Below are 115,343 nucleotides of genomic sequence, written 5' to 3'. Positions count from 1 at the left end.
TTTTAACTCGTAAAAAATTGTTAGACATTGTATGGGGATTTGACTATTTTGGAGAAGAGAGAACGGTTGATACACATGTAAGAAGGCTGCGTAAAAAAATTGGAGAAAATATTATTAAGACGCATCGTGGGCTGGGTTATAGTTTGGAGGAACAAAGTGAATAAACTTGGGAAAAAACTATTTCTCAGCATTTCTTTAACCGTTATTCTTATATTTACAATTTCTTTATTATTAATTAACTTTCTCCTGCCGAAATATAATATTTATAAAACACGTGAAAACTTAAATGAATTTACAACTCAAATACAAAATGCGCCAGTCAATGATTTAGAAGATGTTATTCATACAATTGAAAGTGAAAATAATGTTACAATTGCGTATACGCCAATTAATCAGTCAGAAGATGCTATGAACGACGCGTTACGCATGCAACTTACGAAAAAGAAAGTAACGTTAAATAAGCTTTGGATTACGAAAGACGAAGTTATGAAAGTGAAGACGGAAGGGCAATCGAATAAACTGTACGATCAAGGAAAGGTAAAAGCGAGTTTTTTTGCTAAATATATTGCGAAAGATGATACGATAATTTTAATTGGGACTTCTATTGCGAATTCAAATGAAATTATAAATACGTTAAATACATTTTACTTATATATCGTATGTTTCTCGCTTCTTCTTATTATTTTACTTGTGTGGATACTTTCAAAAATAATAACGACGCCACTGAAAGAGCTAAGTGATGTAGCTCAGGATATTTCACATTTGCAGTTTAAAAGAACGAAAGTGAAAACGAATGATGAAATAGGAGAGTTGGCCAATAGTATTAATATCATGAGTGAAAAACTACATGAAGCACATCAAGACTTAACTGATCGTAATGAACATTTAAAACGATTTATGGGTGATGTAACGCATGAATTAAAGACACCGATCGCATTAGTAAAAGCATACTCTATGGGGATTAAAGATGGATTAGATGATGGGACTTATGTAGATACAATTATTAAACAAACAGATCAAATATCAAACTTAATTGAAGAACTATTACGATTTTCTAAACTAGAAAGAGATATTTTACAAAAAGAAGAATTCCCCATTGAACCACTGGTCCAGAGTATATTAGATAAGCATCAGATTGAACTGGATTCGAAAGAAATTAACTTGCAAGTAAATTGTAATGCGGGCGATACAATCGTTTATGCAGATTTAAATAAAATGAGAATGGTGTTTCAAAATTTAATTTCTAATGCGATAAAATATACAGCAAATCAAAACATAATAATTACATTAGAAGATAGAAATAAAAGTATATATTTCCAAATAAAAAATGGCATTCCTACGGATAAAATTAAGGATATCGAGAAAATTTGGGAGCCTTTTTATGTACTAGAATCTTCTCGTAGTAAAGAAAAATCAGGTACAGGATTAGGTTTAGCGATAGTGAAAAGTATTTTAGAAAGGCATGGTTTTGAATATGGAGTTTCCTCTATAGATGGAGAAATTCAATTTTATATAAATGTGAAAAAGGACTAATGAAAATATTAGTCCTTTTTGCAGCTTTAGAGATTAGCGATATAGGATGAATCACCATAATTTTCAAAATTGATGTATTAAATGGAGAATTAGCAAATGTTCTACTTTCATTAAATTCACGTGAAGTTCACAGGAAAACGTTATATTTACATAGTTATATTTGAATTTAATGAAGTGAGGTATTCAGATTTGAAAAGAAAGAAATTAGTAATTGGTAGCATTTTAATGGGTATGACGTTATCTTTATCTGCATGTGGTTCATCAGATAATATTGTAACGACAAAATCAGGAAGCATTTCAGAAAGTGATTTTAACAAAAAATTAAAAGAAAACTACGGTAAACAGAATTTATCTGAAATGGTAGTAGAAAAAGTATTAAATGATAAATATAAAGTTACGGATGAAGAGGTAACGAAACAACTAAAAGAATTAAAAGACAAGATGGGCGATAATTTTAATACATATATGGAATCCAATGGTGTGAAAAATGAAGATCAGTTGAAAGAGAAATTAAAGCTTACTTTTGCTTTTGAAAAAGCTATTAAAGCAACCGTAACGGAAAAAGATATTAAAGATCATTATAAGCCAAAGCTTCAAGTTAGCCATATTTTAGTAAAAGATGAAAAGACAGCAAAAGAAATTAAAGAAAAATTAAATAGTGGCGAAGATTTCGCGGCATTGGCTAAACAATATTCAGAGGATCCAGGTTCTAAAGAAAAAGGTGGGGAACTATCTGAATTTGGACCTGGTATGATGGTGAAAGAATTTGAGGATGCTGCGTATAAGTTAGAAGTTGGTCAATTGAGTGAACCTGTTAAATCTTCTTTCGGATATCATATTATTAAGCTAACGGATAAAAAAGAGCTTAAACCGTATGAGGAAGAGAAAGAGAATATTCGTAAAGAATTAGAACAGCAACGTATACAAGATCCTCAATTCCATCAACAAGTTACTAGAGATCTGCTTAAAAATGCAGATATAAAGGTATCTGATAAAGACTTGAAAGATACCTTTAAAGAGTTAGAAAAATAATAAATGGAATGTAAGGCAAGCGATAGAAATATCGGTTGTCTTTTTCTCTATTTATCCCGCTATTTGCCGGGCAGTAAGACCCCACCTCAAAATCCAGCGAAAACAAAGAAGTGGCCCTGCTGCTCGTAAACGCCCAATTGGTGAGGGCTGATTAAAGTTTCACTTTATAAAGAAGGAGGAAGTGGGAAAATACTTTCATACCTGCATTAAATTTTACTTAATAAGAAATCTTTGAGTTTCTCAACTTTTATATAAAATAAAACTGAATTTTCAGTTATTTTGTTATATAGTAAAAGAGAACGAATAAGGGGAGGGAACATTTTGAGTAAAAAGAAAATGGCAATTACACTGTCAGCAATGCTATCTGCAACAATTATACCTAGCTTTACTATGGATGTGCATGCAGAGAAGAAGGAAGAGACTAAAAGTACGAAAATTGAATTAGAAAATGGGATGACAAAACCGATTTATTCTCTCGATGAAGCTATTATCGAAAATTTATATGTAGAGACAGAAGTTGATAGTGATCGAGACGGTAAGAAAGACAGAGTATCGATAAAAGTTATGCGTCCAAAGACAGATCCGAATGTGAAAGTTCCTGTTATTTATGAAATGAGTCCATATCGATCTGGATTAAAAGATGTTCCTGTATATAATGTAGATGAAGAATTGTATGCGTATGAAGGAAAACCGTATGGAGCGGTTAATCTTGGTTCGTATGGGAACTATTACGTGCCAAGAGGTTATGCAGTTATTCTAGGCGAAAGTATCGGTACTGGAAAATCAGATGGATGCCCTACAACTGGAGATGAACAAGAGATACTCGGGACAAAATCTGTTATTGATTGGGTAAACGGTCGCGCGAAAGCATTTACAGAACAGGGTGAGGAAGTTCAGGCAAATTGGTCTACAGGAAATGTAGGTATGACTGGAGTTTCCTATAATGGTACTTTACCAAATGCTGTTGCGACTACTGGAGTCGAAGGTTTAAAAACAATTATTCCAATCGCAGCAATTAGTAGTTGGTATGATTATTATCGTGCAAATGGTGCAGTCATTGCTCCAGGCGGATATCAAGGGGAAGATACAGATAATATGGCAGAAGCAGTACTGACAAGGGAAAACCCTGAAGTTTGCGGACAAGTTATAAAAGAGTTAACGGCTGGACAAGACAGAAAAACAGGTAATTATAATGATTTTTGGGATAAACGTAACTATGTAAAAGATGCTAAAAATGTAAAAGCGAGTGTATTTGTTGTTCATGGTTTAAACGATTGGAATGTTAAAACAAAACAGTTCGCGCAATGGTGGGAAGCACTTGGAGAAAATAATGTTCCTCGTAAAATGTGGCTACATCAAGGTGGTCATGGTGGGACATCAAGTAATAACTGGCAGCAAACACAAAATAAATGGTTAGATTATTGGTTGTACGGAATTGAAAATGGAATTATGGATGAACCAATGGTTGATGTGCAAAGAGAAAATAAAACGTGGCAAAAGATAAAAAATTGGCCAGATCCATCAGCTGTACCTTCAAAAATCCGTATGTATTTAAGTAATAAATTAGTCAATTTGCCATTAAGTATGGGATCGGCTAATAAAGTTTTCTCATTCTTAGATGATGCACAAATGAAATCAAACCAATTAGTAGCAAACCCAGAATTAGAAGTAGCAAATCGATTAGTATATACAATGCCTGTACTGCAAAAAGATACGCGTATAAGTGGTACACCAAAGATTTCAATTACAGGAAATATTGATCGATCTGTATCAAATTTAACAGCATTACTTGTTGACTATGGAGGAGCGAAGCCGGAAATCGTAACGAGAGGCTGGATGGATCCACAAAACTTAAAGAGTATAGAAAATTCAACAGCGATTCAACCGGGCAAAGATTATACATTTACATGGGACATGCAGCCAGATGATTATGTATTTAAAGCGGGGCATCAAATCGGAGTTGTTTTAATTGCAAGTGATTATGATTATACAATTAGACCGAAAGCTGGCACGAAACTTACAGTGAAATTAAGTGAAGTGACATTGCCGATTGTGAAATAAATATTTTTTCTAAAGAGCTTACTAAAGTAAGCTCTTTAATTTGTAGTCTGAATTTTTAATTTTTATATTTCAAATTGGAAGGTTATGTAATACAATATCATTATATTCTATGGAAAGTGAGTGATATATTATGACAGTCAGCTCTTTCGAAATATCATTAAAATCAGAGGTGCAGGAAGATTAGTTGAATTGAAATCTTCCGTACGTAAAAACGGAGGAGAAAATAAATGTTTAGCTTTTATAGTACACTTTGTACAGAACTGTATGATTACACAAAACCAGTCGGTTATTCTTTAAATGGTGATATTGAGTATTACAAAAAACGTTTAAAAGATTGTAGAGGAAGAATCCTCGAAGCCGCAGTAGGTTCAGGACGTGTCATCATTCCGCTTCTAGAGGCTGGTTTTAAAGTGGATGGGATAGATTATTCACCTGAAATGCTAGATTCTTGCCGTAAGCGCTGTAAAGAGAGAGGCTTACATCCTAATTTATATGAAGGAAGCTTGCAACAATTTTCACTTCCGCATAAATATGACGCAATTATCATTCCTACTGGATCTTTTTGTTTAATTGAAAATCGTGTGGATTCTATAAATGCATTGAAATGTTTTTATGAACATCTTAATCCAGATGGACGATTAATCGTAGATATTATGCTTCCGCATGACTGGAAGACTGGGGAAATTCATACATCGACTTTCTCTTTGCCGAGTGGAGACGGAATCACATTAGAAAATAAATCAATTGAAATAGATTGGCTGAACCAAGTTACTGTGTCATATTTGAAATATGAAAAGTGGAGTAAAGGACAGTTAGTACAAACAGAATTGCAACGCTTTGCGCTGCGCTGGTATGGAATAGAAGAGTTTAAACTTCTTTTAGAAAGTATAGGTTTCTCTAATATTACTTGCTCTGCTGAATATGATTATGAAAAAGAACCGTCAAATGCAAATCAAATGATTACTTTTGAAGCTGTGCGAAAAGAATAGAACTAAAACTATGAATAAAAAATAAGGCGATCGATTTAAAATCGGCTGCCTTATTTTTTATTTTATGTAATGGTTTATAGAGAAAGATTGGAGGGAAATAAATGAAACTTATATTAATATTTGGCCCACAAGCAGTTGGAAAAATGACAGTGGGGCAAGAATTAGCAACATTAACCGGTTTAAAACTTTTTCATAACCACATGACAATTGATTTAGTAAGTCCAATTTTTGATTACAGTACGAAAGAAGCAAAAAGACTAGTAAGTTTATTTCGTAATGAAATATTTGAAGAAGTATCTAAAAGTGATTTATCTGGAATGATTTTTACGTATATATGGGCATTTGACCTCCAAGCGGATTGGGATTATATACATCATGTAGAAAGTATTTTTGAATCAAAAGGTGGGACAGTGTATTATGTAGAGCTGGAAGCGGAATTAGATGAAAGATTAGAACGAAATAAAAGCCCGAATAGATTAGAACATAAACCGAAAAAAAGAGATATTGAGTGGTCTGAAAATAATTTGAAAGAAACGATGAAAAAGCATAGATTAAACTCTCTTCATGGTGAAATTGAAAAAGAAGAGTATATAAAAATTAATAACACGTATTTGAGTGCAAAAGAAGTAGCGGAAATGATTAAAGAGAAGTTTCAATTGTGAAATTTATGAAGTCTATTTCGTTTTCGTTGTCCAAGCATTCTCCTACTAATTACATATACTATTTATGTTAAAGTCGGCTACTATTTTATATAGGGCTGTTATTTTCCTATAAATGCTATTTTAGTGAAGTGGGAGGAATCAATTTGGAAAACGTAGAACAAGATAGAATTGAAAATCAAGTGTATTCAAATCGTGTAGTAAGATCAGAATTTGATTCGAATTGGGAAACTTGTATATCAAAGAGTGGTTATGTAATTTATGTAGCAACAAGTAATAATGCTGAAGTAATAGTGCTTCTTGCAGATGGTTCAAGTAAATTATTAATTTTCGAAAAAGGCGGTAAAGTAGTAGTTGGTGGCGGTGGAACAAGTCATTACAGTAAGCCGCATATTGCAAGAAATATTTAAGATAGAACATGTTAATTAAGAAGAAGCTGGAAAACGGTTGTCATTCATGTTTAGGGCATGATAGACGAACCGTTTTTTATTTGTTTATAAATTTAGAAGAACTTCATTGATTACAAATACATCAGGATGAGCAGCGAAATTAGAAGAAAACTTGGCGGGTAATGGTACGAAATATTATGTAGGTTTGCAAGAATCTTATAAGCGATATAAAAAAGCATTTCCTATTTGGGGAAACACTACTTCTATGTTATAGTATAATAGTGTTTTTAGATGGTGCTATTTTAATATATTTATAATTTTGTTATGTATTATTTTTATATTAAATAACCGTCTAAAGTATTTTTTTATATAAGGAGTAATAATTAGAGAAATGAAAAATATAGACTTTATACTAGAAAGTGATGAGGCATTAAAACCGTCTGAACGATTAGTACTATTATTATTAGAGAAGCATAGAATGTTATATACGAACGATCTATTGGCATTATCAAATTTATCATATAAAACATTAACAGATTCATTAACGGCGCTAGTTTTAAAATCGTATGTGTTAAAGGAAACAGGTAAGGGAAGAAGACAGAATTGCTATAGATTAGTATGATAAGGCAGCTGTTTTAGAAACTTTTACATATGTTTTTTTCGATCGTAAGGTGAAATTGTATTTTTGTTTTCAAACGAAAAACTTACTACAAGAGGGGCTAAGATAGTAGTGTTTCATTTTTGTAAATGTAATTATTTCATCATTGAAAATACAAAAATAAAATAAACCGCATAAAACAGAAATAAAAAAACAATCCATTTTTAAAATGGATTGTTTTTTTATTGGAATAATATTATTTGATATGTTGAAAGCATAAATAGCAGAATAAACATTACCTGTTTTAGTTCATGCAACTGAACAAATATGATGAAAACTATGTGTATAGTTTTTTGCTTGCTTTTTCAGTAACTCTAATGAAATCATGGTCTTCATTGTTTAAAGGCAGTATTTTTAACATTATTGCTATTCAGCATTAAGCACAAAAAAAAGTAATATATAATATTATTATGTAAACTTAAGATTTTAAAAGGAAAATATAATAATTAATAGAACATGTAGAAGGAGATGCTTAAATATTTTGAAGGATGGGAGATTATTATGGAGCATTTACAATCAATAGCACAAGCTGTTATAAGTGGTGATAAGGAAAAAGTAGTGGAGTTTATAAAGGCGAGTCCAAGTATTGTTAACGAATGTAGTAAAGATGGCTGGACACCACTTCATTTAGCAGCTTATTTTGGACAGAAAGAAATAGCGAGTTTTCTTTTAGAAAGCGGTGCAGATATACATAGTAGAGCAAAAAACGAAAATGAAAATACACCTTTGCAAGCGGCAATTGCGAACAAGCAAAGTGAACTTGTCGCTTTCTTAATTGAAAAAGGATCAGATGTAAATATTATGCAAAGTGGTGGCTGGACAGGACTCCACGAAGCAGCATTATTAGGAAATGAAGAAATAATTATGTTGCTCCTTAAAAATGGAGCTAATAAGATGATTAAGAAAAATGATGGAAAAACAGCGTATGATATTGCATTAGAAAAAGGATATAATCACCTTTTACATCATTTGAAACAGGAAGTGAACTTATGATGAATAAATGGAGTGTTGGTATATTTTTATTTAATGAAGTAGAAGTGTTAGACTTTGCAGGGCCATTTGAAGTTTTTTCTGTAACTGAGGTGAATGAAGAAAAAACATTTACTGTTTATACAGTTAGCGAGAATGGGGAAATGATTACAGCAAGGAATGGATTGAAGGTACAGCCAGATTATAGTATTGAAAATTTACCACCAGTGGATATTTTAATAATTCCGGGTGGGCTAGGTGCTAGAAAATATGAAATAAAAAATGAAATAGTAATAAAATGGATTCGCCAACAAATGAAAGAAGTAAAGCTGATGACTTCAGTTTGTACAGGAGCGCTATTACTGGCGAAAGCAGGTTTACTGGAAGGTTTAAAAGCAACAACACATTGGGCTAGTATTGAAAAGTTTAAAAATGAGTTTCAAAATGTTGAAGTTATAGAAAATGTAAAGTTTGTAGATGAAGGACATATTATAACATCTGCCGGAATTTCAGCTGGAATTAATATGGCATTTCATATTGTGAAAAACTTGTTAGGTATGCATGTTGCGGAGGACACAGCGAAGCGAATGGAGTATGATATTAGTTTGCCAAATTAAAAAGCCCGGATTGGGCTTTTTATATTGAATGAATATAGTTAAGCTCTTCATCACTCAAAATAGGGCGAACAGATGCATTTGCATTTTCTTGTGCTTGTGTTCCTGTTTTTGCACCAGGAATTACAACACTTACTGCCGGATGAGAGAGTACATAGCGAAGTGCAAGTTGCCCTAAGGTCTGATTTTTATTTGAGAGCAGCCGAAGTTTCTCTACGGTTTGTAAGTCTTCTTGAAACCAAGTTTCATTTGGCCAATCTTTGCGTAAATCTCCATCTGGAAAAATTGTTTTATTTGTGAATTTTCCAGTTAAAATGCCCATTTTTAATGGACCACGAATAACAGCTCCTAGATTTTTCTCTTGTAAGAATGGTAATATATCTTTTTCTGGTTTTCGATTTAATATATTGTAATCAAGTTGTACGATATCAATTTCGTTGTTGTTATTGAAATGATGAATGTATTGTAAATCATGAGTCGAAACACCGACTGCTCTTACTTTGCCATCACGTTTTAATATGTCAAATGCACGTAGAAATGCTTCTGTTTCTCTACGATTATGCCACCAAATATGACAAAAATAAAGATCAATATAATCTGTTTGAAGACGTTGTAAACTTGTTTCGAATACGGCGATGATTTTTTCGGGAGTATCATATACAGGAACTCCATTAGGGTCGTAGTGATGTCCGATTAAACCACCTTTCGTTGATAGGATAATATCATTACGATGTCCTTTAATCGCGGTAGCTACCAACTTTTCACTATGTCCTAAACCATACACATCCGCAGTATCAATAAAATTCACACCACACTCAATTGCTTTTTTTATAGCGGTTATAGATTGTTTATCGTTAACAGGTCCCCATTCATCACCACCGATTGCCCATGCGCCAAAACCTATTTCAGAAACAGTTATTCCAGTTTTACCTAATGTGCGGTAATGCATATTCCCCCTCCTTGTAAGCATGTTATAACATGGATATGTGGGGAAGGAATTTTGTGTGTGAAAAAACTCTTCTACAATAGTAGAAAAAGAATTACAGAAACTACTATTTTATAGCAGCATGTATAAAAAAAATCGGTGTAAATATGGAAATGTCGTCGAATGCTATCTTTAATTGGTTAATTTATGGGATATTTTTGTGAAGGAGTTTATTTTATAAGAATAGAATTTAGTTTAGTAAGAAAACGTGCCGATGGTAGTGAAAAATATGGGTTAGGGGGATTTGAATGAGGAAACTCGAGCGAGTAAATGTTCCTAATATACCAGAGCAATTATCACAACCTAGTGACAAGCGTAGGATAAATAAAAAGAAGTTAAGGCGACTTATTTTAATGGTCCTTTTTATTGCGGCAACTACTCTATATGTTCAATATATTTTAACGAAACAACAAGAAGTAATTGATAAAAAGAAAGATACGATTACGGATCAAAAGAAGCGATTAGTATCTTTAAAGAAAGATAAAGATTCTTTAAAGACTAACATAGAAAATTTAACAGACGATGAGGAAGAAATTTTGAAGTTAGCGAGAAAAGAGTATCAATTTTCTAAGTCAAATGAAACTATATTTGTGATGCCAAAGTAATAAAAACAGTTAGCCATTGAACTGCACCCCCAATTGTTAGACACCGTCTAACAATTGGGGGTGCAGTTTTTTATGTATGAATGTCATGGTACAAGGAACAATCACATATTGTAGAAATGAAGAGTTTAAGCTATTTTCATAAATATGGAATATGCACTAAAATAAATGTTGTTAAAATTCTGTCAATTATATTATAATACAAGGTAAGCGGATACATTTTTTAATCAACGTTGAGTTCCTCGCTCATACGACTATTAAGAAACCCGTTATCCTCGTATAAGAAAGGAAGATAGCTGTGTACGCTTCAAATACAATTTATATCGTAGGGGATGCGAAAGCGCCTCAAAATAATCCCATTACTGAAAAGTTTAAAAGCTATTTCGTAGCATTTATACTTGTTAAGGATACAGGGGAAATTGTAGATGCAGACTGCTCAGCGACAATTGCATTAACATCTCAATTTGTTAAATATTTATTTCTACATAAAAATATAAATGACCCGGCGTTAGTAATGGAAGTAAAGAACCGATATTTCGGTTCTTCTCAAAAAGCGTTACTTGTAGCGCTAAAAGATGCACAGAAAAAATATAATCAGATTGCTGCTTTGTCTACTCAATCATAGACAAAATCCAGCCGTAAGAATCATTCTTATGGCTGGATTTTTTTATTTCACATTATCGTCCTACATCAAAAGTGAACGAAAACAAAGTAGAGAGATAGAAGAGTAAATGCCCAATAGGTTTACCTAATAATCCGTGGCTATAAATCTCCGGTGGATTAAAATTTCACTTCATTGGAGAATGAAAGGATGAACAAAATGAAAATTACAGATGTAAAAGTAAATCGTAGACGTGTAAAACTGCATACACCGTTTAAAACCGCGCTTCGTACTGTAACAGAAATTGAAAGTATAGATGTTTATATTCATACAGACGAAGGAGTAATTGGTAAGGGGGCTGCAGCCGCAACGCCAGTTATTACGGGGGATTTCACCAGCGGAATGGAAGAAGCGATTTTAGGACCGATGCGTTCATGTTTAATTGGTCAAAATATCATTCAGTTTCAGCAGTTACTACAGGGTATTCAAATGAGTTGTATTGGAAATTCAAGTGCGAAAGCAGCGGTAGATATCGCTTTATATGATGTAAATTGCAAATATCAAAATGTGCCGTTATATGCCTTGTTAGGCGGGAAGAAAGAAATTCATACCGATATTACAGTGAGTGTGGATGAGCCTGTATTAATGGCAAAAGAAGCGAAGAAACATGTAGAAAAAGGATTTCAAACATTAAAGATTAAAGTGGGTAAAGAGGCGCATTTAGATTTGGAACGTATTGAGGCAATTCGAAATGTGGTACCAAGAAATACGACATTACGTTTAGATGCGAATCAAGGTTGGAGCCCAAAAGAAGCGATCTCTATCATTCAAGAGATGGAAAATCGTAATTTAAATATAGAATTTATTGAACAACCAGTACACGCGAAAGATTGGGATGGGTTAAAGTACGTCAAAGATCGTGTGCAAACGCCAATTATGGCCGATGAAAGTATATTTTCAGCAAGTGATGCATTAAAGCTCGTTCAAGGAAGATACGCAGACTTAATTAATATTAAATTAATGAAATGTGGTGGCATACGTGAAGCATGGCGTATTGCAGATATCGCAGAAACGGCTGGTGTGAAGTGTATGGTGGGAAGCATGATGGAATCTTCACTTTCCGTTAGCGCTGTTGCACATTTAGCGGCAGCACATCCTAATATACATTATTTTGATCTTGATGCACCGCTTTGGTTAATGGAAGAGCCAGAAGGAATGACTTATTCTGGATCAAAGGTAAACCTTCAATCGACAGTGAATAGTAAGTCTTAGGAAAAGAGACTAGTAAATTATTTTTTTAAGGGGGATATATATGAAAAAAGTAGGAACTGCATTTTTAACAACTTTATTTATATTTTCATCGTTTACATCGGCAAATGCTGAAGAAAAGAAGGATAATAAAGCATTTATAGATGTATCTGCTGCAACGTTATGGACAGCACCTGATTCATTAAGGTCAATCGATACACCGAGTGCAACAAATCCAGTGGATCTATGGAAATGGACGAAATCAATGACACTTGACGAGAAACTATGGTTAACAAATGCAAATAAATTAGAAACACAAGCGTTACTCGGTCAAGAAGTAACCGTTATTGATAAGAAAGGCGAGTGGGTGAAGGTATTAGTGCATGGACAGCCAACACCACGAAATGAAGAAGGTTATCCGGGCTGGATGCCTGAAAAGCAATTAACATATAATCAAGAATTTGCAGATAAAACAAATGAACCTTTTGTCTTAATAACAAAGCCAACTGCGATTTTATATATAAATCCTTCTGAAAAACATAAATCACTTGAAGTCAGTTATAATACAAGACTGCCGCTATTAAGTGAAGACACAATTTCATACCGTGTATTGTTGCCAAATGGTCAGAAAGCATGGCTACAAAAAAATGATGGAACAGTTTACCGTTCTCAAACTGATATTCCAAAACCGACAGCTGATGATTTAATTAACACAGGGAAAATGTTTTTAGGTTTACCGTATATATGGGCTGGTACAAGTGGTTTTGGATTTGATTGCTCTGGCTTCACGCATACGATCTATAAATCGCACGGCATTACAATTCCGCGAGATTCTGGACCGCAATCAAGAGCAGGAGTTGCAGTTGATAAAGAAAATCTACAAAAGGGAGATTTAATTTTCTTTGCACATGATAAAGGGAAAGGTAGTGTCCATCACGTCGCAATGTATATTGGTGATGGCAATATGATTCACTCACCAAGAGCTGAAAGATCGGTAGAGATTATACCGCTAAATACACCAGGATATATAGAAGAATACGCTGGTGCTCGTCGTTACTTACCTTAAAAATAGAGGGGGTTTTTAAATGAAAAAAGTTGTTCGTTACTCATTAGTTAGTACTCTATTAGTTTCTTCATTTTTAGTTGGCTGCGCAAAAGAAAAAACTGCAACAAAGCCGAAAGATGAGAAGAAAGTATTACAGTTACTAGAAACGGGTGAAATTCCGTCGTTAAATTCAGGGAAAGTAACAGATGCAGTCTCGTTTAACGTTTTGAATAACGTAATGGAAGGACTATTTCGTCTATCGAAAAATGATGAAGAAATTGAAGCCGGCGCACAAAAATATGAAGTGAGTAAAGATGGAAAGACATATACATTCCAATTGCGTGATGCGAAATGGTCTAACGGAGATCCAGTAACCGCCCATGATTACGTATACGCTTGGAAGCAATTGATTAATCCAGATACAGCTTCTCAATATGCATACATTGCGTACGATGTAAAAAATGCTGAGAAGATAAATAAAAAACAACTAGGTCTAGATGAATTAGGAGTAAAAGCGAAGGATGATAAAACATTCGTCGTAGAGCTAGAACATCCTGTACCGTATTTTACGAAATTATTAATTTTACCATCCTTCTATCCAATTAACGAAAAATATGCGAAAGAGCAAGGTGATAAATATGGATTAGAAGCAAATAAAGCGGTATATAATGGACCGTTTACATTATCAGAGTGGAAGCATGAAGCTAGCTTTACAATGAAGAAAAACGATAAGTATTGGGATAAAAAAGAAGTGAAGTTAGATGAAGTAAACTATCAAATTGTAAAAGAAATTTCAACTGCGGTAAATTTATATGAAACAGATAAAGTTGATAGAGCTGTTATTTCTACAGAATTCGTAGATAAATATAAAAATAATAAAGAGCTAAAACAATATACAGATCCAGTTATGTACTTCTTCCGATTTAATGAAAATGTACCGATTCTTAAAAATAAAAATGCACGTCTTGCGCTAAGTACAGTTTTTGATAAGAAGGGACTCGCAGATTCATTTTTAAATGATGGATCGGTTGCAGCGAACTATTACGTACCAAAAGGATTTTTAAAGGGCCCAGATAAGAAAGATTTTAGAAGTACGTCTGGTGAGTTTAATAAGACAAATGTAAAACAGGCGAAGGAATATTGGGAGAAAGCAAAACAAGAGACAGGTACAAATGAAGTGACTTTAGAATTATTAAATTATGACTTAGAAAACTTTAAAAAAGTTGGAGAGTACATTAAAGAGCAGCTTGAGAAAAACTTACCAGGATTAAAAGTGAATGTGAAATTACAGCCGCATACGCAAAAATTAGCACTTGAGAAGAAGAAAGAATATGAAATGTCGTTATCACGCTGGTTACCAGATTATCCAGATCCAATGACTTACTTAGAAGTATTCCTTTCTGGAAGCAGTGTTAATAATACAGAATATGCAAATCCAGAATATGATGCATTAATTAAGAAGATTAAAACAGAATTAGGTAATGATGAAAAGGCTCGCTGGAAAGCAATGCAAGATGCTGAAAAAATGCTACTTGATGATGCAGTAATTGCACCGGTATTCCAGCGTGGATTATCTTACTTACAAAAACCATATGTGAAAGATTTATATGTACATCAATTTGGTCCAGCTACAAGTTTAAAATGGGCAGATTTACAAAAATAAAAGAATGGGGAAACAGACTTCACGTATGTGATAGTCTGTTTTTTCTTATTTAAAGTTAGAAAAATAGTTCATGGTATAATTTATTAGTCTGTAAACAGTATTTGGAGGGAAAATGATGTCTATGTTTGAAGAAGAGAAAGTAATTTATACAAAAAGATTATTTATGAGGAAACCAATTGTAGAAGATATTGATCAGTTTTATAACATATTAAAAAAAGATACTGTTGGCAAATGGCTGGCTAAATCAAGAGGAATGTCGAAGGAAGAAACAAATGATTATATTGGGCAACTTATCTTACATTGGGAACAGTATGACTTCGGGGTATGGTTGTTATTTAATAGTGAAACAGGAAAGCTTTTAGGACATTGTGGTTTAAGAAAGGTAGATGAAACAGGTGAAATAGAAATTATGTATCTTCTTGACCCAGAACATTGGAGGAATGGGTATGCATTAGAAGCAGCAGAGGCTTCCATTAAATATGCAATAGAGACTTTGAATGTAACAAGAATAATTGCTAGAGTTAAAGTAGCAAATGAGAGCTCGAAAAAACTTTTACGAAAGCTCGGGTTTATATATACTCATGAAGTTGATCATAGCGGGCGCTTATTATCATATTTTGAACTCCATACATCATCCAAAGAATTCTAGACATTTCATATATTTTTTCATTGTTAAAAAATAAAATTATTACTAAAATTCCAGTGTGAAATTTATGTAGAATCTTGTATAATTAACATGTTTCTATGGAAACATTTTCTTGCGCTATTTATATAGGGCTTAATAGAACAAGGAAGGAAATACATACATGTATATAATAGATAAATAGAATGGAACATGTATAGAGGCAAAGGAGAGAAAAGATGACGTGTCAAAAACAAGGGTTACAATTTAATAACGATAGAAAGAGGGACAGAAGATGAAAATGAAGCATGCTTTTGGTCCTATAATTTTAGCGTGTGTGCTTTTTTTCATTATCATTCTAATCCCATCGAAAAGTTTAGTATCGCTTATTAGTGATAAGAAGGTAGAAGATGCGGCAACTTCTTTACAAAAAGAGAAATTACAAAGTGTTTTCTTACAGCAAAAAATGTTAGAGAATTCACAGTATTTACCGATGTACGGTTCATCAGAATTTTTACGAATGGATGCATATCATCCGTCTAATTATTTCAAAGTAAATCCAGCTGGTTTTACACCGTTTTTAATTGGAACTGGCGGTACACAAAGCTTAGCTCATATTTTAAATATGACATCTACTATGGATGAATTAGAAGGTAAAAAAGTAGTCTTTGTTCTTTCACCACAATGGTTTACAAAGACTGGTGTCTCACAAGGGGATTTCACTAATAATTTCTCCAAACAACAAGCATATCATTTTATTTTTAATGATGAGATAAATCCAGAAATGAAGAAGCAAATCGCGAAACGGCTATTAGATTATAAAGTTGTTCAAGAAGATGATATATTAAAAAATTCATTAGAAGGTATTGTATATAATGATACAAAACATAACATAAAAGCAGGTTTAGCTAAACCACTTGCTTATATGCATCGAAATATTTTAGATCATAGAGATTTATTTAACTCTTTATTTAAAATCGAACCGATGAAAGAGAAAACAAATATCGGACTTCGTTCAATTTCTTGGGAAGATGCACGTAAACACGCGGAACAAGAAGGGAAAGCTGAGTCTACTACAAATACATTCGGAATTGAAAATCCGTATTATCATAAGAATAATCTGAAGAAAAAACTAAAAGGTTTAAAAAACTTTAGAGCAAATGAAACATATGATGAATCACCAGAATATGATGATTTACAAATTATTTTAGATTTATTTAAAGAGAAAAATGTCAAACCACTCTTTATTTCTGTACCTGTAAATGGGCCTTGGTATGATTATACTGGATTCCCGAAAGAACGCCGTGAAGTGTATTATAAAAAAGTTCGAGAACAGGTTGAGAAAGCAGGATATCCAGTAGTTGATTTCTCTGGTCATGAATATGATAAGTATTTCTTAAAAGATACGATTCATTTGGGCTGGAAAGGTTGGATTTATTTTGATGAAGCAGTGCATAAATTTAATTCTGAGAAATAAAGTATAGAAATCGGAATGGCTATGAGCCGTTCCGATTTTTTTAGTATAGAGGATTTTGGTGAGGACAATTTGGGAATGCATGTATATCTTGAATCTGTCTATAATCATAATGTTTCATTGCGAACTGGGATTGATAAAGGTATTCATACACATATAATTGACCATCATGAGCTGAACATAATACACCAGAAGTTCCTTGCCCATTTATGAAGGAAATACCGATAGGGCGTCTGATTAAGTATGGTATTTTTTGCTGCCAATGCATAGGGGAATCACTCCTTTTTGAGATAATATACGAAAGAAATGATCAAACGGTTGCTTATCCATGTAAATGTAGATGGAAAGGTGTTATATAATTCTTGAAGATTAATTCATATATAAATAAAAAACCGCTATAACTCCGAATGAATTTATAGCGGTTTTTGTTATATACTTAAGCAAGATTTTTACGCTTTTTTGTCCATTTTTTTATAACGAAGTATAAAAGTATAAGTACGACGCCACCAATTGCGAATGATTTCACATAAGGACTAGCAATATCGTTAATATTTTCCCAATTTTCACCTAGTTTTTCACCTAAATAAATGAAAATAATAGACCAAGGGATAATCGCAAGTGCTGTTAATGTAGTGAAACGTAGTAAAGGCATTTTTGTAATACCAGCAGGAATTGAAATCGCATGACGCACTACTGGAATGAAGCGTGCTGTAAAAATGACGCCAGTTCCGTAACGATTAAACCAATCTTCTGCAGCATCTATTTGTTTTTTATGTATGAAAATATATTTTCCATAACGTTCTAATATAGGGCGTCCGCCGTATCGTCCAAGCCAATAAATAAAGATTTGGGCAATAACACCGCCAATTGTACCGAATACAACTGCGCCTACAAATGAGATACTTCCATTGAATACTAAGTATCCTGCATAAGCAAGGACAATTTCACTTGGGATAATCTCAATCATAAGTCCAAGCATAATGCCCCAATAACCTAATCCTTCAAAAAACGTTAATACTGAATGAATAAAACTACTTAACATTGTTGCACCTTCTAGTTTATGAATTTTTGAGTATAAGAACCTTTTATTTAATTACGTAAAAGGTTCACTATATGTAGATTATACCTTATTTACATAGGGGATTGCTATTTCAATTCTTTTATGTCTCTCATAAGTATTATAGTAAAGGATATAAGCCGCGTTTTTATGAAGGGTTAATGAAAAGATTATTAAAAATTTCTCATATATCAATGATAATAGACTGAAAATTAAGTATAATGGTATAGGTCTTTCATTTACAAAAATAGGAGGAGAACGTATGTATATTACAGATCCGATTTATGGACCAATCTCTATTCGTGATAGAGATATCCTTCGATTGATAGATACAAAAGCATTTCAAAGGTTGACGCATATTAAACAACAAGGACATACTTATTTTTTACATGAGAACGCAATACATACAAGAGAAGAACATTCGATAGGTGTATATGTGCTAGTAAATAAAGTGATAGAACATCTTACTGAGATTGGTGACATACATTTATCGAAATATGAACGAAAGCTAGTATCTACTGTAGCCCTTCTACACGATGTTGGACATGGGCCATATTCACATTGTTTTCAGCAAATATCGGGTGAAGATCATGGTGAGTGGACGGTACGAATCATTCAAGAGGACGAAGAAATACGTACGATTTTAAATCAAACACCTAGATTATTAGATGATGTAACGAAAGCTTTAACAGAAGATGGAGTTTTTCCAATTATAGATGAGCTCTTATTTAATTCATTAGGAATGGATCAATTAGATTTTTGGAATAGAGATATATATTACTCATCGCTTGAATTAGAAGGTTTACAGATAGAAGAATTGATTGCTAACATGCGTTTAATTGACGGTAAACTTGTTATTGAAGAATCGGGAATCCCCTTCATTGAACAATTAATGAAAATGAAAGAAGGGCTTTACAATAATGGATTTGGCCACCCGTTTGTGATAGGAAAAGACATATTGCTGCAAACAATTTTTAAAATGATAGAGGAGAAAAATCTTTCGTTCTATACTCCTGAACTTCAAAACTTCTTTCATAAAGGAGAGAAGTTAGAAGTAGAGGACTTTCTTCCGTTACAAGATGAAATCATTTTAAATGAAATAAAGTACTTTGCAAAATCAAAGGACGTACAATTAGCGACGTTAATTCAGCTTTATTTTTCAGAAGCCAAAAGTTTATCTTTTGAAAAAGGACTAGAGGGTGATTTTAAAAAGGAAAATAGCACTTTAGCAGTAATAACTGAGAAAAAGGCGTACAGTTCATATGTAGGTGGTATTTACGTCTATAGTCAGGGGCAGTTAGAGGATATTATAGAAAAATCCCCTTTTATTCAACAGATAGTGAGATTACCTAAAAAAGAATATGCATATTCTTTTTAAATTGGTTTGAAAACATAAAATAGATGGGGTGGAAATGTGAACTGGAAAGAACGTCTTCTAGAATTGGATGATTTACAAATTATATTAGAATGGTATAACGACGAAGAATTACATAACATAGCAGATGTGAAACCATTTAAGCGATATACAATAGAAGAACTTCGGGAGTATTGGACTAAAAAATTAGCGCGGTCTTATGCAAGTTATCATGTAATAATAGTGAGAGATGAAGTAATAGGAAGAGTCGGATTAAAAAAGACGAAATATGATGATACCTATGTGATGGAATACTCTATTCTTATTGGCGTTTCGAATTTATATTCAAAAGGACTTGGAACAGAAATTACAAAGTATTTCATAAGTAAATCGTTTTTAGATTCCGATATACAAGCAGTTGTATTACAGGTAAGGGAAGACAACAAAAGGGCAATTCGTTGTTATGAGAAAGCTGAATTTAAAAAAGTAAAATCATATATAGAGAATGAAGTGAAAGTGTATGATATGCATAGAATTAAGAATGAGAAAATAGTACGTTAAAAAAACAGTTAATTCTGAATGTAATGAGGGTTAGAGGGATATATGGAACCTTAAATGAGACTACTTGTAGATATGCGTAATACTACGGCTTTATATGAAATGAAACTTAAATTTAAATAAATCAAGCAAGCATTTGTTGTATATTTGGAACAGATGGTTGCTTGTTTCCGTTATAAAAAAATAGAAGCATTTCTGCTCCTATTTTTTAAGGCTTCACATCTAAGTTCTGTAAAAATAAAGTTGCTGTTACGTAACGCTTTGCTAACATTTGTACATAAGCGGTATGTACAGAAAGGGTCGCAATAATAATAGCGTTACGAATTGCTTCGCGTTGTTCGTTATTAATTTGATCGAACTTACTTGCGATTTTATCAGCTTTTTCTTTTACGATGTTTTCAATTGTATGAACTGTATCTGTTGCATTTAGTTGTAAGCAATTCCCTTGATTGAGTTCTTCAAATAGAGAAGAGTATGCTACATATAAATGAACAGGATTGATTAAATCATCACTTCGATCGGCTGGGTCATTAACGATAAGGCGTAATAGCTTACGAATTGATTCAAAATCAAGTGCTGTTTTTAAATCTTCGACAATGAACAGTAAGGCTGCTTGTTCAATCGAATATTTTTTCCCTTTTTGAGGAGAGCCAATCATTTCTTTTATATCTCGTTTCACCCAGTTTTGCATAGCAGTTACAGAGAAACTTGTGTTTTCAATCTGATTGCCAAGCGCAACTATTTCATTTAAAGAAAAACCGACATCAGTATCGTCAATTTTAATCAGTTTTTCAAAAATAGGTGAAAGTGCGGTAGTAATAAAAGCTGTAACGCTTTGTCCGCTTTCAATATCTTTTTTATGTGACTTTGCCCAAGCTTCTTGTAAAATACCGAGAGGCTTTTTCGTATTCCATCCTCTTAGTGATAGAAGAAGGGTAGCCATTTCGTTTCGTGTGAGATGAAATGTTTCCATCTTTTCACCTCCAAAATAATAAAAAGTTCTTATGAACTTATAATATGTTTTGTTTCATTTAAAGTCAATTCTGTTTTGCTTAATTTTTCCTTTGTCACCAAACTGTTGAAAGTAAATAATACTTGCATATTTCGACAAAAGTTCATATAATAAGTTCATAAGAACCTTTAAAATGTTCTTAAAAACAAATCTATCATTCTGAATTTACTAGAAAGATAGATTTCACATATATCTATATAAAAGGAGAATGGATATAATATGTTGAAAAAACTTGTAGCAGTAATGACAGCATTCATGGTTATCTTTGGGGCTAGCAGCTTTATGTTCGTAGATCATGCAGCAGCGAAAAGTTACAAATCTGGTAAAAAATCATTTACACCAAGTTCAGGTCAAAAGTCAAAAGTTGATTTAAACAAAAAAGACTCAAATGTAAATTCTCAAAAAACGACTCCAGATTCAAAAACGAAAGCAACAAACACAGCACCAAAAAGTAATAAAGGAAGCTTTATGAAAGGTTTATTACTAGGTGGTCTTGGTGGTTTACTAATGGGTAGCTTATTTGCAAATATGGGAGCTCTTGGTTCTGTATTAGCATTTATGGTAAATATGTTAGTAATGGCTGGTATCGTAATGTTAGCAGTTCGTGCATTTAAATACTTCAAAGACCAACGTAAAAAGAAGGCAGATGAAGTAGCATGGAAACAATAAAAATTTCTGAACAAGAATTAATAAATGCGCTTTGCGTATATATAGCTGAAAAAAGACAAGTGGGTCCAGAAGAAGTGTTAGTTGAACTCATGTATGACGATAACTACGGTTTCTCTGCGGAAGTAGAGGTAAATGGTCGCCAGCAAATTTTAATTCAAGCAAACTTAATCGAAGCATTACGCTTATTGCTTGACAGAGAATATAATGTCAATTCATTCGCAGCGAGATTACAACTTGAATTAGATGATGAAGAAGGTATTTACGCATTAGCGAAATTTAATAGTGATGAACAATAAGACTGTTAGGGCTTTATGCTCTAGCAGTTTTTTATTTTAATTTCTATTTTTAGTATGTTTCCTATTTTAGGATAAAATTCAATTTTTAATAAACTGATGAATTGGTAAAAATATGTTATTCTTATTAAGAATGTTTTATGTTAATAGGAGGATATTATGAAAAAGAAATTATTAGCAACAATTGCTGCGGTATGTTTATCTTTAACTGCTTGTAATTCAACGGAGCAAACAAAAGATGTACAAGCGAATGAAAAAAAAGATAAGAATACTGAACAGCAAACAGCAACAACTAGCCCGAAAGCTAAAGAGATAAAAGAAAAAAGTGCAGTGGAGAGATTATCACAAGATCATAGTGTTTCGTTAGAAGGTGATGGTGCGAATTCTTCTGATTTTTTTGAGTTAAAATCCGGATTTGTTATTGCGGAAGTAGAACATACAGGAGAAAGTAATGCAATTCTAGAGTTAAAAGATGAACAAGGTAATGACTCTGGTTCACTTTCGAATTTTATTGGTAATGGAAAAGAAAAACGTGTAGTTTTATTAAACAAGAGTGGAAAATATTTTATTAATCCAATGGCAGATGGTCACTGGAAAGTGAATATGTCTCAGTCTATTCCAATAGATAAAGTAGTAACAGCTCCAGGAACAATTAGTGGTCACGGATCTGATGTTGTTTTTGTGAAACTTGAAAAAGGTTTGAAAGAATTGCATGGTGTACATAAGAATGGTGAAAGTAATTTTGTAGTGGATTTAAACGATAGCATGATATTTAATGAAATTGGTGCTGCCGATACTACGAAAAAAGTACCTGTAAAAGAAAATGGTATACATATATTCACTATTCAAGCTGATGGTGATTGGACAATCGAAGTGAAATAATTTGAAAAGCTCTCCTTATGTTTTTGATAAGGGGAGCTTTTTGACAAATAAGTCTTATTAAATAATTTCTTGTTGTTTATAGAAATCTTTATCATTTGTTTGGAATTTATGCCATAAATCATTCATCTTTCGTCTACCGATATCTACCATCGGATTAAACTGAATTGCAGCTTTCTGACGAACAGAGTGAACGTTTTGAATGGCGTGATATAATTGTTGGTCGACTATATCATGTTGTTCACCTGCATATTTAGCAATAGATAGACCTGCAACAGTTCCTTGCGCCATCGCAATTTTTCCGCTTTCAATGCCTGTAATATTGCCAGCTACAAATAAACCAGGAAGAGGGGTTTCCATTGTTTCGGAATGGAGAGGAACGTGTCCACCTAATTCTGAAATGTAATGGAAGGGACAACCAGCTACAGCTGCAAGTTCGGCAAGTGGGTATAATCCCCCAGCAATACAAACAAAATCTGCTTCATATATTTTCTCTGATCCATTAATAACATTTCCTTTAGAGTCAATATTAGCAATGCGTACACCTTCAACTTGATCTGTTCCGATAATTTCAAGAGCTGCTTTCCGAAGGTGAAGTGGCGTTCCGTTTATTTTCATTCCGCTGTTTGGATAGAATGTTAATCCAGCTTTTCGAATCCAATCATATTTCATAAAGTGGCTACCTATTCGTAAAATAGCAGAAGGAGCGAGATGTGCTGCATTTAAAAGAGAGTTTAAAACTTCTTCAGGTTCACCAGCTTTTTGACTTAACTCGCTTTTTTCAGGGAGTACAATATGATCTACTGTAATTCCCGCTAATTGCAATTCACTTAAAATGGCGAAAGACAAAATGTTAGCACCAATAATAATTCCTTTTTTTCCAACTTGCACGCGATGAACATTTGTCATAACTTGAGCTGCTCCAATTGACATCACTCCTGGAAGTGTCCAGCCAGGAAGGGGAATAGAATATTCCGCAGCTCCAGTAGCAAGTAGTACGAAAGGTGCTTCTAACGTACCGATATTAGTATGTACAAACCAATTGTTTTCATCTCTATCTAAATTATAGACCGAAACACCGCACCTGATATGTACTGAAAGTGATTCTGCTTCTTCATGAAGTCGCTTCGATTCTTTTATTCCGTTCCACCATTCTCCAGTAGGCTCTTGATGCAACTGTCCTAACAATCTCCCGCCCGGCTTCATAAATTCATCAATAACGAGCACTTTTAGTCCGAAACGAGCACAAGAAATAGAAGCAGATAATCCCGCTGGCCCTGCACCAATAATAATTACATCACTCATCGTTTTTTCACCATCTCTCTCACGATATTCGGATGCTGTTTCCCGCTTTCAACAACCATGTTTTCTTCTACAACAGTTAAGCATGCGCGTACATTTGTTTGATTATTTACTGTCATGCGGCATTCGGAACAGTGCCCGATATTACAATAAATACCTCGCGGTGTTCCGCTATCTTCATGAACTCTTAATGTCCTAATTCCATTTGCTAACAGGGCAGCAGCTATCGTTTCATGTTCATATGCTTCGTATTGATGACCGTTAAATTGAAAGTTAATACGCTTACTACTTTGTAAAGTACCTAAAATAGGGTGATGTGTAATTCTACTCATTTACTTTCACCTACTGATCCAAAAGTAATTGCACGTATTGGTGGTTGATATTTTAACGGTAGTTCATTAAGAGTTACGTCAGGCTTCGCATTTTCAATCATTCGATCTATCATTATTCTGCATGTGCGACCACCGCAAAATCCCATGCCAGCACGTGTTCTTAGTTTTAATTCTCTTGCCGAGCAGTTATATTCAGCAATTGTCGATTGAAGTTGCCCATATGTAACCTCTTCACAACGACAAACGATTAAGTTGTTTTTATTTGTCATGTGTATTCCTCCTCTAGTTCGGTTTTCACAAATTATATATGCAAAAATCATGCCAATATAGAGGAGGAGAGGGCTATCTGTAAATGCCTGATCGGTGCATACTGCTTCTTTATTGAAGTCCAAGTTTCTTTAAACGGTTATATAAAGTAGCCCTTGTTACGCCAAGTTGTTTTGCGCATTCTAATTTATTCCCATTTAAAATTCGTAAAGCCCTTTCAATAACTTTTTTTTCATGCTCATCCATCTCTTCTTGTAAAGAAAGGATTGTATTATTGTTGCTGAGTAATAGGGAATGGGCTGTATGGTTGTCTAAAGTTTCAGTCGTATGAAATGGTAAATATTCTTGTTTTATAATTCCGTCTGTTGCGAATACCACAAGCCGTTCAACAACGTTTCGAAGTTCGCGAATATTACCTGGCCAATTGTAATGAAGCAGTTCATGCATAATGCTTGAAGGTAAGTCACGAATTGGTCTGTTATAGTTGATTGAAAAATCGTTTAAGAAAGAATAGGTTAATTCAATAATATCCTCGCGTCTTTCGCGCAGCGGTGGAATCTGCAAGCTAACTACATTTAAGCGGTAATATAAATCTTCTCGGAAAGTTCCTTTTCTCATTTCTTCTTGTAAATCACGATTTGTAGCAGCGATAATACGGAAATCAATATTAATTTCTTTTTCACCACCAACTCGGTAATACTTTCGCTCTTGCAGTACACGTAACAGTTTTACTTGCATATCAAGTGGCATTTCACCTATTTCATCAAGAAATAAAGTACCGCCTTGCGCGAGTTCAATTTTACCTTTTTTTCCTTTACTATTTGCTCCAGAAAACGCCCCACGCTCGTAACCGAATAATTCACTTTCAAATAATGCTTCTGGAATTGCCCCGCAGTTAATCGAAATGAAAGGCGCCTTCGCTGCTTCACTTGCTTCATGAATTGCTTTCGCAAATACTTCTTTTCCAACTCCGCTTTCCCCAAGTATTAAAACAGTTGATTTCACCGAACAAACTTTTCTAGCTAATTGTATCGTTCTTTGTATAACAGGACTTTTTCCATTCATCGCAAGGAATGGATCGGATTCATCTTTATACTTTGCCACTTCTTGTTCTAAACGGTGCATTTCATGTGACATATTAAATAGTTTTTCATTTAAAGCGACTTGATTTGTAACATCTGTTTCTGAAACGACTGCTCCTATAATTTCATCATTACAATAAACTGGATTTGAATTAATTAATACGAATAAATCGGGGCGAGGCTGATGGAACTGAGCGACTATGCTTTTTCCATCATGTAAAGATTGTAAAATTTCCAAGTCTTTATAATCAAAAAAACGAGTAATCGGTTGCCCAATAATCTCATTATGGTTGACTGAAAATATTTTTTCAGCACCATCTGTCCAAGTTCGAACGCATTCTTTACTATCAATTACTGTAACAGAAGAGTCAGTTGTTTGTATTACAGTGTCATAAAATGACTGTAGTTCATTGTAGGACTTATAAAGAAATGGAATCATTTGCTGAGAAGTTATACAGCATATCGGCTCATCGTTTTCGTTAAGGATGATAACAGCTAATTCATAAGAAAAAGCGTCAATTAATGCAGTGAATGAGTCATCTACATAAATAATTGCGCAATTATATTCTTCTGTAGTAGAAGGGAGGTAATAAAACCTTTCGTTTATTTTCTTAATGCGATCAAGGCTACATGTATGATTGATTAAAACGCTTTCCAAAAATTCTTGTATAGTCGGAAATGAGAATTCCATAATGTCCTCCTGTTATGTATAAAAATTTTGACAGTGATAAAAAAATAATACACCTATTTACTATGAATTTAAAATATTTTTACAAATAAAAATATTATTTATAAAAATTGTATATGTACGGAATTGGCACGTCAATTGCATAAAAAGAAAGTGAGAGGGCTAGGAAAGGAGGAGTATATTGTGAGGCACTGCGACGTTTTAATTATAGGTGGTGGAATAATAGGGTGTTCTATCGCTTATTACACTTCAAAATACGGAAGAGACGTAACAATCATTGAAAAAGGGGAATTTGTCAGCGGGACGTCTTCACGGTGTGATGGGAATATTTTGGCCATTGATAAAGACCCGGGATTTGATAGTCAAATGTCTTTAGTAAGTCAAAAATTAGTAACTGATTTAAGTGAAGAATTAGAGCATTCATTTGAATATAGGGCACCAGGAAGTATTCTCGTATGTGAGTCAGACGAAGAGATGGAAGCTGCGCAGCAATGGGTAAATCGGCAAAAAGAAGCTGGATTACCGTTTCGAATGCTTGATAGGCAAGATATAAGGGAAGAGTCGCCTTTTTTTGCTGATGATTTATTAGGCGGTTTAGAATGTGCGACGGATTCAACTGTGAATCCATATCTCCTTGCTTTCTCGCTTCTGTCAGAGGCACAAAAGTTTGGCGCAAAAGCTTTTAAGCAGACGGAAGTAAAGAGTATGGAAATAGAGACGGATGGTTCATTTGTTGTAGAAACTACGAATGGAACTTTTACAGCACAACAAGTTGTAAATGCAGCGGGTGTGTGGGCTCCTAAGATTGGTCAGATGTTAAATGTAAATATACCAATTGAACCGAGAAAAGGGCATATTATTGTAGCATCAAGACAACAACACGTAGGGTGCCGTAAAGTAATGGAATTCGGTTATTTAATTTCTAAATTTGGCGGAAAACGAAAAGTAGATGCTTTAACTGAAAAATACGGGGTTGCGCTCGTATTTGAGCCTACTGAAAGTCAAAATTTCTTAATTGGAAGTAGCCGTGAATTTGTAGGGTTTCATACGAGAATAAACAATGAAGTCATTAAATGTATTGCAAATAGAGCGATTCGCTTTTATCCGAAAATGGCAGATATGATGGTAATTCGTTCTTACGCTGGTTTACGTCCGTGGACAGAAGATCATTTACCGATTATTTCACGAGTGGAACATATTCCAAATTATTTCATTGCCGCTGGGCATGAAGGGGATGGGATTAGTCTTGCAGCAGTTACTGGGAAAGTAATTGAAGAGTTATTAAATGAAAAAGAGACAATTATTCCTATTGAACCACTTCGTTTGAGTCGTTTTACAGAAAGGGTGTTAAACGGATGAGGTCACAAAGAGTCTTTACGACGATTGATACACACACAGGTGGGAATCCAACGAGGACATTAATTAGTGGACTTCCAAAGTTGATTGGAGAGACGATGGCAGAGAAGATGTTACATATGAAAAAGGAGTATGATTCGATTCGAAAATTGTTAATGAATGAACCGCGTGGTCATGATGTAATGTCAGGAGCATTATTAACAGACCCGTGTCATCCTGAGGCTGATATAGGTGTTATATACATAGAGACAGGTGGATATTTACCGATGTGTGGTCACGATACAATCGGTGTATGTACAGCGTTAGTTGAATCAGGTTTAATTCCGGTAGTTGAACCGATTACTTCTTTAAAACTAGATACACCGGCTGGCTTAGTTGAAGTAGATATTGCTGTTCAAGATGGAAAAGCAAAAGAAGTATCTTTCTGTAACATACCAGCTTTTTTATTGAAAAATATTACTGTACAAGTGAAAGACATTGGAACTATAGAGGCTGATATTGCGTATGGAGGGAATTTTTATGCCATTATTGATGCGAAATCAGTAGGTCTAGAATTAGTACCAGAAAATGCATCTACAATCATCGATAAGGCGATTCATATAAGGAACACAATTAATGAGAAGTTTGAAATCACTCATCCAGAGTATTCGTTTATAAGAGGATTAACACATGTTGAATTTTATACAGATCCTACTCATGAATGTGCGCATGTGAAAAATACAGTTGTTGTACCACCAGGCGGAATAGATCGATCTCCATGCGGTACAGGAACATCTGCGAAGCTAGCTGTATTATACGCTCAGAAAGAAATCGAGATTGCTGAAGAGTTCATTCATGAGAGTATCGTTGGTTCTTTATTTAAAGGATATGTCATGAATACGACACATGTTGAAAATATTGAAGCTGTCATAACGAAAATTACGGGATCAGCTTGGCTTATGGGTATGCATAGATTTTTTTACAATGAAATGGATCCACTTAAAGAAGGATTTTTGCTAATTCCGCCGATGGAACATGAAACGGAGGATATAAAATGAACATTCAAAAAATGTATACAGCAGTAGACGTACATGTAAATGGCGAGGCATTTCGTGTAATGAAAGATGTACCATGCAAATACTACTACAGTTTGGAGCAATTAAATGAACAATTTTCAGGTGAATTAGCAGAAGAGATGAAGCTTTTATTAAATGAACCACGTGGTTTTATCGGTTTGAATGGGTGTATTGTCGTTTCATCTATCTATAATGAAGTGGATGCAGCTGTATTATTTTTTAATCATGAAGGTTCGGTTCCGCTTCATTATGGAGGCATTGTTGCAGTAATAACGATGTTACTCGAAAGTGGGTATTTAAAAAAGAGAGAGTCCAATCAATACAAAATTGAAACGTTATGTGGAATATTTTTAGTTCATGCGTATGTAGAGAATGATGAAGTTATATCGGTTTCGTTTGAAAGCAAACTATGCTATATGATTGAGAAAAATTTACAGGTTGGTAATGTAAGTTATTCTCTTATACAAGCAGATAAAGTATATGCAGTTGTAGAAAAAGGTGCGTATTCGCCAGAAATTCGCATGGAAAACATTTCTGAATTGAAAAGATGGGGAGAAGCTACACTGCAGGCTATACAAAAACAGTCGCTAATAAAAAGGCTTATTTTAGTAGATCCTTCGCAAAAAGAAAAGAACCATATAAAATCGATTACATTTCATGAAGATAACTTTATCGTACGTTCGCCAGGTTTTGTTTCTACTATTGTTTCCTATGTTCATGCGTTATTTAAAAATGATTATATGGCGGATAAACCTTTTAAAAATGAAAGTATATTTAATAGTTTTATAACTGTGGAGAAAGTGAAGAAGGAGGAACTAGGATACATTTTCCGTTTTGAAAGTAGAGGGTTTATTACAGGGATGCAGACGTTTCTATTAGACCCTACGGATCTGTTTCCGGCAGGTTTCTTATTAAAATAAAATGTGATAGGGAGAGATAAATATGCAAAAAATTAAAGGGGCATTTCCAGTATTAATAACACCGATGGATGAATTTCAGGAAATTAATTGGGATGGGGTAAAGCAAAATGTAAATTACTTTATCGAACAAAACGTTGCAGGTATCATCATTAATGGAAGTACAGGAGAATTTGTAAGTTTATCAAAAGAAGAACGATTTAAAATGGTAGCAACTGTGTTGAAAGAAATTGATGGCCGTATTCCAGTTATTGTTGGAACTGCAGCAGAGACGACGAAGGAAACAATTGAATATACGAAACATGCAGAAGCGCACGGAGCAGATTGTGCATTAATTATAAACTCTTACTATTGTAAACCGAAGGAAGAGGAGATTTATTTTCATTTTAAAGAAATCTCAAACTCTGTAAATATACCAATTATGTTATACAATAATCCATTTACTTCTGGTGTTGATATGAGTACAGAGCTAATGCTCCGTATTGGAAAAGAGTGTGGAAATGTTACACATATTAAAGAATCTAGCGGAGATATTCGAAAAGCGAGAGATTTAGTAAGACAAAGTGAAGGGGCTTTCCAAGTCTTCTGTGGTTCTGAAGATTTAGTTATGGAATCATATTTAGTTGGTGCCTCGGGATGGGTTTCAGTAGCAGGAAATATTGTTCCCGGTCTCGTTACAAAAATGTATGAGCATTTTCAAAATGGTGAATTAGAAAAGGCGTGGGAAATAAACGATGCTATTTTACCACTTTGCGAGTTTCTTGAAGGGTCAGGGAAATATGTTCAAATCGTTAAACGTTCTATGGAATTACATGGGCAAGCGGGAGGACCTTCTCGCTATCCAAGACTAGGGTTAACTGTAGAAGAAGATCAAAAGCTTCAAACGATTTTATCAAATATTGCAGCTCATGCAGCTGTTTAAATAAGGAGGAGAACATAATGTTAAAGACAAATATTGAGCTGAAACCAAAAGTGGAAGCGTTTTTAAATGAAGAAATTAAAATGTTTATTAATGGCGAGTTTGTTTCTGCTATTGGCGGAAAGACGTTTGAAACGTACAATCCAGCAACAGAAGAGGTTCTAGCAGTCGTATGTGAAGCGCAAGAAGAGGATATTGATGCTGCAGTAAAAGCGGCAAGATCTGCATTTGAATCTGGCCCGTGGGCAGAAATGACTACTGCTGAAAGAGCGCATCTTATTTATAAATTAGCAGATTTAATTGAAGAACATAGAGAAGAATTAGCGCAACTAGAAGCTTTAGATAATGGAAAGCCATATCAAGTAGCACTTGATGATGATATTTCAGCGACTGTAGAAAATTATCGTTATTACGCAGGATGGGCTACAAAAATTATTGGGCAAACAATCCCGATTTCAAAAGATTACTTGAATTATACGAGACATGAACCTGTTGGTGTTGTAGGACAAATTATTCCGTGGAATTTTCCGCTTGTTATGTCTTCTTGGAAAATGGGAGCTGCACTGGCGACAGGTTGTACGATTGTATTAAAGCCAGCAGAGCAAACGCCTTTATCTTTACTATATACAGCGAAACTCTTTAAAGAGGCTGGATTTCCAAACGGCGTTGTAAACTTTGTACCAGGCTTTGGTCCTGAAGCAGGGGCTGCAATTGTAAATCATCATGACATTGATAAAGTTGCTTTTACAGGATCTACTGTTACAGGAAAGTATATTATGCGTCAATCTGCAGAAATGATTAAGCATGTAACGTTAGAGCTTGGCGGAAAATCACCAAATATCATTTTAGAAGATGCGGACTTGGAAGAAGCGATTAATGGTGCATTCCAAGGTATTATGTATAATCACGGTCAAAATTGTAGCGCAGGATCACGTGTATTTGTTCATCGTAAACATTATGAAACTGTAGTAGATGCACTTGTGAAAATGGCGAACAACGTAAAACTTGGAGCAGGTATGGAGAAAGAAACGGAAATGGGTCCACTCGTATCTAAGAAACAACAAGAGCGTGTGTTAAATTACATTGAGCAAGGGAAGAAAGAAGGCGCTACAGTTGCGGCTGGTGGTGAACGTGCACTTGAAAAGGGTTATTTCGTTAAGCCAACTGTATTCACAGACGTTACAGACGATATGACAATCGTTAAGGAAGAAATATTTGGACCAGTTGTTGTTGTTCTGCCATTTGATTCGACAGAAGAAGTAATTGAACGAGCGAACAACTCATCCTATGGCCTTGCTGCGGGTGTATGGACGCAAAATATCAAAACGGGTCATCAAGTGGCAAATAAATTAAAAGCAGGAACAGTATGGATTAATGATTATAACTTAGAAAATGCAGCTGCACCATTTGGTGGATACAAACAATCTGGTATTGGCCGCGAATTAGGTTCATATGCGCTTGATAATTATACAGAAGTGAAAAGTGTTTGGGTGAATATAAAGTAATAGGGCGTTTTACTGATAAAAATTGAGGGATGAAATATTGAAAGATGCGGACAACTAGAAAGTTTGATAATAGTTGTCCGTTTTTTTTTATACAAAATTGCTTTTCCAAAGAATGATAAGGGGGATTTTGATGGAGAATTTAGTAGAATGGTTAGTAGGGCAAGTGTGGAGTATCGGTTTAGTTGTTTTTGCATTAGGGGCAGGCGTATATTTCACGATTGCAACACGTTTTTTGCAAATCCGTTATTTTAAAGAGATGATTAAACTATTATTTGAAGGAAAGAGTTCAGAGACGGGAATATCATCTTTTCAGGCATTTTGTTTAGCCTTATCGGGAAGAGTTGGAATTGGTAATATTGCAGGGGTAGCGACAGCAATTGCTTTCGGCGGTCCTGGAGCTGTATTTTGGATGTGGGTAATGGCTTTGTTAGGGGCAGCGAGCGCGTTTGTAGAATCAACATTATCTCAAGTATACAAAAGTAAAATGGGGAATGAATATCGCGGCGGTACTCCATATTTCATTGAGAAAGGTTTGAAAATGAAATGGTTTGCAGTCATTGTAGCAGTAGTTGTAACACTTTCATATGGCGTTTTATTACCAGGTATTCAATCTAGTAGTATCGCAGTTGGATTTGAAAACTCTAATGGTATTAGCAAATATATAACTGGTATATTTTTAGTCGTGTTACTAGCAACAATTATTTTTGGTGGTGTAAAGAGAATTGCCGGCGTTTCTCAAATGCTTGTTCCATTTATGGCAATTGGTTATGTAATTGTTACATGTATCATATTAATTGCGAATGTAACGGAGATTCCAAGTATGTTTGCTTTAATTTTCTCTAGTGCATTTGGTGTAAATGAAATGTTTGGTGGAATTGTTGGTATAGCTATTGCATGGGGCGTAAAACGCGCTGTATTTTCAAACGTTGCTGGTGTCGGAGAAGCGACGTATAGTTCGGCGGCTGCTGAAGTATCGCATCCTGCAAAACAAGGATTAGTTCAAGCATTTTCCGTATATATCGATACAATTGTCGTATGTACAGCGACAGCTCTTATGATTTTAATAACAGGTATGTATAATGTTATACCTGAAGGGAAAACCGCTATTGTACAAAACATAGGAAATGTGGAAGCTGGTCCAATTTATACACAACAAGCAGTTGAAACTGTGATAACAGGGTTTGGTCCAATATTTATTTCAATTGCGATTTTCTTTTTTGCATTTACAACGCTACTCGCTTATTACTATATCGCTGAAACAACACTTACTTATTTAGATCATCAACTGAAGTATGGCTGGTTAAAACCAGTTTTAAAATTTGGATTTTTAATTATGGTTTACATCGGTAGCGTTGAATCAGCGTCGCTTTTATGGAATCTTGGAGATTTAGGAATCGGTAGTATGGCATGGTTAAACTTAATCGCAATCTTACTTTTAAGTAAAACCGCATTAAAAGTGTTAAAAGATTATGAAACGCAGAAAAAAGAAGGGAAAGATCCAGTATTTAATCCTAAAAATGTGGGGATTGAAGGATTAACATTTTGGGAAGAAAGAAGTAAAGAGGTTGAAAGAAAAAGTTCTAGAGAAAAAGTTATTGTAGATGATAATTTAAAATTATAACTTAAATTAACTGAAAATTCTTAATTTAAAAGAAGGTATATTACCTCCATTTCATCACATACTACAATAGGTATGGATAATATGACTGGAGGGAATAAGATGGAACATGAGCAACATAGTTCGATAAATGATATTCTACATCATTATAAAGAAGGTATAGGTAGTTTTACAAATCAAATTCCTGAAATCGCTGAGACATATAATGCGTTCACGCAAGCTTGTTTTCAAGAGGGTGCTTTAACAAAAAGAGAAAAGCAACTTATTGCATTAGGAATTAGTTTAGCAACGCAAGATGAGTATTGTACAATTTATCATACAAAAGGTTGTCTTGATCAAGGATGTTCGGATAAAGAGATTCTGGAAGCATGTGGTGTTTCAGCAGCATTTGCTGGCGGAGCTGCGATGAGTCAAGCGGTAACTTTAGTGCAAGAGTGTTTAACAGAACTGAAAAATCAAAAGCATTGAATAAAAAAACGTTTTAAACTTTATGTTTAAAACGTTTTTTATGTGAAATTAAATTTGAGTATAAAAATTATCTAGGATGGGTTCAATTTATGGTTATACAATAATGGGAGAATTTTAAATTTAGTAGGAATGAGAAATAACAACTATTTATTTAGTTTTAAGGTTTTGTAAAAAGCTTCAATTGTTTCATATAATCAATGGCTTTTGTTTTGTTTTTCTGTTTAGAAACATACATACAAATTTTTATCGTTTTCAATTTAATATTCTATATCTTCATAAATAGATTTTTCTACATCAGGAAGAACTGTGTATATACTCTTACCGATTAAAGCTTCTAATTCTTTCTTAATCGCATAAAACCCTTTCCAATGTAAAGATGTATGAGATGTTGTACCATGACGCAAACCAACAGAAATTAATCTTCTTTCCAGCGTAGTAAAGCCATCCGCATCAGCAAGAGCGTCACAAAGAGTAATTACTTTATTGTATAAGTCGTAGTTACAATGTTCATTTAATATTTCAACTAACCGGCTTCTCATATGGTCAGGAACGAGACTCCATTCCGCTGCGATATCTATATGTTCATTTTTGCATGGGAATGAGTGTGTCACACAAATAACAGCGTTTCCTGTATATCCTAAATCATTCATATACATATAACCATCATAGGAATGAATGACCGATTTGGTAAAACCTTTGTATCTTCCGATATCATGCAAAAGGGCAGCGTTATATGCTATGTCAGCATCTAGCTTGTACCCTTTTTTTATAAGTTCTATAATTATGTTTTCAGTTGCATGAGCAACATGTAGTGAATGTTCAAACCAAGGGCCCGGGTTTTGTTCATATGCCCATTCGAGTAATTCTTTTGCGTACGTTCTATCTAATATATATTTCATATCGTTATCCTTTCACAAAAAATCATATCTTAACTATAAATTCCTCTTATTATTTCATTATTCCTTCTTTAAAAATTGTTACAATGAAACAAAAGGGGGAAAAGTAATGCGAAATTTAGTAATTGAAGAAATTAAGAAACTAGAAAATGATATAGAAGAACTTTCGAAACTTTTGAAAATGGTTGTAAATGATGGGGCATCAATTGGTTTTTTGCCTCCACTGGAACAAAAAGATGCAACAAAGTATTGGCAAACAGTATTAGCGCCAGAAGTGATATTGTATGTGGCTAAAATAAACAACGAAGTAGCAGGGAGTATTCAATTACAGTTAGTTACAAAGCCTAACGGAATTCATAGAGCTGAGATTTGCAAATTAATGACTCATCCAAACTTTAGACGTAACGGTATTGGACGAGCGCTTATGCAAAAAGCAGAGGAACGAGCAAAGCAAGAAAACAGGTCTCTTTTAGTATTAGATACAAGAGAAGGAGATCCTTCCAATAAATTGTACAAATCACTAGACTACCAAGAAGTTGGAACAATACCAGGGTATGCAATTTCTCTGAATGGAAAGTTAGATGCTACGGTTATTTATTATAAAAACATTTAAGGTATAATCAAACGGGGAGAGTGCTTAATTATTAGTAAGTGAATAATAAACGACTATTTTTAACACCGTCTATATTTTTCTGGCGGTGTTAAAATAGTTAATTATAATCTAATTAACGCACTAAATGAATTTGAGAAAGTTTTTAGAGGGTTCTTTTAGTAATGATTCTCGTCTTATAATAAATGTAGAGAAGATGACTAGCCAACTATAGTTATTTTCGCTTTATTATGGGAAGGGGATGAAAGAATGAAAAAGAATAGTTTACAAAAGATGAAGAAAGTTATTTTAAGTGGTGGCGTATTACTTACGGGATTATTAACATTTGGATTTTCAGAAAAGGCTTCAGCTCATGGATATGTAGAATCACCAGCGAGCCGATCTTATTTATGTAAGCAAGGGGTAAATGTAAATTGTGGACCGATTCAATATGAACCTCAAAGCGTAGAAGGAATAGGTGGATTTCCGCAACTAGGACCTTCTGATGGACAAATTGCAGGGGCTGGTCATTTTCCCGCTTTAGATGTTCAAACTGTAGATAGGTGGAAGAAAGTTACGTTAAATGGCGGGACGAATACATTCAAGTGGAAACTAACGGCTCCTCATAGTACGAAAGAGTGGAAATACTATATTACGAAAAAAGGTTGGAATCCCAATAAACCTTTGACGCGATCAGATTTAGATTTAGTGCCATTCTATGTGAAAAATGACGGTGGAGCTAGACCAGGAACAACAGTAACGCACGAAGCGAATGTACCAACTGACCGTAGTGGATACCATCTTATTTTAGCTGTTTGGGAAATTGCAGACACTGGAAATGCGTTTTATCAAGTTATAGATGTAAACCTTTTGAATAATGGCTTATCCTCAAATTTCGCTTTTAACAATGTAGTGCAAGCTCCTACACTATTTTAATTGAAACATACATTTCGATCATCTAATTCATTTTAGATGATTTTTTTTATGAAAATGATGAAAAATATAGAAGAAAGTGCAATTATTTATAAAAAAATATGCTTTAAATATTGTCATATTTGCTTCTTTAAGATATCCTTTTCATGAAGAGGTGGAAAACATGGAAAAAGTACTAGTTTTCGGGCATAAAAACCCAGATACAGATGCAATTTGTTCTGCAATTGCTTATGCAGAATTGAAAAAAGAATTAGGAATGAATGCTGAGCCTGTACGTTTAGGCGAAATCAGCGGTGAAACTCAATTTGCGTTAGACTATTTTAAAGTAGAAGGACCGCGTTTTGTTGAGACAGTAGCAAGCGAAGTGGACAACGTTATTTTAGTTGACCATAACGAGCGTCAACAAAGTGCTAACGATATCGAATCAGTTCGTGTGTTAGAAGTTATTGACCATCACCGTATTGCTAACTTTGAAACAAGCGATCCTATATACTATCGTTGTGAGCCAGTTGGCTGTACAGCTACAATCTTAAACAAAATGTACAAAGAAAATGGCGTAACAATTCGTAAAGAAGTTGCAGGTTTAATGTTATCTGCAATCATTTCAGATTCTTTACTATTCAAATCTCCAACTTGCACAGAACAAGATGTAGCAGCTGCTCGTGAATTAGCGGAAATCGCTGGTGTAGATGCAGATAACTACGGCTTAGAAATGTTAAAAGCTGGTGCTGACTTAAGCGGAAAAACAATGGAGCAATTAATCTCTCTTGATGCTAAAGAATTCCAAATGGGTAATGCGAAAGTTGAAATCGCACAAGTAAACGCTGTTGATACAAACGACGTTCTTTTACACCAAGCGGAACTTGAAAAAGTAATTTCTGCAGTAGTAGAAGAAAAAGGTTTAGACCTATTCTTATTCGTTGTAACTGATATCTTAACTAACGATTCTGTCGGTCTTGCGATCGGTAAAGCAGCAAACGTTGTTGAGAAAGCATACAACGTATCACTAGAAAACAATACAGCTACTTTAAAAGGTGTTGTATCTCGTAAAAAACAAATCGTACCAGTATTAACAGAAGCATTCCAAGCTTAATCGTATTGCGTACAGATGAACAGTAAGGACAAGTAGTCAGATTGGCTATTTGTCCTTTTTTATTTATAATAAGCAGAAATTTTTAACTTTTAAACAGTCGCATTGTGTATGCTTAATGATATGGAAGTATTGAAAAGTAAATTACAGGGGCTTTTTGAAAAAATATTGTATCTGTTTCAAAATTAGAGAGCTGGATTTCGGAGGAACTGCGTTTAAACGCTGAAATACAGATGTTGCGTTTAACTTTTTAGAAGAAAGGATATAAAGTTTTGATTAACGAATTAAAATAAGGATAGCGTTAGCTATCCTTATAATCGTTTATTCGTAATATTTTTTCTTGTTTATATAAAATGTGATTATCGTAGTAATGAAGAAAATAGGTATCGCATACACTTGCCCAACAAATAACTTCCAGCCGACATAATTATAGCCTTCAGATGCTGGGATGATAACGGAAATAACGCAAACGATAAAATAGACTAATAGTGCAGGAATAATATTTTTCATTTTTATGAACCTCCTTTATTGTTTTATTAATACATACTTGCATTATAATTTAGTTTCATTATTTTGAAGAAAAAATGAAAAATTTTTTATGGTATTATAATATTTGCAATCAGAGTAATCTATAGTACGCATATGGTAAAATGTGTAATTTTAACTTTCAGAATTATTATATAGTATCTCGAGAAAAAAATGTACAAAATAACGAATTTTATTTACCAAAGTAAAGGGAGTAGAAATATATATGAAAAGGCTATGTATAATTCCATGCGGAAAAAAGAAAATTTGGGATAAACATTCAGACTACGGACCGATGGAAGCAAAAGATGTATATATTAGTCCGTTCGGAAAAGCATGTCAGGCGTACGCAACTATGTTTTTCGAAAACTGGGTTATATTATCAGCGAAACATGGATTTTTAAGACCAAGTGATATTGTATTAGAAAACTATGATCTTGCATTTGATTCAAAAAGCGATGAGGTAATAAGTATAGAGCAATTACAAAAACAGATGGTAGATAAAAGTTTACTACAGTTTGACGAAATCGTCTTACTAGCAGGGAAGAAGCATAAAAAAGTAGTGACAAAGTTATATCCAGAAGAAATGATTACATATCCGCTAGAGGGGTGTAAAGGAATTGGGTATATGTTGCAGAGGTTGAAAGAAGCTGTGAAGGAAAGGGAGGAAATATAGGTGTAGTTTCAGTGATTTTAAACTCTATTTATTTAGGGAGCTGAAAAGTAAAATAGAGTTTTTAGGCATCGCCGAAAGGGTGATGCTTTTTTGTTCGTGTCGTCATTCATGTAAAAGTAATTTAGAGAATAAATCATTCGATTTATGAAGCGATAGCTTTTTTATATCGAAAACAAATTGCATCACTTTTAGAAAATATAGGACGTATGGGCACAGTTAAGATTGTAAGTGGGAATAGCAATAAGACAAGTTTTGAATAAGATATTAAGAAAGGAGATGTTGATGAATAATGGCTAGATATAGTTTGCACGGAGGACACAATAGTATTGTTCAAGGTGCTAATTTCGGGAATCGGAAAGAACACGCTCTAGATAGGCAAGTTAAAGATGCCGTGGCGGCTAAGTTAAGAGCCCTAGGACACACGGTTTATGACGATACGGACGAGGTAGGGGCAACTCAATCACAAAATTTAAATAATATCATTCGGAATAGCAATTCCCATGCTGTGGATTTAGTTATTTCTTTTCATCTTAATGCAAGTGATGGAAATGGACAGGGTGTTGAGGTTTTATATTATGATCAGAAAGATTTGGCGGCTAAAATCTCAGCTCAACTAGCAAAAGATATTGGATGGCGTGATCGAGGTGCGAAACAACGTACAGATTTAGCAGTATTAAATGGAACGAAGGCACCGGCTATTCTTATTGAATTAGGGTTTATTGATAATGAATCCGACATGGCAAAATGGAATGTTGATAAAATCGCTAATTCTATTGTATTTGCTCTTACAGGACAAACTGGAGGAGGTGCAGCGGATTTGCTCAAAGTAAAAACTGGTGGTGTAGCATTTAGTAATTTACAAGCTTTGGCTCAAGCTATGGTTGATGCGGGTATTGATGGACAAATTGTCGTTCAAAAAGATGGCATTGGTTATGCTATAACGAATGGCTATCCGTCCGGGAATATCGATAAATTTACAGCTTGGTTAGATGCACGTAAATGGTACTATGAGTACGTGAGATAAAAGTAGTTTGCTAAATAAAAATAAGAGCCGTCATGTGACGGTTTTTATTTTTATTTAATCTTTTAACTCTACTTATAATATGGAGAAAATAGACTAATAAACAAGCCTTTGTATACTTTCAAACATAGAATATGATGAATTCTATCAAGGAGGAAGCATATTTATGAGAAATACTTGTCATTGTGGACATTTTCAAGATTGTAATAAATTTTGGGATGATTTAATGTTTGGGAGATGTAGATGTAAGCGCAATGATTTTCACGAGTGTTGTTGCAAAGAGAAACCGAAGTGTGAGTGTGAAAAATGTCATTGTAAAACAAAAGCGAAATGCCATTGTAGGCATGAAGAGGAAGGGTATTAATAATAAAAAAGAGTACGATGCGTACTCTTTTTTGGGGTGATTATATTCCATCTTGAACAGATTTCTTTACAATTACCCATGTGTCTTTCTTTTTAACCGTTATAGCTACATTAGTTCCATTAGATTCCTTATAAAAGATATATCCATTGTTTGAGTTTACATATGTAACTGGTTCACCTATGCAATCTCGTGAGCAGGATTTGTTGACCAATTCAATTAAGGATAGTTCACTTGGATCGGTTTTACTGGCTTCTATAACAGCATCAAGGCTTGTTTTTCGATAGCCTTGCAAGTTTATATGAAAAAGCTGCTCTATTTCTCCTGTAATGCTAGTGTTCATTACTTCTACTGAATTCTTTTTTTCTTGAAGAAAGCCGTTTTCATAAAGTAATTTTGTATAGCCAATCCATGCTATTAACACTAGCATGAAAAACATACCCGTCATTTTAAGTATTCGAAGTCGTTTGCTTATAATTGTTTCTGAGTATTTCATTCACTCTAATCCTCCAATGTTTTTAATTTAAAATATGCTTGGATACATACTTTTAGAAGAGGATGAAAGTTAATGAGTTTTTAATAAAAAAGAAAACATCCAGGGTTAGATGCTTTCTTTTTTTGGTATTTTTGGCTATCTGTTAGTTACTTGTTTCATAAGTGGTCTTATTTCTTTAACTGGTGGTTTCTTATCATAGGCATCAACGTAAGAAAAGTAGTAGTTTAAGTTTCTTAGAAGACCTTTTCCTATTTTTGCACTTAAGAAAGGAAAGACTTGTCCGGTATAATCATCGAGAGATTTACAGTAATATTTTTCATCTAAATATATACTGTATTTACATGTTAGTTCTACTAAAGGATTCCCTTCATCATCAAATACTTCTTTAGAATCAATAATATCTATTAGTGCAAATTTTTCATTTAAGTAAACTTTCTTTTTTTTCTCGTGTTTATTTGTAAGTATAAAAACGAGACCAATCGCGTTAATCAAACTATTTCCTCCTATAAAAAACGGATATTAATAAAATATATCGATATAAGCTAAATGTAAAGAGGAGAGGTGAAATATCATGGAGAGAAAACTAAATAAGCCGATTGGTGAGAGCTGATAATCAGTGGGGGATGAACAAACCCCTCACTGATTAAAGTTTCACTTTATTGAAATACTTGCGGGAATTGTTTTACGATTGCGTTTGTTATCATGTCAGCCATTTCTAATGCTTCTTTTTCAATTTTATCGTAAAGTTTTACTCCTGCTTCATAATCTTTATTTAGGAAGGCAAGTGCTTCTGCTTTCGTTAGTGCTAAATGTTCATAAAACATTTTTCTAAATTCTTCTTTATCTATATATGGGTTGATACTGTTAAGAAATTCAATAATTGCGTCACCATTAGCGTACCATTTTTTCTCTATAGCGGCCGCTGCATTTTGATTACCAGCTTTTGCGGCTTTAACAAGATCCGCTGCAATTACTAAGTGATCTTTAATTAATGCACTATATTTTTTTACTGCATCTTCACCGTAAAATGGTTCAAGTGATAGTCCCATATGTGTTGCGTTTTGTAGAAGTCGTCCAACAGTAACGTTAACATCTGGTAAATTAAATACTATACTTATAATAGCCAATCTCGTCCAAGCGACGTGTTGTTCCCATAAAGAACGCATATATCCTTTTAAAAAATTCTCATTTTTACTAATTCGGTAGTTCCGTACGGATAAATCATAGTTTACATAAGGGTTATGGTAGGGGGAGTAATACGATTGCCAATAAGAATACATAAATAGTAACACTCCTTTGAACATGTATAACTCAAAGTATGATGAAGATTTATTTTTAGTTCCGTGTCCTAGATTATTTTTAGGGAATTTGAAATGGAGAAATTCAATGAATGATGTTGTGATATATATGAATAATTTGAATATAAAGTAAAAGAGGGTCTGCAAGGGAAGTTACAGACCCTCAAAAGGGTATTGCCGAGATGTCGGACTCGACTACGTAATGTTATCATAAAATTCTTTTGAAAAAACCTGGTAAATGTGTCCAAATGAAATTGGGACCTTCATACAGTCAAAGGGACCTGCTTCCCGCGGCAGGCCCCAATAACTAGATAATGTCGATGAGCAAAAAACTCATCTGGAGTACTTTTATAGTAACAAGTAAAATGTGTTTTGTGTATTGAGAAAGAAGAATTGCATAATTATATGTGAACAATTTAACTCCCAACAATTTATGATTATCATTAATTGTTGGGAGTTAAATATGGTTATAAAATGGAGAAAAGATTTGGAAGTGAGATTGAGGTGCATAGAAGTATGTAATTATGAAAAAGACCTGCTAATATAAGCAGGTCAACTTAAGGGGTTTATCCAACAGATTATTATATATGTTAACAACTCAATTGTAGTAAGTCTATATGTTTAATATTGAGAAAACTTCTGTGAATAATATATTTTTTGCGCATATATTAACGTTTAAAAAGTTGAGAAAGAAAATTAAAAAGCTTTTTATAAGAGAATAATGGCTGATACTTATAGTATGATTCATATTTCCACGCATCATTATTAGAGAATTGGAGTTGTTTTGTTTTCGTTTTTGCCGTGATGGACCTCGTATTACGATGTTTCATATAGTAACCTCCTGAATTTATATGTATACGATTAGTAGTATTCAAGAAAGGGAAATAAAATGAACATTTAAATTGAAACTCTTTCTTCTTGTGTACTGGATTTACGTTATAAATGTTGTAAAACATATAAAATAATGATGCTAATTCATATTAAATAAGTGAAGAAACATAGAATAATGAAAAAACAATAAGCATCTAATCATCCCTTTCAAGTCGCATAAGTGATTGATATAATAGAAGTAGATGAAAGATAAAGAAAAGCGGGTGACTCTTTTTTGTTTACTAAAGCACAAGAACTTTTAGCGTCCTACTTTGGTTATTCTTCGTTTCGAAGAGGACAAGATGAAACAATTAAAAATGTACTAGATGGGAAAGATACGGTTTGTATTATGCCAACGGGTGGCGGTAAGTCGATTTGTTATCAAATTCCGGCATTAGTATTTGAAGGAACGACGTTGGTTATATCACCTTTAATATCACTTATGAAGGATCAAGTAGATACATTGGTACAGAATGGCATTTCAGCTACATATATTAATAGTTCTATATCTATTGCAGAAGCAAATCAGCGAATTCAATTAGCGAAACAAGGACATTACAAGTTACTTTATGTGGCGCCTGAGCGTCTTGATTCGATGGAGTTTGTTGACCAACTTATCGATATGAAAATCCCTATGATTGCGATTGATGAAGCACATTGTATTTCACAGTGGGGACATGATTTCCGTCCAAGTTATTTACATATACATCGCATATTAGATTATCTTCCAGAAAAACCGCTCATATTAGCATTAACAGCAACAGCAACACCGCAAGTACGTGATGATATTTGTAATACACTTGAAATTAATAAAGAAAATACAATTATGACAACGTTTGAGCGTGAGAATTTATCGTTTTCTGTCATTAAAGGGCAAGATCGAAATGCATATTTGGCGGATTATATTCGTCAAAATCAAAAGGAATCTGGGATTATATATGCAGCTACTAGAAAAGTAGTCGATCAGTTATATGAAGATTTGATGAAGGCAGGTGTTTCTGTATCAAAATATCATGCTGGTATGAGTGATAGTGATAGAAATGAGCAACAAGAACTCTTTTTACGAGATGAAGTAAGTGTAATGGTAGCAACATCTGCATTCGGGATGGGGATTGATAAATCGAATATTCGTTACGTAATTCATTATCAGCTTCCAAAAAATATGGAAAGTTACTATCAAGAAGCAGGACGTGCTGGTCGTGACGGATTAGATAGTACATGTATATTGTTATATTCTTCTCAAGATGTACAAGTACAGCGTTTTTTAATTGATCAATCAACTGGAGAATCACGTTTTTCAAATGAACTTGAAAAATTGCAAAATATGACCGATTACTGTCATACAGAACAATGTTTACAATCATTCATTTTGCAATACTTTGGAGAAGAACCGAAAGAAGATTGTGGACGCTGTGGTAATTGTACAGACAATCGCGAGAGCATCGATGTGACAAGGGAATCACAAATGGTTTTATCATGCATGATTAGAACCAACCAACGCTTTGGAAAGCAAATGATAGCGCAAGTATTAACTGGGTCGAAAAATAAGAAAGTTATTGAATTTAATTTTCATACTTTACCAACGTATGGGCTTTTATCGAACCGTAGTGTAAAAGAGGTCAGTGAGTTTATTGAGTTTTTAATTTCAGACGAGTTAATTGCAGTTGAACATGGCACTTATCCGACGTTAAAAGTAACTGAAAAAGGGAAAGAAGTATTACTTGGTAAAGAGAATGTTTTACGAAAAGAACGAGTAGAGACAAGACAAATTGTTCAAGACCATCCTTTATTTGAAGTGCTTCGTGAAGTACGTAAAGAAATTGCACAAGGAGAAGGTGTACCTCCGTTCGTTATTTTTTCTGACCAAACATTAAAAGATATGTGTGTGAAAATGCCGCAAAGTGATTCCGAATTGTTGACGGTAAAAGGTATCGGAGAACACAAACTTGTGAAATATGGCTCGCGCTTCTTACAAGCAGTTCAGCATTTTATTGAGGAAAATCCAAATTATGCTGAAACGATTAAGACAGAAGTAGTTTCAGAGCGTAAAAAGTCAGGAAAAGCGTCCGCAAATTCTCATTTAGAAACGTATGAAATGTATAAACAAGGTATTGATTTGAATGAGATTGCAAAAGAACGTAACTTATCAAGACAAACAATCGAAAACCATTTAATTCGCTGCTATGAGGATGGAATGGAAGTAGATTGGCAAAGCTTTGTTCCAGCAGAGTATGAATCTCTTATTGAAACTGCCGTTCAAAATGCAGATGGTGGTCTGAAATCTATTAAAGAACAGCTTCCGAATGAAGTGAGTTACTTTATGATTCGTGCTTATTTACAAATAAGAAAGTAGAGGCATATAAAGGGGATAAGAATTTATGTATCATGTTTTCGTTTATGGCACGTTAAGAAGAGGACAAACGAATGCTCATTATATGCTAGGTGCAACATGCATCGCAGACAGAGCTTGGACATATGGAAAATTATTTGATACGAACGAAGGATATCCGGCCATGACTTATTCGATTGAAGAACAGGTGTATGGAGAAGTTTATGTAGTAAATGATGAGATATTGTGTAAGTTAGATGAACTAGAAGAATATACAGGTAATGCGGAGACTGATTTATATGATCGAATCACGCAAACAGTATATGTTGCTGATAGGGAAATTGAGGCATATGTGTATATTGCTCAAGATAAAAAGATGTTAAAGAAAGTTATAGACTCTGGTGACTGGCTTATGTATCAAAAAATATAATAAGGTAGTTTTAAAAATTGGAAAGCAGATAATGACGAATTCATTATCTGCTTTTTATTGTGTGAATAATTGTCGTTCTCTTTTTATTCTTATAGTTCTTAGTACGATTCCAATTCCGAGAAATAAAACAGTAGCAGCGACCCCGCTAATAGGATTTAACCAAAAATCACTACTGTTTGTAAGGGTAATAATCCCTGTTATTGTAACTAAAACAGTAGGAACAGCATCTTCGATCGCATGCATGATAACACATGGCCAGACGGATTTTGTAAGTCTATATATTTCAACATACATAATTGACCAACAAACCATAAGGATACAGCCAGATAAAAGCATATTTAATCTTGAGATAGATTCAAAATATTCATTTGAAGAGCCTCCTTTACTTTTATTTATCCTACTATTTATGGGCAGTAAAACGCCCATTGATTAAATTCTTTCATTTTTACAATGTTTTTTAATAGATAAATTAAATAGGAGACAAATAGAAAGTAGTATCTTTTGCATGCATCATTATACTATATGTGTATTTGTGTGATTTAGATGTTGCATATTCTTTTTAAATTAGAAAGATGAAAAGTAAGTTTTTTCGGAAAATTTAAATGGAAACTATTGACTTTATGATTGGATTTTTAATACAATGATACTTCGACTGAAAAATTAGAACGGACAGGAGGGAATCGTCGAAATGAGCAACATATTTGAAGATGAGTTACAAAAAATGAAGGATACTTTACATACGATGGATGAGCAATTGGATAAGCTTGAAAAAATCCCAGTTTATTATGGAGAAGATTTTAAAGAGCAAATTCTTGAAAGTATGAGGGAGTCTAATAGACAAAACTTACGTATTGGTGTGCAAGAGCCGTACTTTGGAAGGTTAGATTTTCAGGAAGATGGAAAAGAAGAAGTTATGCCGATTTATATCGGAAAAGTAGGGGTTTCGGATATGGACACGATGAAGCCAATCATTATCGATTGGCGGGCACCTGTCGCAAGTATGTTTTATTCATTTACCGGTGGAGACGAATTAGCATTTTATCAATCACCAGATGGGTTAGTAGAAGGTGATGTGTATTTAAAACGAAACATTTCCATTCGAAAAAGAGAACTTGAACGTGTTGTTGATACATATGTAAAAGGAAATGAAGATGTATCGCATGCCGATGATTTTCTTCTATATCGATTAGGTGAGAATAAAGATAATAAGCTAAAGGATATTGTTTCAACGATTCAATCGGAACAAAATGATATTATTCGAGCGGAAAGAAATTTACCATTACTTATTCAAGGGGTTGCAGGGAGCGGAAAGACAACAATTGCTTTACATCGCCTTGCTTTTTTAATTTATGAATATCGTGAACAACTAGAAGCAGAAAGAATGATCGTATTTGCGCCGAATAGTCTGTTTTTAGACTATATTTCGAGTGTACTTCCTGAATTAGGTGTAGGGAATATTAATCAAACAACGTTTCCGGATTGGGCATTACGTACGTTAGATGATTCAGTGAAACTAAAGCAGACAGAAGAAAAATTGAAAGAAGCATTTTCAATTAATCGTGATGAAAAGAAGGTAATGCTAGGTAAATTAAAGGGTACGTTGGAATTTAAGACGTTTATTGAAGAGAGAATGATCCAATTTGAAAATGAGTTAGTTCCGACAAAAGATTTTGAGGCGTGGGATAGAGCGATTATTCCAGTAGAAGATATTAAAAAATGGATGCAAGTTGAATATAAACATTATCCTTTACAGAAAAGAAGAGAACGATTAGTAGGACGAATGAAGCGCTGGATTGAAATTGAGCTTAAAAAATTCGGGGAAACAAACGAGAAAAAATTACTAAAAAAAGAAGCGACTAAGAGACTGAACGCATATATGAAGTTTTGGCCGAAAATGAGTGCTCTTTCACTGTATAGTTCAATAGTAAAAAGTAAAGAAATACTTGAGGTATTACCTGAAGAACTTGTTAAAGAAACAGAAAAGAGTTGTCGTAAAAAAGAAGTGTATGTAGAAGATTTACCAGCTTTAATATACATACATCATCGTATAACAGGGATTGAAATCGGGCAGAAGTTTCATCACGTTGTTATTGATGAAGCGCAAGATTTTTCGCCTTTCCAAGTTTATGTATTAAAAGAAATTACATTAGGTAATTCTTTCACTATATTAGGTGATTTATCGCAAGCGATTTATGATTACCAAGGAATTATCGCAAGCGATTTATGATTACCAAGGAATTGAAGATTGGAATGCTTTTAAGGAAGTATTCCAAGAAACCGGTTATTATGAATTGACAAGAAGTTATCGTTCTACAAAAGAAATTATTGAATTTGCAAATGAAATAATTAAAAATGCAGAAATCCCAGTAGGACTCGCAACACCAGTCTTCCGCAGTGGAGAAGATGTGAAAGTAATTCATGCAGAAAATCAATTTACTGAAATTGTGAAGACGGTAAAACATTTGCAAAATGCAGATGTGAAAACAATTGCGGTAATCGGAAGAACAGAAGATGAATGCCGTGATATATATGTGAAATTAACAAATGCAGGATTAACGGTCAACGTAATTGAAGCAAACCAAAGTAAATATGAAGGTGGTATATCAGTAGTACCTGTCTATTTAGCGAAAGGTTTAGAATTTGATGCGGTGCTTTTAATTGATGTGGATGAAGAACATTACAAAAACACAAAACATGATGCAAAATTACTATATGTCGGATGTACGAGATCACTTCATGACTTATGGATTTTCCATAGTGGGGAAGCGTCACCTTTAATTAAAGGATTAAAATAAAGTGGAACTATAATCAGTGGGGAGTTTTACTGCAAGCTAATGTGGGATAAATATAAAAAGAGGATTTTCTAGTACTGTATGAAAATCCTCTTTTTTATATTGAAATAGTAGACGAATTAATGACTTGAGCTGTTGTGTAAATAATATACAATGACCTTTTCTAATTCCTTAGTTTGTTCTTTTTCCCATATACGAACAGCATCTACTGGAATTTGTGTATGTTTTAACCAATCTAGAATTAAGTGTAGTTGTTCTTGTATTTGACCAATGTTTTGCTCCTTTATGTTCTTATTCTGAATTCTATTAATTAATTGAAGCATATAGGGAAGTTTTTCTATACATTCGCTTAAATCTCCGCAATAACCTGAAGGGAATTCATGAGTACCAAAATCTAAAGTATTGATGTAATTAGAAACTAGGTATATCATAGCTTCTTGTTCGGTATCACCACCTAATTCAATCGCTTTTCGAAGGAATTTTTCTAAATCGTCTTCTTTATTGCTAGAGTCCATATAAATTCCTATCCATCTAAAAGGTCTTGAATCAATCGGGTTGTTTTCTGTCCATCTATATAGAATGTCAATTAGAAAACTATTTAGTGAGAAAGTTAAGACCTCATCTTTTTCGTTTAATGCATCTAAAATAGTAAACAGCGAAATGGCAAACTCTTCTTGATCTTTTGATTCCCATTTCTTTGCATTTGTAATAAATGTTTCTAAATGTTTAAAAGCTAATTTTCGAAGTCCCGCTTCGCGATGCTGACAGTAACAAATAAAATCATGCCAATGCTCATTTGTATTCATATGTATAATAATAGTTTGTAATGCAGTGAGAGGTTTATCCATTATAAGTCCCCAATCTATTAAGCACGTGTTGAAAGTTTAGTGTTATTATATCATTACATAAATTAAAGTGGGAAGAATTTAAGATGGATTTTATTGGTCACGGGATCCAATCGATTGGTAATGTAGCGGTTCTAACAGGACTCATTATTGAATTTGAAGATGAAACGTAAAAAAGTTATTATGTTTATCTGAATATTGAGGGGATATGTTTATTTAATTTTTAGAAAACATAGACTATTAAACTTGTAAATGGTATAATCTTCTTGTTATTGGAATTAAAATCAAAATATTTGAAAATAAAGGATAGGGTTGGTTTTAATGGGGGATTCTGATCACAAAGAAACAAAGGCAATATTAAAGTTATGGTTTATTTATATACCACTTGCATTTGGAGAATTTGTCTTTTCGAATATCATAGATTATTTAAAAAAATAAAGATTTTGCATTTGAAAAACAATTAACCTAATTTAATTGTTTTTTTATTTTTCTCTAATAAACCAAACAAAAATAGAGATTTTGAACAAGATGAAGTTTATGAAGGAAATAACGTTGATTAGGTGCTGAAAACGGGAATCATTCAAGCATGGTAATTCACCGTTTTTATAGCTTCCTATAGTGAGATGTTATGTTCACATCATATGTATACGATATTTGTAACTTAATATAGCATTACTGGAACTTCAAAATTAGTAGTTAAGGTTGTTACCTTTTAGAGTGTTATATATAACTTAGCTAAAAAAGCACAAATCATATAATTTGCGCTGTTCATTATCTGTTTTTTGGTAAAAAATTATAGTTTTTGTCACATTAATACTGTACGATACATAGTATAAAACACATACTGTATGACATATAGTAATGGAAATGAGGTGAGTGAATGGATACTTTATTAAACTCGTTAATTACTGAGTTAAGAAGAGGGACATTAACGTTAGCTGTTTTAAGTCAATTAAGAACGCCGCAGTACGGATATTCACTTGTCCAGTTATTGGAGCAATCAGGGGTTACAATTGATCAAAGTACTTTATATCCACTACTTCGCCGATTAGAAAAGCAGGAATTAGTGACGAGTAGTTGGGATAAAACGGAGAGTAGACCTCGTAAGTACTATGTTTTAAGTGATTATGGATTAGAAATATTTTTGCAGTTGAAAAAAGAATGGATAAAGGATTCGAAAGAACTTTATAACTTATTAAAGGAGGAAGAGAATGAATTTAATTGATCTCTATATCCAAGAGGTTGCGAAGAGATTACCTGAAAAAAATCGTGAAGATATTACACTTGAACTAAGGTCAACTATAGATGATATGTTACCTGAAGATTATAATGAGAAAGATGTAAAGAGCGTTCTCGAAAAATTGGGGAGTCCGGTTTCATTGGCTAATGGTTATTTGGATAGACCGATGCATTTAATTGGACCACGTTATTTTGATGTATATACAACGTTGTTAAAAATGATTATACCAATCGCAGCTGTCATTGCACTCATATCAATGGTTGCAGAAAATTTTATAGGCTATAGTGGTGATCAAGCAGTATTAAATGTTATTTTTCAATTGATAGGTAAAGGCATTGGGGAAATTTTTGAAGTGGGCCTCCATGTATTTTTCTGGTTGACACTTGTGTTTGTTATTTTAGAAAGAACAGATACAGACAAAGGTATCGAGCCGTTGACGACAAGTTTAAAAAAATGGACACCAGATGATTTGAAAAACATCTCATATATCCCAAAGAAAAAAGCAATCTCGAAGTTTGAAGTTTTTGGAGGTTTAATGTGGACAGCAGTTTGGGCTACACTTTACTTTTATGCGAATTATCTTGTTGGCGTATATAACGGTACGGCAAATGGACTGAAGTTTGCCTCGCCAACTTTTAATCAAGATGTTTTATTGCAGTACTGGCCAATCGTTGTAATTATGATCGTTTTTGAAATATGTATATCCCTTTATAAATTAGTGCAGGGACAATGGACGCAAAGATTGGCGATTGGGAATGCTATTCTTCAAATAGCTGGGACGATAGTATTCATTGTAATTGTAGTAAATCCACATGTATTTAACGCAGGGTTTATTACGTATTTGGCAAATGCATTTACTATTTCCCCAGAGGGATTTAAAACGTGGTTAGTTGGCGGTGGAATTGTAATTTACACATTATCTGCTGCAATAAATATATTTGACGGTTTCCGAAAAGCTAGTATTCGTATGTAGATAAAAATCGGAAATTTCGATAAAATAAAACTATTGAAAAGATAGTGATATAAGGTGAACATGATGAAAGGAAGAAAACAATGATAAGGGAAGCAACGAAAAAAGATTTAGCATACATTTTAGATATTTATAACGATGCGATACTTTATACAACAGCTGTATATGCGTATAAACCTGTAACCCTTGAAAATAGAATAGATTGGTATGAACAAAAAAAGGCTGAAGGGTATCCAATTTTCGTATATGAATTAGATAATAAAGTAGTAGGATTTGCGACATTCGGCCCATTTAGAACGTGGCCTGCTTATAAATATTCAGTTGAACATTCTGTGTATGTAGATAAGGCATATAGAAAAAATGGCATTGGGTCTTCATTAATGAAGGAATTAATCAAAATTGCAAAGGAAAGAGAGTATATGACCTTAATTGCTGGAATTGATGCAGAGAATGAGAAAAGTATTGCCTTGCATCAAAACTATGGATTTGTTCATGCAGGAACAATAAAAAAAGCTGGTTATAAGTTTAATAAATGGCTAGATTTAGCTTTTTATCAGCTGGAACTTAACGGTCCTGAAAATCCTATAGAAGAATAAATATTTTTCGGTAGCAAGAAAAAATTCATGCTACCTTTTTCTTATTTTAATAGCTAATGAAAAGGTTTTTACATTCAATGTTGAAATATTAGAAGTTAATATAACGATATAAAAAGAGGGATAGAAATGGAAACTGTTATAAATAAAATAAAAGAGGTACAATCTAATTATGTGGGAATGGCAATTTATTCTACAAAAAATAATCGTATAGTTGCTTCGTATAATAGTGAATTAAATATTCCGTTAGCATCAGCAGCAAAATTAGTCATTGGATTTGTAGTAACGCAAATGGTGAAGGAAAATAAACATAATTGGAATGATATACTTCATTACATTAAATTTAATCCACATGAAGATAGTGCGCAGTTATATCCGCATTTACAAGGAAGAACTTCTTTAACACTTAGTCAAGCGGTAGAGGTAATGATTGCTTGTCATGATAGTTACGTTGCACAGTCAGTTGTAATGCACTGTGGTGGATGGGATGCTGTGAAAATGTACGCACAAACGTACTTTTCAAAAATTCATATACAAGAGAATGCTAGAGATGAGAAAAATGTTGGAGAATTAAGTGAAGTTCTTGCCCTTTTCATACAAACCTTTCAAGGTTATAAGTCAGAACCAGAATTATGGGAACCAATTATTAGCGGCATGGTAAGACAGCAAGGAGAGTATGAAGAAATTCCATATTATCATATAGCTCATATGACAGGTGGATTACTCACAGCTACAATAAATATTGGTATTATAGGAATGTTTAACGAATTTCCACTTCTTTATGTGATTGGGGGAAAAGATTTACCGAATCGCCGTGAAAATAAAGAGGTAGATGAAGCTTTTGCAGTAGTTTTAAAGTACATATACAAAGAATATAGTGAAAGCATGCTAGGAGTGAGCGATTGAAAAGAAACTTAAAGACTTCAACAATCATTATTTTAATTTTAACGATTATTGCTCTTGAAGTTGGAATCGCACTATATGATCACAATTTGTCATTAGATACAATTTACTTTGCAGCAATTCTTATTTGTATTGTATTGCTTTTTGGCACACGTGTTTCTGAAGAGAAAGAAAGTACATCGAAACGAGGGCGAAGAAAAATAGCTGTTATATTTTGGTCATCTATTTTATTGTCTATCGCTTGTTTTGCAGTTATAAGTTACATAAGGGTAGGCTATGTCTCTGTACCAGGGATAATTGGCTTTTCATGCTTTGTTACATATGGTGGATTCGTTTTGATTAGTATTTTAAAGGGGAAAAATAAAATGTAGCTTACTAAGTTGAAAGGAAGCAATGTATATGAAACATATAGAGAACGGTACACGTATTGAAGGAGAATACATTAAAAATAAAGTCATTCAATATAATATGTCCATCTTAACAGATGAAGTAAAACAGCCGATGGAAGAAGTAAGTCTCGTAGTAAAAAATGAAGAAGGAAAAATATTTGGTGGTGTAACAGGTACGATGTATTTTTATCATCTTCATATCGACTTTTTATGGGTTGATAAATCAGTTCGTCATGACGGTTGGGGGAGCCAACTTTTACATAAAATTGAAGAAATTGCGAAGGAAAAAGGGTGCAGATTAATATTGCTAGATTCATTTAGTTTTCAAGCACCAGAATTTTATAAAAAGCACGGTTACCGAGAGTATGGTATCGTTGAAGATCATCCAAAAGGTCATAGTCAGCACTTTTTTGAAAAGAGATTATAATAATATTATGTATACTGATTGATAGGAGAAAGCATATGTACACGTATAAATTGCAACAAGAACAACCAATCTGTGCAGAAAAAATTAAGAAGCTTTATGATTCTGTCGGTTGGTGGCCAGAAAGAAAAGAAGTCGATATTGAAAAAATGTTAAAGAATAGTATAGCCATTGGAGTATGGGAAGAAAATGAATTAGTTGGATTTGCTAGAGTCGTTTCTGATGGTGTTTTTCGAGCATACATTGAAGATGTTGTCGTACATGAGAATGTAAGGAATAAAGGTATTGGAGAGAAAATGCTTACAATATTACTTCGAGAAATATCTCATATTGATATTGTTAGTCTATTTTGCGGAGAGAAGCTAATAAAGTTTTACGGTGAGCAGCAATTTCAAGCAACGAAGCAAATTGTGATGCATCGTAATCAAACAGGGAAAGAATAAGAGGTGCCAATTAAAATGAATGCAACAAGAGCGTACTGTTTATCGAAAAGAAAAGCGACAGAAGATTCTCCAGGTGGCTGGAGTGCAACATGTATGAGGCTTAATAATAAAATATTTGCGATAGTAAATCATGAAGAAGGCGAAAAAGCTGCGATTACATTGAAGTGTGATCCAGAAGTCGCATTAAGAATAAGAGAAGATTATCCAGAAACAATTATTCCAGGGTATCATATGAATAAAAAACATTGGAATACCGTTTATATTCATAAGGATATAGAGCAGGAGCAAATTAATAAAATGATTGATTGGTCGTATGATTTAGTACTACAATCATTTTCAAAGAAAAAGCAGCAGGAGTTAATGGATTAATATGTATTAGGAGTGTGTGTAATGAAAGATTCGATTAAAGATACGTATGATAAATTAGCGAGTACATATAAAGAAAATCTAGATTTCGCAAATCCATATAACAGTTATTATGAAAGACCGGCGATGATGGAGCTTATTCCAAAGGAACTAGAAGGAAAAAAGATATTAGATGCTGGATGTGCAGCTGGATGGTATACTTCTCAATTCATAGGAAGAGGAGCAAATGTTACAGCAATTGATGTAAGTCCTGAAATGGTAAAAGCAGCAAAAGAAAATATAGGAGAAGAAGCGACGTTCCTTTGTCATGATCTGCAAGAAACATTGCCATTTGAAGATAATACGTATGATGTGATTGTAAGTTCATTAACTCTTCATTATATAGAAAATTGGAATCAAGTATTTCAAGAATTTCGTCGTGTATTGAAGCCAGGTGGAGAACTTATTTATTCTATTCATCATCCTTTTATGGATTTCACAAAGTTTCCATGTGAAAATTATTTTGAAAAACAGTTATTAATAGATACTTGGGTTAAACCGAATATTACTATTGAAGTCAAGTTTTTTAGAAGATCATTACAAGACATACTAAATGAAACTACAAATTATTTTGTATTAGAAGAGATAGTGGAACCGAAGGCAATTGAAAAAATGAAAGAAGTAAGCGAAAAATCATATCATTATTTAAATATGAATCCACATTTTCTTATCATAAAAGCAATCAATAAATAGCTAGTAAAATAACTTTGTTTTACTAGCTATTTACAGTTTTACATTACATATTAGGAGACTTTAAAATGAATACGAAACGAAATAGAGTAGTATATGCACTATTTACTATAGTTGTTATTATTTTAGGTCTTAGCTCAAGAAAGTTTGCTTTTGCACTACCACATCTATTAAATGATTATTTAGGTGATGCATTATGGGCATTAATGATTTTCACTGGCTTTGGATTTTTGTTTCCTAAAACAGAGACGAAGAAGTTGGCTTTTATTAGTTTAATGTTTTGCTACGGGATTGAAGCGAGCCAATTGTATCATGCGGAATGGATAGATAGCATTCGTGCAACGACTTTTGGGGGACTCGTGTTGGGATACGGTTTTTTGTGGAGTGATGTAGTGGCTTATACAATTGGTGTTGGAGTGGGAATACTGTGTGAGGTTATTTTTCGGAAGAAATAAGAATTGTAAAAGGGGTATTTGTAAATGGAACAAGCACTGGAAATTGCAAAGCTTTGGTTTCGAAATGAACATGTCACAGCTACTGTAATGCAACCAAAAGTAGCGAAGGTTTTATGCAAGAATAAAGAGTATATTTTAAAGAGAACGGGATCGATAAAGCAATTTCTAGTAGAATTTGATGTTTTGAAGCAACTGTATGAAAAGGGAATTAAAGTACAGAGAGTAGTAAAGACAGAAAATGATGAACAATATGTATTATATAAAGAAAAATATTATTGCTTATATGAGTATGTTGTCGGAAGTGTTTTAGAAATAAAAGATACGGATAAGCTGGAAAGGCTAGCAAGTACAATTGGAGAAGAAATAGCTAATCTGCACAAAGCATTACATTCGGTGAATAGTGACCATGAGTTAATAAAAAGAGATTTATATAAGATGGTATTTGAATGGGCTATACCGATTTTAGAAAAGAATGAGCATGTTCATCGAGAGGTAATTCAAAAGATGGAGCGAATGCACGCAGCTTTCAAGGAAACGGTCCATCCATTACCGAGACAAATTATTCATCGTGATATGCATCTATCAAATTTAATCTTTAAAGATGATAAACTGGAAGGGTTTATAGATTTTGAGATTTTAGAAAATAATGTAAAAATATTTGATTTATGTTATTGCTGTACAAGTGTATTAAGCGAGCTATTTAGTGATGAAAGATTAAGAGGGAAATGGTTACATATCGTTAGCAAAGTCTTTGAAGGTTATTATAAACAAAATGATTTAACGAAAGAAGAACTAAAAGCTATTTGGTATGTTATGCTTTCAATTCAAATTATCTTTATTGCTTATTTTGTCCAGTTACCAGATTTATTAAAGTTAAATGAAGAAATGTTCTTCTGGATTTTTGCTAATAAGGAAGCTATTGAAGAAGTTATAGAAGGTATCGTAAAGGTATGAAAAAAATAATATTAATTGGTTCTGGTGGTTCAGGAAAATCTACATTAGCAAGGCAGTTAGGAAATAAATTAAATATTAAGGTGCATCATCTTGATGCATTATTTTGGAAACCGAATTGGGAAGGTGTTCCGAGAGAAGAACAAATAGCAGTTCAAAATAACTTAATTAAAGATGAGAAGTGGATTATTGATGGGAATTATGGCGGGACGATGGATATCAGACTGAATGCAGCTGATACAATTATCTTCCTTGATATTCATAGAACAATTTGTATTTATCGTGCGTTTAAAAGAATTGTAAAATACCGGAATAAAACAAGACCAGATATGGGCGCGGGATGCGAAGAAAGATTTGATTTGCAATTTTTTAAATGGATATGGAAATATCCTAATGCTAAACGACCTACAATTTTAAAAGGGTTAGAGCAATTGTCCGAAGAGAAAAAGGTTATTGTTTTAAAATCTCCAAATGAGGTTCGGAAATTTTTAGAGCACATATAATAATAGAATGTGACACAACAATTCTTTTTGGATCTTACCGATTAGTTTAATTAAACTAATCGTTTTTTATTATGAAAAATTTAACGCTTTTTGAAAATTGTATTTTGTAATGAGTATATGACTATAATTTCATATAAAATGAACGTTTGGAGGAATAGAAAATGACTAATGATTTAATTCAAACAATCGATTCATTAATGGTAAATATTCCAGCTGGAGAGGTAGTATTAAGAGATAATCGAATAAAAAAAGAATGGCTAGTGCAAATTCAACCATTTCTTCTTGCGAAGTATGCTGTAACAATCGAACTATATGATGCTATTACAAATAGTACATTAAATAATTTTGATAAAAATCATAAACCAGTTGTCAATATTTCATGGAACGATGCCATTGCGTTTTGTAATGTACTTTCAAAAAAAGCGGGATTAAAAGAATATTATTCTATTAGTGATGGTGGTCAAATTGTGAAATGTAATTTAGATTCAAATGGCTACCGATTACCATGTGAGGCAGAGTGGCAATATGCATGTAAAGCAAGTACAACCGGATATACATACGGGAAACTTCATGATATAGCGTGGTATAATGAAAATTCAAATGGAGAGATTCATGACGTTGGCCAAAAAGAACCGAATGCATGGGGACTTTATGATATGCTAGGGAACGTTTGGGAATGGTGTTATGATTTGTATGATGAAACAGTGTACGGATCATACCGCATTTTTCGTGGTGGTAGTTGGGCTGAAACAGCGAGAGGGTGCGGCGCTACTTGTCGTCGTCGAAGCCATCCTACATTTCATATAGATGATCTCGGTTTTAGACTTGCTAGATCAATTTAGTAGGAACATGATACGAACAACTAAGAAAAGAGTATGGAGAGAATCCGTACTTTTCCAACATAGAAACGATTTAACGTAAGGAGTGTTTATTATGGCGCGTGTTTTATTTATTAACGCTGGATCAGAAGGACATATAAATCCAACTTTACAAGTTGTGGAAGAATTGATTTCTCGTGGTGAAGAGGTCGTTTATTTTTCAATAGAAGCTTTCAGGGATCGGATTGAGAAGACAGGTGCTACTGTACGAACGATTGATGATCAAAAATTTATAAAAGCGTTTCTATCTGGAGGCAGAAATTATTTACAGGAAAGAATAAACGGTCTTCTACATACAGCAGATGTTGTTATACCTAGTGTTCTAGAACAAATTGAAGGTGAACATTTTGATTACATAATTCATGATTCTATGTTTGGCTGTGGGCACTTAATTGCTCAAATTCTTAAATTGCCATCTATAAATTCATGTACATCTTTTGCGCAGGATGAAAAATCTTTTGAGCAAATGTTAGGTCATCTGTCAAAAAATATCCCAGTAGAAATTCATGATAAAATACAGAATGATTTTCAAAACTTAACGAAGGGAATTGCTGAAAAATATGGTGTTGAAATAAAATCACCGTATGAAGTTTTCTGTAATCCTGCACCCCTTACTATTGTGTATACAATTAAGGAGTTCCAGCCTTTTGGTGATACGTTTGATGAAACATATAAATTTGTAGGACCATCTATCTCTGCACAAGTAAAAAACAGAGACGTTGATTTTACTTCAATTGAAGAAAAAAGTCCGATTTATATTTCATTAGGTACTGTTTTTAATGAAGCGATTGATTTTTATAAACTGTGTATGAAGGCCTTTGAGAATAGCGAGCATACAATTGTCATGTCTATTGGTAATAAAACAAAAATAAGTGATCTAGGCGAAATCCCTAAAAACTTCATTGTGAAAAACTATGTGCCTCAAACCGAACTGCTTACTTATACGAAACTATTTATTACACACGGCGGGATGAACAGTGTGCATGAAGGACTGTATAACGGGATTCCGCTCGTTGTAATACCGCAAAGTGCAGATCAGCCAGCAATCGCAAAGCAAGTGGAGAGTCTTGGAGCAGGAGTTCAATTACATATGAATGAATTAACCGTGGAGAAATTGCGTGAAAGTGTGGAGTTAGTTTTAAATAACCCTTCATATAAAGAGGCTGCTTTGAATTTGAAGGAATCATTCCGAACATCGGGTGGATATAAAGAAGCTGTTGATGAAATCTTTACATTTGTAGGTCAGTAATAAATATAAAGTTATACATGAAAAAAGTGTCTATATTAAATGATATAGACACTTTTCTGTTGTAAGAAGAGAAGAATTGTTTAAATGGAAAAAATGAAAATACTAAATGTGAATTTTGAGAACTAAGTCTACAATTTCTGCTGCACACTTTTATTTTATCCCGTATTAACCGACCGTAAAACCCCAACTAATTAAAGTTTTACTTTATGATTTCAGGATGTGGTTTTATATGTTAGTAATAATTTCACTGTTTCTGCACAACTTCTGCACATGCTTAGGCGAGTTCTATGTCATGATATATTCATAAAGTGAAATATTTCACAAGGAAAAAATATATTTTCACTGCGGTGTATGCATAATTAACACATACATCGGTACAAGTTTGTCTCTTGTTATTCTTTTACATCAAAGCCCACATTCCACTACAAAGTATAACAAGAAGGGGACATGAACATGAATAATCGATTTTTAAAACAACTACAAAATATGAAAATGAACAAAAAAAGTTTAGGAATTGTAGCATTAACAGCTGGAATTATTAGTACGACACTTATTCCTCAAAATGCTTATGCGCACGGTTTTGTTGAAAAGCCCGGTAGCCGATCCGCTTTATGTAGTCCAACTTATGGTGCGCTAAATGTAAACTGTGGAAGTGTTATGTATGAACCACAAAGTTTAGAAGCTCCAAAAGGGTTCCCACAAGGTGGTCCAGTAGATGGACAAATTGCTTCAGCAGGCGGAAAATTTGGTGGTATTTTAGATCAACAAACAGCAAATCGTTGGTTTAAAAATACAATCACTGGTGGGGAAAATACATTTACTTGGAAGTATACTGCGCCTCACTTAACGAGTAAGTGGCATTACTATATTACTAAAAAAGGATGGAATCCAAATAAAGCGCTAACAAGAGCAGATTTCGAACCAATTGGAACTGTACAACATGATGGTTCTGCAGCTTCAAATAATTTAACTCATAAAATCAATGTACCTACTGATCGTAGTGGATATCATGTGATTTTAGCAGTATGGGATGTAGCTGATACAGCAAATGCATTCTATAATGTAATTGATGTTAATCTTATTAATGATGTGAAACCAGACATAGAAGCACCAAGTATTCCAAATGGACTTCAGACGCAAAAAGTAACAGCGAATAGTGTAGAACTAACATGGAACGCTTCTACGGATAATGTAGGGGTAAAAGGATATCAAATCTTCCGTAACGGAGAGATGATTGATACAGTACCAGGGACTCATTTTATTGATAAGAAGTTACAACCAAGTACAGAATACTCTTATACTGTAAAAGCAATTGACGCAGCTGGCAATGTATCGACAGAAAGTACAGCGCTTACAGTAAAAACGACAGCTGAGACTCCTGATACAGAAGCACCAACACAACCAAAAGGATTACATAGTATGGGAACGACAGCGTCAAGTGTGGATTTAATGTGGAGTCCATCTGACGATAATATTGGTGTAGACCATTATGATATTTATAGAGAAACAGAAGGGTCAATGAAAAAGATTGCAACATCCAATACAACTTCTTATTTGGATAAAAATCTGCTCGCTAATACTACTTATAAATATGTAGTGAAAGCTGTTGATGTAGCTGGAAATGAATCCGTACAGAGTGATATATTCACAATTACTACAAAAACTGAAAGCGCTTCACATGAAGCGTGGGATGCAAAAAAAGCATATAAAAAGGGAGATAGAGTTCTACACGAAGGAAAAGTATATGAAGCAGTCCAGAGTTATCAAGGAAATGGTGATCCAAACTGGATTTATGCATTATCATTATGGAAAACAGTGTAAGTTTTACCTAGGTATGAACTAAAAGATGATGGGCTTTGATGCAAAAGGTAATTTTGAGAATTCACTTTTCTATTAATAAAACAGGGTAGTGTATGAATACATAAGATTCATATACTACCCTTTTTATTATGATAACACTTTCGTCATAAGTATGTGCGGAATGCCATCTTCCATAAATATATCAGAAGAAGTTTGATAGTCTAATTTTTTATAAAATCCTTCAGCTTGTGTTTGACCGTGTAGCTTCACTTTTGTAGCTTGTTCGTTACGAGCAATTTCTTCTAACGTTTGAATGATGACTTTACCTAATCCATATGTACGATAATCTTTTAAAATACAAATACGTTCTAATTTTCCGACACCATCAACAAATCGTATACGCCCTGTGCCTACAGGAAGATCATGATAATAAACTAAAATATGTTTACATTGCTCTCCGATTTCATCGAATGTATCGAATTCATCTGTAAGAGGAACACCTTGTTCTTTTACAAATACTTCTTTTCGAATATGAAAGGCAGTTTCTAAATCAGTAAGTTCTGTTATAAGTTTGGATTGCAAAATGTTCAGTCCTTTCTAGTGTAATCAGTTTGCGTTTTCCTAGTATATCATAATAAAGCACTATTAAGAGAAGAAGAACATACTAAAAAGCCAACTTTAAAAAGTTAGCTTTTATTACAATTTCTTTATCCCATTTTTAGTACCAATAATTGCTGTACTCGTCATACTTATAAACAACCCTGTTTCAACTACACCAGTAATCATTTTTAATTGGGTGTGTAAATGGGCAGGATTAGAAATATGATTAGGGAATATACAATCGATAATCATGTTATTGTTATCGGTTATATAGATTTCATTATTTTTTAAACGTAACGTTGTTTGACACCCTAAAGACTGAATTTTATTTTCGGTTTGTTTCCATGAAAAAGGGATGATTTCAACAGGTAATGGAAAATTACCTAAATGTGTTACAAGTTTCGATTCATCAGCAATGATAATTAGTTTTTTAGAGGAAGAGGCAACGATTTTTTCACGAAGTAATGCACCGCCACCGCCTTTTATAAGTTGTAAATCTGAATCAATTTCATCCGCTCCATCAATTGTAAGATCAAGACTTTGTACGTCGTTTAACGAAAGTAGGGGGATATTTAGTTGATGTGCTAATGCTTCAGTTTCCTTTGATGTTGGTACAGCTTGAAATGATAATCCTTCTTTTACACGCTCACCTAATTTTTGTATTGTCCAATATACAGTAGAACCTGTACCAAGCCCAACCTTCATGCCATCATTTACAAAGTTAGCGGCATATTCGCCAGCGAGCTGTTTTAAATTCATCGCTTTACTCCACCGGACGCGGCCCGGCATCAAGACCTGAATTTTCAACTGTAAGTACCGGACGAACGACTATATCTTTATGTACACGCATTTGACAAGATAATCGTAAATGATCTTCAATTCCTTTTTCCGTCATTGCATGTTTCTCATTCGCACTTGCTTCACAGAAATCACCTGCTAGTATTTCTACTCTACAAGTTGTGCAACGTGCATTCCCGCCGCAACGATGAAGAATGTTGACACCGCTATCTTCAATTGCTAATACTAACTTTGTTCCTTCTTTCACATCAAAAGTTCCCGCACCTTCAATTGTTAATTTTGGCAAATTTGTTCCTCCTCACGTAAAATTGTACATAACATATTTATGACCGCGAATTATTGAACATAAACATTATTTTTTTATATCCCCGTAACTTTTTTTAATGTTGAATCGTTTATTAAGTAAGCGCTGAAAAGGAGTGGTTATTTTGTGCACAAAAGTAACTCATGTTTCAAAGAACCATATCGATATGAATCATTCAAATATAAACTTTTTAATTGAACAATATGGAGAGTTAAAAAGATACTGTACTTTTTTAACGAAAAACAAATGGGATGGGGAAGATCTCGCCCAAGAAACAGTGTGTAAAGTGCTTCAAAAATATAGAAATAAAGATATTTGTATGACACTCGTCTATAAAATAGCAAGAAATCGTTGGTTAGATCAGATGAAGTCTAAGTCTGTTCATGAAAAAATAAGAGGACAAATCACTTTTGAAGAACCACATGAGAACATTGCAGATTTGCATGAAATGGTAGGGAAAGTATTGTCTTCATTAAATGTACAGCAATCCGCGATTTTATTATTAAAAGATGTTTTTCAATATAGTATCGCTGATATTGCTAAAGTGTGTTCTGTATCAGAAGGTGCAGTGAAAGCTTCTTTATTTCGGAGTAGAAATAGGCTGAAAACTGTAAGTGAAGAAGGGATTGAGATAGTCGAATTCACAGAGGATATTGAAGTTGTTGTAACATCTATTCGTGAGGAAAGACCGGAATTATTAACGAAGCTTCTTCCGACAATAGATTTTACTAAGTTACCATCTAAACAGCCAGTCTTATTATTTAATGTGAAAAAACCTTCTTCCTACAGTTATATGCTTTACGCAGCATAACAAGTATTGGAGGGATTTAAAATGAATGCAATTCCATATGTAGTAGAACAAACAAAATTAGGAGAACGTTCCTATGATATATATTCAAGGTTATTGAAAGACCGCATTATTATTATCGGCTCAGAAATTAATGATCAAGTAGCGAGTAGTGTCGTAGCGCAATTATTATTTTTAGAAGCAGAAGATGCAGAAAAAGATATATTCTTATACATCAATAGCCCTGGCGGTTCAACGACAGCAGGTTTTGCAATATTAGATACGATGAATTTAATTAAACCAGATGTGCAAACGCTATGCATGGGCTTTGCGGCATCATTCGGTGCATTGTTATTATTATCAGGAGCAAAAGGAAAACGGTTTGCTCTCCCTAACAGTGAAATTATGATTCATCAGCCGCTTGGTGGTGCACAAGGGCAAGCAACAGAAATTGAAATAACTGCGAAAAGAATATTAAAGTTAAAGCATGATATTAATAAAATGATTGCAGAAAAAACAGGCCAACCGATTGAAAGAGTAGCACATGATACAGAAAGAGATTATTTTATGACTGCAGAAGAAGCGAAGGCATATGGGATTGTAGATGACGTTGTTACGAAAAAATAAGTTAAAAACAGGCTAGAGGATATGCTAACCCTCTAGCCTATTTTTATTAATCTTTTACCCATTCATCAACTAGCGCTTGATTCTTCTTAATCCATTTTCGCGCCGCTTCTTCGGGATCTTTCGTTTTATTTAACTCGACCATTAACGTACCAAGCTGTTCATCGTTCATCTTCCATTTGTCAAAGTATTTTATGATATCCGGATGGTCTTTTTCGAAACCTTTACGAACGGAGTAATAAATGTCATCTTTTTCACCATATACTTTCTTAGGGTCTTTTAAATATTTTAAGTCAAATTCTGAAAAGCCCCAATGCGGATTCCAAAGCGTAACAGTGATTGGTTTTTTTTTCGTATATGCTTTCTTTAGTTCACTCATCATCGCAGCTTCAGAAGATTGGACAAGTTTTAGTTTTATATCATATTCTTTCATTGCTTTATTCGTTAAATTCATAAGACTACTACCGGGTTCGATACCGACAATTTTATTCTCTAGTTCATCTTTATGAGCATTTAAATCTTCGATACTGTTTATGTTTTTCATATAAGAAGGGACGACTAAACCTAGTCCAGTACCTTCGTACCATTTTGATTTTAAGACAATATCATCTTTATAACGATCGTTTAGCGGTTTATCTGTAACTGGTAGCCATACTTCTAAATTCGCATCAACATCACCACGAGCGACACCAGTCCAAATTGCGGCTTTTTCTAAATACATAAGTTCAACTTTGTAGCCTTTTTCTTCTAATAAAACTTTCCACATGTTTGCGGTTGCAATATTTTCTTTCCAACTTGTTACACCAAGTTTAATTTTTCCTTTCGAATTTGCATTTGTTGCATTACATGAAGTGAAAATCATAGTAATAAATAATGCAAGGCATATAAACCAAATTTTCTTTCGCATCGAAAACCTCCTAAGTAACGTTTGCCTTATAAAATAAATGTATAAGTAAGCATTCTTATTATGAACGGAAACGAGAATTTTAAAGAAATCTTATGAATGTCATTTTTATGTAATATTTCTTTGTAAAATCGCAACACTATGTGAATAGATGGGTAGAAAAGGAGTAGTGACATGGATAATACAAAGGTGCGTGTTGAAAACGTAACAAAAGTATTCGGGAAACATCCGCAAAGGGCCCTTTCCTTATTAAAAGAAGGAAAAAGTAAATCGGAAATTTTAAAAGAGACAGGAATGAACGTTGGGGTGAAAAAAGCAACGTTTGAAGTTTACTCTGGAGAGATTTTCGTTATTATGGGTTTGTCTGGTAGCGGGAAATCTACGCTAGTTCGTATGTTAAATCAATTGATTAAACCAACTGCAGGTCATATATACATAGATGGTGAAGACATCGCAACGATGGGAAAAGAAGAGTTACGGAGAGTAAGAAGAACGAAAATGAGTATGGTATTTCAGAAATTCGCTCTATTTCCGCATCGTACAGTTATACAAAATGTTGCATATGGTTTAGAAATACAAGGAGTTCCGGTTGAAGAGCGAGAGAAAAAAGCGTTAGAATCGCTACAGTTAGTAGGACTCGATCATCATAAAGATAATTACCCAAGTCAACTTAGTGGTGGTATGCAACAGCGCGTTGGAATCGCAAGGGCACTAACGAATAATCCAGATGTATTACTAATGGACGAGTCATTCAGTGCATTAGATCCACTTATTCGAAAAGAAATGCAAGATGAATTGTTAGAGTTACAAGATAAAATGGAAAAAACGATTATATTTATTACGCATGATTTAGATGAAGCGCTTCGAATTGGAGATCGTATCGCATTAATGAAAGATGGAGAAATCGTCCAAATTGGAACACCAGAAGAAATTATGATGAGCCCCGCTAATGAATTTGTAGAAAAGTTTGTTGCGGATGTGAATTTAGGAAAAGTAATTACGGCGGAGTCTATTTTAAAACGACCAGAAACTTTATTAATTGATCGTGGACCTCGTGTAGCCCTTCAAATTATGAGGAATGCAGGTGTTTCAACTGTATATGTTGTAAACAAAAAGTATGAGTTTTTAGGTATATTAACTGCGGATGATGCGAGTAAAGCAGTACAAAAACAGTGGCCGATTGCTGATTTATTACTTAATGATATTCCGCATGTGTATTTGGATACTTTACTGGAAGAGACATATGCAAAAATGGCAGAGATGAAATATCCGTTACCAGTAATCGATGAGAAGAAAAGGCTAAGAGGAATTATTAAACGTGAAAGTGTCATTCAAGCTCTTGCAGGAAATATTGAGGAAGAGGTGAAAGACGATGAATAGTATACCGCGGATTCCATTAGGGGAATGGGTCGACTCATTTGTTGCAAGTTTATATGAGCACCTTGAAGGCTTATTCCGAGGATTCTCTTATATTATTGGTGGATTCGTTGATTTACTCACTAATTTTTTAACAATAATACCAGCCATATTGATGATTATTATTCTTTGTTTCCTCATTTGGTACACAACGAGAAAAGTATCTTTAGTTATTTTTACATTGATCGGATTATTATTTATTTTGAATATTAACTACTGGGCACAAACGATGCAAACATTAGCACTCGTACTTACGTCTGTGATTATTTCAATTATTGTAGGGATTCCAATTGGTATTTTAGCATCTCAAAATGAACGTTTCTCAAAATTTTTAAAACCGACATTAGATTTTATGCAAACAATGCCGGCGTTCGTATATCTTATCCCCGCGATTACATTTTTCGGAGTAGGTGTAGTACCTGGGATTATTGCATCAGTAATCTTTGCAATGCCGCCGACAATTCGTTTTACTGACTTAGGAATTAGACAAGTTCCAGAAGATTTAATAGAAGCAGCAAATGCGTTTGGCTCTACCGCATCACAAAAATTATTTAAAGTACAATTACCACTCGCAACTGGCACAATCATGGCTGGTGTGAATCAAAGCATTATGCTTTCTTTATCGATGGTAGTAACAGCATCACTTGTAGGAGCTCCAGGACTTGGAGTTGATGTATATCGCTCTGTAACACAAGTTAATATCGGAATGGGATTTGAAGCTGGATTAGCTATCGTAGTAATCGCAATTATATTAGATCGAATTACACAAGGGTTCCATACGAAAAGAAAATAATGAATAAAAAACACACTTTTATAATACAAAGTGTGTTTTTTATTGCATCCAGATCACATACGAACGATAACAGAACCTCCAGCTGGTGCACAAACTTGGTTTTTTTGTTGTTCCATTGATTTAATTAATTGATTATTTTCCTCGATTAATGAGATTAATTTAGTTAATTGATTTTCAAGACTTGCAATACGCTGCATCATATATTGTGAATCATGATGCAATGTATTCCTTGCGGGATGAGGGGAATAAACATACTGTTGATTTATATTTGGATTCCAATGAGGATACATTTGAATCGTTCCTCCTTCAATAAATTACGAAGCTTTCTTATAGTAAATGCCTATGTATAATTAATAGTTACTTGAAAATTTTCCAATATAAAAGGAGTATGTACAGAAAATGGAAAATATTATATGTGAAGTTACAGTACATTTTTTGGAAATATTTAAGCGAGATAGTCCGTATATTAATACATTCAAGTAAATGTATGTTATTTAGGGAGAAATGATGGGAGGAGATGTAATTTTGGCTAAAAATAAAAAAAGAAATGATGCTTTGGCAATAGGTGTCGGTATAGGAGTTGTAATTGGTGTATTTCAAGGGCACTTTACAAATAATTTAGTAATCGGAATTGTGATTGGGATTATAATTGGGATTGCGTTTTTGAAGAAATAATGAGATGTAAATTCATTTCAAAAATTGTTGTATCAAAAGAATGAAAATTCGGAATACGAAACCTGTTTTTCCTTTTTTTGTGATATTATATATGAAAAGGAAGGTGATGGATATGTCAACAAACAATCAAATAGAACAAAACTGTTTCATTTGCAAAAAACATATAGGAAATATTATAGTTCCAGGTGGAGCTATTTTCGAAGATGAACTCGTTTACGTTGGACATGTCCACTGGGATAGTGAAGAAACATACCTGGGTTATGTAATGATAGATATAAAAAGACATGTACCTGGCCTTGCTGAACTAACAGATGAAGAAGCGAAAGCGTTCGGACTTATAACAAGTAGAGTAAGTAAAGCGCTAAAAGAAAGCGAAGGTGCAGAGCATATTTACACTTTTGTTTCAGGAAATGGTGTACCACATATGCATATGCACATTATTCCGCGTTATCCGAATACACCAAAAGAGTTTTGGTCACCAACCGAGATAGCGAAATGGACTGGCGCACCATATGGTGACGAAGAGAAAATAAAAAAACTATGTGAAAGAATACGAAAGTATATGGTAAATGAGTATGCATACAACAAATAATACACAATATTCATGGGTTGGAAATATAGAAATGTGTTTAGGAGAAATTTCAGTTAAACAATATGGTGATATTGTACTTGGTAAATATGGCGGGAATAAAAGTGCTGGAGCGAAAAAGAATGAAGATGGTGCATTAGTTTGGTCAAATGGTGAATGGGAATTTGCAGCTATATTAGATGGACATAATAGTGTAGAAAGTGTTGATTTAGTAGTAAATACAATCGAAAAAGAATATGAAAATATAAAAGTAATTTTGAATGAACCAATTAATTCAGTATTTCAGTCTGTTGAAAATCATATACTTACAATTTTTAAGTCATCTTCATTTAAGGAAAAGTGCAAAAAAATTAAAGGTGAAACAGCTTGCTTACTATGTGTAAGGAAAGAAAATTATATATGGTGGCTTTCTATCGGTGATTGTTTAGTGTATGTATTTCATGAAGAGTTACATAAGTTAGGACAATATGCATTAAATCAACGTCATTTTTACGAATGGATTGGAAATGTAAACACATTTGATTTACCTGTTCCTTGCTATTCATCAGGTATTCGTGAATTACGTACTGGAAAGAACCGAATTGTAATGGTGACAGATGGAGTATTAGAATGCGGGGAACGCCGATATGAAATACCTGTAAATTTGTATAATGCTATGAACAGAAATGATAAAACACTTAAAGAAAATATTCACAATGTTTTAGAACACGTGCATCATCAGTTGGGACGTGATAGTGCGACAATTATTAGTTGGGACGTAGAAAATAAAAGGAATGCTACGTATCCGAGTGATCAGCCGGAGAAAAGGTAAAGGAGGAAACATCACTGTTTTGGGTTAAAGGAATTTTATTAATAGTATGGATTATATCCTTAGTTGTTTTTGAAAAAGTAGTGAGGAAAAAACTAAATATACCGAAACAAACAGACTGGAATAGTAAATATGTAAACAACTTTCATAAATGGGGCACTAGGGCTCTTATTATTTCTTATATAATTTTTACGATGATATGTGCTACTTTAAATCCCGTTTATATTAGTAATTTACCCATTTTATTTTTAATAACTTTATACTGCTTTCAATCATTTATGGAGTGGAAATTTGATAAAGAATCGAGGGAATATGTCATTTCTTTAGGAACGGTTCCGCTATTAGTAATAACAGGAATTATTCTTAATTTTTTCTTTTATACCTATTGGATTTAATCATATGTGGAATGAATGGGGAGACAAAATGAAAAATCCTAAATTACGTGCTGAAGCAATGATTTTAAATGAAGATCATTCTAAAGTACTTGTACAATGCGATGAAAATGGATCATTTTATCGTTTTCCAGGTGGCTCTATTGAATTTGGTGAAACGTCAAAAGAAGCAATAATTCGAGAGTTAATAGAAGAATACGATTTGAAAGTTGATGTTCAAGAGTTAGCAATTGTAAATGAACACATTTTTGAGTGGGACAACGAAAAAGGTCATCATTGTACATTGATACATTGGGGGACTGTTGAAAAAATCATTACAAATGAAATAAGGCATAAAGAGCATGAGGATATTATATTAATTTGGAAAAGTCTAGAGGAATTACAGGAGAAGCCGACATATCCTGAAGGCATCATAAGTTATTTAGAAGGGGATAACCGTAATATAGTCCAATTTATTTCAAGTAATTAAATGAAATAACTAATAAACAAGAAACCATTTACTACTAAATGGTTTCTTGTTTATTTAAGCATTTATTTTAGTTAATATAGATGTAATGAAATTAGTTTTATCCTCTGCATACTTATGTTTATCAGTAGGATTAGCTTGTGAAAGTTGAATCTTTAACTGTTCATACTGCATGCGTGCAGTTTTATTGTCTATTAAGTAATCACGAAATTGTAATTGTTCTATTAAATATGTATTCCCTTGTTCATACATATGAATTTGATGAGTTCTTGGTTCACCTTTATTAAAATAGTATCTTTCGGGTAATACTTCTTTTCTATATTTATAGTTTAGTAGTTTTAACTTTTTAATACAATGTATACCGTCCGTATAATTTTCTAATTCAATTGCTATATCAATAATTGGCTTTGCACTTAAATATGGAATAGAAGTACTACCAATATGGTGTATCGCTAAAATATGTTCGCCAATTTGTTCCTCAATGAGTTGTTTCTCTTTCATAAACTCAATTTCCCATTCTTCAGTCCACGGCACTAAAAACACTTTCCCATACGGTAAACCTAACATTTAATTAGCATCCCTTTCAAAATAGTTTTCAAAAAGTTTATTACATTTTCTTAAAGCTTCTCAAAACAAGGTGTTCCCACAATCTCCAAGGAAGAATCTTCTTCGCAAAGATCATAAATTTCACACCTTTACCGATTGGATATCGTAAATTTGTACGCTTAGATTCAGCAATTTCTACAATTTTATTAGCAACATCTATCGGATTACCGAATGTATCACTACCGCTATTAATATGTTTTTGTATTTTATCCATATACTCTTTGTAAGGAGATGTTGTATCAGATTGGTTTTCAGCTAGTTGTTTCCCAACCTCCCATATGTTTGTGTTATAAGAACCTGGTTCAATTAAAGCAACATCTATTCCGAAAGGTTTTACTTCTAAGCGAAGCGATTCACTCCAGCCTTCTAATGCATATTTTGAAGATACATAAGGAGATAAACCAGGGAATCCAACTTGGCCGCTAATGCTGCTTATATTGATGATTTTTCCAATTCTTTGTTTTCTCATATACGGTAAGACAAGTCGGGTAATTGATATAGCTCCAAATAGGTTCGTTTCAAATTGTTTACGGTATTCCTCTACTGGAATTTCTTCTACAAAGCCGCCATTTGCATATCCTGCATTATTAACAAGTAGGTCTACTTTTTGTATTTCTTTTAAAAATAATTGGAAGTTATGTATAGAGTTTTGATCGGTTACATCTAATTGTTGAATTTTTATTTTTTGTTGTAAGTTGAGTTGAGTAGCTTGAGATAGTAAGTTTACTTGTTTTTCAAGGTTCCGCATTGTAGCAATAACTAAATAATCTTTTTTTGCGAGTTCGAGTGTAGTTAATAGTCCAAATCCACTTGAGGCTCCTGTAATTATTGCGATTTTTTTATTCATTTTCCGCCAGCTTTCTTTTTCTTTTATCATAACGAGTTATGATAAGAAAATCTATTATTCTTACATTCAGTATGAAATCAATTTGTATGTAAAAAAGGGGATTATAGGGAATGAGCGTATATAGAGTAGTGTATATTAATATGATAATGAAATGAGGGAAGAAAAATGGTCCATGTGAAGGATGTATTAGCAGATCAATTGTTGGCGAATGCAAACGATCCCAGTTGGTATATTCCATTTTCAGATGCAGTTAAGGGTTTGTCTGAGAGGGAAGCTTTCTGGAAACCGAATGAAGAGAGTAATAGTATAGCCGAAATCGTACAACATTTACTGTATTGGAACTCTACGTGGCAAACTAGGTATAAAGAATCAAATGTGAATGCAGTACCCGCTATTGGAGATAATAACAAAAGTTTTATGCTTTCAGATAATCAAACTTTCGATGAATTACGGGAAAAACTACTAAAAAAACTGTTACAATGGAAAAATCTTATAAATGAAGAAAAGGTTGAAAGTGATGTAGTAGGATTTCCTGTTTCTGCAAAGTGGTGGGAAGTGTTAGCGAATGTAACAACTCATAATGCATATCATATTGGCCAAATTATTTACATCCGAAAATTACAGCGGAGCTTTGATAATGAATAAAATAATAGTTCTCAAATTAGGTGAACAAAAGTGGACAAAACGAGACAGATGTCTCATTTTGTCCACTTTTTTATTATGAAAGAAAAGAGAAAACCTATTAAATCAAGGATTAGAATTTGGCACGGTACTTGCAATATAACAGACGAACAAGAAAATAGGAGGGCTGGACATGTTAAAAACAACTGAAAGTAAAGGGAATGAAATTACGAAAGAACAAGCTCGTTGGATGTACGAAAAAATGTTAGAGATTCGTAAGTTTGAAGATAAGGTGCATGAATTGTTCGCACAAGGCGTTTTGCCAGGTTTCGTTCATTTATACGCAGGTGAAGAAGCGGTAGCAGTTGGTGTATGTGCCCACTTAACGGATAGTGACAGTATTACAAGTACACATAGAGGTCATGGACATTGTATCGCAAAAGGTTGTGATTTAAATGGTATGATGGCTGAACTTTTCGGGAAAGCGACAGGATTATGTAAAGGTAAAGGCGGTTCCATGCATATTGCGGATTTAGATAAAGGAATGCTTGGTGCTAATGGCATTGTAGGCGGGGGTTTCCCACTTGCTTGCGGTTCAGCATTGACAGCTAAATATAAAGGAACAAAAGATGTAAGTGTTTGTTTCTTCGGTGACGGAGCAAATAATGAAGGAACATTCCATGAAGGGGTTAATTTAGCGGCGATTTGGAAGTTACCAGTTATTTTTATTGCAGAAAATAACGGTTACGGTGAAGCAACTACCTTTGAATATGCTTCAAGTTGTGATTCTATTGCGGATCGTGCAAAAGCTTATAATATTCCAGGCGTTCAAGTAGATGGAAAAGATCTTCTAGCTGTATATAAAGCTGCTGCAGAAGCAGTGGAACGTGCGCGTAATGGTGATGGTCCAACAATTATTGAATGTATGACATATCGTAATTACGGTCATTTTGAAGGTGAAGCGCAAACATATAAAACATCAGAAGAAAAAGAAGAACATTTAAATGAAAAAGATGCGATTGTGAATTTCCGTAAGCATTTAATTCATGAAGGTTTATTAACGGAATCTGAACTTGTTGATATGGAAAAAGCAGTAGATGATGCAGTACAAAGATCCATTGAATTTAGTGAAAATAGTCCATACCCAGACGATGAAGAATTATTAAAAGATGTATACGTTTCTTACAAATAAGAGGAGGGTGAAAAATTATGACTAGAACAGTAAGTATGTCAACTGCAATTAATGAAGCGATGAAAATCTCAATGCGTCGTGATGAAAATGTAATTTTAATAGGTGAAGATGTTGCAGGCGGTGCACAAGTTGATCATCTGCAAGATGATGAAGCTTGGGGTGGTGTTCTTGGTGTTACGAAAGGACTTGTACAAGAGTTTGGCCGAAATCGTATATTGGATACACCAATTTCTGAAGCGGGTTATATGGGAGCTGCGATGGCAGCTGCTGCAACTGGGTTACGTCCGATAGCTGAGTTAATGTTTAATGATTTTATCGGTAGTTGTCTTGACCAAGTATTAAACCAAGGTGCGAAATTCCGTTATATGTTTGGAGGTAAAGCAAAAGTACCCGTTACAGTACGTACGATGCATGGTGCTGGTTTTAGTGCAGCAGCTCAGCATTCACAAAGTTTGTACGCATTATTTACGAGCATACCAGGTATTAAAGTTGTTGTTCCTTCCACGCCGTATGATGCAAAAGGCTTATTATTAGCAGCAATTGAAGATGATGATCCAGTAATCTTCTTTGAAGATAAAACACTTTACAATATGAAAGGTGAAGTGCCGGAAGGGTATTATACAATTCCTTTAGGAAAAGCAGATATTAAACGAGAAGGTTCTGATGTAACAATTGTCGCAATCGGAAAACAAGTTCATACAGCACTTGCAGCTGCAAAGCAATTATCGAAAAAGGGGCTTGAAGTAGAAGTAATTGATCCACGATCTTTATCACCGCTTGATGAAGATACTATTTTATCATCTGTTGAAAAAACAAATCGTCTTATCGTTATTGACGAAGCGAATCCAAGATGTAGTATCGCAACAGATATTGCGGCAATTGTAGCGGATAAAGGTTTTGATTTGTTAGATGCACCTATTAAACGAATTACAGCACCACATACACCTGTTCCGTTCTCACCACCACTTGAAAAGTTGTATTTGCCAACGCCAGAAAAAGTAATTGAAACTGTATCAGAAATGATTGGAGACCAATCTTTATTACATGTGTAATAAAACGATGAGAAGGGAGAGAGACACATGGCTGTAGAAGTTGTAATGCCGAAGTTAGGTATGGCGATGAAAGAAGGTATTATTACGAGCTGGAATATTAAAGCAGGCGATAATGTAGCAAAAGGAGAACTGATTGCTAGTATTAATTCAGAAAAAATTGAAACGGAAATTGAAGCGCCAGCTGATGGTACGGTACTTGATATAGCTGTAAGTGAAGATGAAGGAGTGCCGCCTGGTACTGTAATTTGCTACATCGGTAAACCGAATGAAAAAGTAGAAATGCAGGAAAGCACACATGTTATAGAAGAAAAAACATCTAATATAGAAGTACAAAATATACAAAATCAAGAACCAAATGGGAAAGAAGTATCGAAGCAAAGAATTAAAATTTCACCTGTAGCGAAGAAAATTGCAAAGTCTGAAAATCTGGATATCAAGGCATTAGTTGGTACAGGTCCTGGCGGAAGGATTACAAAGGCAGATGTATTAAAGGCGCTAGAAGAAAGAGTAGCAAATCCAGAAGTACCTGAACAAGAAGAAAGTACAGTCGTTCCTGTTACTGGTATGAGAAAAGCAATTGCGAGTCGTATGCATGCAAGCTTACAAAATAGTGCGCAATTAACATTAACGATGAAAGTAGATGTTACAGATTTAGTTGCATTACATAAAGACATAGCGGAAGTTGTACAAAAACGATACGAAAACAAACTAACCATTACGGATTTCGTTTCTCGTGCTGTTGTATTAGCGCTTAGAGAGCATAAAGAAATGAACAGCGCTTATATAGATGATGCAATTCATCAATTTGAACATGTGCATTTAGGCATAGCAGTCGCATTAGAAAAAGGATTAGTCGTTCCAGCTATTCGCTTTGTAAATAATTTATCTTTAGTAGAGTTGTCTAAAGAGATTAAGGATATGGCACAAAAGGCGCGAGCAGGTAGCTTAAGTAGTGATGATATGCACGGAACGACATTTACAATTAGTAATTTAGGTAGCTTTGGTATTGAATATTTCACACCTGTATTAAATACACCTGAGACTGGTATTTTAGGTATTGGCGCAATTGAACATGTTCCTGTATATAAAGGGAAAAAATTAAAAAAAGGTAGTATGTTACCTTTAAGTTTAACATTCGATCATCGTGTACTAGACGGTGCACCAGCAGCTGCATTTTTACGCACAATTAAATATTATTTAGAAGAACCTATAACAATTCTTTTATAAAGAGAAGGTGAGAGAATGAGTAAATTAGTTGTAATTGGAGGCGGACCAGCTGGATATGTAGCGGCAATTACCGCGGCTCAAAATGGAAAAGAGGTCACTCTTATTGATGAAGCTGACCTTGGCGGAACGTGTTTAAATGTTGGGTGTATGCCGACGAAATCATTGTTAGAAAGTGCAGAAGTGCATGACATTGTGAGAAAAGCGAATGATTATGGGGTTACGCTTAATACAGGAAGTATATCAATTGATTGGGATCAAATACAGGCGAGGAAATCACAAATCGTAATGCAACTCGTCCAAGGAATACAATATTTAATGAAGAAAAATAAAATTAAAGTTATAAAAGGAAAAGCGAAATTCGAAACGGATCATCGTGTGCGAGTTGTACAAGGAAATAAAGAAGAAGTAGTTGATGGAGAGAGCTTTATTATCGCAGCTGGTTCCGAACCTACAGAATTACCATTCGCTCCGTTTGATGGAAAATGGATTTTAAATAGTAGCCATGCGATGTCTCTTGAGAGTGTACCATCTTCATTGTTAATCGTTGGCGGTGGTGTAATAGGATGTGAGTTTGCAAGTATTTATAGTCGCCTTGGGACAAAAGTTACGATTGTTGAAATGGCACCGCAATTATTACCAGGTGAAGATGAAGATATCGCACATATTTTAAGAGAGAAATTAGAAAGTGATGGCGTAGAAATATTTACAGGAGCTGCTTTAAAAGGATTAAATAATTATAAGAAGCAAGCTTCATTTGAATATGAAGGTAGTATCCAAGAAGCTAACCCGGAATATGTTCTCATTTCTGTCGGCCGAAAACCACGTGTACAACAATTAGATTTAGAAAAAGCAGGGGTTCAGTTTTCAAATAAAGGGATTGCTGTGAACGAACATATGCAAACGAACGTATCACATATTTACGCAGCTGGTGATGTGATCGGTGGAATTCAGCTTGCTCACGTTGCCTTCCATGAAGGAACGACAGCAGCATTACACGCAAGTGGAGAAGACGTGAAATTAAATTATCACGCTGTGCCTCGATGTATATACACAGCTCCAGAAATAGCTAGTGTCGGGTTAAGTGAAAAAGGTGCAAGAGAACAATATGGTGATATTCTCATCGGAGAATTTCCTTTTACAGCGAACGGAAAAGCTCTTATTTTAGGAGAACAAGTAGGGAAAGTAAAAGTCATTGTGGAACCTAAATACCAAGAAATTGTAGGGATTTCTATTATCGGTCCTTATGCAACTGAACTTATTGGTCAAGGAACCGTAATGATTCATACAGAAGTTACCGCTGATATAATGAGAGATTATATTGCAGCACATCCAACTTTATCTGAGGCTATTCATGAAGCGTTAATGCAAGCAGTAGGACATGCTGTACATGCTTAAATAGAAATATGATAAACCACTATTCTCTAAATGAAAGAGAGAATAGTGGTTTGAATTTTTATAGAAGAAATTAAATGTCTTATTACTATTTAATTTCAATCGCTGAAGTAATATCGTTCCAATCAGCAGCTAAATTAGCAGTTTTACCGTACCAATCAGCGTGTTTAAATAAAACGCCTTTTCCATATCCTTGTGTTGAAGTGTGCTCCCAAAGTGTCGTTGAATAACTTGCAGAAGGTGACGCCGTACTTACAGAAGAAATTCTGTCATTCCAGCTAGACGGTAAGTTTTTAAATCCGCTGCTCCAGTAAATATATTGGCCACCTTTATCTTTATGTTCATAAAAATCAGTACTACCAGCACCGCTACCTAAAGGATTAATTTTATTTTTAATTGCTTTTTTATCCTTTTCAATATACGCATCTAATGTTTCACGACTAGTAAAACCGTAAGCTAGCCAATCCCCATTTTCATTTTGCTCTGGTAATACCATAGTAATTTGGATATTTTTCTTATCTTGATCATTTAATTTTGCAAATGAATTAACATTTTGTTCATCCACTTTTAAATAATCAAATGACTTAATTGTGTTGCTTTTTTCTTCAGCACTTACCGCACCTAGTCCTCCAGTTAATGCAAAACCCGCTACTAATGTTCCTGCTACTAATTTCTTCAACATATAACCATCCCTTTTTGTTTGAATTTTTGTACAGGTGAATCTTGTACAGCTAAAATGTATTCTAATTTTATACTTTTGTAAATATTCTGAAGTTTTAGAAATAATAGGCGGAATATTTACAGTTTTACATTTTTTCTTTAGAAAAAATAGTTATTGGAATGATATAATAAGTGGATATATTGTTTTTACCAGATTTAAAAATGTTTTAGGAGAGGTATCATTGAAATATTTTACAAGAGATTGGTATAAAAAAAATGCAAGTTTTAGAATTTGTAAGTTTTATAGAGTCTATAAAAGAATGGTCAGAAATGGATATACAAAGTTTAAAGGAAGAAATAGAGGAAAGGAAAATAGATTTATTAAAATTCCTTCCTGAATCGATATACTCAATTATACAAAACATCACAACTAATTCAAAATACCCATCTGGTGAACTGAAAAAACGTATGCGAGAGTGGTCAACAGATTATGAGAAAAGAGTGGCACAATTAGATCAATCATACGTAGAATATTTTAATTCCATTGAGAAAAAACTTCCGTCAAATGTCGCTCAGTTACACAAGACATCACTACACGATAGTGTAATTAAAGTAGTAAAGAGAGAATCAGAATATACTTTGTCTATCGTATTAGATTGCAGTGGTACTTTTAGTGAATTTGATAAACTTGAAGTAACCTTTATAGGAGTAACAAAGTGTTCTATGCCGGAAAACTTTGAAAATGCTTGGTGGTTATATCATGAAATAGCTCTTACTGAAGATGGTTTTGAACTAGGTGTTTTATTTGACTCTCCATTTAGAGAAGTGACGATTTTCGCGGCAGATGTATTACTTGTGAAGAAATAATGTTGTATGGAGTATTACAAACGTTTGACATAATAAAAAAATAAAGTTATTGTAGATACATGAAGTCTACAATAGGAGCTGTATTATGAAATATTCTAAAGCTACAAATTATGCTCTTCATACAATGCTTTTTCTGGCAAAGGCTACACCAAATAAGTTAGTTAGTGTTCACCAATTAGCAGAAATGCAAAATGTTTCACCAACGTACTTGTCTAAAATACTAACTAAGTTGACGAAGGAAGGGATGATACATTCATCATCTGGTCCAAAGGGCGGTTACTCGCTTAGTAAGAATTGGGAAGATATTTCATTTTTAGATATTATACATGCAATTGAAGGTAAAACATCATTGTTTGAATGTTGTTTACATGACAAACCTGGATGTTTAATTAATGAAGTAATGCTCGCAGCAGAAGAGAAAATGGAAGAAGAGTTACGAAATCAAAAAATCGTAGATCTTGCGAAAAAAATAAAAGTGGATTTTTAATCTGATTTTATTTTTAAATTAATTAAGGATAAAAAGACTCTTTGATATCTTTAATTGTAGTTAGAAAATGATATGAAGAAGGAGAGAAGATGATGACTAAATTTTGGAATGATCGATATAAATCAGATGAATATTTTTACGGGGAAGAACCTAATACATTTATTAAAGAACAAGCATTTCGTTTAGCAAATCACAATAAAGTAATAGCATTTGCGGAGGGAGAAGGTAGAAATGCTGTATTTCTAGCAAGACAAGGGAACGAAGTAACAGCTATTGATTATTCGGAAGATGGATTAGAGAAGACAAAAAAATTGGCAGAGAAGCATAATGTAAACGTGCATACAAAAAAAGTAGATTTATTAGCTGATAGTTTGCCAGAAAATGAATATGATGCAGCAATTATGGTATTTGGACATTTTCATGATGATTATAAAAAAATGATATTAGGTAAAATGATACAAACGATAAAGCCTGGTGGTTTAATTATGTTTGAAGTTTACTCAAAAAAACAAATAAACTATGGTACTGGTGGACCAAAAGATGTTGATATGCTGTATGATCCAATTGATATTCTTACTTGGTGTGAAGAACATAAGGTAATTCATTTCTTTAATGGAGAACAAGAGCGAGTTGAAGGGAAAGGGCACACTGGTTTAGCTGATGTTATTCAAGTTGTTATTAGAAAATGAATATAAGTGTTAATGAAAGGTAAATGTATGAATGTAAAAAGACCAGTCATGTAAGACTGGTCTTTCTATTTAGATACTAAATTATCAAGCTTCCAATATGTATTTGTTAACGGCGCAGCTTTGCTATCTATGTATAAATACATATTATTTAAATCTTTTGGTGAAGTTTTCAGTTCAAACACAACGTCAGTAGTTAAAGAGAATTCGTGTGGAACATTTTTATAGTGCTCGTCATCTATCGGATGAGCTTCACCTTCATATTTCTGACCAGTTTTTTCATCTTGTATGAAATATTTTATTTCCGAAAGATCAATAGTTTGTCCATCGTCCCGAACATTATTAATCATAACACGAGTAGTAAGGCGCCGCTCTTTGTCTATTTTTTCAAACTTTGCATTTTCAACTGTTGCTCTATAGTATTCGTTTTTAACTATTTCTCCATAGTGCATTGCATTCTTTTCGAGAGCGCTCTTTTCTTGTTTTGATGTAGTATTGCTATTACATCCTGTTAATATTCCAGTAAATAATAATGCTGTACATGTCGTTTTGATTAATGATTTCATAGTAATCCCTTTCTGTATTAAAAAGTAAAACATAGGAATAATTTTACATCAACAGGAAGGTAAATGGAAGTATTTTTGCGTAATATACAGATATACATTTATTTGGTTGGCAAATTATTGGGATAGAAAGAGGGAGAAGGCTGTATAAAACGGAATAAATAAGAACTGAAAATATTGTAAAACAGAAGAGGCATACATATAATTAAAATAAAGTTTAAGTTTCTGAATCTTCAATAACGGTGGTGATAACATGTTTACTGAAGAACGTCGAGAGAGAATCTTAGAACTACTTAATACAGATGGAAGAGTAATCGCAAAGGAACTTGCGGAAAGATTTGAAATGTCTATTGATTCTATAAGAAGAGATTTGTCTATTATGGAAAAGGATGGTTTATTAAAAAGAACGCACGGAGGTGCAATTGAACTTACGCGAGTGAGGAACTTAGCTGCGGAACCAGCTAAACGTTATAGTGATAGCTCAATATATGAGGACACAATTGCAAAAGTTGCGGCATCTTATATACAAGAAGATGATTCTATTTTTATTGGCGGGGCTTCCATTCATAATGCGATGCTGAAATATTTACCGGAAGTATCATTTACGGTTATTACGAATTCTATAGAAATAGCTGGTCATCTAAGAGAATATAAGAACATCGATACATATTTAATTGGTGGAAAAGTAAAGCCTTCAGGAAATATTACTGATACATTTGCCTCTGAATTGATAAGTAGATTTTCTATTGATTTTTATTTCTCTACAGGTGGAGGCATTTCATTACAAGGTATTAGTACTGCAACACCTGAAGTTGCTTATTTTAGTAAAAGAGTAAGTGAAATTGCTAGAAGAAATATTTGTTTAGCTCCGCATAATAAACTTGGAATAGATTGTTTTATAAGAGGAGAGTCTCTAAAAGAAATTGACCTTATTATAACTGACGAAGAGGCTAGTAAAGAAACTGTTCAGGAATTTGAGAAACAAGGTAAACAAGTTGTAATAGCGCCATTATATTCATTTGAAAGGAGTTTGACATGATTGTAAAAGAGCAAGAGTTTCATATAAATGGATTAACTTATACAATTCGTTCTGCAGCTGAGAAAGATGCTGAGCAGTTATCGAAAATTAGAGTTCAGATTGATGGAGAAACTGAAAATATGGATAGAGATGCTGGAGAGGGATTTATAGATGACCTAGGGTTTCAAAAAATAATAAAAACAGATAGTGAAGAAACGAAGAATCTCTTTTTAGTTGTAGAAGTGCACAATCGAATCGTTGGATTTTCAAGGTGTGAAGGATCAAATTTTAAGAGATTATCTCATAAAGTGGAGTTTGGTGTTTGCATTTTAAAAGAGTTTTGGGGATATAGAATGGGTAAGAGTCTATTGCAACAATCTATTAAATGGGCTGACGAAAATGCAGTAAATAAAATATCTTTACAAGTATTAGAGACAAACGAGAAAGCTATTCATCTTTATAAAAAATTAGGTTTTGAAGTAGAAGGCATTTTGAAAAATGACAAAAGACTATCGGATGGAAAGTATTATAATACGGTAGTGATGGGAAGATTTACTAATACTTTTCATAAAAGAGGGGAAGAGGTATGTTTTACAGAAGGAAGTACTATGTAGTGAAAAATGAATTCATAGAAGTATTTAATGATCATTTCAATCACACGAACTTACCTAATCAATTAAAGCATGGTTCTAGGCTAATAGGACGCTGGATGAAAGATAATAAGAATGGTACGTCTGAAGTATTTGCCATATGGGAATATGATAGTTATGAACAGTATAATGAAATAGAATCGAAAATTAGAAGTGACGAGAGGCATATTAAAGGAATACATGAATGGTATGAAAACCATGGCGGGAAAGAATATGTTTTACAGGAGTACATAGTAGAGATGAAAAATGAAGAGTTAGTATGTACTGTAAAGTAACAGAGGGGTGAGGGATAAGAGAAATTAAAACAAAATTATATTTTAGTTTAGCATCCACTATTTTATTTGCAATAGCCGTGATTGTTTTCTTTATAAATGGTAATCCACAAAAGTGGTTTTGGTTATGTATTTTCTTTGCGTCCATTATACAAAATATAGTGCTACTAAAAAAGAATAAAGAAGTGCATTAAGATATTCAAATTATTAACATATTTGTGTCGTCTTGCTAGTTGTATTGAAAACGCTTTTATTCAGTTTTATAATAAAAGTATGTTTTATAAATCTCCAAAACAATTAAAAGGGAGATGATACAATGTTAGCTTCACCGTTTTACTTACATACATGGAAAAAGTTTGTTAATGAAGGTGTTCTTGATTCAAATCGCATAAATCAAAGAATTTCAGAATCGTGGCATCGATGTAAACAGGCTAATGTTAATCCTCACATGAATAAAGGTCAGAAAATTTCGTCTTCTAACATTTTTCAAGAACAAAAGAAAAAGAGTGAAATTTTCCTTGATATCGCATTACCTCAAATACAAAATATGAGAAAAACCATTGATGAACTACAAATGATGGCATTATTAATCGATCCAGATGGTTATGTTCTATCGTTAAGTGGAAATAAACAAACGTTAAAGCGAGCGAAACATATTAATTTTATTGAAGGTGTAAAATGGACGGAATCAGCTGTTGGCACAAATGCAATTGGAACAGCGCTAGAAATTGAAGAAGCTATTATGATAAGTGGTACTGAACATTACACCGTGGCATCTCATAGCTGGAGTTGTGCGGCTGCTCCCATTCATAATGATGATGGGAAATTAATTGGTATTCTAGATTTCTCCTGTCCAATTGAATTTTCGCATCCATATATGCTCGGTATGGTAACTTCAATTGCACATGCGATTGAACGTGAATGTAGTATTCGAGTACATCAAAATGAACTACATTTAATCCATCGTTTTTTAGATGTAATTGACAGTGATGAACAAGTTGTCATTTGTAATCATCGAGATATTATCGTTTCTGCAAGTAAGAAGGTTCGAGAACGAGTTTCTAATTGGTCACGAATGAAACTTGAAGATTTAATGCAATATGGATTGAAATCTAAATTAGAAGTACCAGTATATAGTAATGATAGAATGATTGGGAAATGTATTTATGTAAAGGAAAATAAACAAGGAAATTTATTTTCAACTTCCCCATTTATAAACGGAATTACTTTCCCAGGAGTGATTGGGACAAGCAATGCATTTCAACATACTTTAGAAGAAATTAAGCTTGTAGCTCCAACTGACGCTAGTGTATATGTTTGTGGTGAGACAGGAGTAGGAAAGGAATATGTTGCGAGAGCGATTCATGAAAATAGTCCAAGAAAAGAGGGGCCCTTTATAGCTGTTAACTGCGGTTCTCTTCCTAAAGAATTAATGGAAAGTGAATTGTTCGGTTATGCTGAAGGTGCATTTACAGGTGCACGACGTCAAGGATATAAAGGGAAATTTGAACAAGCAAACGGAGGAACATTGTTTTTAGATGAAATTGGTGAAGTACCACCAGAGATGCAAGTAGCATTATTGCGTGTTTTACAAGAACGCACAATAACTCCAATTGGGAGTTCAAAATTGGTACCAGTAAATATTCGTATTATTACTGCCACACATAAAGATTTACTACGGTTAGTAGAAGAAGGGAAATTCCGTCAAGATTTATATTATCGTTTGCACGTTTATCCGTTATATGTTCCATCGTTAATAGAAAGAAAAGAGGATATCCCATATTTTATACAACACTTTTGCGAACGGAAGAATTGGAATGTTGTATTTCCAAAGAGTATATACAATCAATTTTTACAACATACATGGCCCGGAAATATTCGGGAACTAGTAAATGTATTAGAACGCATTTACATTTTGTCGCAAGGACGGGAAATATGCGAAAAGCAAGTCGCTTTTTTGCTGCAAACAATGAGGGGGAATCAACAACAACTTGAGTTACAAGTTGAAAATAAAACAGAACATACATTACATTTTCGCGAAAAAATACAGCGTGATAGCATGATTGAAGCATTACAAAAGACAAATGGAAATGTTTCGTTAGCTGCAAAACTATTAAATGTACCCCGTAGTACATTTTATAAACGAATGCAAAAATATAAGTTATAAAGTAGATTTTTGCAATCTACTTTTTCTTTGTGGGCTCATGTTCTGTCGGAACGTGCGCTTACCGGGGAAATAATAGAATTGTTAGAAATTAATTTCCGGAAGGGGGACTTATGTGAAGTATATTGAAATTGGCATCGGGAATAGGTGGTTTGTTCGAACGGAAACTGAAAATAAAGATGGGACTGAATTTGAAGAACGAGGTATTATAAAACCTATTTATTTTGAGTCTTTATACGTACGTATTTGGTTTCGGAAAACTTGTTTTATTTTTGATACGAAAGAGGGTTTTAAGAAAGATAAGAAGAGAAGGGTTGAATATAAATTTATTGTTGGAATTGTAAGTAGACTGAATAAAGAAAAAGTGGGCTAACATGCGTAGTTATATTGGACAGGAAATTCTTTTGACTTATATCAAATTCATGAAAAGCACATTTACTAAATATAAATTGTTAATAAAACCGCTAAGAAAACTTAGCGGTTTCTTTTTAAAAAGGGGGGATTTGCGTATGAATAGGATCGTAACTGTTTTACTTGCAATTATTATAATGGGGTATTCCATTTATAGTTGGAATGATACTTCGGAACTGAGTATGCTAATTTTACAAACGCTTTTAGGGTTTATGTTAGTTAGCTTAGGCGTGCAAAATTTAAAAAATAACGAAAAAGAAAATAGAAGTATAGGGATTGCTTTACTACTCGTGGCTTTGTTTTTAATTGTTGTATCTTTAATAAAATATTTTGTATGAATAAGTTTTTAAATTAATAAAAAATGATTATTTATTGAATCCCCCTCACAATAAAAAGTTAAAATTCTACTTGTATTTCACTATATAAAATATGGCATAATGATTTAGTTAAAATAGAAATGGATAGGGTATTTGAGAGGGGCAGTATAATGAGTTTTGCAATTGAAATAGTAATAAAAGCACCATTGGATGTTGTATTTGACTACATAATAGAAGATGAAAAAATAAAAGAATGGAATACGTTTATAATAGAAAATCGCTATCCTTCAAATATGGATAAAGAGAATCCACGTGTAGGAGATAAATATATTACTGTTCAAAAAGTCGGTAAGAAAATATTCGAGGCTGAAGTAGAAATCCTTGAATACGATGCACCGCATATTATTTCACTTGGTAGTGAAATGAAGCAAGGATATTCAGCAATGACTTATATGTTAGAAGAAGATGAGGAAGGTACAGCACTAACATTAATTTCAGAATATGAACCTAGTAATTTTTATTATAAAATGATGTATAAGTTAACAGGCTGGATTTCACGAGGTTTAACTATAGAACAAATGGAACGTCTAGCAGAATGTGTAGAAGCTGCTTATAATAAAGAAAATTAATATTAAAGACATATTAAGAGAAAAACGTTACTCAAAGGATTGAGTAACGTTTTTATTATTTGAAGATTTTTCATTGAAAATTTTAATAGCTCGTTCAAATATTTCTTGATCAATACGAAATCTTTCTGTTATCCAATAAGTAAGTTCAAAAGAGGTAAGGTTATGTTCTTTTTTCTTACCTTGGAAATATTGTTTTAAAACATTATCATTTATAGAAGTTGGAATGCCATCGATATAACCGAAAATTTGAATTTTCTTTAGTACAGGAGATGTACGCCAATCGTTAGACCTTGAAATAAGTTCTTTCATACTTGATAAGTGTATTGGTTCTGTGTGTAAGGTTTTTGTGGGACCTGGATTTCTAGTAATTTCAATACTATTATTTGAGATTTCATAAGTGAAAGTTTCTCTTACATTACTTACTTGAAAAGATTCATAAAGTGGGTAAGCTTGGAATAAAGGCGCGCAGTAACCAACATCGACATAGTAAGGTTTGTCTAAGTTAACTTGTAAGCATAAATGTCCGGGGTCCATATACATATAATGAACATCAAAACCAAGATTTGATAATAACCAATGGAATCCAATCGAGTGCGTCCAACAAGTACCGCCCAGACCTTTTGTTGTAATGCGGTTTATGTATGTCTCAATGGAAGGGAAATAATTACCTGTTTCATTACCTTTTTCCTAGTCGATTATTTTAGTAAGAGTTTCCCACTTTACTTTTTCTTGATGAGCTTTAATAAGCTCATTTAAAAACTTTAAGCTAGTAGGCTGTTTTGTCGTACCTAAAAATGATAGGAAGCTATTTACTAGTTGTACTTGGGTCATTTTCTTATCCTTTCTATATAGAAATTGCTATTGGTATTATTATACAATAGGTGTCAGAAAATACAGTTGTTTATTATTGGAGTGGGAGAGAATTATATGTCGATGTCGCTATATTATAAAAAAATCCGTGAGCAATTAGGCTGTGAACTAATTCTAATACCGAGTATAGCTGCTGTTATTAAAAATGAGCAAGGGAAAATCTTATTTCAATATCCTGGTGGAGAATACTGGAGTTTGCCAGCTGGAGCAATTGAACCTGGAGAAACTCCAGAAGAAGCAGTAATTCGGGAAGTATGGGAAGAAACAGGATTGAAAGTACAAGTAAAAAAACAAAAAGGGGTATTTGGAGGGGAAAGGTTCCGTCATATATATCCGAATGGCGATCAAGTAGAATATATTGTTGTTGTGTTTGAATGTGAAATTACTAGTGGAAAACTGAAATCGATAGATGGTGAATCTTTAAAACTACAATATTTCTCATTTTCTGAAAAGCCTCCTTTAGCACTACCATACCCGGATAATATATTTTTATAGATGTAAAATAGCACACCTTATTTATTGAAGGTGTGCTATTTATATAACCCGGTCGTATACATCTCCGTTAACGTATACACAATTTCCTCTAATTTAATCTTTTTGTCATTTTGCATAATAGTCCAAAGAAACGATTCATTCATCGCGAACCAACCGCGTGCTACAATCTCTTTATTTAAATTAGGTTGTGCCAATCCACTTTCTTGAGAGTATGTAATATCCTGTGTAATGCTTGTTATAAAACGTTCCCGAATCTCATCCCATTTTTGCCGTATTTCTCTTGATAATCCTATTGCTTCTTCTACAACTTGCAAAATAGCTCGTTCTTCATCTGCTAATTGCAGGAATGCTCTAACTTGATTTTGGATCATTATACGTGCTTCTTCTTTTGTTTGTGGAGAAAAAGAGCGCTCAGCGATATTATAAAAACGATTCATAACATCTTCCATTAAACTAATTAGGAGATCATCTTTGTTTTTGAAGTATACATATGCTGTTCCGTAACCAGTTTCTGCATGTTTAATAATTTGCGTAATTGTCGTTTTTTGAAATCCGTTACGTATAAAAATAGTGTAACCAGAGTGTAATAGTTTCTTCTTCGTTTCTAAGGAGCGGTGTTTTCTTGATGAAAGGGTACTGTTTTTCAAAGAATCACCTCTTTATACTGAAATATCTGAAAATATAACTGTATTGTAAAAGAAATTCATATATAAAGTCAACTGACATAATATCATTGACGTTGTATCAATTGAGGTGATATATTTCAATTAGTTAGAATAAAAAGAAAATTAAGAGAAGGTGACACCATGTATAAAGAACCATTTCAACCGAATTATGAATATGCGCTTGAATGTGATAAACATGATGAACTGAAAGATTTTCAAACTGAATTCTATAAAAAAGAAGGAACGATATATTTAGATGGAAATTCATTAGGACTACTTTCAAAAAGAGCAGAGAAATCATTACTTACGTTGCTAGATTCGTGGAAAGAGTATGGCATTGACGGCTGGACAGAAGGTGAGCACCCGTGGTTTTTCCTTTCAGAGAAATTAGGTAAACTTACAGCCCCTCTTATTGGTGCTTTACCGGAAGAAACTATTGTAACCGGTTCTACAACTACAAATATACACCAAGTTATTGCGACGTTTTACGAACCAAAAGGAATACGTACAAAAATACTTGCGGATGAATTAACTTTCCCATCAGATATTTATGCACTTCAAAGTCAAATTCGTTTAAAAGGATTAGATCCAGAGGAGCATTTAGTAAGAGTGAAAAGCCGAGATGGTAGAACACTTTCTGAAGAAGATATTATCCATGCGATGGAAGATGATATCGCTTTAATTTTATTACCTTCTGTTTTATATAGAAGTGGTCAAATTCTTGATATGAAACGTTTAACAACGGAAGCTCATAAACGCGGTATTCACATTGGATTTGATTTATGCCATTCAATAGGATCTATTCCGCATCATTTCAAAGATTGGGATGTCGATTTTGCTGTTTGGTGCAATTATAAATATTTAAATGCAGGACCTGGTAGTGTTGCAGGCCTTTATGTAAATAGTAAACATTTTAATAGACTGCCAGGATTGTCTGGATGGTTTAGTTCTAGAAAAGATAAACAGTTTGATATGGAGCATACATTAACAGCTGCTGATCATGCAGGTGCTTATCAAATTGGTACACCGCACGTATTAAGTACAGCACCATTAATTGGTTCACTTGAAATTTTCAAAGATGCTGGTATTGAACGTTTACGTGAGAAATCTTTACATATTACGAGATACATGCTGAATTTAATTGGACATGAATTAAAAGATTTCGAATTTACAATTGGAAATCCATTAGAGGATGAAAAACGAGGTGGGCACATTTATTTAGAGCATGCAGAAGCAGCACGTATATGTAAAGCACTAAAAGCAAATGGAGTAATTCCAGATTTTAGAGCACCAAATGGGGTGAGACTTGCGCCGGTCGCTTTATATAACACATACGAAGAGGTGTGGAAATCTGTACAAATATTAAAGAAAATTATGAAAAATGAAGAGTATAAGCAGTTTGAAAATAAGCGAGAGGTTGTGGCATAAATATGAAAACATCAGAGTGGATTGATATTTCACAACCGCTAAATAATGATATTGCAACGTGGCCAGGAGACACACCGTTCTCATATGAAGTTTCATGGTCAAAAGAAGAAAGTGGCTCGGTAAATGTTGGAAAGTTAACGATGAGTATTCATACAGGCACTCATATTGATGCACCATTTCATTTTGATAATGATGGAAAGAAAGTATTGGATTTAGATGTTCAAGTTTATGTTGGCCCAGCACGGATTATTGACGTTTCTAATCTTGAAAGCATCGGGGAAAAGGAATTAGAAAGCTTTCATTTAGAAGGTGTAGAACGATTATTATTACGTACATCTTCACATGGAAAAGCTGAAGAATTTCCAGATGTGATCCCTCATTTACGTGCAGACATAGCACCTTTTCTTTCGGAGAAAGGTATTCGTTTAATCGGAGTAGATGTACCATCAGTTGATCCGCTAGATGATAAAGAATTAGCAGCGCATCATCAATTATTTAAACATGGAATTCATATTTTAGAAAATGTCGTACTAGATCATGTAGCAGACGGTGATTATGAACTTATTGCATTACCACTTGCATTAACTGATGCAGATGGAAGTCCAGTTCGAGCCATTATTAGACCAATATAAGTAGAATCATATAAAAGGGGCGTTTGGCTAATATGAAAGAAAATGAAAAAGTAATTATGGAAAAAGGGATTCATACGGATTTTAAAGAGAATATGACGTATGGGGAGTATTTACAATTAGATAGTTTACTATCTTCTCAAAAAAGATTATCGGACCATCATGATGAAATGTTATTTATCGTTATTCACCAAGCAAGTGAGCTTTGGATGAAGCTCATTTTAAATGAGCTAAATGCGGCGATTGAATCTATTAAACAAGATAAATTACAACCAGCTTTTAAAATGTTAGCACGTGTATCAAAAATTCAGTCTCAAATTATTCAATCTTGGGATATTCTTGCGACATTAACACCATCAGAATATATTGAGTTTCGTGATTCACTCGGTCAAGCTTCAGGTTTTCAATCGTATCAATATCGTATGATTGAGTATGCACTTGGCTATAAAACGCCACACGCATTAAAAATTTATGAAAAGGATCCAGAATTACATGCACGACTTCATAAAGCGCTACATGCACCAAGTCTATATGATGTCGCGATTCAAGCATTAGTAAAAGAAGGATTCCCTATTCATAAAGATGTGTTAAACCGTGATATTACGCAGCCTTATGAAGAAGATGCAACAGTAGAAGCAGCATGGTTGGAAGTGTATGCGGATGTGAAAAAATATTGGAATTTATATCAGCTTGCTGAAAAATTGATTGATATTGAAGACTGGCTACAACAATGGCGTTTCCGTCATATGAAAACAGTAGAAAGAATTATTGGACATAAAATGGGTACAGGTGGATCCTCCGGTGTTTCTTATTTAAAGCGAGTACTTGATCAACAATTCTTCCCAGAGCTTTGGAATGTTCGTACGAAATTATAAAAATAAACCTGTCAGTTCATTATGGCTGACAGGTTTATTTTTATTTGAGCACAATTATGTTTAAAATGAAGGAACAAGATATAATAAATGGAGTAACTATTTAAACGGAGGTAAAGTTTTTGGATTTCAAGCAACTAGAAAATAAATTCGAAAAGAAAAAAGTGAATACATTTCTTGTTTATCAAAAAGGGGAATTAACAACTGAGTATTATAAAACACCCGAATGTGCAAATAACTTATATAAAATAAATTCGATTACAAAAAGTATCGTATCTTTATTAATTGGTATTGCAGTTGATAAGGGCTATATAAATGATATACATACACCGATCACAGAGTGGATTGAAAATGTACCTAGGGGAAAACATAATTTAACACTATATCACTTATTAACAATGACTACTGGTGAGGACTGGAAAGAGTTTGGGAATGGAGTAGTATTCCCAAATGACTTTGTAGAATCAGAGAACTGGGTACAGTACATATTAGAAAAGCCAATAATTGAAGAACCTGCTACAAAAATGAATTATAATTCAGGTTCTTCTCATTTACTGAGCTATATTATTCAAGAAGCTACTGGAATGTCGACAGAGCGGTTTGCAAAGAAATATTTATTTAATCCATTAGAAATTAACGAATACGAGTGGCAACAAGATCCGCAGGGTATATATGTCGGCGGCTTCGGTATGAAAATGAAATCTACCGATTTATTAAAATTAGGAAAATTATGTTTGCAAAATGGATATTGGAATGAAAAAGAAATTGTATCAGCGAAATGGTTAGAAGAGTCAAGTAGGGCGCATTTTGAAACATATGAACATGTCGGCGCATATGGATATCACTGGTGGGTATTACATACCGAAAGATTTCACATACCGTATTGTATATATTTCGCTATGGGATACGGCGGACAATACATCGTTATCATTCCTCAGTTAGAAGTAGTAGCTATTATAAGTAGTCATATGCCAAAACGTGGGCTCGTTCCATTAAAACTATTTATTGAGCATGTACAGGGAAATTCTAATTATATATAAGAAAAGGAGGGAATGTATGAAGGATGAAAAAATTTTATCTTTATTTAGATTCTGTTTAAGTCTTCTAGTATGTAGCGCCATTATTACGCAATTCATAATTAGGGCACAAGTGAAACCGTTCAATCCAGTTAACTTTTTTAGTTTCTTTACTATCGAAAGTAACATTTTAGTTGCATGTATTCTCCTTTTAAGCAGTATCGGAACAGCTACATTTGGTCGCTCAGAACAGTTTAGTATACTTCGTGGTGCGGCAACGGTATACATACTTACGACAGGACTCGTTTATTTTTTGTTACTAAGAGGGTTAGAAGAGTCACTTCAAACGGCAATACCATGGGTAAATACTGTGCTACATTATATCATGCCGATTGCAATGCTTTTAGATTGGATTTTAAATCCACCTATTAAGAAAATCACTTGGAAACAATCTGCAAGTTGGCTCTTATTCCCGTGTTTTTACGTTGTATATAGCTTAATACGTGGCCCAATCGTGAATTGGTATCCATATCCGTTTTTAGATCCAAGAATAGGTGGGTATGGTAAAGTACTTTTATACAGTATAGGGATAGCAGTTGTAATTGGCTCTATTTGTATATTGGTAAGATTTTTAGGGAATCGAAACTTTAGGAAAAAATTTTAGAAATGCAAGAACCCCCACTGTGTCTGTTTTAACAGTGGGGGTTTCACTTTATCCAGCTATTTGTCGGGCTGCCCGTAAAAGTCCGATTGGTGAGGGCGGATGATTAGTGGGAGATGAACAAAACCCCCACTGATTAAAGTTTCACTTTATCTACTCGTCTTCTGAAACGACAACTTTATAAATTTCTCCGTCTTCGTTTCAAATTCTACATCAACAAAAACACCGTATTCTTTTCCGTTCTCACGTAACCACAATTTAAATTTTTCAACAGTTATTTGAACTGTTTTTGGTTTTCTACCTATATGAAGATAGTCAATAATTTCTGCTTTTGGGTATTGTTCTTTCGTCTTTTCTACGGCAAGCTTACCCCATTTGGCATACGGCGGCTGCGCATGAACAATTGATGAGCCTGTATATATATTTGAACATGTTGTTAGGAACAGAATGACAAGTGCGACACGCTTTAACAATTTCTTCATGATGAACTCCTTTTATCTTTTTTGTATATTGTTTACATATTTTTTCAACGATATGAGTTTGGATTTTTTTGTCTTCTTTACATAAAAGCGAGGCTTTTACAAAACATAACCAAGAAATCATTTCCGTAATTAAGGAGGGAAAATTATGCACAAAAAGGCTATTTTTAAAATAGCAGTTTTACTTGCGTTCATAGGACTGTCTTTAATGGTCAGTAGTATACAACTAAAGAATGTAGAAGCTTTTTCTAATCAAGTCATTCAAAGAGGGGCATCTGGCGAAGATGTCATTGAACTGCAATCTCGTTTGAAATATAACGGATTTTATACGGGAAAAGTGGATGGTGTTTTCGGGTGGGGTACATATTGGGCACTTCGGAATTTTCAAGAGAAATTCGGATTACCCGTTGACGGTTTAGCTGGAGCTAAAACGAAGCAAATGCTCGTGAAAGCAACGAAGTATGACAAGTCAACTGCTAATAAAGGGACGACAACGAATAAAGGAAATAGTGGTGGCACTGCACAAGAGAATAAACCACCTCAAAATAAAGGGACAAATGTGCCGAACGGTTATTCTCAAAATGATATTCAGCTTATGGCAAACGCAGTATACGGAGAATCACGCGGTGAACCATATTTAGGACAAGTTGCAGTAGCTGCTGTCATTTTGAACCGTGTTACAAGTGCGTCATTCCCAAATACTGTTTCAGGTGTAATCTTTGAGCCTAGAGCATTTACAGCGGTAGCCGATGGACAAATATATTTAACGCCAAATGAAACAGCAAAAAAAGCAGTTTTAGATGCGATTAATGGATGGGATCCAACAGGAAATGCTTTATATTATTTCAATCCAGATACTGCGACTAGTAAATGGATTTGGACTCGTCCACAAATTAAAAAAATCGGTAAACATATTTTCTGTAAATAGAGCGGAGGTGGGACAATGTTACGAGGTATTATCATTGTATTATTAACAGTAGGTGTAGTAGGAACAGGGTATTGGGGCTATAAAGAGCACCAAGAGAAAAATGCGGTTTTAATTCGAGCGGAAAATAGCTATCAACGTGCGTTTCATGATTTAGCATACGAGGTTGATTTGTTGCACGACAAAATCGGGACAACGCTTGCAATGAATTCACGTGCATCTTTATCACCTGCATTAGCAGATGTATGGAGAATAACATCTGAAGCTCGTTCGGATGTAGGGCAACTTCCTTTAACGTTAATGCCTTTTAATAAAACGGAAGAATTTTTAGCGAATATCGGTGATTTTAGTTATCGTGCGGCTATTCGTGATTTAGAAAAAGAGCCGTTAAATGATCAAGAATATAAAACATTGGAAACTTTATATTCAAATGCAGGAAATATACAAGATGAACTAAGAAAAGTACAACATCTTGTTTTGAAAAATAATTTACGCTGGATGGATGTTGAGATGGCACTCGCATCAAATCGTGATCCTGCAGACAATACAATTATTGATGGATTAAAAACTGTAGAGAAAAACGTAACATCGTATTCGTCTACAAACTTCGGACCGACCTTTACTAGTGCGCAAAAAAATAAAAAAGGTGGATTTGAAGCAGAAGGAAAAGCGATTTCTAAAGATGAAGCGGCGAAAATTGCCAAATCGTTTTTGAATTTAAAAGGAAATGAAAAAGTAGATGTAGAGAAAAGTGGAAAAGGTGCGAAAGAATCCTTCTATAGTGTGAAAATTAAAGATGAAGCAACGAACAATGAGTTCTATATGGATATTACCGGAAAAGGCGGATATCCAATTTGGGTTATGAATAACCGCGAAATTAAAGAACAGAAAGTTAGTTTAAACGATGCAGGAAGTAAAGGTTTGAAATTTTTAAAGGACCATAAGTTTAATAATATGGAGCTTTATGATAGCTCTCAATATGATAATGTTGGTGTATTTACGTATGTAGTAAATGAAAATGGAGTACGAATTTATCCAGAAGCAATCCAAATGAAAATTGCTTTAGATGATGGTTCTATCGTTGGGTTCTCCGCAAAAGAATATTTAGCGTCACATCAAAAGCGAACAGTTCCATCGGCAAAGCTAACTGCAGCAGAAGCAAGAAAGAAAATCAATCCAGATGTTAAAGTTATGGAAGAACGTAAAGCTGTCGTAGTAAATGATTTGCATAATGAAGTACTTTGCTATGAATTTGTAGGCACTTTAGGAAAAGATACGTACCAAATATTCATTAATGCTAATAGCGGGGCCGAGGAAAAGGTAAAGAAAATGCAAGCTGTTGAAAAAATTTATGATTAAATTTTAATAGTAAAGTGGTGAGAATAATGAAGAGCCTAATATATATGTTGATGCTTTGCTTGTTTATAACTGGATGCAGTATTGGAAAAAAGGACAATCCAAACGAAAAACCAGAGCAAAAAAATGTTTCGATGAAAAATGTTAACTATACAAACAAATCAAATAAACCAAATGAAAAAGCAGCAGATCATTTAGCATCTTTAGCGGCAAGTGTGCCAGGTGTGAATGATGCAACCGCGGTCGTTGTTGGAAAATATGCTATTGTAGGTATTGATGTAAAAGCAAAACTTGATCGAACTCGAGTTGAATCAATTAAATACTCTGTTGCAGAAAGTTTAAAAAATGACCCTGACGGTGCTAATGCAGTCGTTGTAGCAGATGTTGATACGTATGAACGCCTCAAACAAATTGGAAAGCAAATAAAAAAAGGAAAAACAGGTGAAGGTATACTAGATGAATTAGCCGCTATTGTGGGCCGAGTAATGCCACAAGTTCCAAATGATATGATAGAAAATAGAGAAACGAATCCAATTAAGGATAATGATAAACAATTACCAAAAGATGAAGAACAAGAGTTAAGAAAAGAACAGAATGATCAATCAAATAATCATTTGAATAAATGAAATTAGCCTCGTACTTAATTGTACGAGGTTTTTAAATATAATATTAAATATTCAGTTTATTTTTAAGGGAAAATATGGTTTAATTATGAGGGGAGGGACAACTGTTATGATGAAAAAAAGCGCATGTATATTGTTTAGTTTATGCTTAGGTTTCAGTATGACAGCGTGTGAACAGAGAAAAGAAGTGAAAAATCAAACAGCAACTTCTTCTACTGTGATGGAAAGGCAACAGAAAGAGTCTATCAATATAAATCATTTCTCGAGTATAAATGAAGGGATGACTTATACAGAAGTGAAAGGTTTAATTGGTTTTGAAGGAGATTTACTTATAGAAGAAGGGGTAGAACATTCTCCACAAATTAAACAAATTTTTGCTTGGAAAGGAAACAATCCAAATTCATTTGTTGAAATTACTTTTTTAGATGGAAGAGTGCATTCAAAAGCACAGCAAGGTATAAGTTAATAAGCTAAAAAATGGGAGAGTTTAGCATGAACATACACACAGGGGAAATTCAATTAGTTCCGTATAAGGAGAAATATAAAGAAGTTATACAAACATTTACTTTACCAAGTGAACAAGTTCAGTTTACATCAGATCCAAGCGCATTACTGGAGAAAGCAAAAAGTGATCGTACAAAAAATGTGATTATTATTTTAGATTACAATGGGGTACCGGTGGGTCTTTTCGCATTGCAAACAGGCGATAGAGTACAGGAATTTACAGACAATAAAAACGCTTTACTTTTAACCTCATTTTCTATAAATCACAATAGACAAAGAAAAGGATACGCTAAAAAGTCATTGTTATTATTAGACGAGTTTGTAAAACGTTATTTTCCAATAAAAAATGAAGTTGTACTTGCTGTGAATGAAAGAAATATTCCTGCACAAAATTTATATGCAAAAGTCGGCTTCCAAGATAAAGGTTTTAGAAGAATGGGACCAATAGGCCAACAAATAATAATGCATTTGTCAATAATGAAATAATGAGATAGAAAACTTACTCTTGAATATTCATGTAGTAGGTTTTTTTATTTTAATAATATACAATATATGTATATAAAATGAAATAGAAATGAAGGATATAAAAAATGAATCAAGATAGAAAATGGAATATCGTTGGGGGAAAAGTGATTAAAACTGGGATTGCAGTTTTTCTTACAGTGTTAGTTTGTGAATTTTTTAATATCTCAACTTGGAGTTATAAAAATGATTTAAAAGATTATAAACCAAATCATTATCATCACCATTTTTCAAGTGAGTATATTATTTTATTTGAGGTATTATCTATTCATGATATGTTAGAAGAATTAAAACAAATATCCGAGAAATATGAGTGGGGAAATCGATTCAATTGATAAGTTCATTTTATTGTGGGGGGAATAGTATGACACTTTATATTGCATTACTAAGAGGAATCAATGTCGGTGGACATAAAGTAATCAAAATGGCTGAGTTAAAACGAGTGTTTGAATCAATAGGGTTAAAACAAGTGAAAACGTATATACAAAGTGGTAATATCGTGTTCGAATCTGAGGAAGATATAAACTTTCTAAAAGACCGAATACAAACGGAAATAAAAAATGAATTTGATTTCGATGTTCCAGTCATGCTAAGAACACATGATGAATTTATAAATATTATTAAGCAATGTCCGTATGAAGTTCATTCATTGTTAGAAGGAGAAAGTGTTCATGTTGCTTTTTTAGCTAATGTACTTTCTGAAGAAGAGAGTAGTCAATTGCTTATATTTAAAAGTGAACTTGAAGATTGCTATATAGATGAGAAAGTCGTTTATTTGTTTTTCAAAAATAGCATTCGAAATTCTAAATTAATGAACCAGTTTCAGAAGTTACATACACCAGCTACAGTTAGGAATTGGCGGACTGTGAACAAATTAAAAGCAATTGTAGAGGGTATGTAAATATAAAAAGATGAGGTTTTCTACATGTAGAAAACCTCATCTTTTTATTTATATTGTTTTGCAACTACGAGTTCGACAATAGGATAAATAAAGAAGGAAGAGCAAATTGCGATGAACAGAGGGAGGTTTTTTACTCCATCTAAATTAGCCCCCATAGAAAATCCTTCAGAGAAGATTAATATAAGGAACATTACAATTACAAGCACAAAATATGCAATTTTAAAGCTTTTATATGTAATTTGTTGTCCCATTTCATCTTGACTTTCTTCTGATACACCGTGGGGATCTCCCCAAGTAATGTAATTAATTAAATTACTAAGTATTAACGAAATAGCAAAAATCGTACCACCCAAAATAGAACCTTCAGTTATGTATTTATATGTGCCATGTACTAGTATTGCAATTAATGCTAAAACAATGATTATAAAAATAGTTTTTTTAGTATTCAATAAATAATTGCCCCCCCCGATTGTAAAAAACTCTTTACAAATATAAGTATAAAATTGGCAAAGTATCATGTCAAATACTTTTTACACGAAATATGTAAGTATGCAATATTTTGGTTTTATGATAAATAAAAAATTACAATACATTTGAATGTAAAAGAATGGGCTCGCATATATTTGGAAGGGATGTCAGATTAATTTAGGGGGTAGTTATGTCTATACTTTTAAAAGCTGGTGCAGATGCAGGAAACAACGGTTTGAAGTTAATGGTGAAAGGGCAAGACCCTATTTTTATTCCGAGTATTTATTCTTTATATATAGGTGAGCCTACAGGACTCTTAGATGAGGTAGATGTTTCATTATCTGAATTAGAAAACCACATTGATGTGACTATAAGTTCGCCATCGTTAATGCTAAATAATGTACGATACATCGTTGGAGAAAAAGTCATTCAAGATCAATTAAAAGGTACTGAGGTAGAGAAGAAATCAAATAAGTCAACGGATGAGTTAATGGTTATTACAATACTATCAGGTTTGGCGGTAAGCGCTATGCGTCAAAGTCCAACTTCTAGCCATATTAATATTCGTTATGATTTATCTGTCGCTCTTCCTATGCAGCTTATTACACAAGAAATAGCTGCTGAAAATGCAAAACGTTATATGGGAAATCATAAGGTTATTTTTCATTATCCGAACGGACGCGATGTGACAATTAATGTTTCAATTGAGTATTGTAAATGCCTGCCTGAGGGTGCTTCTGGGACGTGGGGCATTGTATACGATGAAGAAGGAAATGTTGTGAAACATAAAATAGAATGTGAGCAAAATCAAGTTTCTGAAATTGATTTTGTAGATAAAACTCTACTCTCTTTTGATATTGGCGCAGGGACGACAGAAGAAGTCGTTTCATTAGGGGTGAATTTCCGTCCGCAACTAAGTAAAGGTTTATCTTATGGTGTAAAAGAGACGTTACTACAAATCATTACGAGATGGAACCGGAAGTATCCAACTAAGACGATTGATAGTATTACAGAATTCAATCAAATTTATTTAAATGATAAGCATCCGAGAAATACCTTATTAGTTGAGGAATCACAGCCAGCGCTATTAGGTTTAGCAGCGCGTGTTGCAACAGATATTATAAATAAAATTGATGATATGAAAGACGATCCATACGTGTTTATTTATGGCGGGGGTGCAGTAATTATTAAAAACAGTTTAAAAATGATTTTAAAGCAAAAAGGACGACTCAAAAATGTAATCTTTGTAGATAATCCGTTATTTACAAATGCACGAGGATTATTAGTCTATACTTGTTCGCCAAAATATAGAGAGCATAAGCAAAAAGAGTTAGGATTTACAAACTTAACGATAAGTTAGTTGGTGGAAGTATGCGATCTAGGCGATATAAACGTGGTGATCGAGTAAAAATCAATATTCATAAATCGGTATCACCTGAAATGCTTGCGTGGCTGAATAAACAATCAAATCCAACTAATTTCTTCTTCTTTGCTGCGCAGCAACTATTCAAACAAGTAGGAGATATTGACGTTTCTAAAGCTTTACCAAGCAGCCATGTTTTCTCATTATATGTGGAGCCTTCATCCTTATTAAAAGTCGAAGTAAACCCTTTTAAAAACATGACACTAGACACAAATACATCCACTGAAAATGCAAAAAAAAAATTATGGGAATCTGTTGATCAATTAGATTGTCCATTTTTTTAAACATAGAAAAATATAAGAAGTCCCCATCACTATACATACGAATACAGTGATGGGGTTTTGTTTGTAAATGGAAGGGGCACAATACAATTTGTGACCCTTCCATTAGTTATTTATCTAAATTTTAGATGTATGTTTAGAAACAGCATTAATTATGCTTTCCCAGTCATCTGGATGGTTTTCATGGCCTGCCCCTTTAAGGGTTAATAGTACTGAGTTTGGAATTTCATCAATTAGTGCGAGGCCATGTTCAAATGGTAGTGCTGTATCGTCTGTTCCGTGAATAACTAATGTAGGTGCTTGTATGGATTGAAGTACACCTTCATATGCATCATCACCTTGAAGTAAAGCGTGATTAAACATACTTAATAAATTGTTTGCGCGTTCTATTTCTTGTTTTACTTGTTTATAAACTCTATTTTCATCAAATATTCGTTCTGATCCACATAATAGACGAGATCCTGAAACTAAATACTCTGCCACATCATTTTTATTTGCCCAATCTATACTTGTGCCATTTACATGATGTGTTAAAATCCTTTCGTCCATTGGAGGTAAATCGCGAGTATTGTCATCAGATCCTATTACACTAGTCGCTAGTAAAGTTAGCGTCAAAATTCTTTCGGGATGTTTTACAGCGGCAATTTGAGCAATCATACCACCTAATGACATGCCAAATAGGTGAGCTTTATCAATATGATAAGCATCTAGTACTCCAATTGCATCTTCAGCCATATCTGTTACTGTGTAATTGGAAGTTCTAGGTTCATAGGCAACAGAGCGTCCAACATCACGGTTATCAAAGCGAATAACAAACTTCCCCGTACTAGCCAACAGCTCACAAAACTCTTCGTCCCAATAAACCATGGAACATGTAGCGCCCATAATTAATAAAATAGCAGGGTTCTTAGGGTTTCCAAAGCTTTCTGTACATATATCAATTCCGTTTATTTTAAACATCTTTTCACTCATATAGTTAGCCCCATTTCTTTTGAATTTGATCAATAAAACAGTTTTGGATGATTCTAAGATGTGTGTAAGATTCGTGGTGGAATTCATCCCGCTATTTGCTGGGCAGTAAGAGTCCCATCTTAAAATTCAGGGAAAGTAAAGAAGTTGGGAGGGGACCAACTTCCCGAAAAAGCCCGATTGGCGAGAGTTGATTAAAGTTTCACTTTATAATGCTTCTTGCATAATTACCCCCAAAAATAATTATATGTTAATTCAAGGCAAAAAATTTTGAGAAATAATTGTATGTTATTAAAATAAACAGCAAGGAGGAGAGGAAATGAAAGCAATTATTATTGATCAATATGGTATTGTTGAAGAATTAAAAGAAAGACAAGTTTTAAAACCGGTTGTTCAGAATAACGAAAAAGCTCAACAATAAATAATATCCCATACTATACATTTTCATTTTCGAGTATTATTTATTGTTAGCTATTGTGATATTACTTCTAACAAATACTGTTTCGTATTGTATCGTGTAATTTTTCTAATCCAATTTCCATATCTTTCTCGTTTAACATTGAATAGCTAATTCTTAATTGGTTATCATTTGTTTCGTAATTTAATAGACAAGCTGTTCCTGGTAAAAAAGAGACATCTACTTCATTTGCTTTTTGTAATAAGGTAAAGGAATCTATCGAATCAGGTAGTGTCACCCATAAATTAAAACCTCCATTTGGTATTTCAAAGTGTAGTTCTTTTAATGGCGATAATATATCAATTGTTAAATCACGTCTCATTTGTAAAGCTGTACGTAATTTTTCTAAATGGTTTTTCATACGTTCTGCACGTAAAAACGGTAGAAGTGCCTTCTGTGTTAATAAAGGACTACCGATATCCATTGAACCTTTTACTGCATATAGCCATTCAAAAATAGGACCATCGGCAATAAGTGCCGCGATACGCAGTCCTGGTGCTAACGTTTTACTAAATCCTTTTATATATATTACGTGGCCATCCTTATCAAAACTTTTGATTGGGGGCGGGATTATAGCATCCTCAAAATATATTTCTCCGAAAGAATCATCTTCAATAATAAAAAATTGATATAACTCCGATAGTTCTATAAGTTCCATTCTTCGTTCTTTACTCATTACTGTACCTGTCGGATTCTGGAAGGTGGGATTCGTATACAATAAAACGGGATTTTTACTTTGACAAATATCATCAATTAAGTCGGAGCGAACTCCATGATTATCAAGAGAAACGGGAATGATTTGAACACCTTTATTGATGAAAATATCAAGCGCAGCACTGTAACATGGACTTTCTACTAATACAATATCTCCAGGTTTTAATAATGTTTGAGCAATTAAATCAATTCCTTGTTGTGCGCCGCTTGTAATTAATAATTGAGATGGGTCTGTCACTAATTTCTGGTGTTCATTTAAGTAATTTGCTATTTCAACTCGCAATTCATAATCGCCTTGAACTGGCCCATAAGTTGCTAACAACATCGGATTTTTATCCAGCAATTTATGCATTTCATCTGCCAAAAATGGATTTGGTAACAGACGAGGATACAGAATTGCTTGTGAAAAATTATAATATTTACGGTGCTTATTCATTGCATATTGAGAACGCATAACATTAATCGTTTTCATTTGTTGCCATTTATACGGAATTGGTTTGAAATCTTTCTTTACCCGTTTATATATGTAAGCACCTTTTCCTTGTTCGATGCGTATATACCCTTTCGTTTCTAACTGTTTATACGCTTTACGAACTGTTAATACATTGATTTGTAAATCTGTGGCCATACAACGTAAAGAAGGAAGAGATTCACCATGTGAAAGCATACCACTTTGTATTCTGTCAACAATTTGCATATATATTTGCTTGTAATACGGTATGTTTGTTTCTTTACGCAATACAATTTTCATAGGTTCACCTATTTTTCTTTTTAACTTAATTAAAGCGAAAAATATATAGGGAATCAACTACAACTTGAAGTAACTGTTATATGTACCGATACACTGTTATACACCATAGCCTCTATACTCATTCTAAGAGTAAAAAGGAGGAAGCAAAATGGTCATTTTTAATTACATTTTAGTATGTATTATTTTCGGGACAACATTTTTAACGATAAAAATTGGAATTGAAGCAGGGGCGCCACCGTTGTTTTCAGCAGGAATTCGCTTCTTTTTAGCGGGCATAATCCTTATGATTATTTTTAAATTAAAGCGAAAAGAAATTATGCCACATATATTTTCAAAACGCATTATGTATGCTGGATTTTGTTTAACATTTATGACATTCGCAAGTTTATATTGGTCAGAACAATATATTTCTTCGGGATTAGCTGCTGTTCTTTCTGCTACGGGACCAATGATGATTTTATTAATACAAGCAAAGAGGAATAGGGAGAAATTACAAAAGGAACAACTCATTGCTTTAGTTATTGCACTAGCAGGTGTTATATTTGTTTCTTTACCAGGAATGCATCAACAAGTAACTTTCATATGGAGTATTGCTTGTATTGTTTTAGTTATAGGAGAGTTATTTTACGGAATAGGCTCTATTCGTTCGAAAGAAATACTTTCAGATTTATCAAATGTATCACCATTTCTTATTAACGGTATTCAAATGTTTTATGGAGGGATTTTACTACTAATCACATCTATTATTGTAGAACAACCAAATGTAACCGTATTAACTTCATGGAGTGTGCAATGGCCTATTTTATATCTCATATTTATCGGATCGATTGGTGGACACGGATTATATTACTGGCTCTTATCAAAAACAAATCCAGTATTTCCATCGACGTGGTTATATGTATCACCATTAATTGCAATAATTGTGGGATATATCATTTTAGGGGAACCTTTAAATCCTACAATGGGAATGGGGGCTTGTCTTATATTGATTGGTGTATTTTTGGCCAATCGTTCAACGCTACGGGCTTATTTCAAAAAAGGGCGGTTATTAGAGAAGGAGATGTAGTTCCATAAAGCAACAGCCCTGTATATTACAGGACTGATAAAATAAAAAACACAGTTGGAAAAATAACCAACTGTGTTTTTTATAATTAATTCACTTTTTTAATAAAGCCTTTATAATGACGTTTTACAAGCTGGCTTTCTAACGTCTTCATAGTTTCTAGTGCTACACCGACAATGATAAGTAAGCTTGTACCACCAATTTGAGCAGAAGGTGGTAACGTAGCAATTTTCGTAAATACGAGCGGTAATATAGAAATAGCACCTAAGAAAATTGCACCGATAAATGTTAAACGGTATAGAATTTTAGTTACATATTGTTCAGTTGCTTTACCAGGACGAATACCAGGAACATATCCATTTTGCTTTTTCAAATTCTCAGCCATTTGTTCAGGATTTACTTGAATAAATGCGTAGAAGTATGTGAAAGCAACGATAAGACCGACATAAAGTGTCATTCCAATTGGATGTGCGAAATCAAGATTTGCAACTAACCATTTTGATACGCTTGAATCAGGGAAGAGCTGCGCAATTGTACGCGGCGTCATTAAAAATGCAGAAGCAAAGATAACTGGTATAACACCAGCACTATTTACTTTAAGCGGTAAATGAGTGTTTTTTGCTCCTTGATATGGATTGTTTCCTGAAACAGCTTTTGCATATTGGATCGGTATTTTACGTACAGCTTGTTGAATGTAAATAACGCCAACAACTATCGCTAAAATTACGAGTCCAATTAAAACAATTTTTATTATGTGCATGAATAGCTGATCTCCAGCATTTTGGAATTGTTGTAAATAAATTTGATTTGCAACATTTGGAATCGCAGCAACGAGACCTGCGAAGATAATCATCGAAATACCATTACCAACTCCGTTAGCGGTAATTTGTTCGCCTAACCAAAGTAAAAATGCAGTACCTGCAGTTAAAACTGTCGCAATAAATAAGTATGTAGTCCAGCTTTGATCTGTTATTAATTGTCCACCTGCTATATTATTAAAGCCATAAGACATTCCGATGGCCTGTATGAATGCGAGAATGATTGTAAAGTATCGAGTGAATTGAGCTGATTTCTTACGGCCCATTTCTCCTTGCTTTGCCCATTCCGAAAATTTAGGTATAACATCCATTTGTAGTAATTGTACTATGATAGAAGCTGTAATATATGGTGTAATACCTACAGCAAAGATTGAGAAGTGTTGCAATGCTCCTCCGCCAAATACGTTTAACATACCTAGAACGTTAGCTTGATCTTGTACTTTTAATACCTCTGCGTTAGTATGAGGAACTGGAATAAACGTGCCAATTCGAAAAACGATTAACATCGCTAGTGTAAAAAGGATTTTCCTTCTTATCTCAGCTACTCTCATGAAATTTGAAATCGTACGAAACATTATGTCGCCTCCTATATTTTTATCAGTAAAAAACTGATTATTATACCCTATGAAGTAACCACAAACCTCCTTCCACACTAAATTCATTTGACAAATGGATTTTCATACACTTTGTAGTTTTCACGGATATAAAAATATAAGGTGTTATATAAGCGACCTATACATTTCACGTAATCATTCAATACCCATAATATATCGAATAAATTAACAAATGTACATACATACGCATTAAAAATGAATAAATAGGGTCATTTTTTACATTTATTTAATGATAAATTGATAGGACATTATACTGGTAAATGCGCTTCGTATATTCCTTTAATCAATTAAAATCCTCCACCTTTTTATTTTCTTACAATCAATATATCGATTTAAAAAGACTTTAAAATCAAATAAAAGTATGAAAGTACATACTACTTTAGTAGTAGTAATAGTAATCAATTGTATTTCAATTAAAATTCATGTGATTAGAGGATTCTTTTTATTTAAGAAGGAATAAATATTTAAAGAAAGCTAAATAAACAGTGTACATATTTATAGGGGAGAAGATGTAAATGAAAGTTTTTATAAAAAAATTACCACCATTAGAAGTAGCATATATAAGACGAACTGGTAGCTACTTTGAACCACAAGATCACTGGGGAAAGTTACTGAATTGGTCAATTGAAAATAAACTTTATCCACCAGAGCAATCATTTATCGGAATATCATTAGATAATCCTGAACTTGTTGCAAGTCATAAGTGCCGGCATGATGCATGTGTTACGATTCCTGAAAACTTCGATAAAGAAAAGCATCATGATGTGCAATTTAAAAGATTAGATGGAGGTACATATGGTCTATACCAGTTCTATGATGAACCTCATAAATTAAGTGAAGCGTATCAATACATGTATGCGGAGTGGCTACCAAATAGTGAGTATGATGCAGATTATGATAGAGATAATTTAGAGTTTTGCTTAAATAATGTTGCTGAAGATCTAGACGGAAAGTTAAAGGTTAATTTATTTGTGCCAATTAAAAAGATATAAAAAACAAATAATTTCATTTGTAGCTTTAAAATGAAATTGGAATAGTAGTGAAAGAAAAACTTTTTTTGAAGATAATATTTCTAGCGTAGGAATTTAAGTATGTAGGTTGCAATGAAAGGAGAATCCACATGGATACATTTGTAAATGAAAAGTTTTATGAAACGAGAGATCAATTAGTTGAGGAAATTAATTTGTTGAGTGATGCTCAATTTAATAGGAAACCAGATAAGGATAAATGGAGTATTGCACAAGTTTGTCATCATTTAGTTTTATTAGATGAGAGAGTTATAACAGTTATTTCATCAGGATTAAAAAAGTTAGATAGTACCCAAAATGAGCGTAAAGAAATTCACACTATTTTATTAGATAGAACGAAAAAGTTTATAGCTCCAGAAATGATTGAACCAATTATAGAACCATTTGAAGTGGAGCAAATGCTCAATATGCTAAACGAATCAAGAAAAGAATTGATGCGTTTCCTGAGTACAATAGAAGATGAGTCTATATTAGCGAAAAAAGCAGTGATGCATCCAGCTCTTGGAGAATTATCCCTTGATCAGTGGATAGAACTGATTTATTTACATGAACAGCGTCATATTTCACAAATAAAAGAGATAAAATTGCTTTGTGAAATTGAAAAGTAAAAATCATTCCCTATTTATTGATGCGTATTATAAACAGGGAAAACGGTTGATTCATATTGATTCAGAAGAAAACAAAAATAGAATGAAATTAGTTGAAAGTAACCAATAAGCTTAAGAAAATATGAAACTATCCGATTTTCTGTATAAGTGTAACCCCGTCTTAAATGAAGAGCGGGGTTATTTTTTTGGAAGTATTTTCATTGAGAAGGAAATACTTCGACAATGAAATTCAAAAAAATAATCATCATAACATATTTTATATGCGAATTTTAGTAAATTGAAATAATGATTTTATGATGATGAATGATATGTCCTTATTTTGAAAGTACTCTTCACACGCTTAAGGAAGGGGTATTCTGTCAGGAAACGATAAAATACAATTCTGTTAGGGGATGTATGCAATTTATTCTCTTTATTTTGCAACAGAACCACCTTCAAAATTATCTTTTGTAGTTGAAGTTTCCTGAATAATAAGTTACATTTTTAAAGTTCAAGCAACTTTATGAAAGTACAAAAAGGGGAGAAATATTATTATTATGCAAAAAATGAAATGGAAGAACTATGTATGTTACTTTGTAATTCTATTACTGCTTGGAACAGCAGTAATAGTCAAACCACCTATCTCTAAGGCTGAGGAATCTGAAGTTAATATCACATTGTTAGGTACTGCAGATATTCATGGTAGATTTATGCCTTGGGATTATGCGCTTGATGGAGCAAATATGAGTGGAAGTCTGACGCAGCTTTATACGGTTATAAAGAAGGTCCGTCAAGAAAATCCCAATACCATATTAGTAGATGCTGGGGATACAATTCAAGGAAACTCAGTAGAATTATTCAACGATAAACCACAATCGCCAATGATGGTAGCGATGAATACAATGGGATATGACGCCTGGGCATTTGGAAATCATGAATTCAATTTTGGATTAGATACATTGAAAAAAGTTAGTGAGCAATATAAGGGAAAAACGTTAGCAGGAAATATTTATAAGGAAAATGGAGAGCGCTTTCTTCCTGCATATACAATTGTAGAAAAAGGTGGAATTAAAGTTGGGATTATTGGTATGAATACACCAATGATTAGTGATTTTGAAAAAGGGACAGATCACTTAGATGGTTTAGTGGTGAAAAATCCGGTAGAAGAGACGAAAAAGGCAATTAAGGAATTAGAAGGTAAAGTAGATGTAATGGTAGGAGTTATGCATATGGGATTAGAAAATGAGAATGGTATCCCTGGTACTGGTGTTCAAGATATTGCAAATGCTTGTCCGGAACTAAGCGCTATTTTTGCGGCTCATATGCATAAACTTGTAAAAAAAGAAGTTGTAAATGGCGTAATTATTACAGAACCAGATAAATATGGAACACATATTTCACGTATTGACCTTACTTTTACAAAGCAAGATGGGAAATTGGTTTTAAAAGATAAAACTGCTACCGCTATACCTGTAAAAAATGCTGATGGAACAACGATATTATCTGATCCTACACTTGAAGAAACATTAACACCTTTTCACGAATATGCGAGAGGAGATGCAAATGTTGTAGTCGCTCAATTAAAGGGGAGAAATCTTGTTCCTGAAAATGAAATAAAAGGTATTCCAAGTGTTCAGATTCAAGAAACACCTTTATCAGATTTCTTTCATGAAGTCATGCTCTACTACAGTAAAGCAGATGTAGTAGCCCATCAAATTGATAATGATTATGCCCGTTTGGATATAGGTCCTATTAAGAAAAAAGATATTGCGTACAATTACCAATATGCCTTGGGAGAAATTACAGTATATAAGATTTCTGGAAAAGATTTAAAAGACTATATGGAATGGGCAGCAGGATATTTTAACTCATCTCGTGCCGGAGATGTAACCGTTAGCTTTGATAAAACCCGCCGTGCATCTAAATACAGTACGAACGATTTCTTTGGAGGCGTAAAATACGAAATTGACTTAACAAAACCATATGGAAGTAGAATTACAAATTTACGCTCTATTCGTACAAACAAACCAATCAAAACGAGCGATGTTATGACGCTGGGAATGAATGCATATAGAATGGAGGCTCTTCAGGCAAAAGGGGGAGCTTTAGAGGGGCGTAAGTTTGAACAAATTTGGTCATCTAAACAAGAGAATGCATTTGGAGAAACTGGTGGAACCATTCGTAACCTTGCTATTACATATTTAAAAGAGGTAAAGAACGGTGTATACACACCAAAAGTTATGCGTAATTGGAAAATTACTGGTGTAGATTTACATTCTTCAGAGCATAAGGCTGTAGTTGATCTTGTGAATAAAGGGATTTTAGAAATTCCAAAAACAGAAGACGGAAAATACACAAATATAGCATCTATAAATACGAAAGACTCAATTTCAAAAGAAGAAATTGTAGCACTCGCACAAAAAGCAAATATTAATCCAAATGAGTTTAATCATGCAAAGACAAAAGGTGAATTTTATAAAAAACTTAATAGGATTACTAAAAAAATATAAATTATAAGGTTTCTTATAGTAATTGTTATTTTAATAGTATGAAACCCACTCTTACAATAGTAAAGAGTGGGTTTTTATGTTGTTATTTAGATGTAAGTATACTTTTATTAGAATGAATATAGATAATTAATAACTAACCAATTGGATGAGTGTCTATAAGGATTCTCTTTTATTCAAAATAATGTACATATGTGTTCCGTTCATTATTTATAATATTGACCACAATTTATGTAATTTTGCATAATGTTACATAAATTTCGTATTTTCTCTTTTTTCCGACAGGAATAGACAGTATACTTTGTACAAGCTTTCTATTTCAAAAATTATACGAGGTGAAATAATGAAAAACAAAAAGACATTAACTAAGGTAGCATTAACAACAGGATTAGCTTTAACAGCTGTGGCACCATATGGCGTAGGTCATGCAGAGGAAACAGATCAACTACAAGTTCAAATTCAAGAGGAATCGTTCCGTTCGGGTGAACTTACACAGCCGTCACAAAAGGCACCAGAAAATGTAGTAAAGGATGCACTTAAGGAGAAAACAGAGCAAGCTCTGTCCCAAAAACAAGTCAATGGAGAAGCAGGGGTAGATTATAAAGTCCTTCAAAAACGTGGTTCGTATGATGGAACTACACTTGTGCGTATGCAGCAAACATACGAAGGAAAAGAAGTATATGGCCATCAATTAACTGCACACGTAGATAATAAGGGTGTTATTAAAAGTGTTTCAGGTGATAGCGCGCAAAATTTAAAACAAGAAGAATTGAAAAAACCTATTAATCTATCAAAAGATGAAGCAAAACAATTTATTTATACGAAGTACGGGAACGATATCAAGTTTATTTCTGAGCCAGAAGTTAAAGAGGTTATTTTTGTTGATGAAAATAATGGACAAGCTAAAAATGCATACCAAGTTACCTTTGAAGCTGCAACACCAACCTATGTTTCTGGTACTTATTTAATAAATGCACAAAATGGTGATATGTTAAAAAATATGGTACAAGAATCTAACTTAAAAGCCAGTGACAAACTAGTTGGAGCTTTAAAGAAAAGTAAACAAAGCAGTCTTACATCATTAACTGGAACAGGAAAAGATGATTTAGGTATTTCTCGTTCATTTGGTATCTCTAAACAAAGTAATGGCAAATATGCTCTTGCTGATTATACAAGAGGGCAAGGAATTGAAACATATGATGTGAATTACAGAGATATTACTAAAGAAGAAAGCTATTATCCTGGTACATTAGCGACTAGTACTTCGGCAACATTTAACGATTCAAAAGCAGTAAGTGCTCATTACTTAGCAACAAAAGTATTTGATTTTTATAAAGATAAATACAAGCGTAATAGCTTTGATAATAAAGGACAAAAAGTAGTTTCAGTTGTACACGCTTGGGATTCTGAAGAGACGAATGATCCGAAAAATTGGCAGAATGCATTAAGTGCTAATAATGGAAGTATGCTTGTATATGGCGATCCTATTGTTAAAGCATATGACGTAGCTGGACATGAATTTACACATGCTGTTACTTCTAGCGAATCTAATCTTGAATATTACGGAGAATCCGGTGCGATTAATGAGGCATTATCTGATATTATGGGAACATCTATTGAGAAATACGTAAATAATGGAAACTTTAACTGGACAATGGGAGAACAAACAGGATCTGTTTTCCGTGATATGGAAAACCCAGCTTCTGTTCCATCTTCACTAGGAGTACCTTATCCAGATGATTACAGTGAATTTAACGATTTTAATGGATGGGATCAAGGCGGTGTTCATTTTAATTCAAGTATTATTAATAAAGTTGCGTATCTCATTGCGAAAGGTGGAACTCATAACGGAGTAACTGTTAAAGGAATTGGTGAAGATAAAATGTTTGATATTTTCTATTATGCAAATACAGATGAGTTAAACATGACTTCTAATTTCAAAGAATTGAAATCAGCATGTATTCGAGTGGCAACTAATAAATATGGTGCGAATACAGCTGAAGTTCAAGCAGTTCAAAAAGCATTTGATGCAGCAAAAATTAAGTAATTTAGAAATATAGTTATCATTCATATATTAATACATTATGAAAAACAGCTAATATCATTTTAAGGATATTAGCTGTTTTTTTCGTAATGTATTGTTGGAAATAAACTGACTAAGCAATAATTAGGTGCGTTATCTGTAAGAAGTTGCGATAAATAAGGTTTAAAGTGTGTAAAAACAGAAAATTAATAATATATTGACCTCTTGATAGAAAGTCTATAAAATGAAAGCGATAACAAACGATTGCTTTAAAATGATTTCCCTGATCTTTTAGTATTTACAAATATATGAAGGCATAAACAAATCTATTTTTTTAAGTATTAATGCAAACGCTTTCGTATTAAAAGGTCATTGAAATACATACGTGAAAATAGCCAATATGGAGGTGAAGTTAAAGAGATTTCTAGATAAATTTAAGCAGTTTTATTCAGTGAAAGCATAATAAATCGTTAGTAATATTTGAAGAAAGGGTGTATGTGGTGCAAATTACAAAAAGATTAATTAATAAAACAGTTTTATTACTTACTTTAATCATTATGTTATCATCTGTTTTCTCTTTTCAGAGTGTGAAGGCAGTTTCAAATTCGAAAACAACTGAAATTATCATTCATTACAAAGAAAAGCTTGGAAATACAAAAGACTGGAATCTTTGGTTATGGGGAGAAAATGCAAATGGTACATCTTATGAATTTACTGGTGAAGATGAATTTGGAAAATACGCTAAGATAAAAATAGACGGTGACTATAATCGTGTAGGATTTATAGTTCGAACAAATGAATGGGAAAAAGATGGTGGGGATCGTTGGATTGAAAATATAAAGGACGGTCGTGCTGAAGTATGGATTCTTTCGGGTGATGAAAAAGTATATAACTCTAAGCCTTCATCGGATCTCTCAATTCAAAAAGCAACTATTGATAGTTTCAATGAAATTACTGTAACGACTAATGTCCCGTTTCATATTAAGGAAAAGAAAATTGAAATTGAAGGCATTAAAATTAAAAATATTACTCCTTATGATACAAACAGTGGAGATATTACTAATAAGGTTAAAATAATTACGGAACAGAAAATTGATTTAAAACAAACATACAAAGTTAAAATTGAAAACTTAGCTGATACGAATACTGAAATTGGTAAAGTCATTCGTAGCGAAGAATTTGATAATTTATTTTATTATGGTGGCAACGATTTAGGAAATACATATACTCCGCAACATACAAAGTTCCGTTTATGGGCTCCTACTGCAAGCGAAGCGAAGTTAGTTACATATAAAAACTGGAACGATAAAATAGGTGCTGAAATAAACATGCAACAAGGTGAAAAGGGAACTTGGACAGCAGAACTAAAGGGGAACCAAAAAGGGCTCTTTTATACGTATAAGGTCAAAATTGGTGATAAGTGGACTGAAGCGGTTGATCCATATGTGCGTGCTGCTTCTGTAAATGGGGATAAAGGTGCAGTCGTTAATTTAGAAGAAACAAATCCGAAAAAATGGAAAGCAAACAAAAAGCCAAAATTTAAAAATCCGGAAGATGCTATTATTTATGAGTTACATGTACGTGATCTTTCCATCCAACCTGAAAGTGGTATTAAACAGAAAGGGAAGTATTTAGGTGTAACAGAAAAAGGAACAAAAGGGCCAGAAGGTGTAAAAACAGGACTTGATCATATAAAGGATCTAGGTGTTACTCACGTTCAGTTTTTACCGATATTTGATTATGCTTCTGTAAATGAAGAGACTTTAAATGAACCGCAATATAACTGGGGATATGATCCTAAAAATTTCAACGTTCCAGAAGGCTCCTATTCTACAAATCCTTATGAGCCGACTGTGCGAATAACTGAATTGAAGCAAATGGTTCAAACACTACATGATAATAATCTTCGAGTAGTGATGGATGTAGTATATAACCATATGTATAATGCTGCTGAATCTAATTTTCATAAGTTAGTTCCAGGTTATTATTATCGTTACAATGAAGATGGAACATTTGCAAATGGAACTGGAGTAGGAAATGATACTGCTTCAGAAAGAAAAATGATGAGGAAATTTATGATAGATTCCGTAACATATTGGGCAAAAGAATACAATTTAGATGGATTCCGTTTTGATTTAATGGGTATTCATGATTATGAAACGATGAATAAAATACGTAAAGCTGTTAATCAAATTGACCCTTCTATTATACTACACGGAGAAGGATGGGATTTAAATACACCTCTTGCAGCTGAGCTGAAAGCAAATCAAAAAAATGCAGAGAAAATGAAAGGGATTGCTCATTTTAACGATAATATACGTGATGGGTTGAAAGGTAGTGTATTTGAGGAAAAGGAAAATGGTTTTATAAATGGAAAGGAAAACATGGAAGATCGTATTAAAAAAGGTATTACGGCAGGTATTGACTACGATACAAATTCGTCTACCTATCAAGATCCGGAACAGGTATTAACTTATGTGGAAGCACATGACAATCATACATTATGGGATAAACTTGAGTTAACTAATCCAGGTGACAGTGAAGAAATGCGAAAACAAATGCACAAATTGTCTTCTTCAATTTTATTAACATCACAAGGGATTCCATTTTTACATGCAGGGCAAGAGTTTATGCGCACGAAATACGGTGATCATAATAGTTACAAATCTCCAGATTCAATTAACCAGATGGATTGGCTGCGCCGTGCAACGTTTAATAATGAAGTAGATTATATGAAGGGTTTAATAGAATTACGCAAAAAGTACTCAGCTTTTCGAATGACATCTGCAGAGCAAATAAAAACACACGTATCATTTATTGATGCTCCGAAAAATACTGTAGCTTATACAATAGAGGGGAATAAAAATGAATACTTTACAGTGGCTCACAATGCAAATAGAGAAGCTGTTGAAATAACACTTCCATCGAAAGGGCCTTGGAAAGTACTAGTAGACAGCAAGCAGGCGGGAAGTAAACCACTTTATGTTGTCCATGACAATAAAATTAAAGTTCCTGCATTAAGTTCATTTGTCTTAAAAACAGAGAAACCGATTAAATAAAAGCGAAGAATGTGGAAATAAATACTGCATTGAGCAAATTTAACAAGGATTGCAAATAAAAAAAGCGAAGTGAAGATTATTCTCACTTCGTTTTTAAAGTTAATGTAATATAATTTCACATACTGTAATTATATTACAATTTAATAAAAGAAATAAGCAATAGCTTATTTCTTTTGTGACAGTAGGAGGAGAAGATATCTTTGAGTTTATTTATAAAATTACCTGAAATACATTCGTAATTCATATAATGTTTATTGTATATTCGAACATATAACGAACTAGATGTTCGAGTTGTATTA

General features: G+C 33.6%; 125 protein-coding genes and 6 pseudogenes (1 of these 131 only partly in view). 99 read left to right on the top strand and 32 right to left on the bottom strand.

Translation table 11 applies throughout. The features are described from left to right. The 10 genes from NST27_RS13780 to NST27_RS13735 all read left to right on the top strand — a co-directional run. Nucleotides 1-164, top strand: the 3' end of a protein-coding gene (locus NST27_RS13780; RefSeq protein ID WP_000865981.1) for a response regulator transcription factor. The gene continues 484 nt to the left of window position 1, outside the view; 164 of the gene's 648 nt are visible here — the last part of the coding sequence; its start codon lies off the left edge, out of view; its stop codon occupies nt 162-164. Continuing rightward, nucleotides 157-1,533, top strand: a complete 1,377-nt coding sequence (locus tag NST27_RS13775; protein ID WP_001037258.1) for a sensor histidine kinase — start codon at nt 157-159, stop codon at nt 1,531-1,533. Before NST27_RS13780 ends, NST27_RS13775 begins: the two co-directional genes overlap by 8 nt. A 189-nt stretch (nt 1,534-1,722) precedes the next feature. Then, nucleotides 1,723-2,565 carry a peptidylprolyl isomerase PrsA gene (locus tag NST27_RS13770; RefSeq protein WP_001987511.1) on the top strand — a complete coding sequence of 281 codons (843 nt, stop codon included), beginning with the start codon at nt 1,723-1,725 and terminating at the stop codon, nt 2,563-2,565. A 321-nt stretch (nt 2,566-2,886) separates the two neighbouring features. After that, the gene (locus tag NST27_RS13765; protein ID WP_000038302.1) at nt 2,887-4,626 is read left to right on the top strand and encodes a Xaa-Pro dipeptidyl-peptidase; all 1,740 of its coding nucleotides are present in this window, start codon (nt 2,887-2,889) and stop codon (nt 4,624-4,626) included. 227 nt (nt 4,627-4,853) lie between these two features. Then, on the top strand, nt 4,854-5,615 hold the full coding sequence (locus tag NST27_RS13760) for a class I SAM-dependent methyltransferase (RefSeq protein ID WP_000490927.1): 762 nt from the start codon (nt 4,854-4,856) through the stop codon (nt 5,613-5,615). A gap of 101 nt (nt 5,616-5,716) precedes the next feature. Continuing rightward, nucleotides 5,717-6,277: an AAA family ATPase gene (locus NST27_RS13755; RefSeq protein WP_061662014.1), complete on the top strand. Its 561-nt coding sequence runs from the start codon at nt 5,717-5,719 to the stop codon at nt 6,275-6,277. Between the two features lie 143 nt (nt 6,278-6,420). Next, nucleotides 6,421-6,684, top strand: coding sequence for a hypothetical protein (locus tag NST27_RS13750; protein WP_000432429.1), 264 nt, complete (start codon nt 6,421-6,423; stop codon nt 6,682-6,684). 370 nt (nt 6,685-7,054) lie between these two features. Next, a complete protein-coding gene (locus NST27_RS13745) occupies nt 7,055-7,285 on the top strand; it encodes a hypothetical protein (RefSeq protein WP_000789031.1) in 231 nt (76 codons plus the stop codon). A gap of 537 nt (nt 7,286-7,822) precedes the next feature. Beyond that, on the top strand, nt 7,823-8,314 hold the full coding sequence (locus NST27_RS13740; RefSeq protein WP_000400674.1) for an ankyrin repeat domain-containing protein: 492 nt from the start codon (nt 7,823-7,825) through the stop codon (nt 8,312-8,314). Continuing rightward, a complete protein-coding gene (locus NST27_RS13735; RefSeq protein WP_000981430.1) occupies nt 8,311-8,907 on the top strand; it encodes a DJ-1/PfpI family protein in 597 nt (198 codons plus the stop codon). Before NST27_RS13740 ends, NST27_RS13735 begins: the two co-directional genes overlap by 4 nt. Nucleotides 8,908-8,926: 19 nt before the next feature. Here NST27_RS13735 and NST27_RS13730 read toward each other — a convergent pair whose 3' ends face one another. Then, nucleotides 8,927-9,853 carry an aldo/keto reductase gene (locus NST27_RS13730; RefSeq protein ID WP_000559359.1) on the bottom strand — a complete coding sequence of 309 codons (927 nt, stop codon included), beginning with the start codon at nt 9,851-9,853 and terminating at the stop codon, nt 8,927-8,929. A gap of 284 nt (nt 9,854-10,137) precedes the next feature. Here NST27_RS13730 and NST27_RS13725 point away from each other — a divergent pair, with 284 nt between their 5' ends. From NST27_RS13725 to dltD, 7 genes are all read left to right on the top strand, one after another. Beyond that, nucleotides 10,138-10,494 (top strand): FtsB family cell division protein, encoded by a 357-nt coding sequence (locus NST27_RS13725; protein ID WP_001228372.1) that lies wholly within the window; start codon nt 10,138-10,140, stop codon nt 10,492-10,494. Nucleotides 10,495-10,789: 295 nt separating this feature from the next. Further along, on the top strand, nt 10,790-11,116 hold the full coding sequence (locus NST27_RS13720) for a DUF3870 domain-containing protein (RefSeq protein ID WP_000271312.1): 327 nt from the start codon (nt 10,790-10,792) through the stop codon (nt 11,114-11,116). A gap of 186 nt (nt 11,117-11,302) precedes the next feature. Further along, on the top strand, nt 11,303-12,364 hold the full coding sequence (locus tag NST27_RS13715) for a dipeptide epimerase (protein WP_001038456.1): 1,062 nt from the start codon (nt 11,303-11,305) through the stop codon (nt 12,362-12,364). 40 nt (nt 12,365-12,404) lie between these two features. Further along, nucleotides 12,405-13,406 carry a C40 family peptidase gene (locus tag NST27_RS13710; RefSeq protein ID WP_061661796.1) on the top strand — a complete coding sequence of 334 codons (1,002 nt, stop codon included), beginning with the start codon at nt 12,405-12,407 and terminating at the stop codon, nt 13,404-13,406. 19 nt (nt 13,407-13,425) lie between these two features. After that, entirely contained in the window at nt 13,426-15,048 is a 1,623-nt protein-coding gene (locus NST27_RS13705) for a peptide ABC transporter substrate-binding protein (RefSeq protein WP_000758254.1), read from the top strand. 115 nt (nt 15,049-15,163) lie between these two features. Then, nucleotides 15,164-15,697, top strand: a complete 534-nt coding sequence (locus tag NST27_RS13700; RefSeq protein WP_000061613.1) for a GNAT family N-acetyltransferase — start codon at nt 15,164-15,166, stop codon at nt 15,695-15,697. A gap of 268 nt (nt 15,698-15,965) precedes the next feature. Continuing rightward, nucleotides 15,966-17,147, top strand: a complete 1,182-nt coding sequence (dltD, locus tag NST27_RS13695; RefSeq protein ID WP_000782299.1) for a D-alanyl-lipoteichoic acid biosynthesis protein DltD — start codon at nt 15,966-15,968, stop codon at nt 17,145-17,147. A gap of 40 nt (nt 17,148-17,187) precedes the next feature. Here dltD and NST27_RS13690 read toward each other — a convergent pair whose 3' ends face one another. After that, nucleotides 17,188-17,412 (bottom strand): hypothetical protein, encoded by a 225-nt coding sequence (locus tag NST27_RS13690; protein WP_000558699.1) that lies wholly within the window; start codon nt 17,410-17,412, stop codon nt 17,188-17,190. Nucleotides 17,413-17,580: 168 nt separating this feature from the next. Next, nucleotides 17,581-18,186, bottom strand: a complete 606-nt coding sequence (locus NST27_RS13685) for a DedA family protein (protein ID WP_000952916.1) — start codon at nt 18,184-18,186, stop codon at nt 17,581-17,583. 277 nt (nt 18,187-18,463) lie between these two features. Between NST27_RS13685 and NST27_RS13680 the strand changes: the two genes are divergently transcribed. Continuing rightward, nucleotides 18,464-19,579 carry an HD domain-containing protein gene (locus tag NST27_RS13680; RefSeq protein WP_000275998.1) on the top strand — a complete coding sequence of 372 codons (1,116 nt, stop codon included), beginning with the start codon at nt 18,464-18,466 and terminating at the stop codon, nt 19,577-19,579. Between the two features lie 36 nt (nt 19,580-19,615). Next, complete coding sequence (locus NST27_RS13675) at nt 19,616-20,116, top strand: GNAT family N-acetyltransferase (protein ID WP_001104066.1); 501 nt, start codon at nt 19,616-19,618, stop codon at nt 20,114-20,116. A 205-nt stretch (nt 20,117-20,321) separates the two neighbouring features. On the opposite strand, the gene NST27_RS13670 is transcribed toward NST27_RS13675, so the two are convergent. Beyond that, nucleotides 20,322-21,086, bottom strand: coding sequence for a DUF1836 domain-containing protein (locus NST27_RS13670; protein WP_000447231.1), 765 nt, complete (start codon nt 21,084-21,086; stop codon nt 20,322-20,324). A gap of 258 nt (nt 21,087-21,344) precedes the next feature. On the opposite strand from NST27_RS13670, the gene NST27_RS13665 reads away from it, so the two are divergent. The 3 genes from NST27_RS13665 to NST27_RS13655 all read left to right on the top strand — a co-directional run bounded on the left by NST27_RS13665 (nt 21,345) and on the right by NST27_RS13655 (nt 22,969). Continuing rightward, nucleotides 21,345-21,794, top strand: coding sequence for a hypothetical protein (locus tag NST27_RS13665; protein ID WP_000914478.1), 450 nt, complete (start codon nt 21,345-21,347; stop codon nt 21,792-21,794). Beyond that, entirely contained in the window at nt 21,782-22,090 is a 309-nt protein-coding gene (locus NST27_RS13660) for a YxcD family protein (RefSeq protein WP_000447766.1), read from the top strand. The genes NST27_RS13665 and NST27_RS13660 overlap by 13 nt, the downstream gene beginning before the upstream one ends. A gap of 156 nt (nt 22,091-22,246) precedes the next feature. After that, nucleotides 22,247-22,969, top strand: coding sequence for a hypothetical protein (locus NST27_RS13655; protein ID WP_000727976.1), 723 nt, complete (start codon nt 22,247-22,249; stop codon nt 22,967-22,969). 57 nt (nt 22,970-23,026) lie between these two features. Here NST27_RS13655 and NST27_RS13650 read toward each other — a convergent pair whose 3' ends face one another. The 4 genes from NST27_RS13650 to NST27_RS13635 all read right to left on the bottom strand — a co-directional run bounded on the left by NST27_RS13650 (nt 23,027) and on the right by NST27_RS13635 (nt 26,640). Continuing rightward, on the bottom strand, nt 23,027-24,271 hold the full coding sequence (locus NST27_RS13650; RefSeq protein WP_001286103.1) for an NAD(P)/FAD-dependent oxidoreductase: 1,245 nt from the start codon (nt 24,269-24,271) through the stop codon (nt 23,027-23,029). Further along, nucleotides 24,268-24,600 (bottom strand): (2Fe-2S)-binding protein, encoded by a 333-nt coding sequence (locus tag NST27_RS13645; protein ID WP_000087072.1) that lies wholly within the window; start codon nt 24,598-24,600, stop codon nt 24,268-24,270. The genes NST27_RS13650 and NST27_RS13645 overlap by 4 nt, the downstream gene beginning before the upstream one ends. Then, entirely contained in the window at nt 24,597-24,869 is a 273-nt protein-coding gene (locus NST27_RS13640) for a (2Fe-2S)-binding protein (RefSeq protein WP_000182616.1), read from the bottom strand. The genes NST27_RS13645 and NST27_RS13640 overlap by 4 nt, the downstream gene beginning before the upstream one ends. Nucleotides 24,870-24,978: 109 nt before the next feature. Further along, complete coding sequence (locus tag NST27_RS13635; protein WP_000395824.1) at nt 24,979-26,640, bottom strand: sigma-54 interaction domain-containing protein; 1,662 nt, start codon at nt 26,638-26,640, stop codon at nt 24,979-24,981. A gap of 180 nt (nt 26,641-26,820) precedes the next feature. Between NST27_RS13635 and NST27_RS13630 the strand changes: the two genes are divergently transcribed. From NST27_RS13630 to NST27_RS13600, 7 genes are all read left to right on the top strand, one after another. Further along, nucleotides 26,821-27,996 (top strand): NAD(P)/FAD-dependent oxidoreductase, encoded by a 1,176-nt coding sequence (locus tag NST27_RS13630; RefSeq protein ID WP_001215260.1) that lies wholly within the window; start codon nt 26,821-26,823, stop codon nt 27,994-27,996. Then, the gene (locus NST27_RS13625) at nt 27,993-29,030 is read left to right on the top strand and encodes a proline racemase family protein (protein ID WP_047386338.1); all 1,038 of its coding nucleotides are present in this window, start codon (nt 27,993-27,995) and stop codon (nt 29,028-29,030) included. The genes NST27_RS13630 and NST27_RS13625 overlap by 4 nt, the downstream gene beginning before the upstream one ends. Then, entirely contained in the window at nt 29,027-29,968 is a 942-nt protein-coding gene (locus tag NST27_RS13620; protein WP_001025574.1) for a proline racemase family protein, read from the top strand. The genes NST27_RS13625 and NST27_RS13620 overlap by 4 nt, the downstream gene beginning before the upstream one ends. Nucleotides 29,969-29,990: 22 nt before the next feature. Next, complete coding sequence (gene dapA / locus NST27_RS13615) at nt 29,991-30,887, top strand: 4-hydroxy-tetrahydrodipicolinate synthase (RefSeq protein WP_001169460.1); 897 nt, start codon at nt 29,991-29,993, stop codon at nt 30,885-30,887. A gap of 17 nt (nt 30,888-30,904) precedes the next feature. After that, nucleotides 30,905-32,389: an aldehyde dehydrogenase family protein gene (locus tag NST27_RS13610; RefSeq protein ID WP_000920985.1), complete on the top strand. Its 1,485-nt coding sequence runs from the start codon at nt 30,905-30,907 to the stop codon at nt 32,387-32,389. A gap of 130 nt (nt 32,390-32,519) precedes the next feature. Beyond that, nucleotides 32,520-34,010, top strand: coding sequence for an alanine/glycine:cation symporter family protein (locus NST27_RS13605; protein WP_047386335.1), 1,491 nt, complete (start codon nt 32,520-32,522; stop codon nt 34,008-34,010). A 72-nt stretch (nt 34,011-34,082) separates the two neighbouring features. Continuing rightward, complete coding sequence (locus tag NST27_RS13600) at nt 34,083-34,475, top strand: carboxymuconolactone decarboxylase family protein (RefSeq protein WP_001999958.1); 393 nt, start codon at nt 34,083-34,085, stop codon at nt 34,473-34,475. A gap of 257 nt (nt 34,476-34,732) precedes the next feature. Here NST27_RS13600 and NST27_RS13595 read toward each other — a convergent pair whose 3' ends face one another. Next, entirely contained in the window at nt 34,733-35,374 is a 642-nt protein-coding gene (locus NST27_RS13595; RefSeq protein WP_000874109.1) for an HD domain-containing protein, read from the bottom strand. Nucleotides 35,375-35,480: 106 nt separating this feature from the next. Between NST27_RS13595 and NST27_RS13590 the strand changes: the two genes are divergently transcribed. The 3 genes from NST27_RS13590 (at nt 35,481) to ppaC (ending at nt 37,986) form a co-directional block, all read left to right on the top strand. Then, on the top strand, nt 35,481-35,984 hold the full coding sequence (locus NST27_RS13590) for a GNAT family N-acetyltransferase (RefSeq protein WP_001245248.1): 504 nt from the start codon (nt 35,481-35,483) through the stop codon (nt 35,982-35,984). 246 nt (nt 35,985-36,230) lie between these two features. Continuing rightward, a complete protein-coding gene (locus NST27_RS13585) occupies nt 36,231-36,896 on the top strand; it encodes a lytic polysaccharide monooxygenase (RefSeq protein ID WP_000742279.1) in 666 nt (221 codons plus the stop codon). Nucleotides 36,897-37,056: 160 nt separating this feature from the next. Beyond that, nucleotides 37,057-37,986 carry a manganese-dependent inorganic pyrophosphatase gene (ppaC, locus tag NST27_RS13580; RefSeq protein WP_061661873.1) on the top strand — a complete coding sequence of 310 codons (930 nt, stop codon included), beginning with the start codon at nt 37,057-37,059 and terminating at the stop codon, nt 37,984-37,986. Between the two features lie 318 nt (nt 37,987-38,304). Here the strand turns inward: ppaC and NST27_RS13575 are convergent, their stop codons facing one another. Then, entirely contained in the window at nt 38,305-38,493 is a 189-nt protein-coding gene (locus NST27_RS13575) for a DUF4017 family protein (protein WP_000789487.1), read from the bottom strand. A 241-nt stretch (nt 38,494-38,734) separates the two neighbouring features. Between NST27_RS13575 and NST27_RS13570 the strand changes: the two genes are divergently transcribed. From NST27_RS13570 to NST27_RS13560, 3 genes are all read left to right on the top strand, one after another. Beyond that, nucleotides 38,735-39,184, top strand: a complete 450-nt coding sequence (locus NST27_RS13570; RefSeq protein WP_000824873.1) for a DUF6884 domain-containing protein — start codon at nt 38,735-38,737, stop codon at nt 39,182-39,184. A gap of 289 nt (nt 39,185-39,473) precedes the next feature. Then, the gene (locus tag NST27_RS13565; RefSeq protein ID WP_000135276.1) at nt 39,474-40,208 is read left to right on the top strand and encodes an N-acetylmuramoyl-L-alanine amidase; all 735 of its coding nucleotides are present in this window, start codon (nt 39,474-39,476) and stop codon (nt 40,206-40,208) included. 227 nt (nt 40,209-40,435) lie between these two features. Beyond that, nucleotides 40,436-40,609, top strand: coding sequence for a hypothetical protein (locus NST27_RS13560; RefSeq protein ID WP_000503012.1), 174 nt, complete (start codon nt 40,436-40,438; stop codon nt 40,607-40,609). Here the strand turns inward: NST27_RS13560 and NST27_RS13555 are convergent, their stop codons facing one another. The 4 genes from NST27_RS13555 to NST27_RS13540 form a co-directional block, all read right to left on the bottom strand. Continuing rightward, entirely contained in the window at nt 40,610-41,062 is a 453-nt protein-coding gene (locus NST27_RS13555; protein WP_000877572.1) for a hypothetical protein, read from the bottom strand. A gap of 135 nt (nt 41,063-41,197) precedes the next feature. Then, nucleotides 41,198-41,554 carry a hypothetical protein gene (locus tag NST27_RS13550; RefSeq protein WP_000606231.1) on the bottom strand — a complete coding sequence of 119 codons (357 nt, stop codon included), beginning with the start codon at nt 41,552-41,554 and terminating at the stop codon, nt 41,198-41,200. Between the two features lie 164 nt (nt 41,555-41,718). Next, nucleotides 41,719-42,342 carry a hypothetical protein gene (locus tag NST27_RS13545; protein WP_000287727.1) on the bottom strand — a complete coding sequence of 208 codons (624 nt, stop codon included), beginning with the start codon at nt 42,340-42,342 and terminating at the stop codon, nt 41,719-41,721. Between the two features lie 686 nt (nt 42,343-43,028). Continuing rightward, on the bottom strand, nt 43,029-43,190 hold the full coding sequence (locus NST27_RS13540; protein WP_000682746.1) for a hypothetical protein: 162 nt from the start codon (nt 43,188-43,190) through the stop codon (nt 43,029-43,031). Nucleotides 43,191-43,465: 275 nt separating this feature from the next. Between NST27_RS13540 and recQ the strand changes: the two genes are divergently transcribed. Further along, entirely contained in the window at nt 43,466-45,583 is a 2,118-nt protein-coding gene (gene recQ / locus NST27_RS13535) for a DNA helicase RecQ (protein ID WP_000494256.1), read from the top strand. Between the two features lie 25 nt (nt 45,584-45,608). Continuing rightward, nucleotides 45,609-45,989, top strand: coding sequence for a gamma-glutamylcyclotransferase family protein (locus NST27_RS13530; RefSeq protein ID WP_000274908.1), 381 nt, complete (start codon nt 45,609-45,611; stop codon nt 45,987-45,989). A 54-nt stretch (nt 45,990-46,043) separates the two neighbouring features. Here NST27_RS13530 and NST27_RS13525 read toward each other — a convergent pair. Beyond that, a pseudogene (locus tag NST27_RS13525) lies at nt 46,044-46,358 on the bottom strand (CPBP family intramembrane glutamate endopeptidase); the annotation flags it as partial. 319 nt (nt 46,359-46,677) lie between these two features. On the opposite strand from NST27_RS13525, the pseudogene NST27_RS13520 reads away from it, so the two are divergent. Then, nucleotides 46,678-48,784, top strand: a pseudogene (locus NST27_RS13520) (HelD family protein). Between the two features lie 116 nt (nt 48,785-48,900). Here NST27_RS13520 and NST27_RS13515 read toward each other — a convergent pair. Beyond that, complete coding sequence (locus NST27_RS13515; protein ID WP_000360491.1) at nt 48,901-49,629, bottom strand: hypothetical protein; 729 nt, start codon at nt 49,627-49,629, stop codon at nt 48,901-48,903. A 92-nt stretch (nt 49,630-49,721) separates the two neighbouring features. Here NST27_RS13515 and NST27_RS29600 point away from each other — a divergent pair. The 16 genes and pseudogenes from NST27_RS29600 to NST27_RS13440 form a co-directional block, all read left to right on the top strand. Next, a pseudogene (locus tag NST27_RS29600) lies at nt 49,722-49,796 on the top strand (DUF6944 family repetitive protein); the annotation flags it as partial. 710 nt (nt 49,797-50,506) lie between these two features. Further along, the gene (locus NST27_RS13510) at nt 50,507-50,851 is read left to right on the top strand and encodes a PadR family transcriptional regulator (protein WP_000380303.1); all 345 of its coding nucleotides are present in this window, start codon (nt 50,507-50,509) and stop codon (nt 50,849-50,851) included. After that, a complete protein-coding gene (locus NST27_RS13505) occupies nt 50,838-51,839 on the top strand; it encodes an HAAS signaling domain-containing protein (RefSeq protein ID WP_001048876.1) in 1,002 nt (333 codons plus the stop codon). The genes NST27_RS13510 and NST27_RS13505 overlap by 14 nt, the downstream gene beginning before the upstream one ends. An 80-nt stretch (nt 51,840-51,919) precedes the next feature. Continuing rightward, on the top strand, nt 51,920-52,432 hold the full coding sequence (locus NST27_RS13500) for a GNAT family N-acetyltransferase (RefSeq protein ID WP_000617513.1): 513 nt from the start codon (nt 51,920-51,922) through the stop codon (nt 52,430-52,432). A 126-nt stretch (nt 52,433-52,558) separates the two neighbouring features. Next, complete coding sequence (locus NST27_RS13495; protein WP_000450751.1) at nt 52,559-53,335, top strand: serine hydrolase; 777 nt, start codon at nt 52,559-52,561, stop codon at nt 53,333-53,335. Next, on the top strand, nt 53,332-53,703 hold the full coding sequence (locus tag NST27_RS13490) for a hypothetical protein (protein WP_000827994.1): 372 nt from the start codon (nt 53,332-53,334) through the stop codon (nt 53,701-53,703). The genes NST27_RS13495 and NST27_RS13490 overlap by 4 nt, the downstream gene beginning before the upstream one ends. Before the next feature lie 28 nt (nt 53,704-53,731). After that, on the top strand, nt 53,732-54,148 hold the full coding sequence (locus NST27_RS13485; RefSeq protein ID WP_000680413.1) for a GNAT family N-acetyltransferase: 417 nt from the start codon (nt 53,732-53,734) through the stop codon (nt 54,146-54,148). 35 nt (nt 54,149-54,183) lie between these two features. Next, the gene (locus NST27_RS13480) at nt 54,184-54,588 is read left to right on the top strand and encodes a GNAT family N-acetyltransferase (protein WP_000288969.1); all 405 of its coding nucleotides are present in this window, start codon (nt 54,184-54,186) and stop codon (nt 54,586-54,588) included. Between the two features lie 15 nt (nt 54,589-54,603). Beyond that, complete coding sequence (locus tag NST27_RS13475) at nt 54,604-54,957, top strand: MmcQ/YjbR family DNA-binding protein (RefSeq protein WP_000994630.1); 354 nt, start codon at nt 54,604-54,606, stop codon at nt 54,955-54,957. A gap of 21 nt (nt 54,958-54,978) precedes the next feature. After that, on the top strand, nt 54,979-55,686 hold the full coding sequence (locus NST27_RS13470; protein ID WP_000655256.1) for a class I SAM-dependent methyltransferase: 708 nt from the start codon (nt 54,979-54,981) through the stop codon (nt 55,684-55,686). A gap of 65 nt (nt 55,687-55,751) precedes the next feature. Next, nucleotides 55,752-56,138 (top strand): ribosomal maturation YjgA family protein, encoded by a 387-nt coding sequence (locus tag NST27_RS13465; protein ID WP_001093459.1) that lies wholly within the window; start codon nt 55,752-55,754, stop codon nt 56,136-56,138. Nucleotides 56,139-56,162: 24 nt separating this feature from the next. Next, nucleotides 56,163-57,092 (top strand): phosphotransferase enzyme family protein, encoded by a 930-nt coding sequence (locus NST27_RS13460; protein ID WP_000434094.1) that lies wholly within the window; start codon nt 56,163-56,165, stop codon nt 57,090-57,092. Then, nucleotides 57,089-57,592, top strand: coding sequence for a DNA topology modulation protein (locus NST27_RS13455; RefSeq protein WP_000720552.1), 504 nt, complete (start codon nt 57,089-57,091; stop codon nt 57,590-57,592). Before NST27_RS13460 ends, NST27_RS13455 begins: the two co-directional genes overlap by 4 nt. A gap of 161 nt (nt 57,593-57,753) precedes the next feature. Next, on the top strand, nt 57,754-58,434 hold the full coding sequence (locus NST27_RS13450; RefSeq protein WP_000180360.1) for a formylglycine-generating enzyme family protein: 681 nt from the start codon (nt 57,754-57,756) through the stop codon (nt 58,432-58,434). A 91-nt stretch (nt 58,435-58,525) separates the two neighbouring features. Continuing rightward, nucleotides 58,526-59,719, top strand: a complete 1,194-nt coding sequence (locus tag NST27_RS13445; protein ID WP_000124888.1) for a macrolide family glycosyltransferase — start codon at nt 58,526-58,528, stop codon at nt 59,717-59,719. A 453-nt stretch (nt 59,720-60,172) separates the two neighbouring features. Beyond that, on the top strand, nt 60,173-61,540 hold the full coding sequence (locus NST27_RS13440; RefSeq protein WP_001065162.1) for a lytic polysaccharide monooxygenase: 1,368 nt from the start codon (nt 60,173-60,175) through the stop codon (nt 61,538-61,540). Nucleotides 61,541-61,666: 126 nt separating this feature from the next. On the opposite strand, the gene NST27_RS13435 is transcribed toward NST27_RS13440, so the two are convergent. The 3 genes from NST27_RS13435 to NST27_RS13425 form a co-directional block, all read right to left on the bottom strand. After that, complete coding sequence (locus NST27_RS13435) at nt 61,667-62,101, bottom strand: GNAT family N-acetyltransferase (RefSeq protein ID WP_001190880.1); 435 nt, start codon at nt 62,099-62,101, stop codon at nt 61,667-61,669. Between the two features lie 114 nt (nt 62,102-62,215). Beyond that, entirely contained in the window at nt 62,216-62,878 is a 663-nt protein-coding gene (rpiA, locus tag NST27_RS13430) for a ribose 5-phosphate isomerase A (protein ID WP_001049997.1), read from the bottom strand. A 4-nt stretch (nt 62,879-62,882) separates the two neighbouring features. After that, a complete protein-coding gene (locus NST27_RS13425) occupies nt 62,883-63,203 on the bottom strand; it encodes a 2Fe-2S iron-sulfur cluster-binding protein (protein WP_001125389.1) in 321 nt (106 codons plus the stop codon). Between the two features lie 142 nt (nt 63,204-63,345). On the opposite strand from NST27_RS13425, the gene NST27_RS13420 reads away from it, so the two are divergent. Together NST27_RS13420 and clpP are read left to right on the top strand one after the other, a co-directional pair. Next, nucleotides 63,346-64,032 (top strand): RNA polymerase subunit sigma-70, encoded by a 687-nt coding sequence (locus tag NST27_RS13420; protein WP_044584534.1) that lies wholly within the window; start codon nt 63,346-63,348, stop codon nt 64,030-64,032. 21 nt (nt 64,033-64,053) lie between these two features. Beyond that, the gene (gene clpP / locus NST27_RS13415; protein ID WP_000991610.1) at nt 64,054-64,635 is read left to right on the top strand and encodes an ATP-dependent Clp endopeptidase proteolytic subunit ClpP; all 582 of its coding nucleotides are present in this window, start codon (nt 64,054-64,056) and stop codon (nt 64,633-64,635) included. A gap of 46 nt (nt 64,636-64,681) precedes the next feature. Here the strand turns inward: clpP and NST27_RS13410 are convergent, their stop codons facing one another. Continuing rightward, nucleotides 64,682-65,539, bottom strand: a complete 858-nt coding sequence (locus NST27_RS13410) for a glycine betaine ABC transporter substrate-binding protein (RefSeq protein WP_001227622.1) — start codon at nt 65,537-65,539, stop codon at nt 64,682-64,684. A gap of 171 nt (nt 65,540-65,710) precedes the next feature. Between NST27_RS13410 and NST27_RS13405 the strand changes: the two genes are divergently transcribed. Together NST27_RS13405 and NST27_RS13400 are read left to right on the top strand one after the other, a co-directional pair. Then, a complete protein-coding gene (locus NST27_RS13405) occupies nt 65,711-66,916 on the top strand; it encodes a quaternary amine ABC transporter ATP-binding protein (protein ID WP_000370606.1) in 1,206 nt (401 codons plus the stop codon). Further along, entirely contained in the window at nt 66,909-67,745 is an 837-nt protein-coding gene (locus NST27_RS13400; protein WP_001084770.1) for an ABC transporter permease, read from the top strand. Before NST27_RS13405 ends, NST27_RS13400 begins: the two co-directional genes overlap by 8 nt. A 53-nt stretch (nt 67,746-67,798) precedes the next feature. Here NST27_RS13400 and NST27_RS13395 read toward each other — a convergent pair whose 3' ends face one another. Continuing rightward, nucleotides 67,799-68,035, bottom strand: a complete 237-nt coding sequence (locus tag NST27_RS13395; protein ID WP_000283222.1) for a hypothetical protein — start codon at nt 68,033-68,035, stop codon at nt 67,799-67,801. A gap of 217 nt (nt 68,036-68,252) precedes the next feature. Here NST27_RS13395 and NST27_RS13390 point away from each other — a divergent pair, with 217 nt between their 5' ends. The 5 genes from NST27_RS13390 (at nt 68,253) to NST27_RS13370 (ending at nt 70,678) form a co-directional block, all read left to right on the top strand. Continuing rightward, on the top strand, nt 68,253-68,420 hold the full coding sequence (locus NST27_RS13390; protein WP_000508470.1) for a hypothetical protein: 168 nt from the start codon (nt 68,253-68,255) through the stop codon (nt 68,418-68,420). A gap of 91 nt (nt 68,421-68,511) precedes the next feature. Beyond that, nucleotides 68,512-69,012 (top strand): HIT family protein, encoded by a 501-nt coding sequence (locus NST27_RS13385; RefSeq protein WP_170317880.1) that lies wholly within the window; start codon nt 68,512-68,514, stop codon nt 69,010-69,012. Beyond that, nucleotides 68,996-69,820, top strand: a complete 825-nt coding sequence (locus NST27_RS13380; RefSeq protein ID WP_047386323.1) for a protein phosphatase 2C domain-containing protein — start codon at nt 68,996-68,998, stop codon at nt 69,818-69,820. The genes NST27_RS13385 and NST27_RS13380 overlap by 17 nt, the downstream gene beginning before the upstream one ends. A 53-nt stretch (nt 69,821-69,873) precedes the next feature. Continuing rightward, entirely contained in the window at nt 69,874-70,212 is a 339-nt protein-coding gene (locus NST27_RS13375; protein WP_074628857.1) for a DUF4181 domain-containing protein, read from the top strand. 28 nt (nt 70,213-70,240) lie between these two features. Further along, nucleotides 70,241-70,678 carry an NUDIX domain-containing protein gene (locus NST27_RS13370; RefSeq protein ID WP_000795352.1) on the top strand — a complete coding sequence of 146 codons (438 nt, stop codon included), beginning with the start codon at nt 70,241-70,243 and terminating at the stop codon, nt 70,676-70,678. Between the two features lie 54 nt (nt 70,679-70,732). On the opposite strand, the gene NST27_RS13365 is transcribed toward NST27_RS13370, so the two are convergent. Next, entirely contained in the window at nt 70,733-71,242 is a 510-nt protein-coding gene (locus tag NST27_RS13365; RefSeq protein ID WP_000901215.1) for a GrpB family protein, read from the bottom strand. Nucleotides 71,243-71,282: 40 nt separating this feature from the next. Continuing rightward, nucleotides 71,283-72,128, bottom strand: coding sequence for an oxidoreductase (locus tag NST27_RS13360; RefSeq protein ID WP_001034802.1), 846 nt, complete (start codon nt 72,126-72,128; stop codon nt 71,283-71,285). A gap of 165 nt (nt 72,129-72,293) precedes the next feature. On the opposite strand from NST27_RS13360, the gene NST27_RS13355 reads away from it, so the two are divergent. From NST27_RS13355 to lpdA, 5 genes are all read left to right on the top strand, one after another. After that, nucleotides 72,294-72,773 (top strand): DinB family protein, encoded by a 480-nt coding sequence (locus NST27_RS13355; RefSeq protein ID WP_000233786.1) that lies wholly within the window; start codon nt 72,294-72,296, stop codon nt 72,771-72,773. A gap of 169 nt (nt 72,774-72,942) precedes the next feature. Continuing rightward, the gene (acoA, locus tag NST27_RS13350) at nt 72,943-73,941 is read left to right on the top strand and encodes an acetoin:2,6-dichlorophenolindophenol oxidoreductase subunit alpha (RefSeq protein ID WP_000921275.1); all 999 of its coding nucleotides are present in this window, start codon (nt 72,943-72,945) and stop codon (nt 73,939-73,941) included. A gap of 17 nt (nt 73,942-73,958) precedes the next feature. Further along, a complete protein-coding gene (acoB, locus tag NST27_RS13345; RefSeq protein WP_000198898.1) occupies nt 73,959-74,993 on the top strand; it encodes an acetoin:2,6-dichlorophenolindophenol oxidoreductase subunit beta in 1,035 nt (344 codons plus the stop codon). A 27-nt stretch (nt 74,994-75,020) separates the two neighbouring features. Continuing rightward, complete coding sequence (locus NST27_RS13340; protein ID WP_000257763.1) at nt 75,021-76,220, top strand: dihydrolipoamide acetyltransferase family protein; 1,200 nt, start codon at nt 75,021-75,023, stop codon at nt 76,218-76,220. Between the two features lie 15 nt (nt 76,221-76,235). After that, a complete protein-coding gene (gene lpdA, locus NST27_RS13335) occupies nt 76,236-77,615 on the top strand; it encodes a dihydrolipoyl dehydrogenase (protein WP_044584533.1) in 1,380 nt (459 codons plus the stop codon). 85 nt (nt 77,616-77,700) lie between these two features. Here the strand turns inward: lpdA and NST27_RS13330 are convergent, their stop codons facing one another. Further along, on the bottom strand, nt 77,701-78,294 hold the full coding sequence (locus tag NST27_RS13330) for a hypothetical protein (RefSeq protein ID WP_000914430.1): 594 nt from the start codon (nt 78,292-78,294) through the stop codon (nt 77,701-77,703). A gap of 220 nt (nt 78,295-78,514) precedes the next feature. On the opposite strand from NST27_RS13330, the pseudogene NST27_RS13325 reads away from it, so the two are divergent. The 3 genes and pseudogenes from NST27_RS13325 to NST27_RS13315 all read left to right on the top strand — a co-directional run bounded on the left by NST27_RS13325 (nt 78,515) and on the right by NST27_RS13315 (nt 80,315). Continuing rightward, nucleotides 78,515-79,139 (top strand): annotated as a pseudogene (locus NST27_RS13325) (DUF4085 domain-containing protein). Nucleotides 79,140-79,224: 85 nt separating this feature from the next. Continuing rightward, nucleotides 79,225-79,626, top strand: a complete 402-nt coding sequence (locus NST27_RS13320) for an Rrf2 family transcriptional regulator (RefSeq protein WP_000877650.1) — start codon at nt 79,225-79,227, stop codon at nt 79,624-79,626. Between the two features lie 89 nt (nt 79,627-79,715). Further along, nucleotides 79,716-80,315 carry a class I SAM-dependent methyltransferase gene (locus tag NST27_RS13315; RefSeq protein WP_001987438.1) on the top strand — a complete coding sequence of 200 codons (600 nt, stop codon included), beginning with the start codon at nt 79,716-79,718 and terminating at the stop codon, nt 80,313-80,315. A 65-nt stretch (nt 80,316-80,380) separates the two neighbouring features. Here the strand turns inward: NST27_RS13315 and NST27_RS13310 are convergent, their stop codons facing one another. Then, on the bottom strand, nt 80,381-80,878 hold the full coding sequence (locus tag NST27_RS13310) for a hypothetical protein (RefSeq protein ID WP_000838470.1): 498 nt from the start codon (nt 80,876-80,878) through the stop codon (nt 80,381-80,383). Nucleotides 80,879-81,128: 250 nt separating this feature from the next. Between NST27_RS13310 and NST27_RS13305 the strand changes: the two genes are divergently transcribed. The 7 genes from NST27_RS13305 (at nt 81,129) to NST27_RS13275 (ending at nt 86,336) form a co-directional block, all read left to right on the top strand. Next, the gene (locus NST27_RS13305; protein WP_000493657.1) at nt 81,129-81,914 is read left to right on the top strand and encodes a DeoR/GlpR family DNA-binding transcription regulator; all 786 of its coding nucleotides are present in this window, start codon (nt 81,129-81,131) and stop codon (nt 81,912-81,914) included. Then, nucleotides 81,911-82,507 carry a GNAT family N-acetyltransferase gene (locus tag NST27_RS13300; protein ID WP_000635677.1) on the top strand — a complete coding sequence of 199 codons (597 nt, stop codon included), beginning with the start codon at nt 81,911-81,913 and terminating at the stop codon, nt 82,505-82,507. The genes NST27_RS13305 and NST27_RS13300 overlap by 4 nt, the downstream gene beginning before the upstream one ends. Next, nucleotides 82,480-82,818, top strand: coding sequence for an NIPSNAP family protein (locus NST27_RS13295; protein ID WP_000499983.1), 339 nt, complete (start codon nt 82,480-82,482; stop codon nt 82,816-82,818). Before NST27_RS13300 ends, NST27_RS13295 begins: the two co-directional genes overlap by 28 nt. Before the next feature lie 313 nt (nt 82,819-83,131). Beyond that, complete coding sequence (locus tag NST27_RS13290; RefSeq protein WP_000881434.1) at nt 83,132-84,982, top strand: sigma-54-dependent Fis family transcriptional regulator; 1,851 nt, start codon at nt 83,132-83,134, stop codon at nt 84,980-84,982. A gap of 112 nt (nt 84,983-85,094) precedes the next feature. Beyond that, nucleotides 85,095-85,352, top strand: a complete 258-nt coding sequence (locus tag NST27_RS13285; protein ID WP_000873842.1) for a DUF3977 family protein — start codon at nt 85,095-85,097, stop codon at nt 85,350-85,352. Between the two features lie 136 nt (nt 85,353-85,488). Beyond that, entirely contained in the window at nt 85,489-85,728 is a 240-nt protein-coding gene (locus tag NST27_RS13280; protein ID WP_001080074.1) for a DUF3953 domain-containing protein, read from the top strand. 149 nt (nt 85,729-85,877) lie between these two features. After that, nucleotides 85,878-86,336, top strand: a complete 459-nt coding sequence (locus NST27_RS13275; RefSeq protein WP_000006412.1) for an SRPBCC family protein — start codon at nt 85,878-85,880, stop codon at nt 86,334-86,336. A gap of 27 nt (nt 86,337-86,363) precedes the next feature. Here the strand turns inward: NST27_RS13275 and NST27_RS13270 are convergent. After that, nucleotides 86,364-87,167 (bottom strand): annotated as a pseudogene (locus NST27_RS13270) (arylamine N-acetyltransferase). 96 nt (nt 87,168-87,263) lie between these two features. Between NST27_RS13270 and NST27_RS13265 the strand changes: the two are divergent. After that, the gene (locus tag NST27_RS13265) at nt 87,264-87,701 is read left to right on the top strand and encodes an NUDIX hydrolase (RefSeq protein ID WP_000062913.1); all 438 of its coding nucleotides are present in this window, start codon (nt 87,264-87,266) and stop codon (nt 87,699-87,701) included. 35 nt (nt 87,702-87,736) lie between these two features. On the opposite strand, the gene NST27_RS13260 is transcribed toward NST27_RS13265, so the two are convergent. Then, nucleotides 87,737-88,348, bottom strand: coding sequence for a TetR/AcrR family transcriptional regulator (locus NST27_RS13260; RefSeq protein WP_000798552.1), 612 nt, complete (start codon nt 88,346-88,348; stop codon nt 87,737-87,739). 159 nt (nt 88,349-88,507) lie between these two features. On the opposite strand from NST27_RS13260, the gene kynU reads away from it, so the two are divergent. The 5 genes from kynU to NST27_RS13235 all read left to right on the top strand — a co-directional run bounded on the left by kynU (nt 88,508) and on the right by NST27_RS13235 (nt 92,975). Further along, complete coding sequence (gene kynU, locus NST27_RS13255; RefSeq protein ID WP_000276260.1) at nt 88,508-89,794, top strand: kynureninase; 1,287 nt, start codon at nt 88,508-88,510, stop codon at nt 89,792-89,794. A 2-nt stretch (nt 89,795-89,796) separates the two neighbouring features. Continuing rightward, nucleotides 89,797-90,426, top strand: coding sequence for an arylformamidase (gene kynB, locus NST27_RS13250; protein WP_000858059.1), 630 nt, complete (start codon nt 89,797-89,799; stop codon nt 90,424-90,426). Nucleotides 90,427-90,458: 32 nt separating this feature from the next. After that, nucleotides 90,459-91,298 carry a tryptophan 2,3-dioxygenase gene (gene kynA, locus NST27_RS13245; protein ID WP_000661974.1) on the top strand — a complete coding sequence of 280 codons (840 nt, stop codon included), beginning with the start codon at nt 90,459-90,461 and terminating at the stop codon, nt 91,296-91,298. Between the two features lie 119 nt (nt 91,299-91,417). After that, nucleotides 91,418-92,335 carry a serine hydrolase domain-containing protein gene (locus tag NST27_RS13240; protein WP_000346257.1) on the top strand — a complete coding sequence of 306 codons (918 nt, stop codon included), beginning with the start codon at nt 91,418-91,420 and terminating at the stop codon, nt 92,333-92,335. 16 nt (nt 92,336-92,351) lie between these two features. Then, nucleotides 92,352-92,975: a Pr6Pr family membrane protein gene (locus tag NST27_RS13235; RefSeq protein WP_000650951.1), complete on the top strand. Its 624-nt coding sequence runs from the start codon at nt 92,352-92,354 to the stop codon at nt 92,973-92,975. Nucleotides 92,976-93,121: 146 nt separating this feature from the next. Here the strand turns inward: NST27_RS13235 and NST27_RS13230 are convergent, their stop codons facing one another. Next, nucleotides 93,122-93,454 (bottom strand): DUF3889 domain-containing protein, encoded by a 333-nt coding sequence (locus NST27_RS13230; RefSeq protein ID WP_000734903.1) that lies wholly within the window; start codon nt 93,452-93,454, stop codon nt 93,122-93,124. A 145-nt stretch (nt 93,455-93,599) separates the two neighbouring features. On the opposite strand from NST27_RS13230, the gene sleB reads away from it, so the two are divergent. The 7 genes and pseudogenes from sleB (at nt 93,600) to NST27_RS13200 (ending at nt 98,282) form a co-directional block, all read left to right on the top strand. Beyond that, the gene (gene sleB / locus NST27_RS13225; protein ID WP_000549033.1) at nt 93,600-94,379 is read left to right on the top strand and encodes a spore cortex-lytic enzyme; all 780 of its coding nucleotides are present in this window, start codon (nt 93,600-93,602) and stop codon (nt 94,377-94,379) included. A gap of 15 nt (nt 94,380-94,394) precedes the next feature. Beyond that, the gene (gene ypeB, locus NST27_RS13220) at nt 94,395-95,735 is read left to right on the top strand and encodes a germination protein YpeB (protein WP_000943710.1); all 1,341 of its coding nucleotides are present in this window, start codon (nt 94,395-94,397) and stop codon (nt 95,733-95,735) included. A gap of 26 nt (nt 95,736-95,761) precedes the next feature. Next, nucleotides 95,762-96,358, top strand: coding sequence for a YhcN/YlaJ family sporulation lipoprotein (locus NST27_RS13215; RefSeq protein WP_033689706.1), 597 nt, complete (start codon nt 95,762-95,764; stop codon nt 96,356-96,358). Nucleotides 96,359-96,464: 106 nt separating this feature from the next. Then, on the top strand, nt 96,465-96,821 hold the full coding sequence (locus NST27_RS13210; protein WP_061662091.1) for a hypothetical protein: 357 nt from the start codon (nt 96,465-96,467) through the stop codon (nt 96,819-96,821). An 11-nt stretch (nt 96,822-96,832) separates the two neighbouring features. Continuing rightward, entirely contained in the window at nt 96,833-97,345 is a 513-nt protein-coding gene (locus tag NST27_RS13205) for a GNAT family N-acetyltransferase (protein WP_002005185.1), read from the top strand. A gap of 104 nt (nt 97,346-97,449) precedes the next feature. Continuing rightward, a pseudogene (locus NST27_RS29595) lies at nt 97,450-97,521 on the top strand (hypothetical protein); the annotation flags it as partial. 224 nt (nt 97,522-97,745) lie between these two features. Continuing rightward, entirely contained in the window at nt 97,746-98,282 is a 537-nt protein-coding gene (locus tag NST27_RS13200) for a DUF1697 domain-containing protein (RefSeq protein ID WP_000177395.1), read from the top strand. 44 nt (nt 98,283-98,326) lie between these two features. Here the strand turns inward: NST27_RS13200 and NST27_RS13195 are convergent, their stop codons facing one another. Continuing rightward, nucleotides 98,327-98,731 carry a hypothetical protein gene (locus NST27_RS13195; protein WP_001093143.1) on the bottom strand — a complete coding sequence of 135 codons (405 nt, stop codon included), beginning with the start codon at nt 98,729-98,731 and terminating at the stop codon, nt 98,327-98,329. Between the two features lie 209 nt (nt 98,732-98,940). Here NST27_RS13195 and NST27_RS13190 point away from each other — a divergent pair, with 209 nt between their 5' ends. Together NST27_RS13190 and NST27_RS13185 are read left to right on the top strand one after the other, a co-directional pair. Then, nucleotides 98,941-100,110: a ParM/StbA family protein gene (locus NST27_RS13190; RefSeq protein WP_000025622.1), complete on the top strand. Its 1,170-nt coding sequence runs from the start codon at nt 98,941-98,943 to the stop codon at nt 100,108-100,110. Between the two features lie 11 nt (nt 100,111-100,121). Next, nucleotides 100,122-100,457: a hypothetical protein gene (locus NST27_RS13185; RefSeq protein WP_001257760.1), complete on the top strand. Its 336-nt coding sequence runs from the start codon at nt 100,122-100,124 to the stop codon at nt 100,455-100,457. 114 nt (nt 100,458-100,571) lie between these two features. Here the strand turns inward: NST27_RS13185 and NST27_RS13180 are convergent, their stop codons facing one another. Then, nucleotides 100,572-101,426 (bottom strand): alpha/beta fold hydrolase, encoded by an 855-nt coding sequence (locus NST27_RS13180; RefSeq protein ID WP_001291319.1) that lies wholly within the window; start codon nt 101,424-101,426, stop codon nt 100,572-100,574. 485 nt (nt 101,427-101,911) lie between these two features. Continuing rightward, entirely contained in the window at nt 101,912-103,345 is a 1,434-nt protein-coding gene (gene pdxR, locus NST27_RS13175) for a MocR-like pyridoxine biosynthesis transcription factor PdxR (RefSeq protein ID WP_047386306.1), read from the bottom strand. 148 nt (nt 103,346-103,493) lie between these two features. Here pdxR and NST27_RS13170 point away from each other — a divergent pair, with 148 nt between their 5' ends. Then, nucleotides 103,494-104,411: a DMT family transporter gene (locus NST27_RS13170; RefSeq protein ID WP_000234332.1), complete on the top strand. Its 918-nt coding sequence runs from the start codon at nt 103,494-103,496 to the stop codon at nt 104,409-104,411. Between the two features lie 85 nt (nt 104,412-104,496). On the opposite strand, the gene secY is transcribed toward NST27_RS13170, so the two are convergent. Then, a complete protein-coding gene (secY, locus tag NST27_RS13165; protein ID WP_000490131.1) occupies nt 104,497-105,801 on the bottom strand; it encodes a preprotein translocase subunit SecY in 1,305 nt (434 codons plus the stop codon). A gap of 554 nt (nt 105,802-106,355) precedes the next feature. On the opposite strand from secY, the gene NST27_RS13160 reads away from it, so the two are divergent. The 5 genes from NST27_RS13160 to pulA all read left to right on the top strand — a co-directional run bounded on the left by NST27_RS13160 (nt 106,356) and on the right by pulA (nt 115,044). After that, on the top strand, nt 106,356-106,832 hold the full coding sequence (locus tag NST27_RS13160; protein ID WP_000862355.1) for an AraC family transcriptional regulator: 477 nt from the start codon (nt 106,356-106,358) through the stop codon (nt 106,830-106,832). 128 nt (nt 106,833-106,960) lie between these two features. Beyond that, nucleotides 106,961-107,476, top strand: coding sequence for a DinB family protein (locus NST27_RS13155; RefSeq protein ID WP_000379378.1), 516 nt, complete (start codon nt 106,961-106,963; stop codon nt 107,474-107,476). A gap of 536 nt (nt 107,477-108,012) precedes the next feature. Continuing rightward, on the top strand, nt 108,013-109,965 hold the full coding sequence (locus NST27_RS13150; RefSeq protein ID WP_001171078.1) for a bifunctional metallophosphatase/5'-nucleotidase: 1,953 nt from the start codon (nt 108,013-108,015) through the stop codon (nt 109,963-109,965). A gap of 340 nt (nt 109,966-110,305) precedes the next feature. Then, nucleotides 110,306-112,009 carry a M4 family metallopeptidase gene (locus tag NST27_RS13145; RefSeq protein ID WP_000791445.1) on the top strand — a complete coding sequence of 568 codons (1,704 nt, stop codon included), beginning with the start codon at nt 110,306-110,308 and terminating at the stop codon, nt 112,007-112,009. 476 nt (nt 112,010-112,485) lie between these two features. Beyond that, entirely contained in the window at nt 112,486-115,044 is a 2,559-nt protein-coding gene (gene pulA, locus NST27_RS13140) for a type I pullulanase (RefSeq protein ID WP_001167497.1), read from the top strand. Nucleotides 115,045-115,343: the final 299 nt, after the last annotated feature.

Source organism: Bacillus sp. FSL W8-0770, from assembly GCF_038008705.1.
GTDB classification, from domain to species: domain Bacteria; phylum Bacillota; class Bacilli; order Bacillales; family Bacillaceae_G; genus Bacillus_A; species Bacillus_A cereus.
Note: the sequence above shows the minus strand (reverse complement) of the source record. Positions and strands in the feature narration are given on the sequence as shown.

Excerpts from the sequence above, each read along its gene's own strand:
- dltD (WP_000782299.1), top strand. The coding sequence starts at position 15,966 with ATGAAAATGAAGCATGCTTTTGGTCCTATAATTTTAGCGTGTGTGCTT.
- NST27_RS13330 (WP_000914430.1), bottom strand. The coding sequence starts at position 78,294 with ATGTTGAAGAAATTAGTAGCAGGAACATTAGTAGCGGGTTTTGCATTA.
- NST27_RS13480 (WP_000288969.1), top strand. The coding sequence starts at position 54,184 with ATGTACACGTATAAATTGCAACAAGAACAACCAATCTGTGCAGAAAAA.
- NST27_RS13265 (WP_000062913.1), top strand. The coding sequence starts at position 87,264 with ATGTCGATGTCGCTATATTATAAAAAAATCCGTGAGCAATTAGGCTGT.
- NST27_RS13715 (WP_001038456.1), top strand. The coding sequence starts at position 11,303 with ATGAACAAAATGAAAATTACAGATGTAAAAGTAAATCGTAGACGTGTA.
- NST27_RS13450 (WP_000180360.1), top strand. The coding sequence starts at position 57,754 with ATGACTAATGATTTAATTCAAACAATCGATTCATTAATGGTAAATATT.
- NST27_RS13540 (WP_000682746.1), bottom strand. The coding sequence starts at position 43,190 with ATGAAACATCGTAATACGAGGTCCATCACGGCAAAAACGAAAACAAAA.
- NST27_RS13635 (WP_000395824.1), bottom strand. The coding sequence starts at position 26,640 with ATGGAATTCTCATTTCCGACTATACAAGAATTTTTGGAAAGCGTTTTA.
- NST27_RS13445 (WP_000124888.1), top strand. The coding sequence starts at position 58,526 with ATGGCGCGTGTTTTATTTATTAACGCTGGATCAGAAGGACATATAAAT.
- NST27_RS13440 (WP_001065162.1), top strand. The coding sequence starts at position 60,173 with ATGAATAATCGATTTTTAAAACAACTACAAAATATGAAAATGAACAAA.
- NST27_RS13760 (WP_000490927.1), top strand. The coding sequence starts at position 4,854 with ATGTTTAGCTTTTATAGTACACTTTGTACAGAACTGTATGATTACACA.
- NST27_RS13660 (WP_000447766.1), top strand. The coding sequence starts at position 21,782 with ATGGAAACAATAAAAATTTCTGAACAAGAATTAATAAATGCGCTTTGC.
- clpP (WP_000991610.1), top strand. The coding sequence starts at position 64,054 with ATGAATGCAATTCCATATGTAGTAGAACAAACAAAATTAGGAGAACGT.
- NST27_RS13740 (WP_000400674.1), top strand. The coding sequence starts at position 7,823 with ATGGAGCATTTACAATCAATAGCACAAGCTGTTATAAGTGGTGATAAG.
- NST27_RS13585 (WP_000742279.1), top strand. The coding sequence starts at position 36,231 with ATGAAAAAGAATAGTTTACAAAAGATGAAGAAAGTTATTTTAAGTGGT.
- pdxR (WP_047386306.1), bottom strand. The coding sequence starts at position 103,345 with ATGAAAATTGTATTGCGTAAAGAAACAAACATACCGTATTACAAGCAA.
- NST27_RS13735 (WP_000981430.1), top strand. The coding sequence starts at position 8,311 with ATGATGAATAAATGGAGTGTTGGTATATTTTTATTTAATGAAGTAGAA.
- kynU (WP_000276260.1), top strand. The coding sequence starts at position 88,508 with ATGTATAAAGAACCATTTCAACCGAATTATGAATATGCGCTTGAATGT.
- acoA (WP_000921275.1), top strand. The coding sequence starts at position 72,943 with ATGTTAAAAACAACTGAAAGTAAAGGGAATGAAATTACGAAAGAACAA.
- NST27_RS13670 (WP_000447231.1), bottom strand. The coding sequence starts at position 21,086 with ATGGAAACATTTCATCTCACACGAAACGAAATGGCTACCCTTCTTCTA.
- NST27_RS13295 (WP_000499983.1), top strand. The coding sequence starts at position 82,480 with ATGTTTTACAGAAGGAAGTACTATGTAGTGAAAAATGAATTCATAGAA.
- NST27_RS13370 (WP_000795352.1), top strand. The coding sequence starts at position 70,241 with ATGAAAAATCCTAAATTACGTGCTGAAGCAATGATTTTAAATGAAGAT.
- NST27_RS13655 (WP_000727976.1), top strand. The coding sequence starts at position 22,247 with ATGAAAAAGAAATTATTAGCAACAATTGCTGCGGTATGTTTATCTTTA.
- NST27_RS13485 (WP_000680413.1), top strand. The coding sequence starts at position 53,732 with ATGAAACATATAGAGAACGGTACACGTATTGAAGGAGAATACATTAAA.
- kynA (WP_000661974.1), top strand. The coding sequence starts at position 90,459 with ATGAAAGAAAATGAAAAAGTAATTATGGAAAAAGGGATTCATACGGAT.
- NST27_RS13320 (WP_000877650.1), top strand. The coding sequence starts at position 79,225 with ATGAAATATTCTAAAGCTACAAATTATGCTCTTCATACAATGCTTTTT.
- NST27_RS13180 (WP_001291319.1), bottom strand. The coding sequence starts at position 101,426 with ATGAGTGAAAAGATGTTTAAAATAAACGGAATTGATATATGTACAGAA.
- NST27_RS13305 (WP_000493657.1), top strand. The coding sequence starts at position 81,129 with ATGTTTACTGAAGAACGTCGAGAGAGAATCTTAGAACTACTTAATACA.
- acoB (WP_000198898.1), top strand. The coding sequence starts at position 73,959 with ATGACTAGAACAGTAAGTATGTCAACTGCAATTAATGAAGCGATGAAA.
- NST27_RS13605 (WP_047386335.1), top strand. The coding sequence starts at position 32,520 with ATGGAGAATTTAGTAGAATGGTTAGTAGGGCAAGTGTGGAGTATCGGT.
- NST27_RS13355 (WP_000233786.1), top strand. The coding sequence starts at position 72,294 with ATGGTCCATGTGAAGGATGTATTAGCAGATCAATTGTTGGCGAATGCA.
- NST27_RS13460 (WP_000434094.1), top strand. The coding sequence starts at position 56,163 with ATGGAACAAGCACTGGAAATTGCAAAGCTTTGGTTTCGAAATGAACAT.
- NST27_RS13310 (WP_000838470.1), bottom strand. The coding sequence starts at position 80,878 with ATGAAATCATTAATCAAAACGACATGTACAGCATTATTATTTACTGGA.
- NST27_RS13290 (WP_000881434.1), top strand. The coding sequence starts at position 83,132 with ATGTTAGCTTCACCGTTTTACTTACATACATGGAAAAAGTTTGTTAAT.
- NST27_RS13730 (WP_000559359.1), bottom strand. The coding sequence starts at position 9,853 with ATGCATTACCGCACATTAGGTAAAACTGGAATAACTGTTTCTGAAATA.
- NST27_RS13595 (WP_000874109.1), bottom strand. The coding sequence starts at position 35,374 with ATGAAATATATATTAGATAGAACGTACGCAAAAGAATTACTCGAATGG.
- NST27_RS13410 (WP_001227622.1), bottom strand. The coding sequence starts at position 65,539 with ATGCGAAAGAAAATTTGGTTTATATGCCTTGCATTATTTATTACTATG.
- NST27_RS13385 (WP_170317880.1), top strand. The coding sequence starts at position 68,512 with ATGAAAAGGAAGGTGATGGATATGTCAACAAACAATCAAATAGAACAA.
- NST27_RS13340 (WP_000257763.1), top strand. The coding sequence starts at position 75,021 with ATGGCTGTAGAAGTTGTAATGCCGAAGTTAGGTATGGCGATGAAAGAA.
- NST27_RS13665 (WP_000914478.1), top strand. The coding sequence starts at position 21,345 with ATGTTGAAAAAACTTGTAGCAGTAATGACAGCATTCATGGTTATCTTT.
- NST27_RS13570 (WP_000824873.1), top strand. The coding sequence starts at position 38,735 with ATGAAAAGGCTATGTATAATTCCATGCGGAAAAAAGAAAATTTGGGAT.
- NST27_RS13300 (WP_000635677.1), top strand. The coding sequence starts at position 81,911 with ATGATTGTAAAAGAGCAAGAGTTTCATATAAATGGATTAACTTATACA.
- NST27_RS13625 (WP_047386338.1), top strand. The coding sequence starts at position 27,993 with ATGAGGTCACAAAGAGTCTTTACGACGATTGATACACACACAGGTGGG.
- NST27_RS13640 (WP_000182616.1), bottom strand. The coding sequence starts at position 24,869 with ATGACAAATAAAAACAACTTAATCGTTTGTCGTTGTGAAGAGGTTACA.
- NST27_RS13610 (WP_000920985.1), top strand. The coding sequence starts at position 30,905 with ATGTTAAAGACAAATATTGAGCTGAAACCAAAAGTGGAAGCGTTTTTA.
- NST27_RS13575 (WP_000789487.1), bottom strand. The coding sequence starts at position 38,493 with ATGAAAAATATTATTCCTGCACTATTAGTCTATTTTATCGTTTGCGTT.
- NST27_RS13705 (WP_000758254.1), top strand. The coding sequence starts at position 13,426 with ATGAAAAAAGTTGTTCGTTACTCATTAGTTAGTACTCTATTAGTTTCT.
- NST27_RS13395 (WP_000283222.1), bottom strand. The coding sequence starts at position 68,035 with ATGTATCCTCATTGGAATCCAAATATAAATCAACAGTATGTTTATTCC.
- NST27_RS13155 (WP_000379378.1), top strand. The coding sequence starts at position 106,961 with ATGGATACATTTGTAAATGAAAAGTTTTATGAAACGAGAGATCAATTA.
- NST27_RS13645 (WP_000087072.1), bottom strand. The coding sequence starts at position 24,600 with ATGAGTAGAATTACACATCACCCTATTTTAGGTACTTTACAAAGTAGT.
- NST27_RS13650 (WP_001286103.1), bottom strand. The coding sequence starts at position 24,271 with ATGAGTGATGTAATTATTATTGGTGCAGGGCCAGCGGGATTATCTGCT.
- NST27_RS13565 (WP_000135276.1), top strand. The coding sequence starts at position 39,474 with ATGGCTAGATATAGTTTGCACGGAGGACACAATAGTATTGTTCAAGGT.
- NST27_RS13470 (WP_000655256.1), top strand. The coding sequence starts at position 54,979 with ATGAAAGATTCGATTAAAGATACGTATGATAAATTAGCGAGTACATAT.
- NST27_RS13600 (WP_001999958.1), top strand. The coding sequence starts at position 34,083 with ATGGATAATATGACTGGAGGGAATAAGATGGAACATGAGCAACATAGT.
- NST27_RS13160 (WP_000862355.1), top strand. The coding sequence starts at position 106,356 with ATGAAAGTTTTTATAAAAAAATTACCACCATTAGAAGTAGCATATATA.
- NST27_RS13455 (WP_000720552.1), top strand. The coding sequence starts at position 57,089 with ATGAAAAAAATAATATTAATTGGTTCTGGTGGTTCAGGAAAATCTACA.
- NST27_RS13620 (WP_001025574.1), top strand. The coding sequence starts at position 29,027 with ATGAACATTCAAAAAATGTATACAGCAGTAGACGTACATGTAAATGGC.
- NST27_RS13400 (WP_001084770.1), top strand. The coding sequence starts at position 66,909 with ATGAATAGTATACCGCGGATTCCATTAGGGGAATGGGTCGACTCATTT.
- NST27_RS13360 (WP_001034802.1), bottom strand. The coding sequence starts at position 72,128 with ATGAATAAAAAAATCGCAATAATTACAGGAGCCTCAAGTGGATTTGGA.
- NST27_RS13505 (WP_001048876.1), top strand. The coding sequence starts at position 50,838 with ATGAATTTAATTGATCTCTATATCCAAGAGGTTGCGAAGAGATTACCT.
- NST27_RS13280 (WP_001080074.1), top strand. The coding sequence starts at position 85,489 with ATGAATAGGATCGTAACTGTTTTACTTGCAATTATTATAATGGGGTAT.
- NST27_RS13190 (WP_000025622.1), top strand. The coding sequence starts at position 98,941 with ATGTCTATACTTTTAAAAGCTGGTGCAGATGCAGGAAACAACGGTTTG.
- NST27_RS13465 (WP_001093459.1), top strand. The coding sequence starts at position 55,752 with ATGAATACGAAACGAAATAGAGTAGTATATGCACTATTTACTATAGTT.
- NST27_RS13275 (WP_000006412.1), top strand. The coding sequence starts at position 85,878 with ATGAGTTTTGCAATTGAAATAGTAATAAAAGCACCATTGGATGTTGTA.
- NST27_RS13510 (WP_000380303.1), top strand. The coding sequence starts at position 50,507 with ATGGATACTTTATTAAACTCGTTAATTACTGAGTTAAGAAGAGGGACA.
- NST27_RS13710 (WP_061661796.1), top strand. The coding sequence starts at position 12,405 with ATGAAAAAAGTAGGAACTGCATTTTTAACAACTTTATTTATATTTTCA.
- NST27_RS13685 (WP_000952916.1), bottom strand. The coding sequence starts at position 18,186 with ATGTTAAGTAGTTTTATTCATTCAGTATTAACGTTTTTTGAAGGATTA.
- NST27_RS13150 (WP_001171078.1), top strand. The coding sequence starts at position 108,013 with ATGCAAAAAATGAAATGGAAGAACTATGTATGTTACTTTGTAATTCTA.
- NST27_RS13235 (WP_000650951.1), top strand. The coding sequence starts at position 92,352 with ATGAAGGATGAAAAAATTTTATCTTTATTTAGATTCTGTTTAAGTCTT.
- ppaC (WP_061661873.1), top strand. The coding sequence starts at position 37,057 with ATGGAAAAAGTACTAGTTTTCGGGCATAAAAACCCAGATACAGATGCA.
- NST27_RS13545 (WP_000287727.1), bottom strand. The coding sequence starts at position 42,342 with ATGTATTCTTATTGGCAATCGTATTACTCCCCCTACCATAACCCTTAT.
- sleB (WP_000549033.1), top strand. The coding sequence starts at position 93,600 with ATGCACAAAAAGGCTATTTTTAAAATAGCAGTTTTACTTGCGTTCATA.
- NST27_RS13725 (WP_001228372.1), top strand. The coding sequence starts at position 10,138 with ATGAGGAAACTCGAGCGAGTAAATGTTCCTAATATACCAGAGCAATTA.
- secY (WP_000490131.1), bottom strand. The coding sequence starts at position 105,801 with ATGTTTCGTACGATTTCAAATTTCATGAGAGTAGCTGAGATAAGAAGG.
- kynB (WP_000858059.1), top strand. The coding sequence starts at position 89,797 with ATGAAAACATCAGAGTGGATTGATATTTCACAACCGCTAAATAATGAT.
- NST27_RS13745 (WP_000789031.1), top strand. The coding sequence starts at position 7,055 with ATGAAAAATATAGACTTTATACTAGAAAGTGATGAGGCATTAAAACCG.
- NST27_RS13690 (WP_000558699.1), bottom strand. The coding sequence starts at position 17,412 with ATGCATTGGCAGCAAAAAATACCATACTTAATCAGACGCCCTATCGGT.
- NST27_RS13215 (WP_033689706.1), top strand. The coding sequence starts at position 95,762 with ATGAAGAGCCTAATATATATGTTGATGCTTTGCTTGTTTATAACTGGA.
- NST27_RS13380 (WP_047386323.1), top strand. The coding sequence starts at position 68,996 with ATGCATACAACAAATAATACACAATATTCATGGGTTGGAAATATAGAA.
- NST27_RS13495 (WP_000450751.1), top strand. The coding sequence starts at position 52,559 with ATGGAAACTGTTATAAATAAAATAAAAGAGGTACAATCTAATTATGTG.
- NST27_RS13185 (WP_001257760.1), top strand. The coding sequence starts at position 100,122 with ATGCGATCTAGGCGATATAAACGTGGTGATCGAGTAAAAATCAATATT.
- NST27_RS13590 (WP_001245248.1), top strand. The coding sequence starts at position 35,481 with ATGCGAAATTTAGTAATTGAAGAAATTAAGAAACTAGAAAATGATATA.
- NST27_RS13145 (WP_000791445.1), top strand. The coding sequence starts at position 110,306 with ATGAAAAACAAAAAGACATTAACTAAGGTAGCATTAACAACAGGATTA.
- NST27_RS13405 (WP_000370606.1), top strand. The coding sequence starts at position 65,711 with ATGGATAATACAAAGGTGCGTGTTGAAAACGTAACAAAAGTATTCGGG.
- NST27_RS13205 (WP_002005185.1), top strand. The coding sequence starts at position 96,833 with ATGGGAGAGTTTAGCATGAACATACACACAGGGGAAATTCAATTAGTT.
- NST27_RS13500 (WP_000617513.1), top strand. The coding sequence starts at position 51,920 with ATGATAAGGGAAGCAACGAAAAAAGATTTAGCATACATTTTAGATATT.
- NST27_RS13555 (WP_000877572.1), bottom strand. The coding sequence starts at position 41,062 with ATGAAATACTCAGAAACAATTATAAGCAAACGACTTCGAATACTTAAA.
- NST27_RS13315 (WP_001987438.1), top strand. The coding sequence starts at position 79,716 with ATGATGACTAAATTTTGGAATGATCGATATAAATCAGATGAATATTTT.
- NST27_RS13200 (WP_000177395.1), top strand. The coding sequence starts at position 97,746 with ATGACACTTTATATTGCATTACTAAGAGGAATCAATGTCGGTGGACAT.
- NST27_RS13530 (WP_000274908.1), top strand. The coding sequence starts at position 45,609 with ATGTATCATGTTTTCGTTTATGGCACGTTAAGAAGAGGACAAACGAAT.
- NST27_RS13170 (WP_000234332.1), top strand. The coding sequence starts at position 103,494 with ATGGTCATTTTTAATTACATTTTAGTATGTATTATTTTCGGGACAACA.
- NST27_RS13365 (WP_000901215.1), bottom strand. The coding sequence starts at position 71,242 with ATGTTAGGTTTACCGTATGGGAAAGTGTTTTTAGTGCCGTGGACTGAA.
- ypeB (WP_000943710.1), top strand. The coding sequence starts at position 94,395 with ATGTTACGAGGTATTATCATTGTATTATTAACAGTAGGTGTAGTAGGA.
- NST27_RS13390 (WP_000508470.1), top strand. The coding sequence starts at position 68,253 with ATGGGAGGAGATGTAATTTTGGCTAAAAATAAAAAAAGAAATGATGCT.
- lpdA (WP_044584533.1), top strand. The coding sequence starts at position 76,236 with ATGAGTAAATTAGTTGTAATTGGAGGCGGACCAGCTGGATATGTAGCG.
- dapA (WP_001169460.1), top strand. The coding sequence starts at position 29,991 with ATGCAAAAAATTAAAGGGGCATTTCCAGTATTAATAACACCGATGGAT.
- NST27_RS13230 (WP_000734903.1), bottom strand. The coding sequence starts at position 93,454 with ATGAAGAAATTGTTAAAGCGTGTCGCACTTGTCATTCTGTTCCTAACA.
- NST27_RS13475 (WP_000994630.1), top strand. The coding sequence starts at position 54,604 with ATGAATGCAACAAGAGCGTACTGTTTATCGAAAAGAAAAGCGACAGAA.
- rpiA (WP_001049997.1), bottom strand. The coding sequence starts at position 62,878 with ATGAATTTAAAACAGCTCGCTGGCGAATATGCCGCTAACTTTGTAAAT.
- NST27_RS13515 (WP_000360491.1), bottom strand. The coding sequence starts at position 49,629 with ATGGATAAACCTCTCACTGCATTACAAACTATTATTATACATATGAAT.
- NST27_RS13680 (WP_000275998.1), top strand. The coding sequence starts at position 18,464 with ATGTATATTACAGATCCGATTTATGGACCAATCTCTATTCGTGATAGA.
- NST27_RS13755 (WP_061662014.1), top strand. The coding sequence starts at position 5,717 with ATGAAACTTATATTAATATTTGGCCCACAAGCAGTTGGAAAAATGACA.
- NST27_RS13700 (WP_000061613.1), top strand. The coding sequence starts at position 15,164 with ATGTCTATGTTTGAAGAAGAGAAAGTAATTTATACAAAAAGATTATTT.
- NST27_RS13210 (WP_061662091.1), top strand. The coding sequence starts at position 96,465 with ATGATGAAAAAAAGCGCATGTATATTGTTTAGTTTATGCTTAGGTTTC.